Annotated in this window: 97 protein-coding genes and 1 tRNA gene (1 of these 98 running past the window's edge); 49 read left to right on the top strand and 49 right to left on the bottom strand. The window is 50.4% G+C overall.

Features of this window, described 5'->3' with window-relative positions:
- From AC4QZR_RS11040 to AC4QZR_RS10980, 13 genes are all read left to right on the top strand, one after another.
- Nucleotides 1–327, top strand: partial view of a GH92 family glycosyl hydrolase gene (locus AC4QZR_RS11040; protein WP_494480976.1) — the final stretch only. Its footprint begins 1,965 nt before the window's first position; only the last 327 of its 2,292 coding nucleotides appear in the window; its start codon lies off the left edge, out of view; it ends in the stop codon at nucleotides 325–327.
- Between the two features lie 400 nt (nucleotides 328–727).
- The gene (locus AC4QZR_RS11035; RefSeq protein WP_494480975.1) at nucleotides 728–5,353 is read left to right on the top strand and encodes a hypothetical protein; all 4,626 of its coding nucleotides are present in this window, start codon (nucleotides 728–730) and stop codon (nucleotides 5,351–5,353) included.
- On the top strand, nucleotides 5,350–7,434 hold the full coding sequence (locus tag AC4QZR_RS11030) for a hypothetical protein (RefSeq protein WP_494480974.1): 2,085 nt from the start codon (nucleotides 5,350–5,352) through the stop codon (nucleotides 7,432–7,434). The genes AC4QZR_RS11035 and AC4QZR_RS11030 overlap by 4 nt, the downstream gene beginning before the upstream one ends.
- 13 nt (nucleotides 7,435–7,447) lie before the next feature.
- Entirely contained in the window at nucleotides 7,448–12,370 is a 4,923-nt protein-coding gene (locus AC4QZR_RS11025) for an Ig-like domain-containing protein (protein WP_494480973.1), read from the top strand.
- A gap of 105 nt (nucleotides 12,371–12,475) precedes the next feature.
- Nucleotides 12,476–16,375 carry an HNH endonuclease gene (locus tag AC4QZR_RS11020; RefSeq protein ID WP_494480972.1) on the top strand — a complete coding sequence of 1,300 codons (3,900 nt, stop codon included), beginning with the start codon at nucleotides 12,476–12,478 and terminating at the stop codon, nucleotides 16,373–16,375.
- Nucleotides 16,376–16,392: 17 nt separating this feature from the next.
- A complete protein-coding gene (locus tag AC4QZR_RS11015) occupies nucleotides 16,393–16,884 on the top strand; it encodes a DUF6985 domain-containing protein (RefSeq protein ID WP_494480971.1) in 492 nt (163 codons plus the stop codon).
- A gap of 89 nt (nucleotides 16,885–16,973) precedes the next feature.
- Nucleotides 16,974–18,065, top strand: coding sequence for a hypothetical protein (locus AC4QZR_RS11010; RefSeq protein ID WP_494480970.1), 1,092 nt, complete (start codon nucleotides 16,974–16,976; stop codon nucleotides 18,063–18,065).
- Between the two features lie 41 nt (nucleotides 18,066–18,106).
- Nucleotides 18,107–18,844, top strand: coding sequence for a hypothetical protein (locus AC4QZR_RS11005; RefSeq protein ID WP_494480969.1), 738 nt, complete (start codon nucleotides 18,107–18,109; stop codon nucleotides 18,842–18,844).
- Nucleotides 18,845–19,213: 369 nt separating this feature from the next.
- Entirely contained in the window at nucleotides 19,214–19,666 is a 453-nt protein-coding gene (locus tag AC4QZR_RS11000; RefSeq protein ID WP_494480968.1) for a hypothetical protein, read from the top strand.
- Between the two features lie 78 nt (nucleotides 19,667–19,744).
- On the top strand, nucleotides 19,745–20,176 hold the full coding sequence (locus AC4QZR_RS10995; RefSeq protein ID WP_494480967.1) for a hypothetical protein: 432 nt from the start codon (nucleotides 19,745–19,747) through the stop codon (nucleotides 20,174–20,176).
- A 278-nt stretch (nucleotides 20,177–20,454) separates the two neighbouring features.
- A complete protein-coding gene (locus AC4QZR_RS10990) occupies nucleotides 20,455–20,916 on the top strand; it encodes a hypothetical protein (RefSeq protein WP_494480966.1) in 462 nt (153 codons plus the stop codon).
- 236 nt (nucleotides 20,917–21,152) lie between these two features.
- Complete coding sequence (locus AC4QZR_RS10985) at nucleotides 21,153–22,475, top strand: PKD domain-containing protein (protein ID WP_494480965.1); 1,323 nt, start codon at nucleotides 21,153–21,155, stop codon at nucleotides 22,473–22,475.
- Nucleotides 22,472–24,223, top strand: coding sequence for a hypothetical protein (locus tag AC4QZR_RS10980; protein ID WP_494480964.1), 1,752 nt, complete (start codon nucleotides 22,472–22,474; stop codon nucleotides 24,221–24,223). Before AC4QZR_RS10985 ends, AC4QZR_RS10980 begins: the two co-directional genes overlap by 4 nt.
- Before the next feature lie 172 nt (nucleotides 24,224–24,395).
- Here the strand turns inward: AC4QZR_RS10980 and xrtN are convergent, their stop codons facing one another.
- The 9 genes from xrtN to AC4QZR_RS10935 all read right to left on the bottom strand — a co-directional run bounded on the left by xrtN (nucleotide 24,396) and on the right by AC4QZR_RS10935 (nucleotide 32,292).
- Nucleotides 24,396–25,733: an exosortase N gene (gene xrtN / locus AC4QZR_RS10975; RefSeq protein WP_494480963.1), complete on the bottom strand. Its 1,338-nt coding sequence runs from the start codon at nucleotides 25,731–25,733 to the stop codon at nucleotides 24,396–24,398.
- Nucleotides 25,730–28,243 carry an XrtN system VIT domain-containing protein gene (locus AC4QZR_RS10970; RefSeq protein WP_494480962.1) on the bottom strand — a complete coding sequence of 838 codons (2,514 nt, stop codon included), beginning with the start codon at nucleotides 28,241–28,243 and terminating at the stop codon, nucleotides 25,730–25,732. Before AC4QZR_RS10970 ends, xrtN begins: the two co-directional genes overlap by 4 nt.
- Before the next feature lie 38 nt (nucleotides 28,244–28,281).
- Complete coding sequence (locus AC4QZR_RS10965) at nucleotides 28,282–28,530, bottom strand: winged helix-turn-helix domain-containing protein (RefSeq protein WP_494481255.1); 249 nt, start codon at nucleotides 28,528–28,530, stop codon at nucleotides 28,282–28,284.
- A gap of 65 nt (nucleotides 28,531–28,595) precedes the next feature.
- The gene (locus AC4QZR_RS10960) at nucleotides 28,596–29,219 is read right to left on the bottom strand and encodes a hypothetical protein (RefSeq protein WP_494480961.1); all 624 of its coding nucleotides are present in this window, start codon (nucleotides 29,217–29,219) and stop codon (nucleotides 28,596–28,598) included.
- 157 nt (nucleotides 29,220–29,376) lie between these two features.
- Nucleotides 29,377–30,282, bottom strand: a complete 906-nt coding sequence (locus AC4QZR_RS10955; RefSeq protein ID WP_494480960.1) for a hypothetical protein — start codon at nucleotides 30,280–30,282, stop codon at nucleotides 29,377–29,379.
- Between the two features lie 143 nt (nucleotides 30,283–30,425).
- A complete protein-coding gene (locus tag AC4QZR_RS10950) occupies nucleotides 30,426–31,034 on the bottom strand; it encodes a TetR/AcrR family transcriptional regulator (protein WP_494480959.1) in 609 nt (202 codons plus the stop codon).
- 195 nt (nucleotides 31,035–31,229) lie between these two features.
- Complete coding sequence (locus AC4QZR_RS10945) at nucleotides 31,230–31,685, bottom strand: cold-shock protein (protein WP_494480958.1); 456 nt, start codon at nucleotides 31,683–31,685, stop codon at nucleotides 31,230–31,232.
- A 50-nt stretch (nucleotides 31,686–31,735) separates the two neighbouring features.
- Nucleotides 31,736–31,963, bottom strand: coding sequence for a hypothetical protein (locus tag AC4QZR_RS10940; protein WP_188502380.1), 228 nt, complete (start codon nucleotides 31,961–31,963; stop codon nucleotides 31,736–31,738).
- A 137-nt stretch (nucleotides 31,964–32,100) separates the two neighbouring features.
- Nucleotides 32,101–32,292, bottom strand: coding sequence for a cold-shock protein (locus AC4QZR_RS10935; RefSeq protein WP_188502381.1), 192 nt, complete (start codon nucleotides 32,290–32,292; stop codon nucleotides 32,101–32,103).
- A gap of 587 nt (nucleotides 32,293–32,879) precedes the next feature.
- On the opposite strand from AC4QZR_RS10935, the gene AC4QZR_RS10930 reads away from it, so the two are divergent.
- The 3 genes from AC4QZR_RS10930 to AC4QZR_RS10920 are packed head-to-tail and all read left to right on the top strand — an operon-like array spanning nucleotide 32,880 to nucleotide 36,012.
- Entirely contained in the window at nucleotides 32,880–33,698 is an 819-nt protein-coding gene (locus AC4QZR_RS10930; RefSeq protein ID WP_494480957.1) for a prephenate dehydratase, read from the top strand.
- Nucleotides 33,699–33,708: 10 nt separating this feature from the next.
- Nucleotides 33,709–34,884, top strand: a complete 1,176-nt coding sequence (locus AC4QZR_RS10925; RefSeq protein ID WP_494480956.1) for a pyridoxal phosphate-dependent aminotransferase — start codon at nucleotides 33,709–33,711, stop codon at nucleotides 34,882–34,884.
- A gap of 45 nt (nucleotides 34,885–34,929) precedes the next feature.
- Nucleotides 34,930–36,012: a bifunctional 3-deoxy-7-phosphoheptulonate synthase/chorismate mutase type II gene (locus AC4QZR_RS10920; protein WP_494480955.1), complete on the top strand. Its 1,083-nt coding sequence runs from the start codon at nucleotides 34,930–34,932 to the stop codon at nucleotides 36,010–36,012.
- Between the two features lie 39 nt (nucleotides 36,013–36,051).
- On the opposite strand, the gene AC4QZR_RS10915 is transcribed toward AC4QZR_RS10920, so the two are convergent.
- From AC4QZR_RS10915 to AC4QZR_RS10900, 4 genes are all read right to left on the bottom strand, one after another.
- Nucleotides 36,052–37,311 (bottom strand): MgtC/SapB family protein, encoded by a 1,260-nt coding sequence (locus AC4QZR_RS10915; RefSeq protein WP_494480954.1) that lies wholly within the window; start codon nucleotides 37,309–37,311, stop codon nucleotides 36,052–36,054.
- A 112-nt stretch (nucleotides 37,312–37,423) separates the two neighbouring features.
- Nucleotides 37,424–38,761, bottom strand: coding sequence for a TolC family protein (locus tag AC4QZR_RS10910; RefSeq protein ID WP_494480953.1), 1,338 nt, complete (start codon nucleotides 38,759–38,761; stop codon nucleotides 37,424–37,426).
- 53 nt (nucleotides 38,762–38,814) lie between these two features.
- Nucleotides 38,815–41,931: an efflux RND transporter permease subunit gene (locus AC4QZR_RS10905; protein ID WP_494480952.1), complete on the bottom strand. Its 3,117-nt coding sequence runs from the start codon at nucleotides 41,929–41,931 to the stop codon at nucleotides 38,815–38,817.
- 78 nt (nucleotides 41,932–42,009) lie between these two features.
- Entirely contained in the window at nucleotides 42,010–43,098 is a 1,089-nt protein-coding gene (locus AC4QZR_RS10900; RefSeq protein ID WP_253402639.1) for an efflux RND transporter periplasmic adaptor subunit, read from the bottom strand.
- 214 nt (nucleotides 43,099–43,312) lie between these two features.
- Between AC4QZR_RS10900 and AC4QZR_RS10895 the strand changes: the two genes are divergently transcribed.
- Entirely contained in the window at nucleotides 43,313–43,648 is a 336-nt protein-coding gene (locus tag AC4QZR_RS10895) for an MGMT family protein (RefSeq protein WP_494480951.1), read from the top strand.
- 67 nt (nucleotides 43,649–43,715) lie between these two features.
- Here the strand turns inward: AC4QZR_RS10895 and AC4QZR_RS10890 are convergent, their stop codons facing one another.
- Nucleotides 43,716–44,285, bottom strand: coding sequence for a glycosyl-4,4'-diaponeurosporenoate acyltransferase CrtO family protein (locus tag AC4QZR_RS10890; protein WP_494480950.1), 570 nt, complete (start codon nucleotides 44,283–44,285; stop codon nucleotides 43,716–43,718).
- A 429-nt stretch (nucleotides 44,286–44,714) separates the two neighbouring features.
- Here AC4QZR_RS10890 and AC4QZR_RS10885 point away from each other — a divergent pair, with 429 nt between their 5' ends.
- The 3 genes from AC4QZR_RS10885 (at nucleotide 44,715) to AC4QZR_RS10875 (ending at nucleotide 48,116) form a co-directional block, all read left to right on the top strand.
- On the top strand, nucleotides 44,715–45,824 hold the full coding sequence (locus AC4QZR_RS10885) for a sensor histidine kinase (protein ID WP_494480949.1): 1,110 nt from the start codon (nucleotides 44,715–44,717) through the stop codon (nucleotides 45,822–45,824).
- A 301-nt stretch (nucleotides 45,825–46,125) separates the two neighbouring features.
- Nucleotides 46,126–46,863: a LytR/AlgR family response regulator transcription factor gene (locus AC4QZR_RS10880; RefSeq protein WP_494480948.1), complete on the top strand. Its 738-nt coding sequence runs from the start codon at nucleotides 46,126–46,128 to the stop codon at nucleotides 46,861–46,863.
- Between the two features lie 218 nt (nucleotides 46,864–47,081).
- Nucleotides 47,082–48,116 (top strand): hypothetical protein, encoded by a 1,035-nt coding sequence (locus AC4QZR_RS10875; protein ID WP_253402649.1) that lies wholly within the window; start codon nucleotides 47,082–47,084, stop codon nucleotides 48,114–48,116.
- A gap of 14 nt (nucleotides 48,117–48,130) precedes the next feature.
- Here the strand turns inward: AC4QZR_RS10875 and AC4QZR_RS10870 are convergent, their stop codons facing one another.
- The gene (locus tag AC4QZR_RS10870; protein ID WP_494480947.1) at nucleotides 48,131–48,505 is read right to left on the bottom strand and encodes a cupin domain-containing protein; all 375 of its coding nucleotides are present in this window, start codon (nucleotides 48,503–48,505) and stop codon (nucleotides 48,131–48,133) included.
- A gap of 110 nt (nucleotides 48,506–48,615) precedes the next feature.
- Between AC4QZR_RS10870 and AC4QZR_RS10865 the strand changes: the two genes are divergently transcribed.
- Both AC4QZR_RS10865 and AC4QZR_RS10860 read left to right on the top strand, forming a co-directional pair.
- Nucleotides 48,616–48,999, top strand: a complete 384-nt coding sequence (locus AC4QZR_RS10865) for a hypothetical protein (RefSeq protein ID WP_220627589.1) — start codon at nucleotides 48,616–48,618, stop codon at nucleotides 48,997–48,999.
- 187 nt (nucleotides 49,000–49,186) lie between these two features.
- Complete coding sequence (locus AC4QZR_RS10860; RefSeq protein ID WP_220627590.1) at nucleotides 49,187–49,723, top strand: ferritin; 537 nt, start codon at nucleotides 49,187–49,189, stop codon at nucleotides 49,721–49,723.
- Nucleotides 49,724–49,793: 70 nt separating this feature from the next.
- Here the strand turns inward: AC4QZR_RS10860 and AC4QZR_RS10855 are convergent, their stop codons facing one another.
- Together AC4QZR_RS10855 and AC4QZR_RS10850 are read right to left on the bottom strand one after the other, a co-directional pair.
- Nucleotides 49,794–50,078: a (2Fe-2S) ferredoxin domain-containing protein gene (locus tag AC4QZR_RS10855; RefSeq protein ID WP_220627591.1), complete on the bottom strand. Its 285-nt coding sequence runs from the start codon at nucleotides 50,076–50,078 to the stop codon at nucleotides 49,794–49,796.
- A gap of 79 nt (nucleotides 50,079–50,157) precedes the next feature.
- On the bottom strand, nucleotides 50,158–50,616 hold the full coding sequence (locus tag AC4QZR_RS10850) for an STAS/SEC14 domain-containing protein (RefSeq protein WP_494480946.1): 459 nt from the start codon (nucleotides 50,614–50,616) through the stop codon (nucleotides 50,158–50,160).
- Between the two features lie 632 nt (nucleotides 50,617–51,248).
- Here AC4QZR_RS10850 and AC4QZR_RS10845 point away from each other — a divergent pair.
- A complete protein-coding gene (locus tag AC4QZR_RS10845) occupies nucleotides 51,249–53,720 on the top strand; it encodes a S9 family peptidase (protein WP_494480945.1) in 2,472 nt (823 codons plus the stop codon).
- A gap of 88 nt (nucleotides 53,721–53,808) precedes the next feature.
- Here AC4QZR_RS10845 and AC4QZR_RS10840 read toward each other — a convergent pair whose 3' ends face one another.
- Nucleotides 53,809–54,576, bottom strand: coding sequence for a peptidylprolyl isomerase (locus AC4QZR_RS10840; RefSeq protein ID WP_494480944.1), 768 nt, complete (start codon nucleotides 54,574–54,576; stop codon nucleotides 53,809–53,811).
- Between the two features lie 417 nt (nucleotides 54,577–54,993).
- On the opposite strand from AC4QZR_RS10840, the gene AC4QZR_RS10835 reads away from it, so the two are divergent.
- Entirely contained in the window at nucleotides 54,994–56,214 is a 1,221-nt protein-coding gene (locus AC4QZR_RS10835; RefSeq protein ID WP_494480943.1) for a S8 family serine peptidase, read from the top strand.
- Between the two features lie 57 nt (nucleotides 56,215–56,271).
- Here the strand turns inward: AC4QZR_RS10835 and AC4QZR_RS10830 are convergent, their stop codons facing one another.
- Entirely contained in the window at nucleotides 56,272–56,775 is a 504-nt protein-coding gene (locus AC4QZR_RS10830) for a GNAT family N-acetyltransferase (RefSeq protein WP_494480942.1), read from the bottom strand.
- Nucleotides 56,776–56,911: 136 nt separating this feature from the next.
- Between AC4QZR_RS10830 and AC4QZR_RS10825 the strand changes: the two genes are divergently transcribed.
- On the top strand, nucleotides 56,912–57,910 hold the full coding sequence (locus AC4QZR_RS10825) for a zinc-binding dehydrogenase (protein ID WP_494480941.1): 999 nt from the start codon (nucleotides 56,912–56,914) through the stop codon (nucleotides 57,908–57,910).
- 182 nt (nucleotides 57,911–58,092) lie between these two features.
- Here AC4QZR_RS10825 and AC4QZR_RS10820 read toward each other — a convergent pair whose 3' ends face one another.
- Nucleotides 58,093–60,297 (bottom strand): S9 family peptidase, encoded by a 2,205-nt coding sequence (locus tag AC4QZR_RS10820; protein WP_494480940.1) that lies wholly within the window; start codon nucleotides 60,295–60,297, stop codon nucleotides 58,093–58,095.
- 130 nt (nucleotides 60,298–60,427) lie between these two features.
- On the opposite strand from AC4QZR_RS10820, the gene AC4QZR_RS10815 reads away from it, so the two are divergent.
- Nucleotides 60,428–60,679, top strand: a complete 252-nt coding sequence (locus AC4QZR_RS10815; protein ID WP_494480939.1) for an acyl-CoA-binding protein — start codon at nucleotides 60,428–60,430, stop codon at nucleotides 60,677–60,679.
- Between the two features lie 53 nt (nucleotides 60,680–60,732).
- On the opposite strand, the gene AC4QZR_RS10810 is transcribed toward AC4QZR_RS10815, so the two are convergent.
- The 4 genes from AC4QZR_RS10810 to AC4QZR_RS10795 form a co-directional block, all read right to left on the bottom strand.
- Entirely contained in the window at nucleotides 60,733–61,155 is a 423-nt protein-coding gene (locus AC4QZR_RS10810) for a putative signal transducing protein (protein ID WP_494480938.1), read from the bottom strand.
- Between the two features lie 21 nt (nucleotides 61,156–61,176).
- Complete coding sequence (locus tag AC4QZR_RS10805) at nucleotides 61,177–61,401, bottom strand: CDGSH iron-sulfur domain-containing protein (protein ID WP_494480937.1); 225 nt, start codon at nucleotides 61,399–61,401, stop codon at nucleotides 61,177–61,179.
- A gap of 142 nt (nucleotides 61,402–61,543) precedes the next feature.
- The gene (locus AC4QZR_RS10800) at nucleotides 61,544–62,347 is read right to left on the bottom strand and encodes a hypothetical protein (RefSeq protein WP_494480936.1); all 804 of its coding nucleotides are present in this window, start codon (nucleotides 62,345–62,347) and stop codon (nucleotides 61,544–61,546) included.
- 234 nt (nucleotides 62,348–62,581) lie between these two features.
- A complete protein-coding gene (locus AC4QZR_RS10795) occupies nucleotides 62,582–65,020 on the bottom strand; it encodes a GAF domain-containing protein (RefSeq protein ID WP_494480935.1) in 2,439 nt (812 codons plus the stop codon).
- Between the two features lie 241 nt (nucleotides 65,021–65,261).
- Here AC4QZR_RS10795 and AC4QZR_RS10790 point away from each other — a divergent pair, with 241 nt between their 5' ends.
- Nucleotides 65,262–65,894 carry a DUF6565 domain-containing protein gene (locus AC4QZR_RS10790; RefSeq protein ID WP_494480934.1) on the top strand — a complete coding sequence of 211 codons (633 nt, stop codon included), beginning with the start codon at nucleotides 65,262–65,264 and terminating at the stop codon, nucleotides 65,892–65,894.
- 101 nt (nucleotides 65,895–65,995) lie between these two features.
- Here the strand turns inward: AC4QZR_RS10790 and AC4QZR_RS10785 are convergent, their stop codons facing one another.
- The gene (locus tag AC4QZR_RS10785) at nucleotides 65,996–66,172 is read right to left on the bottom strand and encodes a hypothetical protein (protein WP_253402680.1); all 177 of its coding nucleotides are present in this window, start codon (nucleotides 66,170–66,172) and stop codon (nucleotides 65,996–65,998) included.
- 251 nt (nucleotides 66,173–66,423) lie between these two features.
- Between AC4QZR_RS10785 and AC4QZR_RS10780 the strand changes: the two genes are divergently transcribed.
- The 4 genes from AC4QZR_RS10780 (at nucleotide 66,424) to AC4QZR_RS10765 (ending at nucleotide 69,747) form a co-directional block, all read left to right on the top strand.
- Nucleotides 66,424–67,038, top strand: coding sequence for a deoxynucleoside kinase (locus AC4QZR_RS10780; RefSeq protein ID WP_253402682.1), 615 nt, complete (start codon nucleotides 66,424–66,426; stop codon nucleotides 67,036–67,038).
- Nucleotides 67,039–67,155: 117 nt separating this feature from the next.
- Nucleotides 67,156–68,823: a DUF8614 domain-containing protein gene (locus AC4QZR_RS10775; protein ID WP_494480933.1), complete on the top strand. Its 1,668-nt coding sequence runs from the start codon at nucleotides 67,156–67,158 to the stop codon at nucleotides 68,821–68,823.
- A gap of 5 nt (nucleotides 68,824–68,828) precedes the next feature.
- Complete coding sequence (locus tag AC4QZR_RS10770; RefSeq protein ID WP_494480932.1) at nucleotides 68,829–69,284, top strand: hypothetical protein; 456 nt, start codon at nucleotides 68,829–68,831, stop codon at nucleotides 69,282–69,284.
- Between the two features lie 241 nt (nucleotides 69,285–69,525).
- Nucleotides 69,526–69,747 carry a hypothetical protein gene (locus AC4QZR_RS10765; RefSeq protein ID WP_494480931.1) on the top strand — a complete coding sequence of 74 codons (222 nt, stop codon included), beginning with the start codon at nucleotides 69,526–69,528 and terminating at the stop codon, nucleotides 69,745–69,747.
- Nucleotides 69,748–69,899: 152 nt separating this feature from the next.
- Here the strand turns inward: AC4QZR_RS10765 and AC4QZR_RS10760 are convergent, their stop codons facing one another.
- The 5 genes from AC4QZR_RS10760 to AC4QZR_RS10740 form a co-directional block, all read right to left on the bottom strand.
- Nucleotides 69,900–71,039, bottom strand: coding sequence for an NAD(P)/FAD-dependent oxidoreductase (locus tag AC4QZR_RS10760; RefSeq protein WP_494480930.1), 1,140 nt, complete (start codon nucleotides 71,037–71,039; stop codon nucleotides 69,900–69,902).
- A gap of 2 nt (nucleotides 71,040–71,041) precedes the next feature.
- Nucleotides 71,042–71,296 carry a hypothetical protein gene (locus tag AC4QZR_RS10755; protein ID WP_494480929.1) on the bottom strand — a complete coding sequence of 85 codons (255 nt, stop codon included), beginning with the start codon at nucleotides 71,294–71,296 and terminating at the stop codon, nucleotides 71,042–71,044.
- The gene (locus AC4QZR_RS10750; protein WP_494480928.1) at nucleotides 71,293–71,946 is read right to left on the bottom strand and encodes an alpha/beta hydrolase; all 654 of its coding nucleotides are present in this window, start codon (nucleotides 71,944–71,946) and stop codon (nucleotides 71,293–71,295) included. The genes AC4QZR_RS10755 and AC4QZR_RS10750 overlap by 4 nt, the downstream gene beginning before the upstream one ends.
- A gap of 57 nt (nucleotides 71,947–72,003) precedes the next feature.
- Complete coding sequence (locus AC4QZR_RS10745) at nucleotides 72,004–72,951, bottom strand: alpha/beta fold hydrolase (protein ID WP_494480927.1); 948 nt, start codon at nucleotides 72,949–72,951, stop codon at nucleotides 72,004–72,006.
- Between the two features lie 159 nt (nucleotides 72,952–73,110).
- Nucleotides 73,111–74,598: an APC family permease gene (locus tag AC4QZR_RS10740; RefSeq protein ID WP_494480926.1), complete on the bottom strand. Its 1,488-nt coding sequence runs from the start codon at nucleotides 74,596–74,598 to the stop codon at nucleotides 73,111–73,113.
- Nucleotides 74,599–74,936: 338 nt separating this feature from the next.
- On the opposite strand from AC4QZR_RS10740, the gene AC4QZR_RS10735 reads away from it, so the two are divergent.
- Nucleotides 74,937–75,140, top strand: coding sequence for a hypothetical protein (locus AC4QZR_RS10735; protein WP_494480925.1), 204 nt, complete (start codon nucleotides 74,937–74,939; stop codon nucleotides 75,138–75,140).
- On the opposite strand, the gene AC4QZR_RS10730 is transcribed toward AC4QZR_RS10735, so the two are convergent.
- The 4 genes from AC4QZR_RS10730 to AC4QZR_RS10715 form a co-directional block, all read right to left on the bottom strand.
- Nucleotides 75,137–75,610, bottom strand: coding sequence for a hypothetical protein (locus AC4QZR_RS10730; RefSeq protein ID WP_494480924.1), 474 nt, complete (start codon nucleotides 75,608–75,610; stop codon nucleotides 75,137–75,139). The genes AC4QZR_RS10735 and AC4QZR_RS10730 overlap by 4 nt on opposite strands.
- A gap of 111 nt (nucleotides 75,611–75,721) precedes the next feature.
- On the bottom strand, nucleotides 75,722–76,084 hold the full coding sequence (locus AC4QZR_RS10725; protein WP_494480923.1) for a Rieske (2Fe-2S) protein: 363 nt from the start codon (nucleotides 76,082–76,084) through the stop codon (nucleotides 75,722–75,724).
- Nucleotides 76,085–76,092: 8 nt separating this feature from the next.
- Nucleotides 76,093–76,464: a DUF3221 domain-containing protein gene (locus AC4QZR_RS10720; protein WP_494480922.1), complete on the bottom strand. Its 372-nt coding sequence runs from the start codon at nucleotides 76,462–76,464 to the stop codon at nucleotides 76,093–76,095.
- Between the two features lie 106 nt (nucleotides 76,465–76,570).
- Nucleotides 76,571–77,254, bottom strand: a complete 684-nt coding sequence (locus tag AC4QZR_RS10715; protein WP_494480921.1) for a hypothetical protein — start codon at nucleotides 77,252–77,254, stop codon at nucleotides 76,571–76,573.
- Between the two features lie 410 nt (nucleotides 77,255–77,664).
- On the opposite strand from AC4QZR_RS10715, the gene AC4QZR_RS10710 reads away from it, so the two are divergent.
- Genes AC4QZR_RS10710 through AC4QZR_RS10700 form a run of 3 tightly spaced genes read left to right on the top strand, consistent with a single transcriptional unit; the run spans nucleotide 77,665 to nucleotide 82,094 of the window.
- A complete protein-coding gene (locus tag AC4QZR_RS10710) occupies nucleotides 77,665–80,196 on the top strand; it encodes a PIG-L family deacetylase (RefSeq protein ID WP_494480920.1) in 2,532 nt (843 codons plus the stop codon).
- A gap of 54 nt (nucleotides 80,197–80,250) precedes the next feature.
- Complete coding sequence (locus AC4QZR_RS10705) at nucleotides 80,251–80,394, top strand: hypothetical protein (RefSeq protein ID WP_220627672.1); 144 nt, start codon at nucleotides 80,251–80,253, stop codon at nucleotides 80,392–80,394.
- Nucleotides 80,391–82,094, top strand: coding sequence for a sodium:solute symporter family protein (locus tag AC4QZR_RS10700; RefSeq protein WP_494480919.1), 1,704 nt, complete (start codon nucleotides 80,391–80,393; stop codon nucleotides 82,092–82,094). Before AC4QZR_RS10705 ends, AC4QZR_RS10700 begins: the two co-directional genes overlap by 4 nt.
- A 45-nt stretch (nucleotides 82,095–82,139) precedes the next feature.
- Here AC4QZR_RS10700 and AC4QZR_RS10695 read toward each other — a convergent pair whose 3' ends face one another.
- From AC4QZR_RS10695 to thpR, 11 genes are all read right to left on the bottom strand, one after another.
- Nucleotides 82,140–83,099: a class I SAM-dependent methyltransferase gene (locus AC4QZR_RS10695; protein WP_494480918.1), complete on the bottom strand. Its 960-nt coding sequence runs from the start codon at nucleotides 83,097–83,099 to the stop codon at nucleotides 82,140–82,142.
- A 77-nt stretch (nucleotides 83,100–83,176) separates the two neighbouring features.
- Complete coding sequence (locus AC4QZR_RS10690; RefSeq protein WP_494480917.1) at nucleotides 83,177–84,055, bottom strand: DUF2911 domain-containing protein; 879 nt, start codon at nucleotides 84,053–84,055, stop codon at nucleotides 83,177–83,179.
- Nucleotides 84,056–84,159: 104 nt separating this feature from the next.
- The gene (locus AC4QZR_RS10685; RefSeq protein WP_253402720.1) at nucleotides 84,160–84,684 is read right to left on the bottom strand and encodes a hypothetical protein; all 525 of its coding nucleotides are present in this window, start codon (nucleotides 84,682–84,684) and stop codon (nucleotides 84,160–84,162) included.
- A 678-nt stretch (nucleotides 84,685–85,362) separates the two neighbouring features.
- Nucleotides 85,363–87,183: an ABC transporter ATP-binding protein gene (locus AC4QZR_RS10680; RefSeq protein WP_253402722.1), complete on the bottom strand. Its 1,821-nt coding sequence runs from the start codon at nucleotides 87,181–87,183 to the stop codon at nucleotides 85,363–85,365.
- Nucleotides 87,184–87,777: 594 nt separating this feature from the next.
- Nucleotides 87,778–89,250, bottom strand: coding sequence for a sodium:solute symporter (locus tag AC4QZR_RS10675; RefSeq protein ID WP_494480916.1), 1,473 nt, complete (start codon nucleotides 89,248–89,250; stop codon nucleotides 87,778–87,780).
- Between the two features lie 50 nt (nucleotides 89,251–89,300).
- The gene (locus AC4QZR_RS10670; protein ID WP_494480915.1) at nucleotides 89,301–90,317 is read right to left on the bottom strand and encodes an MBL fold metallo-hydrolase; all 1,017 of its coding nucleotides are present in this window, start codon (nucleotides 90,315–90,317) and stop codon (nucleotides 89,301–89,303) included.
- 158 nt (nucleotides 90,318–90,475) lie between these two features.
- Entirely contained in the window at nucleotides 90,476–91,129 is a 654-nt protein-coding gene (locus tag AC4QZR_RS10665) for a hypothetical protein (protein WP_494480914.1), read from the bottom strand.
- 254 nt (nucleotides 91,130–91,383) lie between these two features.
- On the bottom strand, nucleotides 91,384–93,213 hold the full coding sequence (locus AC4QZR_RS10660) for a M61 family metallopeptidase (RefSeq protein WP_494480913.1): 1,830 nt from the start codon (nucleotides 93,211–93,213) through the stop codon (nucleotides 91,384–91,386).
- Nucleotides 93,214–93,271: 58 nt separating this feature from the next.
- Nucleotides 93,272–93,925, bottom strand: coding sequence for a class I SAM-dependent methyltransferase (locus AC4QZR_RS10655; RefSeq protein WP_494480912.1), 654 nt, complete (start codon nucleotides 93,923–93,925; stop codon nucleotides 93,272–93,274).
- A gap of 181 nt (nucleotides 93,926–94,106) precedes the next feature.
- A complete protein-coding gene (locus AC4QZR_RS10650) occupies nucleotides 94,107–94,598 on the bottom strand; it encodes a CinA family protein (protein WP_494480911.1) in 492 nt (163 codons plus the stop codon).
- A 33-nt stretch (nucleotides 94,599–94,631) separates the two neighbouring features.
- Complete coding sequence (gene thpR, locus AC4QZR_RS10645; protein ID WP_494480910.1) at nucleotides 94,632–95,204, bottom strand: RNA 2',3'-cyclic phosphodiesterase; 573 nt, start codon at nucleotides 95,202–95,204, stop codon at nucleotides 94,632–94,634.
- A gap of 93 nt (nucleotides 95,205–95,297) precedes the next feature.
- Between thpR and AC4QZR_RS10640 the strand changes: the two genes are divergently transcribed.
- From AC4QZR_RS10640 to AC4QZR_RS10620, 5 genes are all read left to right on the top strand, one after another.
- Nucleotides 95,298–96,005, top strand: a complete 708-nt coding sequence (locus AC4QZR_RS10640) for a phosphatase PAP2 family protein (protein WP_494480909.1) — start codon at nucleotides 95,298–95,300, stop codon at nucleotides 96,003–96,005.
- A 122-nt stretch (nucleotides 96,006–96,127) separates the two neighbouring features.
- Nucleotides 96,128–96,209, top strand: a tRNA-Leu gene (locus AC4QZR_RS10635).
- A gap of 936 nt (nucleotides 96,210–97,145) precedes the next feature.
- Entirely contained in the window at nucleotides 97,146–97,856 is a 711-nt protein-coding gene (locus AC4QZR_RS10630; protein ID WP_494480908.1) for a phosphatase PAP2 family protein, read from the top strand.
- Between the two features lie 213 nt (nucleotides 97,857–98,069).
- Nucleotides 98,070–100,946: a tetratricopeptide repeat protein gene (locus AC4QZR_RS10625; RefSeq protein ID WP_494480907.1), complete on the top strand. Its 2,877-nt coding sequence runs from the start codon at nucleotides 98,070–98,072 to the stop codon at nucleotides 100,944–100,946.
- 57 nt (nucleotides 100,947–101,003) lie between these two features.
- Nucleotides 101,004–101,564, top strand: a complete 561-nt coding sequence (locus AC4QZR_RS10620) for a SixA phosphatase family protein (RefSeq protein WP_494480906.1) — start codon at nucleotides 101,004–101,006, stop codon at nucleotides 101,562–101,564.
- A 3-nt stretch (nucleotides 101,565–101,567) separates the two neighbouring features.
- Here AC4QZR_RS10620 and AC4QZR_RS10615 read toward each other — a convergent pair whose 3' ends face one another.
- The 3 genes from AC4QZR_RS10615 to AC4QZR_RS10605 all read right to left on the bottom strand — a co-directional run bounded on the left by AC4QZR_RS10615 (nucleotide 101,568) and on the right by AC4QZR_RS10605 (nucleotide 103,711).
- Nucleotides 101,568–101,999, bottom strand: coding sequence for an RDD family protein (locus tag AC4QZR_RS10615; RefSeq protein WP_494480905.1), 432 nt, complete (start codon nucleotides 101,997–101,999; stop codon nucleotides 101,568–101,570).
- Between the two features lie 97 nt (nucleotides 102,000–102,096).
- Nucleotides 102,097–102,573, bottom strand: a complete 477-nt coding sequence (locus AC4QZR_RS10610; RefSeq protein WP_494480904.1) for a methylated-DNA--[protein]-cysteine S-methyltransferase — start codon at nucleotides 102,571–102,573, stop codon at nucleotides 102,097–102,099.
- A gap of 130 nt (nucleotides 102,574–102,703) precedes the next feature.
- Complete coding sequence (locus AC4QZR_RS10605) at nucleotides 102,704–103,711, bottom strand: c-type cytochrome (RefSeq protein WP_494480903.1); 1,008 nt, start codon at nucleotides 103,709–103,711, stop codon at nucleotides 102,704–102,706.
- A gap of 635 nt (nucleotides 103,712–104,346) precedes the next feature.
- Between AC4QZR_RS10605 and AC4QZR_RS10600 the strand changes: the two genes are divergently transcribed.
- The 4 genes from AC4QZR_RS10600 (at nucleotide 104,347) to AC4QZR_RS10585 (ending at nucleotide 107,622) form a co-directional block, all read left to right on the top strand.
- Entirely contained in the window at nucleotides 104,347–104,802 is a 456-nt protein-coding gene (locus AC4QZR_RS10600) for a MarR family winged helix-turn-helix transcriptional regulator (RefSeq protein ID WP_188502458.1), read from the top strand.
- Nucleotides 104,803–104,850: 48 nt separating this feature from the next.
- Nucleotides 104,851–105,510 (top strand): YceI family protein, encoded by a 660-nt coding sequence (locus AC4QZR_RS10595; RefSeq protein ID WP_494480902.1) that lies wholly within the window; start codon nucleotides 104,851–104,853, stop codon nucleotides 105,508–105,510.
- A gap of 370 nt (nucleotides 105,511–105,880) precedes the next feature.
- Nucleotides 105,881–106,543 carry a YceI family protein gene (locus AC4QZR_RS10590; protein WP_494480901.1) on the top strand — a complete coding sequence of 221 codons (663 nt, stop codon included), beginning with the start codon at nucleotides 105,881–105,883 and terminating at the stop codon, nucleotides 106,541–106,543.
- 317 nt (nucleotides 106,544–106,860) lie between these two features.
- Nucleotides 106,861–107,622 carry a DUF6503 family protein gene (locus AC4QZR_RS10585; protein WP_494480900.1) on the top strand — a complete coding sequence of 254 codons (762 nt, stop codon included), beginning with the start codon at nucleotides 106,861–106,863 and terminating at the stop codon, nucleotides 107,620–107,622.
- A gap of 368 nt (nucleotides 107,623–107,990) precedes the next feature.
- On the opposite strand, the gene AC4QZR_RS10580 is transcribed toward AC4QZR_RS10585, so the two are convergent.
- Nucleotides 107,991–108,881 carry a flavin reductase family protein gene (locus AC4QZR_RS10580; protein ID WP_494480899.1) on the bottom strand — a complete coding sequence of 297 codons (891 nt, stop codon included), beginning with the start codon at nucleotides 108,879–108,881 and terminating at the stop codon, nucleotides 107,991–107,993.
- A 353-nt stretch (nucleotides 108,882–109,234) separates the two neighbouring features.
- Here AC4QZR_RS10580 and AC4QZR_RS10575 point away from each other — a divergent pair, with 353 nt between their 5' ends.
- From AC4QZR_RS10575 to AC4QZR_RS10555, 5 genes are all read left to right on the top strand, one after another.
- A complete protein-coding gene (locus tag AC4QZR_RS10575) occupies nucleotides 109,235–110,017 on the top strand; it encodes a polysaccharide biosynthesis/export family protein (RefSeq protein ID WP_494480898.1) in 783 nt (260 codons plus the stop codon).
- 19 nt (nucleotides 110,018–110,036) lie between these two features.
- A complete protein-coding gene (locus tag AC4QZR_RS10570) occupies nucleotides 110,037–112,394 on the top strand; it encodes a GumC family protein (protein WP_494480897.1) in 2,358 nt (785 codons plus the stop codon).
- A gap of 132 nt (nucleotides 112,395–112,526) precedes the next feature.
- Nucleotides 112,527–113,837 carry a nucleotide sugar dehydrogenase gene (locus AC4QZR_RS10565; protein ID WP_494480896.1) on the top strand — a complete coding sequence of 437 codons (1,311 nt, stop codon included), beginning with the start codon at nucleotides 112,527–112,529 and terminating at the stop codon, nucleotides 113,835–113,837.
- A gap of 88 nt (nucleotides 113,838–113,925) precedes the next feature.
- Complete coding sequence (locus AC4QZR_RS10560; protein ID WP_494480895.1) at nucleotides 113,926–114,921, top strand: SDR family oxidoreductase; 996 nt, start codon at nucleotides 113,926–113,928, stop codon at nucleotides 114,919–114,921.
- A 56-nt stretch (nucleotides 114,922–114,977) separates the two neighbouring features.
- Nucleotides 114,978–115,343 (top strand): GDP-mannose 4,6-dehydratase (locus AC4QZR_RS10555; RefSeq protein ID WP_494480894.1); only part of this gene is annotated, 366 nt, incomplete at its 3' end.

The raw sequence follows: 115,343 nt of genomic DNA, 5'->3' as shown, positions 1-115,343 counted from the left end.
ACTTCTGCCTGGTATGTGTTCTCCGCGATGGGATTCTATCCCGTAACGCCTGCCACTGACCAGTATGTGCTGGGCGCGCCCCTTTTCCAGAATATCACGGTAGAGCTCTCCAACGGTAAGAAGATCGTTATCAATGCGCCTAAGAATAGTTCTGAAAACAGGTATGTAGAGAGCTTGCGCGTAAATGGCAAGACGCATACCCGCAACTGGCTGAGTCATTCGGATTTGATGAAAGGTGCTAAACTGAACTTTAAGATGACTGATAAGCCTAATAAGAGCCGGGGTACTTCTATAGAAGATGCACCTTACTCCCTGTCTAACGAATAGTTTATCGGGGACTTATACTCTGTTGCAGATCCCTCTCAGCTTCTATTTAGTCTCGGGGAGTCTGAGGCGAAGGAGGTAAGCTTTACTCTTTGCTGCTATCGACTAAAGAGCAAAGCCCATCAATTGTATATTGATGGGCTTTTTGTTTTCAGGCTTCGCTGGGTTTGACCCTCGCATTCGGTATGGCAAGCATAGGTACAGCGATGTATTCACATGATTTAATTCCTTACTCTGCCAGCAATTTTCTTTCATCATATGATTATAATCTTGGAGAGGATGTATATAAATAAGTTTTTCTAAATATATTTGGATTACTATATTGAACCACTAGTTTAGGCTATAGTCATTGTATTAAAGCAATTTTTTAGTGTGTTGGTTTGGCAATATAGATGCTCCATCTATGAAAACAATTTTATGCTACCGATACCCAACATCTTGGGTGTTTCTCTTTTTTATCTGCATTGCGCTCAGGCAAGAAAAAATACAGGCCCGTAATCTGGACTCCCTGTCCGATTCATTTGGTATTCCCTTATATACTTCCCTTCCTGGTGGAGACGCAACCGACCTCCCTGCTTTAGCCTTCCCCTATGAGTTTACGAAGGCTTACTTTCAAGCCAGCTACCCCGTTCCCTCCATAACCAACCAACACAGGGAAGAGGCAAAAGCATTTATTGAGAAATTAGAGCATGATAATCGGTATGTAGAATACCTCACGCCGGAAGATCTGAACATCCTGCCAGTAGGACTGAAGAAAACTGTCAACAACACCACTGTAAAAATTGCGATAAGCCATGTCGCGTTTCACCCTACTCATGCCGACCTTACAGTATATGCGCAGGTAGAAATCCCACAGGCACCCTATCAACTCTACTTTGGGGCAACAGGAATTAAATTGTCTTATGATGGCGGTATCATCGGCGACGCTAACCTTGTCCTTTTAGGAGATTTGCCTATCCGAATAAACAATGGAAATGCAGCCCTGGTGTTGAAAGGAGGTATGGATGTAAGTTCCGGCAAGGTGCAGGAACTTACCTTTCTCTCCATCGACTGTGATGGGTTCAGGGAGCTTGGAATTGCTGCCGTAGTAGAGTTTCCCAACAGTTTGCTGGTCCCCGTGGATCGGGCTGGCGAGCTTATACTTGGCGAAAAGGTAAGAGGGGCCTTTAAAACAATTGTCAGAGACTGGAACGATATACTTGCCTCTGTCAGCCTCCCTGCTTTTGAAGTGAATGGGTTAAAAGGCTTTACCTTTCGCATCTCCCGCGCTGTTTTCGACTTTAGTGACCTCCGCAACAGTACTGATATAGTGTTCCCTCCAGGTTATGAGGAGAAGTATATGGGCTTTGAATCTCCTGCCCTCTGGCGGGGCGTATACCTGCACCACCTGGATGTGCAGCTCCCGCCACAGTTTAAGTCCAGCGCTAAAAGTGGCGGAAGAGTTTCTTTTCAAGCCTCCCACATGCTTCTCGATGATAATGGGCTGACGGGCTTCCTCTCCGCCCAAAATCTACTCCCGCTTTCTGAAGGGACAGCTTCTGGCTGGGCATTTTCAGTTAACTATTTTGAGCTGGGACTGGAGGCTAACCAACTGGTGAGTGCTGGTTTCGAGGGGGCTGTTGCCCTGCCTATTGCTTCGAAAGTTCCGCTGGGCTATACCGCTCTGATCGCCGCCAATAACGAGTACTTGTTGCAGGTAAATCCTCTAGACGAACTGCAACTGGACCTGTGGCAGGCCAATGCAACCCTCTTCAGCGACTCTTACCTGGAGATGAATGTAAAAGACGGGGTATTTATACCCAAGGCAACACTTCATGGCCAGATGAGTATTGCCGCCAGGAGGGATGCTGGCAGTGCCGAAGCAATAGCGGATTTCAAAGGAATTGAATTTAAAGGACTGACCCTACAGACTAATGCTCCCATGCTGGCTGCCGATTATTTCGGTTACAGAGGAGAGGTGCGTGTGGCCAATTTCCCTGTCTCAATCAATAACATAGCACTACGCAACCGCAACGAAGAAGTATCCCTTGATTTTGACCTGAAGGTAAACCTGATGGAGAAACAGTTTGCAGGTAGCACCAGTTTAAATCTGGTGAGCGAACTGGATAAAAGCAAGGGTGAGATCCAGGTATGGAAGTATAAAAAAGTAGAGCTGGAATCTATCAACCTACGGGCTGACCTGGGCACCCTTGCCATGGAGGGTAAGCTTACCCTCATGCAGGATGACCCGATCTATGGTAATGGTTTTGCAGGGGAGGTTCGTGCCAACTTCAAGGCGCTGGAACTGGATGTGCAGGCCAGGGCCATGTTCGGCAGAAAAGAGTTTAACTATTGGTTTGTGGATGCGCGTGCCTCCTTTCCAGGTGGGGCGCCCATTGTGCCTCCTGTCAATTTAACCGGGTTTGGAGGTGGAGCTTCTTACCGAATGAAGCGCGAGGGTACGAATCTGCTAGCCTCACCCACCGGGGCTGTTTACCGTCCTGATGCTTCAATGGGGCTTGGTATGAAAGCTGCCGTACTCTTCAGCGTAGGCGAAAAGTCCGTTATGAACGGAGAGGCTTCCTTTGAGGCTGCTTTCAACCAAAACGGCGGCATCAATTACCTGGGCTTCTTTGGCTTCGCCAAATTTATGGCCAACGTCCCTGGTCTGGAAAATGCCGATAAACTCCTGTCAGATAAATTCCAGGCCATACAGGAGAAAACGGATGCTTATGTGAAGGGTAATCCTGCGCTGGCAGACAGGCTGGAAAGTCTCAAGCTTTATAATCCGCAGCAGGCGGCTGCCATCATCACGCCTGTCAGTGAAGCACCGGGGCAGGCGGGCGTATCGGCTTACCTGGGTATGCAGATGGACTTTACCCGAAGGAGTTTTTATGCCAACATGGACCTGTACATTAATGCTGCAGGAGGACTGATAAGGGGAACTTCTTCAGGCAACAGGGCGGGTTGGGCTGTGATGCAGATCGCGCCGCAGGAGTGGTACCTGCACATGGGCACGCCGGAAGACCGGCTGGGGCTGCAGTTCGGTGTAGGCAAAGTAGGCGTAAAAACAGGAAGCTACTTCATGGCAGGCGACAGGATACCCGCTTCACCCGCACCGCCCAGAGAGGTGTCTGACATACTGGGTGTAGAACTGGCTTCGCTCGACTACATGCGAGATGAGAACGCCCTGGGAGATGGCAAAGGAATGGCCTTCGGCTCCAGCCTGCAGGTAGAAACAGGCGACCTCACCTTCCTGATGCTATACTCGAATTTTAATGCGGGTGTGGGCTTCGACATGATGCTGAAGAACTATGAAGGAGCCTATTGCGCAGGAAGCATGAGTCCGATCGGTATGGACGGCTGGTATGCAAACGGTCAGGCCTATGTATACCTGCAGGGGGAGCTGGGCGTGAAGGTAAACCTGCGATTCGTGAAAGCCAGAGTTCCTGTTATCAAAGGCGGGACGGCTGCCCTTCTGCAGGCCAAGCTGCCAAACCCTTCCTGGTTCACGGGTTATCTGGGCGTACGTTTCAATGTGATGGGGGGCCTGGTGAAAGGAAATGTCCGTTACAAACTAACCATAGGAGAGGAGTGCACCATAGTAGGCGGTGGCATGGATAGCCCGCTGGGAGTTCAGATCATCGCTGACATAGCGCCGAAAGACCGTGCTGAAACCGACGTGTTTGCGGCTCCTCAGTTAGCCTTCAACATGCGTGTGGATGTGCCGGTAGAAATAGAAGACGAGAAGGGAAGGAGCACATATCGCATCAAACTGGATGAGTTCAGGCTAACACATAAAAGCCAGCAAATAGTCGGTACTCTGGAATGGAACAGCAACAAAGACGCGGTTACCTTCATCTCCAGTGAAATTCTTCCGCCATCTTCAGAGATTAAGGCAGTTGCCAGAGTAAGCTTTGAGGAGCTGAAGAACGGCAGTTGGCAGGCGGTGTATGTAGACGGGAAGAAGAGCGGTGAGGAGCGGGAAATAACCTTTACAACAGGTACAGCTCCAGACAACATTCCCCTTCATAACATAGCCTATGCCTACCCGGTAGTCGATCAGAGAAACTTCTACAGGAATGAGTATTCGCAAGGGTATGTCAAACTGAAACGGGGGCAGGCATACCTGTTCAAAGAAGGGCAGGAGCTGGAGTTACAGGTGCTGCAGCAGGACAAACCTGTGGCGAGGCAGCAATACCGTTACGACCCGCAAAACAACCAGATCAATTTTACGCTCCCAGCCTTAGGGGCAGCGGCAAACTACAGCTTTGACTGGATCGTCAAATCACAGGCAGGTGCAGCTAGTACAGAGCAGGAAGGCTATCGGGAGGTCGTAAGTCAGGAAGGGGCTAACGTTTCAGTACGGGACAACAAAGCGGCAGAGACCGTTCGTGAAGGCGGTGCCCGTTCGCTGCTCGCCTATTCCTTCCATACCAGCAGCTATGGTACATTCTCCGATAAAATAACCAGCGTCAGCAGGGGGAGTAAGTCTATCTGGGGCCGTGTAGCCTCTGATGTGATCAGGCTGGAACAGGAGATTCAGCCATCGGAGCCATTCGATATCAGTGAGTTGACCGGGGTAGCTACGACAGGCTCCAAGCCCCTGGTGCAGCCGGTCGCTTTGCTGAACGACGCTTATTTCCGCTACGACATCTATCCGAATCTCTACCAACAGTACCCACTTGCTGAAGATCTATACCTGACGCATCGCGACACGGCTGAGTTCGGGCTAAAGCCTGCGAGAGCCCTGCCTGTTCTGCACAATTACAAAGTAGCTGTGGAAGAAGGTATAGGAGGGCTTCAGAATCGTCTGCCTTACATTTACAACCTGCCGCATACTTACAAAAACGATTATCTGGACCTGCAGAACCAGATCATCAACAAGTACCTCGGCATGCCTGGACTTTCGAAGTACAGTTATTTTATTACCGGCAGGTTCCAGTTTATGCGCGATGGAGCTTACCAGGTAAAGTACCAGTATGTGTTGCCAGGAGGCCGGAAAGGAAGCAGCACCATAGTAGAATACGCGAATCCGATTAAGTTATGAAAACCAAACTAGTAACCCTTTTAGTAGCATTTTTTACTATTCTTTTTGGCGGGCAACCTGTATTCGCACAGAAGAAACAGGAAGCAAAATCGCAGCTCATCGCCCGGCCGCAAAAAAACAAAATCCTACTGCGCTGGGCTGTGGATGATCCGCTGGCCTGGAAGCAGCTGAACACCTATGGCTATACCCTGGTGCGCTATACCGTCATGCAGGGCAACCTGGTGCTGAGTAAACCCATCAAGAAGACTATAGGGGATGGGGTGATCAAGCCACGTTCTTTGGAAGAATGGGAGGCGCTTGCCCAGCAGGACAATTATGCAGCGGTACTTGCACAGGCTATTTATGGCGATGACTTTGAGCTGAGTTCAGGAGGAGAAGCAGGTATAGCCCAGGTGATAGCCCAGTCTGAAGATGCGCAGCAACGATTTGCCTTCGCGCTTTATGCGGCAGACCAAAGCTTCGAGGCGGCTCAATTAGCTGGTCTGGGTATAGTAGACCATGAGGCCAAACCGCATGAAAAATACTTGTATAGGCTGACTCCGAAAATGCCCCGTGAGAAGGGCTTTGTTGACTCTGCCTCCGTGTATATCGGCCTGGAGGACTATGAGGAACTGCCTAAACCAGATGCAGTTTCGGCAAGATTCGGCGACAAGAGTGTGATGCTGAGTTGGGACGATAACCTGCTACGGAGCTACTATAATTCTTACTTTGTAGAGAGGTCGGACGATGGGGGGCAGAGTTTTCATCCGCTATCCAGCCTGCCTGTTACCAACCTGAGAGAGAAAGGTGAAGGTGGCGCCGACCGGATGTACCTGGTCGATACCCTGCAGGACAATACCACCGTCTATCACTACCGGATTCGGGGGGTGTCGCCCTTCGGAGAAAAAGGACCTCCATCAGAAGCAGTAAGCGGCAAAGGAAAGAACCTGCTGAGCTATGTGCCACACATCACCAGCAGTATGCTCAACGAGAAAGGCGTGCTGGAACTGGAGTGGGAATTCCCCGAAGAGGCCTCAGGTCTGATCAGGGGCTTTCAGCTGAACCAGGCGGCGGACGCAGCCGGTCCCTACCGCGTCGTGACTAGTGGCTTGGCTCCCACCACACGTAAGACCCATTCCAGTACATTAAGCTCGACAAGCTACTTCACCATAACGGCCCTGGCACTGGAAGGAGAATCGCGTACCTCCTTTCCTGTGATGGTACAGCCGCTCGACTCCATTCCTCCTGCCTTTCCGGTTGGTTTAACTGCCTCCGTAGACCGTACTGGTGTGGTGACACTAAGCTGGCAGCCCAACACAGAGGCTGATCTGCGTGGCTACAAAGTATTCAGGACAGCTTCTATGGAGCATGAGCCTATACCTGTCATTGATTCAGTACAACAAGCTTCATTCTATACAGAGAAGGTATCTCTCAAGAGCCTGAACAACAAACTCTATTACACCGTGACAGCACTTGACAGGCGCTTTAACCAGTCGGCTTTCTCAGCTGTACTGGAGGTAACGCTGCCGGATATTATTCCGCCGAATAAGCCTGTGCTCACCTCCTATAAGGTAGAGAACAGTACTGTACGGCTAGACTGGGCTCCCGGATCTGACAGAGACCTGGCGGCTTACATCCTGCACCGCAGGCAGAACGACAAGGAGGACTGGCAGCCGCTCCTGACATTGGCTAAGGATAAAACGAGTTATGTGGACGGGCAGGTGGAAGAGGGAAAGACTTACCAGTACTACCTGGCAGCCAAAGATGAGAGTGGCTTACTGTCGGAGCCATCCGCTTCGCTTCATGTCAAAATTCCTCCGGGAGTTAATGTGGCGGAGATAAAAGACCTTACTTCTTTCGTCGACAGAGAAAAGCGCTACATCCAGCTCTTCTGGGCCGACAACCTGCAGAACGTGGCCGAATACCAGCTTTACAAAGCCGCCAATGACGCACCGCCTACTCTTTGGAAGTACGTGCAGGGAGACCAGAAGCAGGTGGTGGATGAGGCGCTGCAGCCAAACACGCAGTACCGCTACCTGGTACGCGCCAGGCTCAAAAGCGGCGGTATGTCCAAAATGAAAGAAATCACAGTGACCTATTAATTACACGCCCTCTATGAACAGACTTTTACTCACATTGATATTTTGCCTGATCAACTGCAGCTGGTTATATGGCCAGGTCCAGTACGAGATGAAGATCAAAATGCAGATCAGGGACTCGCAGGACAATCATAGTGGCAGGTGTAGTAATGAGTTTAAGGTAACCCTCAACTATGGCAACGCAGCTTCCGAAACAGTTGTCAACTTTAACCTGAATAATTCTCTGAGCAAAACTTTTGTGACTTTACCTGAGCAGACGATCCGGTTTTCCGGTGCCAAGAATCTGACCGGTATGACAATCTATGGCAAGAGGGAATGGAGAAATGCCGTTGGTTGTAACGGTAATGACGGGAATAAGCAAATTCTTATACCAAACACATACAAATCCTGCTACTACCGAAAATTTGTAGCAAATGATGGTTTTGTACCGCAGTGGGAAAGTATCGTAGAGGTATTGATTTACCCGGTAGCATCTATTTCAGGGGTGTACAACCCGGAGAATCCTGAGAATTTTCTGCCATCAGACCACAAAGTAACGCTGAATGCTACAGCCGGTTTCCCCAACTATGCCTATCACTGGCAATACGGAACCATGGAAACCTGGGGCTGGCCAATCCCTATAGAAGGTATAATCTGGAGAGACTTTCCTTCAGGTATCAATTATACCCCTGGCACCTCATTTACCGGAAGAGACCTGTTTGGTACTGACTTCCAGAATATGGTTGGGCGTAATATTTATTTCAGAGTCAAGTATGCCTGTGCCGATATTGGGACGAATACCGTCACCATGAATGCACGCCTGAGTGCTCCGAACATTACGAAAGTAGAGCCGTTCCCCAACCGGTGCTTTGGAGAAAAGAATGGAAGTCTTAAGATTTACTTTGACCGGGCGCTCCTAAACGGCGAGAAACTGAACCTGTCCTTGAGTGGTGCCCAGAGCGAATCAGCTGAGAACATAACGGCACTGGCACCGGACAATTCCTATACCTGGCCTGAGATACTCGGACCTGGAGAATATGCTATTAGTATGATCGCTGGTTACGCAGGTATACCTTCTTACACAGGGGGAACTGGCAACTTTGCAACCGCCAGCTTCAGTTCCCCAACCCAGGTAACATTCAGCCCTGCCGTCGCCAGGCAAGTGTCCTGCTTTGGTGGCAGCGACGGGCAGATCAGCATCACAGCCGGAGGTGGTGTAGGGAATTATCGGGCCATGGTCCGGAATGCAAATGAAACTGTGTGGGACTGGACTTCATTTGGCAACGCAACCAGCCATACCTTTTCCGGCCTGTCAGCTGGCAGTTATTACGTCAAGGTGCAAGACGGGAACGGCTGCGAAATAGAGGAGAAAGAAGTGATTATAACACAGCCTGCAGCGCCGCTGAAGGTGGACAATACCACCATCACCGAGCCCTTGGCCTTTGGGTATAGCGATGGCAGCATTCGGGCAGTCATTGTAGGTGGAACTCCACTTGCAGGAGGTACTTACACTGTGGAGTGGACCGATGCTAGTGGAAGGATACTCACAAATGTAAACAACAGCACAGCCTCTGGAGCCTTTACCACCACCTTAGATCAGGTGGCTGCAGGTAGCTATACCTTGAAGGTACGCGACAGGAACTATGCTGCTGAAGCAGGCAGCGGCTGTGAGCTGGTGCAGACGTTTGAAGTGAAACAGCCTCCAAAGCTGGAGGTAACACTGGCCCAAACCAGTCTGATTCTTTGTCACGGAGCTGCGACTGGCAGTTTAAAGGGAACGGCCACAGGAGGGGTGCTTCTCACAGCAACCGGTGACGGAGCCTATACCTACGAATGGTTTCAGCAGCAAAACGGCAACTGGAGACTACTTGCAGACGAAAGCGCACCGGAGATCGGCAACTTAACGGCGGGAACCTACAAGGTACGGGTGACCGACAAAAACAATATCACAGTGGAGTCAGCACCGTTTGTGCTCTCGGAACCGGCTGCACTTTCCTTCACAGCGAGTGCACGTGATGTGCTCTGCTACGGAGGAGCCGACGGTCAGATAACGATTACAGCTGCAGGAGGGCAGGGCGGTTACCAGCTGGGCTTTATGGCAGCAGACGATGCCGATTTTACTTGGATAGCTTTCAGCGGAGCAAACACCCATACACTGATAGGCCTTGTTGCCGGCTCCTATTTTATAAAAGTAAGGGATAAGAACGGCTGTCTCGTAACAGACGCCAGCGGCCAGGAAGCCGAGGGACTGGTAACAATTTCTCAGCCAGAGTCCCCGCTCAGTTTAGCATGGTTCCGTGTCAATCCACCGCGTGCTTTCGGGGCTGCAGATGGCAGCATACAGGTGCGCGTAACAGGAGGTACTCCAAAAGCAGATGGTAGCTACACCGTGGTGTGGCGTAACAGGGCGAACGGACAACTGAGCACCTATACCACTGCCGTGACGGACGGCGTGTTCGAAACCACACTGCAGCAGGTGGGCAAAGGAACCTACACCCTGCAGGTATACGACAACAACTACCAGGCTGCTGTAGCAGCAAATAGTGTAGGCTGCTTTGTGATGCACGAGTTCGAGGTAACGGAGCCACCTAAACTGGAAGTGACGATGAAACAAAATGATCTGATTCTTTGCTACGGCGAATCAACAGCCTCCCTGGAAGCCGAAGCAAGCGGTGGGGTGCCGTTTGAAGGCGATACTTACCAGTATCAGTGGTATAAGATTGAAAATAATGTACGACGGACGCTAGCACATACAGGGAAACATGCCACTGAGCTGGCAGCCGGAAACTATGTGGTGCTGGTAACGGATCAGTACGGCATTACCCAGGAATCGAGTCCCTTTGTGGTGGCGCAGCCGGCTGCTGTTACGCTCCAGGCTTCGTCCAGGGAGGTAGCATGTTTTGGCGGAAGCGATGGACAGATCAGCATAACTGCTGCCGGTGGCAGTGGGAACTATGAACTCGGCTTCCGGTCTGCTACCGCTACGGAATATACCTGGGTTCCCTTTCAGGCAGCTACCACACACACGGTTCAGCAGCTTCCGGCGGGCACTTATTACCTCAAAGTGCGTGACAAGAACAGTTGCTATGCAAAAGAAGGCGCAGCCGAAAAAGAACTGCAGGTGGAGGTAAGCCAACCGCTCGCGCCCCTACAGATCAGCAACAGTGAAGTAGTAGCTCCGCTCATCTTTGGCGGCAGCGACGGAAGCATTGTAGCCACTATCACAGGTGGCACACCGGACGCGGCAGGAGAGTACCAGGTGGTATGGCTGGATGAGCAGCAAAACCCATTGGATAACTACAACACATCTGTCGAAGGCGGAGCCTTCCGAACCACGCTCGTTAACGTGCCGGAGGGGATCTATACCCTGCAGGTATACGACCGGAACTTTAAGCAAGCCACCGGTGAAAATTTCCTTGGCTGCTATGTTACACAGACCTTTGAAATTACCCAGCCGCCACTCCTGACGGTGGCAGTGGAACAGGTCGCCTTTATCCTGTGCCATGGAGAGCAGACGGGTGAGTTGGTGGCTACTGCCGAAGGAGGCGTGCCCTATGACGCACCGCCTTACCGCTACAACTGGTTTAGGCTGGAAGGCGGCAAAAGAGTCTCAACTGGTAAGTCAGGCTACATGGCCAGCGGACTGGGGGCAGGCACCTACCAGGTGCAGGTAACAGACAGGAACGGAGCCACGCAGTATTCAGAAGCGGTCATCATTTCAGAGCCGGAACTGCTTACGCTTAGCCTCAGCGCTACACCTGTTACCTGTGACTCCGGCACCAACGGCACTGCCACAGCACTGGTAGCAGGCGGCACGGCCCCTTATACCTATACCTGGTCCAATGAAGCAACTACGGCAAATCAGGAGAATCTCCCGGCAGGAAAATACTTTGTGTTTGTGCAGGACGCTAACGGTTGTGAGGTGGCGGGCCAGGTGGAGATACTGCATCCATCGAACATCCAGGTAGAGGCGGCAGTTACGGCGCCTGTCTGCTACCAGGACTGCAACGGAAGCATCAGCCTGCAGGTAACCGGTGGGGTAGCACCTTATACCTATACCTGGAACACCGGCGCTACCACCAGTGCTATTTCCGGTCTCTGCAGCGGCACCTATACCGTCACCATTACCGACGCCGAGGGCTGTATCTCGGTGCAGCAGTATACCCTGCAGGAGCCGGCTCCACTTACCGTAAACCTTGGTCCGGACAAAGTATTGTGCCAGGGGCAGTCCGTGGAGCTCAACGCAACCATTGCCGATGCAGGCGCTACCTACCAGTGGAGCAGCGACAATGGCATTACAGCCGCTACGGCCGCCGTAATGCTGACCCAGGCAGGAACTTACTGGGTAACGGTGACCGACAGCAAAGGCTGCGTCGGAAGAGATGAAGTGAAGGTTACGGTAAGCGCTGCGGTGGTGGCTGCCGATTTTGTAGTCTCCACACAGGCATTTGTGGGCGATGAAGTAGTGGCCGTAAACATCAGCGATCCGGCTCCTGAGTCGGTGGAGTGGGTGCTGCCTGCACAATCTCAGGCGCAAGTGGTGGCACAGGACCAGCAGGAACTGAAGTTGAAGTTTACGCAGGCAGGCGAGTATACCATCGGTATGAAGGCCTTAATGGGCGGCTGTGAGCAGGTGCTGACGAAGAAGATCATGATCCTGGAGCGTCAGGGCTTCGATAACCTGGGTGCCACCCAGGAGCCATTCATTAAAGAGTTTACTGTTTTGCCGAACCCAAGCACGGGCAACTTCACCGCCCGGATAAAGCTGCTGGAGAAAACGGCTGTGCGACTACGCTTCTTCAATATGCAGCACAACAGCCTGGTAGACGACCGGCACGAGGGCGGCTCCGACTCTTACGAGATCAGGTACGAACTGGCAGGCAAGCTGGCGGCGGGCCAGTACTTCCTGGTGCTGGAAACAGCCAAAGGCAGCAGAATTTTAAAGATCATTATCATTTAAACAGTGACCCCGGAAACCATGCCTGCGGCACTACAACTCTGCTCCCGGTACTGCGCTATAGCACAGGCTAGGAGCAAACTCAGTACAGTGAATTACAATATGCGAATGCTACGAAAACTACTTATACTCTTCTTGCTCCTGGCTGGCTGCTGGCGAACAGGCAGCGCGCAACAGGTAAAGCCGGTGCAGGTGATCCCGCAGCTGCTGCAGCCCTACAGCATCTACCTGAGCGACTACTACAGCCAGGACCGGGAGAAAATGGTGGTCACGCTCATCAGCCGCGACCTGCAAAAGCCGGTGCTGTCGGTCAGGCTGCGCATGAGCATAGAAGGGCAGAGTGCGCAGCTCCGTAACAAAGCTTACGCAGACCTGCCGCTATTGCAGCTGGAGGCGGGCGTGCCGCTGCGGCTCTCGCTGCAGGACCTGGCACCCTACTTTCACCCCAATAACCTGGACTTCTCGGGCATGACCCGCAGCCAGTACCAGCAGCAGGGCAGGCTGCCGGAAGGGCTTTACAGTTTCTGCTTTGAAGCCGTGGAAGTGAACACAGGGCAGGTGGTGTCGCAGAAAAGCTGTGCCACAGCCTGGCTGAGCCTTTCTGACCCGCCGCTGGTGAACCTGCCGCGCAAGGGGGAGCTCATCCCATACCGCGACCCGCAGAACATTATTTTCCAATGGACGCCGCGCCACCTCGCCAGTAGCGCTTTTGCCGCTGAGTATGAGTTTACGCTGGTGGAGCTCTGGGACACAGGTATATCACCGGAGGTCGCTTTCCGCACGTCGCAGCCGCTGTTCCAGACAACCACCCGCACGACCACACTGCTGTATGGCCCTGCTGAACCGGCCCTGTTGCCGGGCAGGCGCTATGGCTGGCGTGTGCGGGCAAAAGGAGGTATAGGGGCAGAGACCACCGAGCTCTTCCGCAACAGTGGGTATACGGAGGTACATTGGTTTACCTACCAGGCCGACTGTCCGGCACCAAGGCAGGCACTGGCCAGGGCTGAATCCGGAAGGGCTGAGATTGCCTGGATGCCGGACCCGACCGCTTTCCGCTACCTGGTGGAATACCGGGAGCTCGGCAACAGCAAAGCAGATCAGTGGCACAAGGTACGCAGCAGCGAGCCACGAGCCATGCTCTACGAGCTGAAGGCAGGGCGCAGCTATGAGTACCGCGTTGGTAGCCAGTGCGGCACAGTAACCAGTGAGGATGCCTGGGCTTTTAGTCCGCTGCACCGCTTCGACATGCCGGAACGGGGAGCTGCTCAGGGCCTGGCGCAGTGTAACCTGGAGCCGCGCCTGAACCTGGCAAACAAGACACAACTGGAGGCCCTGCAGCCGGGCGAGGTGATCATGGCCGGAGACTTCCCGGTGCGCCTGCTGCGTGTAAGCGGCCAGAAAAGCTTCACGGGCACCGGCTACGTGGTCATCCCTTTCCTGGGCGAAACCCGCGTGCGGGTACAGTTTGCCAATATACAGGTAAACACTGATTACCAGCTGATAGCCGGTGTGATCGAGACAGTATATGACGCGAGTGAGGGGCAGGTGGCGGATGTGGGTGAAGTGTGGCAGCATGCTACAGCAGCAGTAAAGATTGTTACCGCCAAACTGGATGAGTTAATTTCCAAAATCAAGTCTGGAACAGCAACACAGGAGGATATGGATTCACTTGAGGAATCCCAGAACAAAGCGCTGGCTAAAATTCCGGGAATGTCTCCTGAACAGAAAGCAGTGTTCCAGGAACTGATGGAGGAGCTGAGAGAGAAAACTATGTTGGCTGCGGCTGGCGACGGAGATGCACAGGCACAGGCCATTGCTCAGGCTACTGAAGCTAGCTACCAGCTCCAATTTGTGGAGGAGGTATACAAGATGGAGCATCAGAATCCTACAGTGGATGCACCAGACCAGAAGAGTTTGGCCAAAGGGGAGGCGGTGAAGTCAGATGGGAGAATAACATACCTGACACCTATAGGCACGCCAATAACATTGCCTGAAGGAGCTGAGCCTGAGTTCAGGAAGTTTCATGAAAGCATACTACCAGACGGTACTCTTGGAGCATTCAAGTGGAATGGTAAAAGCTACGTTGCAAAAATACCTAAGGACAAACTGAGCTCAGACGGCCACGCATTCCTTGGATATTTTGTAGCAAAAGATAAGAAATATACAGACGAGTTATATAAAGATAAGACTCCTTACCAAGCGGGCCAGCAAAATATTAGGCTACTACTCAAATATAATTTTGGTGGAGACTGTGGGGTAGAGATACAGGAAGTTGATTATAGATTTCCAGCCATTGTAGCTGAAAGGGTAATGGATAAGACTATATTATTTCTCGAACCTTACCGGAAACTGCAGACTGTAAAAAGATTGCCATTTAAAGACTGTGAAGAGGAAGCAAGCAATCCATTATTAGCATACCTGAAAGATGGTATGCTTCAGAAATGGTTGCAGAAGAAAGGCTTAAACGGTACTAAGGTATACTTAGCAGATTGCAAAGCAGGTAAAGTAACAGAGTTAACAGCTAGAAGCCAAAGTATAAGTCAGCTAAGTCCTGAAAAGGCTAAGCAAAAAGTGGTATCGAAAGACTTCACAGACGACGTTGCCATCTTTGCCTGCTGGGACGGGCAGAAGTGGGGAGTGGAAATGAACTTCGGCAAGAATAAGTTAACGTCCGACCATGCAAAGCTTCAAAGTGAACTGCCAGCGATAGAAAAAGAGATTAAAAAACAGGCACTTGAGGAAGTTGCCTCTCTGACATCTAGTGCAGATGCTCAAAGTAATGGTACATCTGCAACTTATGGACAATTCTATAAAGAGAAAATGGGTGTTGTAGAATCCATTGCAGCAATTTATGAGTTCGGTAAAGAAGTTGTAAAGGATGCACGCTTGCCTGAGCGGGTATGGAACAAACAGCAGAAACCAGACGAATATGAACAAAGTAGCTTCAAAATGCCGGCGCTTATGGCTGGTGCCACTGATCAGGTGCTGGACGAAGCCTTGGAAGGTGTACAGTTTGTGCAGTTTGCCTATCAGGTAGTGCGCCACCCAAGGGAGACATACGAAGGGGTATGGGGCAGCATCAAAGACCTGAAGTGGGAGGACATTCAGAACCTGGCTCTGGAGCGGTATGAGAATTATAGATTGGGTGGCGATGTAGCCAGTCATCAAGGCGGTAAGGATGCTGTGCGGGTATCGATGATTGCCATTGGGGGCGTAAAGAGCCTTCTTAAGATCAAAGATATTAAGGATAACCCAGCCGAAGGCATCGTGAAAAATGCAGCAGAGGCTAAAGAGTTGGCTGTAGTTGCTGCCAAAAAAGCAGATGATGTTTTGGCGAGTTTAAGCCCGGCTGTGAGGAAGCGCGTGGACGACATCGCAGACGAGACAGTCAGAAGGAGACTGCTTGATGATCTTGCCAATGATCCAGAAGGTCTGTACAAGGCTATATATAAGAAGCCGGAGTTGGTGGGTAGTTGGGAGGTGTTCAATAATGCAGGACATGATGTAAGGTTTAACATTGATTTGTTAGAAAAAGTATCCAAATTAAGTCCAGACTTACAACAAAAAGTGGGAGATTTATACAAAAATCTTCAAGCTCCTGCAGGTTTCAAAGGCAAAATTGATTTTACAGTAACAAAGATAATTGAAGGTAAAAGTGTAAGTATTAGATATGATAAAGATGGGTTTCCAGACTTCACTGCATATTCAGCAGGTAAAAAGTATGTTTTTGAGTCTAATGCCTTAACAGGTAAAGGGACTGATATGACAGCAGCAAATAATTGGGCGAGAAATAAGTTTGGAGCAAAAAATGTTCAACCACTGCCCAATGGTAAGATTAAAATAGATGGCGTGGAGCATACGTGGCACCATCATCAAGATGGTAGATCTATGATTCCTGTACCGTCAAGCGTTCATAATGTAACAAGTGGCGGTTTTGGTCACTCAGGAGGGGCTGCAACAATAGATCGTGGACTACAAGGACTTTTTAAGGGCCCTAATTTTAATTAATAAATTGTTTATTAGAAATGACAAAAGAAGAGATAATAAATAAAGGAAATCTTTCACAGGGGGAATTATGCTCACAGTTTGAGATTAAATTACTTATTCCTTTTTTTAATAAAAAAGTTAAGGTCTTAGCTCTTAATGCTTCTGGTACTAAATCGGAAGCAGAAATGGATTTGATTACTGATATCGTCAATGAGCTATTATCTTTTGATAAAAAAAATAATGCTTGGTTAAAACGAGGAATATGGGATCATTATCAAACTTGCATTTCAAATATTAGCTATAATAATGTCCCTAAAGAGGGGTTTAGCAGTGAAGTTGAAGCAAACAAAGCTTATTTTAATATATTCACAGAGGAAGAAGCTTTAAGTAGTGCTCAGTTAGATTATATATGGTTTGATGTTAGTTTTCTAGATTTTAGGTATTACAATTTAGTATTTAGATGTCCTTGGGAAACAGAACATGGAATCAAGATTGGTGTAATGAATGGTGAGTTTGACAGTATAGAATAGACAAGACACTAAAAAAAGCCTTATGTAAGAACGATAACATAACTTCTTGGCCGCAGTTAGGAGGAATAGCGAAGAGAAATTGTAAGGACATGTTTAAATTCATACAAAGTGAAACAGTTAAGGATTTTGATGCCTTTGAGTATACGCTGGTTGTTTTAAGCAATGATAATTCTCTATCCCTTTTTAATGGTGACACTTTAAAGTATAGCAAAGTCATCGACGAAGGTTTTACGAAGGTACAAATAGTGAGTAACGATCTCATTTTGATTAAGAAAGATGATAATTCTGCTATGATCCTTCAAGATTTAGATGGGGACTATAAGCTATCTACTCTTCCGGAGAGTATCACGGTAGATGATATAAATAGAGAGAGCGGGATTGCGTTAAGCACAAGGTGGGTGGGTTATTACCCTGTAGAAATAGAATCAAAGTTAATAGATATCAGAAGTAATGATGTTTTATGGACAACCAAGGAAATAACAAGTAGTACTTTCCTAGAAGATATATTGGTATCCATTGAGCATAACTATCTGGTGGTTTATAGCTCGCTAGATGGAAGAATTCGAGCCCGTCTTGACCTTACTAAATATTTCGGTTCTTACACAGGAACAGATCAAATTAAGTCAGAAGAAAACATCTACTCCTATCTCGGAATAAATGATAGTGTACTTTGGATTAGTCTAAACTCAGGAAAGCTTTTAGCTTTTGATATCAATAAGGGAGAACTGATCCAGAAGGTGGGCTATCAGGAAACTGATCTCCGAGCCTTACCATACGAAGTAAAAGAAGGAGATTACATTCCTTACGGAGAGTTGATGCAGTTAGACGCTGATGGGGGCGAGATTATTGGCTTACGAGATACTTTTTTTAACAGAATCAACCTGAACGAAGAAACTCCTAGAAGAGAGTACATTGATGTAAGCCAAAGCATGGAGGCTCACAATATTAGCGCTAGCTTCCGTAACACCATTTTCCCCTCTAAACATCAGAACTTATACTTTTGTGATGACCGAAGCGGTAAGATTGGAGTGTTTGATAGAACTAAGAAAGAAGTAGTTTGGAGCTATGAATTAGATATGAGGAGAGAAGGTGTTGCACAGATTCTTGAAATGAAGTACTACAATGATCGCTGGTATATTTTAGATAGGAATAATAATCTTCATGTATTTGAGCGCCTATAAATTTTATAACGAGTCATAATTATCAAACTGGTTAACTTTTAATGGCTGCAATTTCTTTAAACCAATCCTATAAGAGATCAATAGGTGATGAGAGATTTATTCTAGGGAAAATAGATATTCCAGAGGAAAAACCTTTCTTCATCCTCTCCCTCAAGGGAATCAACACGATATTCTTCTTGCATAAGGCATTTATCGATAAGGATCTACAATCGAGCAAGGTCTTTCTGTACAAGGTTGCAATGACAAATTCTTACTATCACGAAAAACTTAATGGAGAGATATTCAATGTACTAGATACATTTACTTTTCCACTACTAAGTGATAGCAGCAACTTGATGAAGCGATATTTAAGTTATGTCACGACCGAACACCCTGATTCTTTTTCAACTTATTTTGGTAAGGCAGTTCAAGCTGTTTTGAAGGATGATCAACAGGCGCTCCAAGCAAACATCGAAGGTTTAAAGAAATGGAGTAAGAAGGGATGGGCAAAGCAATACATTGGTATCGTAACAGTATTTGAAGGTTTTCTAGACAATGCGATAACAACAATAGAGAAAGGCTTGCAGGAAATCGTTGCATTGCACTATAAGCAAGAGCAACCTGCGGTAGTTAAAGAGTATATCAATCTAGAAGCTACGGCCCTTGCAAAACTAGCATACATAAAAGGCATAGAAATCACCTTTGAGCACCCCTTGATAACTAAAGAATTATTGCCGACTAGAGAGTTACCCAACTACGATGGGTATGCTTTCTTCGAGGAGCTAAAAAGTCAGGCATAACGGGTGTTTAATCCAAATCATGTTCTTTCAATATTTGATCTACCGATCTGCTTGCTGTTGCGGCCCTAGTTCTAATAGCGAGCAGGTCAAACTTTTTGGTTGCACTTCAGATCAAGTGGCGTGTGCTCGCCGCACATCTTTGCTGCTATTCAATAACTGCAATAACTTTTTTTGCTAATAGAGAATGAGGCAGACGTAGTATTGGCCAGCCTAAGCCCGGCTGTCAGAAACGGTCGGAAGATATAGCCTAACAGGCTAACTGGAAGCAGCTCTTTGATGATCTGGTCCAGGACACGGAGAAAGGTTAAATTAGTTCGAAGTCGATGCTATGAAATGATTTTAATGCGACCTGAAGGTGCAAATACAGATATGATGGAGTTAAAACCAATCTTTGAGAAGATAGCTTTTGCTAGGCGCTATAGAGAATTATGCGATTCCCATCAGGATTATGAGAATAGAATGAGGGGGACAAACAGGTCAATCTATGAAAGTGTTTTAGAGAAGTTTGATTATGAGTTTAGATATTACGCTAAAGGTAGCTTTTATCAGATAATTGATAAATATGGCAATTACTCATTTACTCTAAATATGGTCTTAAAAGACGGGCAGGTTGAGAGTCTTCTTTACGTAAAGAATAAAGATTCTTCTCTTAACCCACAGGGACGATTTGATTTTCTTCCGGAGGATATGAACATTCCATTTGAGAGGAAACGGTATAATTTACCGATTTATACTTCAGAAACTGAATTGGAAGAAATCTTGAAAGGGATATTTTCAATTTATGAAGACATTAAGCAAGAAGTAATCAAAGAAGTTGTTTAAAGCTTTGAAAACCATCAGTAAATATCTAAAAGGTAAACAATTGTCGTTCAATCGTTAAAGGTTTAAGTTAGGATATTAGTGAGAGGAGAAGATAGAACTGAAAAGGTAGAACAATTTGAATGGTGGATCACATGTTTGCCAGACAAAATAGAAGAACTATTACATCACTTCCCAAACTCTGTTTCACAAAGGTTAGACCTGTCTATTAATTCCTTAGATGTTCTGGAAGATTATATTCTTAAAACTTACGACTCCGAATTTCTAAAATCAGAAGAAGGAACAAGTATCTTGGATGGTTTAGCCAGTTATATCGGGCAAGTAATCAAGACTAATGTGTCAGCGGCTAAGTGGTACCTAGAACTAGATAATGCTAAAGACATCTATTTTGGCTTACCAGTGCTTAAGTTTGATGACGCAGTATCACTTAGTCCTTATCACTTACCTTTGACCGCTTTAGCAAAGCAAAAAGGGAACTTGCTATCTCAGAAGGTGAGGCAAAGGCTGAGCTGAAATGACTTTTCTATTTGCTGAAGGTTAATCAGGAACACTCTTTCTCTATCCATATTTCATGTATTTAAGAGAAAATAGAGAAATAGTATTGTCACAGTCGCTCTACAGATTCTAAGCAATTAGCTTATTGGTAAGAAGGGAGCAGCTCCTTATTCTTTTAGAATTAGCATTAGCAAAGAACTAAGAAGCCAATTTGCTTTTAATAGGAATGAAATTATTGAGAGCGGTTTATCAAATAATTAAAAGTACTCTAGATATCTTAGTAATGCATTAAAAGGATGGAAGATCAAAAAGTAGTTAATGTAGATAACGAGGATCTGATTTTTAGGCAGGCAGGCTCGGGTAACCTTTGGGTGGGCGAATTACCTTCTAATGCTCAGCGGGTGAACATCGAGTTTTTTGCAGATAAAGAAACATTTGAATGGGGTATATTCAGAGAGTTTTTAACTTTTCTAAAGGAATATAAAATTCCCACTGTCTCCATGATTGAGAGCGCAAATATTCTACTGGAATGTCTTGCTAGGATCTTCTGGGAGAAAGAGGAAGCTGTTTTCAAATTTGAGTTTTCAGGCATCAACTATTTGGGTAAGGGCACAGATTATTTTCGGACGGACTTTTCATATGAGCTTGCTTTTGATTTGACTGAGAAAGATGATGCAGGCATCAACGACTACTATGCTAACTGGATTATACAAATGTCAGGAAACCGCATTATAGGTGCAAGAAGGGAACAGATTTGATAAATATATCATCATGCCTATTAGCATACGTACTAGCTCTCCCCGCCTCAAACCATCCTATTTGTCCTGCTAATGCCACAGAAGAAGATTTTCAAGGACTATAAGCTTTATTTATATATAACAATCAGTATATTTATACTTTGTAATATATAGTACTGTTTCTACACTGGAAACAGCTATTAATTGGCCGCTTATTACCTATGAAAACAAGTTTACACAGCTGCTGTAAAGCTCTTGTGTTACTGCTATGCCTGTGGGGACTTTTCGCATGCGAAAAGGAGCAGGTGATTGCCGTAACGGCAGACTTTAGCTTTACAGTAGAGGAAAATGATTACAGCATTCCGGTTAAAGTCAACCTGACCAACAAGACGACGGGCGCAACCAACTACAAATGGACATTTGAAAATGGACAGCCTGCCTCCTCTACCCAAAAAAATCCCGGCACCATCGTCTTTCCCACGGCCGGACAACACAAGATAACCCTGGAAGCCTGGAACCAGGATGAGCGTCAGGTAAAGGAAATCGTATTGGAACTGGATGAAGCCGTTCAGATTGACTTCGACCTGGAGGTACTGGACAATGCCTTTGCTCCGGTTGCGGTAAAGGTGCTAAACAAGACGCAGGGAGCCAACACGTATAGCTGGACCTTCGAGGGAGGTTCGCCCGCTACTTCCACGGCTGCCGACCCAGGCTTTGTTACCTTCACAACGGCAGGCGAGCACACCATCACACTTCAGGTGGCGAACAGCAGATCGCAGTATACCCTATCCAAAAATATTACCGTTGCCCCGGCACTCGCCCCGGACTTTGACATTATACCTGAGAATGAAGACCTGGAGGCTCCCTTAAAGGTCAGTCTGCAGAACAAAACCATCAGCGGCACATCCTATACCTGGTCAGCGCCCGGGGGGCAGCTCACAGCGCCTGAAGCAGCTGAAACAGACGTGCTCTTCTCACAGCCCGGCAGCTATACTGTGTCCCTGCAAGCCAGCAATGGCAAGGAGACGAAGACGGTTACCAAAACTATTACAGTCAAGGCAAACTCTAACCTCACCACCCATACAGATGTAAAGCTGGGTATAAGTGCTGCGCATGCTACTGTAGGTTCCTTCTATTCCACGAAGCTCCGACAGACACTCAGAAAAGGAGAGGTTACAGAAGCGAATGGTGGCTTGGTGGACTTGGTATACTTTGGCATTAACTCCTCCTTCAGCTACAACAAGTTCGTTTCTCCGGCAGAGGTTCAAAACTGGACTTTCGATGCCATACCAGCAGCTAATACCACCGTTTATATCAACTCACAGGAGCTATGCAACTGCGGGCCGAATGTAACAGCGGAAGCTTTCGACAGCATGAAGGATGACGCGCTGCTCAGGGGAGTAAAAATAGTCGAGTCGGCAGAAGGTGGTAAGCAGTTTACAGATGCGCAGGTACCGCGGGTGGTGCTCTTTCAGACGCAGGACGGAAGAAAAGGCGCCATCAAAATTAAACGGTTTGTGCAGGAGGGGAGCGGCTCCTATGTACTGTTGGATGTGAAAGTGCAGAAGGAGGCTTTATGAGAATAAACTTTTACACCTTATCAGAGCAGCGTATCCAGCTCTTCCTACTGCTGGCTTTCTTAACGATTAGTGCGCATGTGCAAGCGCAGCAGTTCGACCTGAGTGATCCGAAGGGATTGTTTGGCAAAGGCAACCCGTTGAAGGTCAGTGGCGGCTTGTCTGCCAACACTGTTTTCTATAACGGGAACGGCAGCTATGGGCGGGAGCCATTTTCATACATGTTGAATGGAAATATGAGTGTGAATGTGCTCGGGAAAATCAACCTTCCTTTTTCTTTCAACATGACGAATGTAGGAAGGAGCTTTAACTACCCGGTACTTCCAAATCGCCTGAGTATCCATCCGTCTTACAAATGGGCCACGGCGCATATCGGGGATGTGGGCATGTCTTTTTCACCTTATACCTTAAACGGACACCTTTTCACCGGAGCAGGTATAGAGCTGACCCCCAATAGCCCCCTGAAGCTGAGCGCCATGTACGGCCGCCTGCAGCGTGCCGTAGAGTATGATTCACTTAACCTGAATGTGCTGCCTGCTTACGAACGGGTGGGCTATGGTGCTAAGGTCACTTATGAGCAGGAGAAGTATACCGTAGGCCTGCATGTTTTCGGAGCCAAAGACAACCAAAACTCGCTGAGCTACAAACCGGACAGCCTGCTGATTTACCCGCAGAGTAACCTCGCCACCGGCATTGAGATCGGGTACAGGCCCTCCAAAGAACTGGCCGTGAAACTGGAGTACGCCACCAGCGTGCTGACTCGCGACCTTCGGGCACAGGAGGTGGATCCAACAGGTGAGCTGTCGTTGTCCAGGCTGGTAAGGGAGCGGGCTTCCACCAGTGTTTACTCGGCCCTGAAGACCCAGGTCGCCTACAGTCTCCGGAAAGGCTCTATTGGGGTAGAGTATGAGCGGGTAGACCCGGGCTATGAAACTCTGGGAGCCTACTACTTCAACAACGACATGGAGAACATGACGGCTACCCTGGCCCATGCCCTGTTTAATGACAAGGTGAACTTTAATGTAAACGTGGGGATGCAGCAGGATGACCTGGATCGCAATAAAACGAGCAGGACACGCCGGATGATCGGGGCGGCGAATGTGAATTATATGCCCAGTGAAAAAATGAATGTCACGCTGGCCTATTCCAATTTTCAGACCTACATGAACCTGAAACCCCAGTTCCGGCTGATCAACCAGGTAAGTGAATACGAGTACATCGACACGCTGGATTTTACACAGATATCACAGAATGCCTCCTTGAATGCGCTATACCTGCTTGGGAATGATGATCAGAAGAGTCAGAACCTGAATGTGAACCTGAGTTTTCAGGATGCTGCAGACAAGCAGGGAGATGTGGTTAGGATGGGGAGCGGCTCCCAGTTCTACAACCTGTCCTCGGCTTATACCATCTCGTTTCTGCCCTATGCGTTGAGCGTAACCGGCGCCTTCAACCTGAGCTACAACACCATCGGCCGTAACGACTTTGTCACCCTTGGGCCTACCCTTGCTATTAACAAGCGGCTTCTGGACAAGAAACTTTCCACCGGTGTTTCTACTTCCTACAACAGAAACCTGGCAGATGCAACGGTCCAAAATACCATCCTGAACCTCCGCTGCAATGTAGCTTACCAGTTCCTGAACCGACATAGCTTTGCGCTGAATACCGTAAATCAGTTCAGAGACAGGACCGGGCATGGCAGAACCAGTGACTTCACAGCAACTATTGGGTATAATTTTAGTCTGTATTAGAAACACTTTGTGTGGAATCTTTAAAGCTTTGCTAATGGAGGCACTCATACCAAAGTATTATTATAAGAATTACGATAATGCGTTGTTAAAAAGGTACTGAATGACAGATACCCTGCTGCTATCGACTAAAGAGCAGAGCCCATCAATCAGCGATTGATGGGCTTTTTGTTTTCTATTGCTTGGCATAAGCTTTGATTTCCGACTGCTCCATCACAGCCAGCGCCGCCTGGGTTAAGTCCTCATGCCGGGCTACTGTTACATTGACCAGCCTGAACTTTTCTTCGCCTTTCAGCATGCGCCAGCGCCAGTCCCACTGTTCGATGGTTTGGTGCTGACCATTGTCCATCCACCAGGCGGTGTAGAGCCTCTCGCTTCCCTTCTCCAGTTCACCCACATAAATGGTGCGGCTGCCCACCTGCCGCTGCTGCACCCGCTTGAATTTGTAGCCGCTGCCCTCCCAGCATATAAGGGGATGGTGCTCGGTAGAGTAAAATGCATGCACAGGCTTCAGGTATACCAATGTCTCCTGATTGCTGTATTTGGTAACACCATTCGGCATCACCTGGCTTTCGAATCCGGACAATTGCGGAGTCGCCGCTACAGCTATTGATTTGTTCTCACCTTTTATACCTACCCCGGTCCCTATCAGCATAAGAAGCATGAGGTAGTTCAGCAGTAAAGAACCTCGCAGGCTGACTGTAGGCTGTACCTCTTTTGTTTGAATGGCTTTCCCGAAAGGGCGGTGCAGGTGCTGCGCAACGAGGTAAAAGGGAACCAGTGCGTATAGGACGAGGCAGAGCAGGCCGAGTACGTCATGCATCGGGTTGTCGGGGAGCACTTTAAACCAAACAAGCAGCAGAATGCGCAGCAGGTTCGAGACCAGATTCAGTAGTAGCATAAATCCCAGCAGCGACCCTAGCAGCCAGAGGGGCCAAACCAGTTGCCTGGTGTGCTGTAACCGTGCCAGCAGAAACACAGCCAGAATAAACGTGAGCGAGAGCATAGAAAGACCTGCACAAGCCGGATCAACAGCGAACTCCTCCCCATTAACCAGTATCAGATTGCCGGCCGCTTCTGCTTCTGCTCCCATGGCCCGCAGCGCAGCAACAGCCCAGGTAGTCAGTTGCATACGCAGCGGGAAACTGATAATGTTGGCGATGTACTGGAAGATAGGGGAGGCCACCAGCACCAATAGCAAAGGATAGAGTGAAATTCGGCCGTATAGGAGCTTCGCCCCGCACCAAATGGTCAGCAAAAAGCCAAAAAAGTAAAAAGTGCTGTTTTGCAGGCTGGCGGCTAGTATAACCAACGCCGCACCAATAAGCAGCAGCCACGGCGATAGCGATCTGCCGGGCCGGCCCTGGGCTACCAGTGGCACCAGCACAAGCGCAAGTAACCACTGGCTATCCCAAAGCAGGTAATCCTTCAGGTAAAACCCTCCGATGGCAAGGTATAGCCCGAGCACTCCCAGTATCAGGAGCAGGTCAGCGCGTAAAGCAGTTTCTTTCATCGCAGGAAATAGGGTTTTAGTGTCACAAATGCAACCGCTATGAGGGCGATAATAATCAGGGCCCATTCTTCCGGTTCTGGCACGGCGCCCGAGGCATTCATGCTGGCATTCCCAAGACTATCCTTGCTTTTCTGTATGTCGAAGCGCTCGTAATCCGCCTGTGTTTCGAGTACGATCAGGCTGGAGACCGGACTTACAATGTTGGCCTGTGCTGCTTCCTGAATCAGTTCGTCTTCGATATCGCCCTGGCAGAAGTAGCGGGGGCCGATCTGCTGCAGGATGTGGTTGTAGGCAAAGAGCCTGAGCAGGTGGTCGGGGGCGCTGCCGCTGGTGCTGTTTGCTGTTTTGGCTATACCTATACCTGAGGTGCCCAACCGCACAACGTCTTTGGCAGGTATGGCTTGGATAAATTGACCCTGCTGGAGCAGGTCAGCCATGGATTGCACGTCCCCTTGCATCGTGGCGATCACCTGAAGCTCCTTCAAACCTCTAAGGTATGGGGAGAGCTCCTCACCTAAGGTATAGACTCTGACAGGGCCTTGCAATGGCAGCTTTTCAGTCATCTCTTCTGCAAAGCCCGTGTTCTTCAGATCACTCAGGTTAGGGGAGCTGCCCTTGCTCTTGCTGATGACGAGTGCCTGCTCTGTGTGCTTTATCTTGTGTAGCGGAAACAGTGAGTACTGTTGCTGTGTCAGATGACTGAATACTTGCGTTTTATTTTCTGCCGTTAGCTTTAGCATCCGGTCCTGCCACACGTATACCTGCCTGTCTTTTATCAAGTCCCATACCTGATCCAACTCCCGGGCTGACCAACTGGCGTTGATGTCAAGGTATACCTGCGTGGGAGTGAAGGTTTCCAGCTGCTGTGACAGCTCCTGCAACTGGTAACTGCTTCCGCCAAAAGCAAAGCTGTCACTTGCAAGTTTAGTAGCGGACAGGCGTAGGCTCCAGTCCTGTTGGTAGCTGCTCTGTCGCTTGTATACTCCGAGTTTCGTCTCTTCATACCCCGCCGGGAGGTGGAGCGGCAGCGCTTCGCCTTTCACATAGATCATGGAGGTTTCAGTGGCACCTGCAGCAGATGGGCCTGTGAAGTACACATTGTCGTACACCAATTCCTGACCATCCTGCCGGAGAGGGGAAGTTACGCCGATCTTGAACTGCCGGTTCTCGTCAGGCGTGCAGGGGAACACACGAACAGATACCCTGCTTCCTTCCTGCCAGTGTATGACCGATGGGTCCCGACGCTCCCTGCCGACAATGGTGTTGTAGGCCGTATGCGCTTTGCCCTTGGTGGTGAGGTAGCCTTTCTCTTCACGGCCCTCTATCCACAGCGAGAGTGAGGACACCACGCTTCCCTCCGGCAAAAAGAAGGTATAGATCGCCTCCTGTTGGTTCCAGCTGTTGGGCATGCTGTTGTGGATGCTGAGCACCTTTTCGGTGTAGGCAAGGCGGTGAGCAGGGTATAGCCTGACCTGCGACACTACACTAACTGTGCTCAGGTTATTGCCAGACCAGAGCCGCTGCTCTGCCTGATGCCGGGCATCGTATAGGCTTTCCAGAATTTTTATCTTCTCCTGCCGTTCTACATTCGGCCTGCCCAGCAGAAAGAGTGAAAGGATCACTAGCGGATCGTGCCGCTTGATTTCGCTGAAGCTGCCTTCCGGTAATTCCCACATGCTGAACTCCTCGGATGGGGCCTGGTAGACCAGATCCGTTTTCATGATCCGCTCCGTGATGTAGTCGGCAGGCAACTGTTGACTGAGGCTCACCCAGCGCGGCAGCGTGTCATTTTCTTTTATGACTTCTTCGTTTGCCAGAAAGTTGATTTGCTGGTTGCGCTGGTACCACTGCACCAGAAAGAAGGCCGCGAAAAGCACCGGAAAAGCCGCCCCCGCCAGGAAACTCCGCCCATACTGCTGGTCAGCGGCTACTGCTTTTTTCACTGCGAAAACCAGGCTCAGCACCACCCACAATGGCACGAAGGTATGCAGCGAAAGACCCAGCACGAACGAGAGCATGAAACTAGGCGCGTAGAGCGGGAACAGGTATAAGGCATAGTAAACCCAAAGCACAGCACCTATACCTAGCACGAAGAGTAGCATTTGGTTTGCCAGGCGGGGCAGAAGGGGATTGTAGCTATAGGTCACCAGCGCGACACAGAACAAACAGACAAGTGCTTCTAACCACGGAACCGAATCCTGAAAAATGCTCATCTGCCGGTTAAGCGAATAGCAGCTGATGATGGCCAGTACTAGCAGGGGATAAAGGTGCTCCAGATCCTGAAAAGGTTTTTTGATCGTATACCTGCCATCCAACAGCAATAGGACAAAGTAGAGGATTGCCAGGCCGTAGTTAACCCAAAAGATAGCGAATGCCGCCCCGTCCTTCGCCGCAATTCCCCACTCCGGCAGCAGGAAGATCAGAAAAGAGAAGAGCGTTAGTCCGGTGCCCACATGTAGGAGGGATAGCTCGTTCTGAGTAAGTTTTTTAGTTATAGTTTTCGTGTTCATAAAGTACTTTGTTTTTCAAAGTGTAGCTATAAAAAAATTTAATCGTCTTTTCTGTTGTCCAAAATCAACTGCTCAAGCGCATCTAAGTGATTGGTGAAAGCTTTGCGGCCCAAGTCAGTGGCATGATACGTTGTATTGGGTTTTCGCCCGACAAATTGCTTTTCTACCCGCAGGTACTGCGCCTCCTCCAGCGCGCGCAAATGGCTGGCCAGGTTTCCGTCTGTCAGTTGCAGGGTTTCTTTCAGCGTATTGAAATCCACGCTGTCCTCTACCATCAGCACAGACATAATTCCAAGCCGGGCTCTGCTTTCAAAAGCCTTGTTGATATTTTCCAGATACGCTCTCACGCTGGCTACCTTTCGTACTTGTAATACATGAGGGTGCCATACACAATGTGCAGTACACCAAAACCGATTGTCCAGGAGAGCAGACCGTAACCAATAAACACAGCAGCGAACAAGCCCAGTATGACCTCACTTATACCCAAGTAGCGAATATCGCTGAGCGTATACTTGCTCCCGTTCACCAGGGCGAGACCATAGAAAATAAGCATGGCAGGAGCCACCAGGTAGATGATGCCATGATAAATCAACACCGCGCAAAAGAAGCCGCCTACCGCCAAAGGTATAGCCAGGTTGATGAGCAGCCGGCGCGACTTGCTGTCCCACATGCGCTGTCTGCTTTTGCTGGCTTTGCGGTGAGTAAAATACAGTGCCGAACTTATGGCGAGTATAAAAACAAAAGCTGCCACCGTGATCAGGAAAACAATCGTGTTCCAGTTCAGGCTGATTGTGTAAGTATCCCTGTATACAATATTATGCTCACTCAGGTGCCATCTAACCAGTCCAGCGCCCGCAAGCGCGAATAGTCCGGCAAATACTCCTGATAATCCGCTCAGCGAAATGAAGCGGGATGAGCGGTCCATGATACTGCGGATCTCATGCAGAGTGGCGAGTTGGTCTTGCTGTTGGTTCATGATAAAGTACTTTGTGTTTCAAAGTTACTATTGCAATACGTAAATCCAAGAGATAAAGTATATATTTTTTTAAATGTTAAGGTTGGCTGAGAGAAACAGCAATAGAAAAGAATCTTGAAATACCGGATACGCTCCTCACCGTTTGCTTGGGCAGTATTTAATTCGCGTCTACCAAACCAGCCTCTGCTACCGCTGATTTTCCGATGGAAGCCTTATATACAATATACCCTTCCTGTTCCAGTCCATCCAGCATGGTTTTTTTAATCTTGGTGGGGTACCCATCGCGGTTGTAGGTATAGCGGCAGGTATATGAGAGGTCCTTTCTGATATTGCCGTCCCGGTCGCGCACGGTATAGCGGGTGATGTTGTGATCCCGGTAAGGAAGTTCCAGCGGCATGAACTTGGCTTCGAGGGGAAGGCTCCGCAGGTAGCCTAGCTTGTCGTCGTACTCCAGTTCGATGGTGAGGTACGGCTTTTGGGCGCTGGGGGCGCTGTAGGCTACTTTGGTTAGTTTGCCCTGCTCGTAGGAATAGGAGATCACCTTGGAAATATATTTTGGATCATCTAGCACGGTGCTTGTATTCCAGTCAGCTGGGTTGTAAAAATAGTATTTGGATGCTGTCAACTGATTTGTGGTATCATATACATGGTATACATAGTCCCTTGCAGTTACGTGATGTAGTAAGGTACTTTGAGTCTCACGTGCTAAAAGCCCTGTTTCATCAGATCTGATAAGCCATTCCTTCTTCATAATAACAGAGTCGCTCCTATCCCAGCCAATCGTACCAGCATCGGGCCTCCAAACTACTTCAAATATTTTATCCTTATGTAAATTATCTGGCTCTTTGAAATGTTCATCATGGTAACTATAAGTCACCTCCTCATAGAAATTAGGCCTGATGGTCGTTACGCTGTATACCCTTCCCTGGTCGTATTGGAACTCATGGGATGTTCCGCCGATTACCACCTTTTGAGGGTATAGCTGCTTGATTTCTTCTTTGCCTTTGGGGCAGCCAGCCAGCATGGCCAGAAGGGGGAGGAGGAGTAAAGTTCTTGCTTTCATACCTTGTCTGATGAGTGAGAAACGAGAAAACTTTACTAAATATAGTTATATTTTAATTTACAGCAACATCAACAAGCTGTTTTTTAGGTATTTAGTTTGGTAGTTAAGGTATAGCAGCAAGCTTTGCTTAGTCTGCTGATTGCTTACTTCTTCTCCAGCAAACCATGAAAGATCAGGTTAGCCAGGCCCTCATACACGGCAGATGGGCTATAATCGATATCCCTCATTAGTTCTGGTGGTACCTGGCCGATAAACTCCGGGTCCAGGATCTTCTCCAGCGCACTGGCGTAAAGCAGCACTGCCAGCGAGATATTGGCGTCTTTCCGGATAAAGCCCTTCCGGCTGCCTTCTTCTAGCAATGTTTTGAATCGCTTAAAAGCGGCCTCGGTGCGGTACTGTTGTAGTAGTTGCCAGGTCTTGGGGGTGTGCTTTCGAATGTCAGTGAGCAGCTGCCCGTTGATAAGTGCAAAGCGCTGTCCGACGGTCCGGAAGACTTGTTCCGCTTTGCGGGTGAAATCGGCTTCTTCCTGCTGGAGCAGGTGTTCTACTTCCCGCTGCAGTGCTTCCAGGTAGTGCTTAATCACGGCGTGGAGCAATTCCTCTTTTCCTCTGAAATACTGGTACAGCGTTTTTTTGCTCATACCCAGCTGCTTGGCCAGGTCAGCCATCAATACCTTGCTGTAGCCTTGCTTAAAAAACTGTTGTTGAGCCTCCTGCAATATCAGGGCCTTCGGGGTGTTTGTCGTGTCCATACTAGTAGGGTGCGGTTCATCATCACGGTCCTGCCACAAAGGTACGAGCAGCTGTGACCAGGAAGCTTATACGACAAAAAAATCTCCTGCAGTCAGTATTATTACTGACAATAGCAGGAGATTTCAAATTTATAATCACCTAAGTTAAACTAGATGGCTTAAAGCTATATTCGTAGGCTTTTGAACCAGAGGGGATTACGCCAGTTTAACGTTAACAGCATTCAATCCTTTGGGGCCTTTTTCAACCTCAAAAGTTACACGATCATTTTCCTTGATCGCGTTCACCAAACCATTCTGGTGCACAAAGACACGCTCCTGGGTCACATGATCCTGGATGAAGCCGTAGCCTTTCGAATCGTTGAAAAAAGAAACGGTTCCTTTTCGGATCAGGTCAGCCGGGTCGATATCGGCCTGCTTGGCCACACCGATCTGAATATCTTCCTGCTTGAATTCTTTTTTCTTCTTCGTAGGGTCTGGCGGCGTGTCGGTGATATTGCCGAACTCGTCCACATAGGCCAACATTTCATCCAGGCCTTTGCCTTTGTCAGAGTTGGCCATACGCTCCTCGCGCTTCTGCTCTTTGTCTTGTCTTTTCTTAAGTTTCTTCTTCTCTTTTTCTTTTTTACTGAAGGTTTCTTGTGATCTACCCATATTGCTGTTAAATGATCTATATAATTACGGTAAGCGGATGTTCAGGTTTGTTAGTACCTGAACAGGAAATTTGTGCCATTGCGAATCCACTTTTCAAAAAATGAATTGTCGTTATACTCGCCGGTTACAAGTTCGAAGTCGGGTTGGTCTTTGTTTTTACGAGAGTTCATGAACTTTGGGAGGGAATCCTGATTGTTTGGGGTCCAATCCTGTCCTTTTTGGAGGGCTACGCAGATGTACTCGCGTGTGGTAGTGTCTACCAGGTATCTTCTATTCATCGTAAGGAGGGGTTAGGTGAAACATTGCCAGGGCGGCATTATACAAACGGGGAGTGGTGCAAATACGTGCACATCAAACTTAAAAAAAAGCCTCACCCGCAGGCAAGGCTTTTCTCGAAATGACTTATATCTAGAAACTAAGCACGCTTAACGTTAATCGCGTTTAGTCCTTTTCTGCCTTCCTGCAATTCAAAAGTCACTTTGTCGTTTTCCTGGATTTCATGTACCAGGCCAGTCACGTGTACAAAGTACTCCTGATCTGTGTTGTCTTCTTTAATAAAACCAAAACCTTTCAGGTCATTAAAGAATTTTACTGTTCCGTTATTCATTCTGTGTTGTTTAATTATATACTAACTACATTATAGTTGGTATATAGGTTCATTTATTTTTTTACAATATACGATAAAAATTTTACAATTGCGAGGTGCAGTCTGTTTTATTAAAGGTATTCTATAATTCCTTCAGTGCAAAGTCACCAACCAAAGTGCGTACGGGTGCTTTAAAGCCAGATAATTGAGTTAGGAGAGGGATAGTATACAGAAATATAATTTCTTAGAAGGGTCTGTTTTTGTGATATAAAAACGAAAATAAATTGTTGTTTTATAAAAAGTCTCTATATTGGCGACTGAGATGAACAAGCAGCAGACATCTTATACCTTCTTTTTTTACTTTTTTCCTTCACGGGACTAAAGCGGGAAAAGGTATATGCAATCATATAGAGGCTCCGCACCAAGCGGAGCCTTTTTTGTTTTAAATCAGCAATACAAATGCATCTGACACAACAGAATTTTTATTACAGCTTTGGTTTTAGCTTTTACTTTTTTGGTAAACGCCCGGGGCTGTATTGATTATACTTTAACCTAAAGTTATCACCAGCGCCCCGGAGTCATAATCCGGGGCGTTTTTTTTGATCTAAATGAAAATAGCAATTCAAGGTATAGCAGGAGCCTTCCACGAAGAAGCCGCCCGGCTCCGGTTCGGCGACCAGCCGATAGAGATAGTGCCCTGCCTCACTTTCCGGGAACTGGCTGAGACTGTTGCCAGTGGGCTGGCCGACAAGGGCATCATGGCTATAGAGAATACCATAGCGGGAACGATACAACCTAATCTGGAACTGATACGGGAGCACCAGCTGTGGATAAGCGGAGAGGTGATCATGCGCATTCGCCAGCACCTGGGCGGTGTGCCGGGGTCTTCGCTGCAGAGCATCCGCAAGGTATACTCCCACTACATGGCCCTCAATCAGTGCCGCACCTTTTTCGGTGCCTATCCTGCTGTAGAACTGATCGAGTCGGAGGACACGGCGCTAAGCATCCGGAACGTAGCTGAAGCCGGCTCTACAGAGTTGGCAGCCATCGGCAGCTCGCTGGCCATCTCCCGGCACGGGTTGGTCGTGCTTGGAGAATCCATCGAAGCGAGCAAACAGAACTACACCCGCTTTCTGGTGCTGGACCGTCAGCCGCAACAGGAAGCTCCCTGCAATAAGGCTACCCTTAGCCTCGTGCTGCCACCTCAGCCAGAGGCTTTCACACAGGCTATGGCACTGCTGCAGGAGCGGCACCTGCAAGTCTCTAAAATCGAATCAATGGCTATACCTGGCCGGCCCTGGCACTACCGCTATTACCTGGATCTGCGGTTTGAGGCAGAAGAACAAATGCAGGAGACACTCACAGAACTAAATGCGATGGCTGAAACTGTCGACCTGCTGGGGAAATACACGGCCCATACCCATTAATTTACTTGTTATGATCAAACCTTCTATACGCGTCAACAGCACAGGCGCTTACTACTTCTCCCAAAAGCTGGCCGAGATCAGTCAGCTTGAAGCGCAGGGGCGCACCATCCTCAACCTAGGTATAGGAAACCCGGATCTGGCACCTGACCCGAAGGTGACTGCAGCCCTGATAGAGGCGGCCGGACGGGCAGAGGCGCACCAGTACCAGTCATACCGCTGCACCCCTGAATTGCGCCAGGCGCTGAGTGCCTGGTATAAACGAAGCTTTGGGGTAGCGCTTGATTACCGGGACGAGGTCCTGCCACTTATCGGCTCTAAAGAAGGCATCATGCACCTTTCACTGGCTTTCCTGGACCCGGGCGATGAAGTGCTTATACCTGACCCCGGCTACCCCATCTATGCGAACGCAGCAGTAGCTGCCGGAGCCAAGGCAATCTATTACAACCTGACGGCGGCGAAGGGCTGGTTGCCTGATATGACTGAACTGGAAAGTCTGGTCAGTCCCACCACCAAAATGCTGTGGCTTAATTTTCCGGGCAACCCGACGGGGGCTGTGGCAAGTGAAGCGGACCTGCAGGCGCTTGTCTCTTTTGCCCACAAGCACCAGATCCTGCTTTGTCATGATAACCCCTATTCGTTGACCCTGAACGAAGAGCCCCTCAGCATTTTGAGTATGCCAGGTGCTATGGAGGTGGCCGTGGAGCTTAACTCGCTGAGCAAATCGCACAATATGCCCGGTTGGCGGCTAGGTATGCTGGCCGGAAAAGCAACCTACCTCGATGCTGTCGCTAAGATGAAAAGCTACTCAGACACTGGCATTTTCAAACCCATACAGGAAGCCGCTATCGTTGCCTTAGAGGCAGACGAAGCCTGGTATTCGGCATTGCAGTCAACCTACCTGCAAAGACGGACCCTGATATGCCAACTGCTGGATGAGCTGCAGTGCAATTACGCCACCACGGGGGCAGGGCTATACCTGTGGGCAGCTATACCTCCCGGCTGGCAGGACAGCTTCGCTTACAGCGACTACCTGCTCAACACGTTCGACCTTTTTGTGGCCCCCGGCCGGGTATACGGGCGCAACGGCGAGGGCTATATCCGGGTAGCGCTCACGCAACCTGCCGAAGCGCTGGCACAACTGCTACGGAGGGTACAGCAACACGAACTCAGCAGCCTCCAGGTTTAACACATCAGATAAATAGAATTCAGAAACACGTTAGCTTCAATCAATATGAATACGAAATCAGCATGGACACTAAAAGCGCAGGAGCAGCCGCTCATCGTAGCGGGGCCTTGCAGCGCTGAAACAGAAGAGCAGGTGCTGGCGACAGCCCATCAGTTAAAGTATGCGGGAGTGGATATCTTCAGAGCAGGCATCTGGAAACCCAGAACCCGCCCGGGCTCATTTGAGGGGGTAGGCCAACAGGGACTCACCTGGCTGCAGCGGGTGCAACAGGAAACAGGCCTGCGTGTAGCAACCGAGGTGGCAAACTCTATGCATGTTGAGCAGTGCCTGCAGCACGGTATCGATGTGCTTTGGGTCGGCGCGCGTACCACAGCCAATCCGTTTGCCGTGCAGGAAATTGCAGACGCCCTGAAAGGTACAGGTATACCCGTGCTGGTCAAAAACCCTGTTAACCCGGATGTAAACCTATGGCTGGGAGCCATTGAGCGGCTGGAGAAGGCAGGTATCAAACAGGTTGGCGCCATCCACCGGGGCATCTCGCCGTTGGGCAAGTCGGTGTACCGGAATAACCCGGAGTGGAGCATGCCCATGACCCTGAAGGAGCTGCGCCCCGATCTGTTGCTGATCAACGACCCCAGCCACATTGCTGGTAACCGTCAGCTGCTGGCAGGTATAGCCGAAACAGCCCTGGCACTCCGCATGGACGGTCTGATGATCGAAACGCACATAACCCCTGAAACTGCCTGGAGTGACGCCGACCAGCAGATTACCCCACAGACCCTCAAAGAGCTGCTGGCAAAACTGAGTGGCCGTCCGTTGACCACTGACACAAAAGCGGCAGCCGATCTGAGTGACATGCGCCATTCTATTGACTACATTGATGAGCAACTGATTGATCTGTTGAGCTACCGCATGCAGGTGGCTGCTGAAATAGGCCAGTACAAAGCGCAGCATAACCTTACCGTGTTCCAGGAAAACAGGTGGGCGCAGCTGCTTGAAAAACACACCAGTCTCGCTCTTAGCAAAAATCTTAATGAGGAGTTTGTCACGCAGTTGTTCGACCGCATCCATCAGGAGTCGGTGAGGAGACAGCAGAGGGTGCTGCCGCTTATACCTGCGCGGGCCTAGTCGGTTTGGCAGTGATTTCGGGTGAGGTAATAACGCGGGCTATACCTGCCAGGTATAGCCTTCCGGCCACCACCAGAGCACCAGAAGTCCGCCCAGCAGCACAATGCCAAACAGGAGCGAAATCTTAGCGAATAGCTTGCTGTTTCCCAGAAAGCCGGCCAAAGCACCTTTAAAAGCGACATTGGAGAGGGCAGCCACCAAAATGATTCGCCAGCCGTTGTCGGGCGACAAATTGCCCATGTTCATCAATCGGGAAGTAGAGAGCGTAATGGCATCCACGTCGGTCAGGCCCGAAATGATGGCGACAATGTACAGGCCACTGTCCCCGAGGTAGTCATTCGCGGCAGCTGTTGCCAGAATCACAATACCGTAAATAGCACCGAACACGAGGGCCGCCTTCAGTTGGGCGGGGTTTTCCTGCTCGGGCATGTGGTCACCTTCTTCTTTATTGGTAAAGTAAGCGATCAGGCCGGTCACGACCATCAGCCCCACCACAACCAGCAGGGGAGGGGCCACTTGTGGCATCACACCCGGCGCCACGATCAGGATCTCAGTCAGGATTCGGAAAAAGGCCACCGTAGAGGCAATGAAGATCACAATAGCCGCCAGCTGGCTGCTTCCTTTGGAATCCTTAGCACGGCGGGCATAGCTCACCGTAGTAGCAGTGCTCGAGATCAGTCCGCCCAGCACGCCACCCAGAAATGTGCCCGCCTTGTTGCCGAAGAACTTATACACAAAATAGCCCAGCAGCCCGATGCCTACAATCAGCACGACCATCAGCCAGATGTTATTTGGGTTTAGTACTTCGTAAGGGCCATAGGCCTGGTCTGGCAGTATAGGCAGTATGACAAAGGAAATGACCACAAACTGCATGATGGCTGTCAGGTCCTGCTGCCCGATGCGCGATACGATGCGGTGCAGGGTATCTTTGAGGTGGAGTAGAACTGCTACCGTGGCGCCCAAAGCCACAGCCACTGTCTTGCTGCCGTACACCAGGTAGGCGCCTACCGCAAACATGAGCAGAAGGGCCGCTTCAGTGGTTTGACCCACATCAGGTAAAGGCTCCTTCTTTTTCATCAGGTTGGCCGTCACGACAAGGGCGGCAGTGGCCAGCAAGCCGGCTCCTACTACCCATCCGCCCATTTCACGGGCCATCAGGGCAGTGAGTGTGCCAAAGAGTGTTATGAGCGGGAACGTGCGGATGCCGGCAATCTGGGCGTTGTCGTGCTGTCGCTGCAGACCAACCAACAGTCCGAGTCCCAATGAAATGGCAAGTATCTGGAAGAGTTCCTGTTCCATGCAGGCAGTGTAAGGGCTTTAGGTATGATGCTAAGATACAGCCCTAAATGATAAAAGTATAGCCGGGGCTATACTTTTATCAGGCAATCACAATATATACCGGGAGGTATGGTTATTCGGCTCCTTCCTGCAGCAGCGTGCTGCTGATGCGCTTCAGCTCCGTTTCAGCGGCCTTGGCCTGGAACTGGATGTCGATCAATCGGTTTTCGGCAACGAGCTGGTTACGCTGCGCCTCCCGCAGCTCAATGGCCGTTAAAAGACCCAGACGGTAGCGTTCCAGGGCTATGGCGGCGTTTTCCTGGGCCAGCGTCAGGTTGGTTTCTTCCAGTTGCAGTAGTTGCAGGCGGTTGGTGTACTGGCTGTAGGCCCGGGCCAGTGCGGCATCCAGCAGGTTCTGCTGGCGCTTATACTCAAGGTTGGCAGACTCCAGGTTGATGCGGGCATTTTGAGCCAGGCGATTTGTATTGAACCCCCTAAAAAGAGGCAAGCTTACACTCAGGCCATAGTTATACCCCCGGTTCTGGTTAAAGAGTGGTGAGAATTCGTTCAGCGGTTCGTTCTCTGAGCGGTTAAAGTTATAGGCACCCACCACTCCGATCACAGGGAGACGGCTGGCACGAACGGACCTGATGTCCAGGCTGGCGATCTCCTGGTTAAGTTTGAGGCGACCCAGAAGCGGGTTGTTGGCCAGCATGCCTGCATCCGCGTTTCCGTAGTTCAGGTTAGGGTCAACTACAATGGAGTCTACGGCGACAAAGTCGATGTTCGGGTCGCGGCTGAGGAGTTGGTTCAGGTTGATCTTGGCGTTCTGAAGCGCCTCCTGTTGCACCAGCAGCTCCGAGCGGTCGGTGTTAAAGTCCACCTGCGCACGCAGAATCTCCACCTTGGCGCTCACACCCACTTCGTACTGTGCCTGGGCGATGTCTACCCTCGCCTGCGAGATGGCAATGGCGTCTTCAATGGCCTGCATCTTCTTGGACTGGCGCACCACCTCAAAGTAATTGTCGAAAATGTTGGCAAGCGTGTTCTGCACGGTTTCGCGGGTGAACAAAGCCCCTGATTTTTCCAGCGCCTTCAACCGATCGTAGTTAATGAACATGCCCATGCCGTCGAATATGGTCCAGTTCAGGTTAATGCTCCCGTTGAGGTTGTTGGAGCTGGCGCCGTTACGGGTGCGGTCCGGGCCTGTCTGAAACTGCTGGCGGGAGTTGTTCTCACTAAAGGTACGGCCCCCGCGTGCGTCCACATTCGGCAGAAAACCGGCATTGCCACGGGTGACGTTGTTCTCGGCAATAGCCTCCTGCCGGCCTGCGATCTGGATGTCGTAATTGTTTTGAAGCCCTATGCGGATGGCATCCTGCAGCGAAAGCTGTTCCTGTGCGGCAAGTTTATTGGGGAAGAGCAGCACTACTCCCAGGAGGAACAGTGCTGCAACTTTAAGTGGGGACATTATATTAGAATGCAAAGGTTTAAATCTTAGCGTCAGAGATTCGATTTCAGATATTATTTACTCAGAGCGTGCTCTCTTTCTTGCTTGCGCTCGTTCCGACGTTCCTGCTCCGCCTCCCTGTCTTTATCTTCCATCAGGTCCAGGTTCGCCTCGGCCGTTGAGAAGTAAGAATAAATAGCCGGGATGATGTAGAGCGTGAGGCCGGTCGAGAATATAAGCCCGCCTACTACTGCTATACCCATGGACACGCGGCTTTCGGAGCCCGCACCAAGTGCAAGGGCAATCGGCAGGGTTCCCAGAATGGTGGCCAAACTTGTCATCAGGATGGGACGGAAACGCGAAACAGCGGAGTCGATGGCGGCGCTGTACTTGCTCAGGCCCTCCTGCTTGCGCTGGTTTGCAAATTCCACCAGCAGGATACCGTTCTTGGTCACCAGACCTACCAGCATAATCATACCGATCTGGCTGAAGATGTTCAGTGTCTGGCCGAAGTACCACAAGCTGAACAAGGCGCCTGCCAACGCCAGTGGAACGGTGAACATAATGATGATCGGATCACGGAAGCTTTCGAACTGTGCTGCCAGTGCCAGGTAGATCAGACCAAGTGCGAGTAAGAAGGCGAACATCAAACTGCCGGAGCTTTCCTGGAAGTCCCTCGACTGGCCTGTCAGGGCTGTCTGGTACGTTTCGTCCAGCGTTTTGGCGGCTATCGCGTCCATGGCCGCTATACCGTCGCCAATGGTTTTGCCTTTGGCCAGCGAGGCGCTGAAAGTAGCGGCCGCGAAACGGTTGAAGCGGTAGATCTGTGGCATAGCGCTCTCTTCCTTCAACTCAATCAGGTTGTCCAATTGAATCAGCTCGCCGGCGTTGTTCTTTACGTATAGGCTGCGCAAGTCCAGGGGCTCGCTGCGGTTGGCCCGCTCCACCTGTCCGATGATCTGGTACTGTTTGCCGCCTCGCACAAAGTAGCCGAAGCGGGAACCGCTCAGGCCAAGCTGCAGCGTCTGCGCCACGTCCCGGATGTCCACGCCCAGTGAAAGCGCTTTCTCACGGTCAATCTCCACACGCAGCTCCGGCTTGTTGAATTTCACGTTCACGTCCACGAAACTGAAAGTAGGATCCTGACGGGCTGCCTCCAGAAACTGGGGAACCACCTCGCGCAGCTTCGCCACACTCTGCGACTGTACTACATACTGCACCGGCTGTCCGGAGCCACGGCCACCGCCCAGGCCTTTGTCACCTGAGGCAAAAGCACGCGCGCCCGGAATCTGGTTGATCAGGCCAGGCAGCTTGTCCACGATCTGCTGTTGGGTCAGTTCCCGTTCAGATGGGTCGACCAGGCGCAGGCGTATAAAGCCGCTGTTGGCGTTTCGGGTCATACTCGTCATGCTGCCTATACCTGGCACCGAGTCGTTGACCAGCGCCGTCAGCTCGCGCATGTAGTTGTCCATGAACTCGAAGGAAGCACCCTCAGGGCCGGTGGCGTTGATGCGCAGGCCGCTGCGGTCCTCATCAGGCGTTAGCTCCGATGGCATGGTTTTCATGAGTCCCCAGATGATGCCGGCCGAAGCGAGTATCAGGATGAAAGCGACCCAGCGGAACTTCATGAAGCTCTCCAGGCTGCTGCGGTACCCATTGGTTAGGGAGTTAAAGAATGGCTCTGTTTTGCGGTAGAACCAGTTTGGCTTTTCCTGGTGGCGGAGCATGCGCGAGGACATCATCGGCGTCATGGTAAGCGACACGAAGGCCGAGATAATCACCGAACTGGCCACCACAATGCCGAACTCCTTAAAGAGACGGCCGGTGGTGTCTTCCAGAAAGGCTACGGGCATGAACACCGCGGCCAGCGCCACCGTGGTGGAGATAATGGCAAAGTATATTTCCTCGGAGCCCTTTTTGGCGGCCTTCTTAGGTTCCTGCCCGTCTTCTATGCGGGCATAGATGTTCTCAAGCACCACAATGGCATCGTCCACCACTAGGCCGATCGCGAGCACGATACCGAGCAAGGTGAGCACGTTGATGGAGAAATCCATCAGGTACATGATGAAGAAGGTGCCGACGAGCGAGACAGGTATAGCCACGACTGGAATGAGCGTGGAGCGCCAGTCGCGCAGGAAAAGGAAGATAATAACGACTACCAGGCCGAAGGCGATGAAGAACGTCTCCTGCACCTCAAAAAGGGAAGCCTTGATGTACTGTGAGTTGTCGAAGCCGATAACCAGCTCGATGTCTTTGGGGATGTCTTTCTTGATGTGCTCGAGGCGTCTGTAGAACTCATCAGAGATCTCTACCTGGTTGGAGCCCGGTTGTGGGATGATTACCACGCCCAGCATCGGGATGCCGTTGAAGCGAAGTACCGTCTTCTCGTTCTCAGGTGCCAGTTCGGCGAATCCGATGTCACGGAAGCGAATCAGGCGGTCGGCGTCCTGACGCACTACCAGGTTGTTGAACTCCTCCGGGGTGGAAATGCGGCCCATCGTGCGCACCGAAAGCTCGGTGCTGGCACCCTCTATACTTCCGGAGGGCAGTTCCACGTTTTGCCTGGTCAGCGCCTGCTGTACTTCAACTGGCGTTACGCTGAGAGCGGAGAGTTTGTCCGGGTCCATGCGCAGGCGCATGGAGTAGCGCTTGTCGCCCCAGATGTTGATGGCACTCACACCCGGAATGGTCTGCAACTGCTCCTTGAATATGTTAGTGGCAAGGTCAGAAAGGTCGAGCAGGGAGCGCGTTTCGCTCTTGATGCCGAGCATCAGGATCGGGTTTGCATCCGCGTCGGCCTTGGCGATGGTGGGTGGGTCGGCATCGTCCGGCAGCAAGCGCTGTGCCCGCGACACCCGGTCACGCACGTCGTTGGCCGCAGCCTCCAGGTCGATGCCCAGGTTGAACTCCACTGTGATATTGCTGCTGCCCTCGCTGCTGGAGGAGGTAAGCGTGCGTATACCTGCTATACCGTTGATGGACTCCTCGAGCGGCTCGGTAATCTCCGACTCGATGGTCTCGGCGTTGGCCCCGGTATAGGAGGTGGACACGTTCACGATCGGTGGGTCCACGCTCGGGTACTCGCGCACGCCCAGGAAGTTAACCCCGATGATGCCGAATACGATGATGGTGATACTCATCACGATGGCGAGTACCGGGCGCTTTATACTTATGTTTGATAAACTTGCCATACTTCTTAATTACTTATTCCTTCTCTTCAGGAGATTCATTTATACCTCCTTAGGCTCCATGCAGCACGTTGCGGCGTGCTACTCCTTCACTTCAGATGATGTCACTCTTCTGATTTTCAAATCAGAGCCGGGGCGTGCCTGCAGTATACCTGAGCTGATGATGGTATCGCCAGGTTGTACTCCTTCAATGATCTGAATCATGGTTTCAGAGCGTTGGCCGATCTTCACCATCTGTGGCTGGGCTTTTCCGCCTTTTGCCAGGAACACTTTATGTCCTGTTGCCTCCGGGATGATCGACTCAGTAGGTATAAGGATGGCTTCCTCCACATCCTTCAGGCCAAGCTCCACTTTCACAAAGGCACCCGGTTTTATTTCCTGGTTCTTGTTCTCGTAGAGGGCGCGCAGTTGCAGGGTGCGGGTGGCGGGGTCGATGTTGGGCTGTATGGCGTAAATAGTGGCTTCATACCGTTCAGCACTGCCTTCGGAAGAGAAGGTGATCTTATCGCCTACTTTTACGGATTGGCTATAGCGGCCGGGTATGGAAAAGTCGATTTTAACAGGGCTGATGTCGACGATGCGGGCTACAGGCGTGGTTGGCGTTACGTAACTGCCTTCACTCACCTGGCGCAGGCCGATCACGCCATCAAACGGCGCACGCACGTAGGCTTTGGACAAGGTGGCTTTCAGCGCCTGGATGTCTGCTGTGGCGGTGGCGAGCTGGTTGCTTACCTGGTCATACTCCTGGCGGCTGATGTATTCTTTCTCGAGGAGGGTGCGCTGGCGCTCCTCCATGTCCTGGTACAACTTCTGGTTCGACTGCAGTTTGGCCAGCTGGGCGCGCAGGTCTGCGTCGTTCACTGTCATCAGGAGCTGTCCTTTTTTCACCTGGCTACCTTCCTTGAAGTTGATAGCCGTTACGCGGCCGGATATTTCGCTGCGCAGTTCCACGTCCTCGTTCGGCATAACGGAGCCGGTAGAAGTGATCCTGTTCTGGAAAGCGGTGGGAGAGACTACAAACACGTCTACGGCCACTTTCTGAGCCATAGGTCCGCCCGTAGGTCCGGCAGCTTTTGTTTCTTCGTTACCAGAAAATACTTTGCTGTAAAGTAGGTAACCCACAACGGCGGCAACTACCAGGAGAAGGATGGTTTTGACAGTTTTGTTCATTTAGATTTAAACTTCGATTCGAGGTGCGTGACCTCAAAGGTATAAAATTCTGGTTTGTATTAAATGTATAGACAACAGCAAAAAACGACTAAATTTACACGCTTATCATGGTAGTAAAAAGCATGGGCTAGCTGAACTCTACGAACAGGCGCTATTATAAGACAAACGGCAACTCCAGAGGTTTAAAAACGAATAAAAGAATTTGCGCAAAGGTATGAGCGACAACAAGAAAAACTTTTTTGAAGATGTTTATGAGGTAGTTAGGCTGATCCCCGAGGGGCGTGTGACTTCGTACGGCGCCATCGCCAGCTACCTGGGCTCAAAGGGTTCGGCCCGGATGGTGGGTTGGGCCTTGATCGCTTCGCAGCCATTTGCCGCTATACCTGCGCACCGGGTGGTTAACAGAATCGGTATGCTCACAGGCAAGCAGCACTTCGAAGCTTCCAACGCCATGCAGGAGCGGCTGGAGCAGGAGGGCGTTAAAATCGAGAACGACCAGGTGGTGGAGTTTGAGAAGCTGTTCTGGGACCCGGCGAAGGAGCTGCTGTAAGGTATAGGAGTTTGGGGGTTTGAGAGTTTAGGAAGTGAGGCCAGAGGCTAACTTTCGTTTGGGTAAACTATCGTGTGATTTTCGCATTTGAAGATGCGGCTGATAGCCTTTTCCATACCTGAATGGCCTTTTGCAGTCGGGGGCGGTTGTAGCGCTGCACCAGGATGGGGTATACGTTCAGGATCATATTCAGAAAAATCAACCACAGCGATTGCTCTAGTCCGTATTGGTATAACACGAAAAAGGTAAACCCAAGTACGATAAAGAAGATAACCAAATGCCCGAACTCAGATTGTCGGGTGTTGTATTCCAACCGCTGTAGTGCCTCCAGATCTTTTTTGACAGGGCTTACCGCTTTATGAAGCCTTTCCCATCCAACCCAAACCAGCAGCTTCCGGAAGATGTTGACACCAAACCATCGGTATACCTGCCCGCCATTTTCCCATACCTTCACATCAAAGTATTCAGTTGTGAGGGCTGGTTTAAAGGTTTGCATGATAGACGACACCGCCATCATCAGCATGAAATTAAAAACCCAGGCAAAAGAGAAGGAAGTGACGCCCAGCAGATAAGCTACGGCTAGAATCATGCCGACCGAAAATAGGGAGATGAGAAAAGTGCTCAGATATTTAGACATGGGTACAGCGTGCGGCTATGTTTTCAGGTATAGTGATTTACTAATTTACAGCTATTGCCCTTTCCGGTCAAACCCCAAAAAGAAAAAGGCACCACCTTGCGGGCAGCGCCTTTAACCACTCTAACAAATCACTGATGGTGGAGCTCCGATACTCGCTGCCAGCAGAGGTTCTTAAGAAATCACAGAAAAAATGTCTATGCAGCACCAAAGGGGCTCTGTCTTCCCCGATAGTGATACAAGTATAGGGAGTCTGAAACTGGCAATTTTAACTTTTAGACAGGCGACCGTTTTGCGTACCCTTACAGCAGGTATAGCACCCCGCAGGCTGTAAGCGGCACGATGGCTGCACTTCGTGTGGCAGGTATAGCCGCTCGTCTAAAAGCACCTGTCGGCTAGGGACTTGATGCGCAGAAAACGTAACTTTGCAGGATGGAAGTAAAACTGAACGCGGCACGTGAGCTGGAGGTAAAGAGCTGGAGTCTGCCGGATGTGCGTAACATCACTCAGAACAGGCTGCTGCTGCACCTGCTCTTCTGGGCGGTATACGTGTGCTTTTTCGGTCTGCTCTACGGCAGCTACATCGACGATTACTACAACGCCTTCATGATCGAGCTCATCGAGCTGCCGTTCAAGATGCTGCTGGTATACTTTAACATGTACTTCCTGATGCCGCAATACCTGTTGCAGCAGCGCTACCTGGAGTTCGCCGTATACCTCCTGCTCATGATGGGGGCCATCGGCATCCTGATGCAGTTTGTGCTCATGCCACTGCTCATTCATCCGCTCATCTGCCCGACTACCTGTACCAACGACAACCTGACGCTCCACCGCTTTGTGCGCAACATTGTGAATCTGGGTTACCTGGTGTCCATGTCAGCTGCCATCTACCTGCTCAAAAACTGGTACCGCAACCAGCAGTCCACGCAGCAGCTGGCGCAGGATAAACTGGAGGCCGAGCTTAAGTTTCTGAAAGGCCAGATTCACCCGCACTTCCTCTTCAACACGCTCAATAGCCTGTACTCGCTCACGCTCCGCAAATCCGATAACGCGCCGGAGGTGGTGCTCAAGCTATCAGGTTTGATGGACTATATGCTCTATGATGCCGCTGCTGCCAAAGTCCCGCTAGAAAAGGAGTTGAGCTACATACAGAACTACATTGCCCTGGAGCGCATCCGCTACGGCGACCGCGTAGACATCGCCTATACCGAGTCGGGAGGTATAGCCGGTAAGCAGATTGCACCCATGATGCTGCTGCCTTTTGTGGAGAATGCCTTTAAGCATGGCGTGAGCACCGAAACCAAAAACGCCTGGATACGGGTAGATGTTAAAGTGCAGGGCCATACCTTGGTAGTGCTCGTCGAGAATTGCAAATGCCTCGAAAAAGCCAGCGACAGCAACCGCGACTTTGCCTCGGGCATCGGCCTGAAAAACGTGCGCCGCCGCCTGGAACTGCTCTACGAAAACAAGTATAGCCTGGAGATTGAGGACGAGCCTGAGAGCTATGCCGTGCGTCTGGAGTTGCACCTGGGTCAGGGATAAAAATTTTTAGAGATTTATTCCCTGAGCCCTCCGAGGAACAGGGCTGTTTCTTAAGGGGGTTCTCCCCTTGAGGGGAGCGTAGAGGGGTGTTTACATCAGCGAGTAAATTGCAAAGAGGTCATTAATTGGGTTTTCTGTACTGCCTTTACACTCCTATAATCCCCTCAAGAGGATAGTTGCTAGCAGAAATTATAAGCCTTGCCTCTTGTAAGCAACAGGAGTGGGTTAACGTATACATTGAACATCAGCTAAGATTAACGCACGCCCATTACGTATACCTTGTGCCATACCTGAATAAAACATGAAACTACGCTGCCTGATAGTAGACGATGAGCCCCTGGCGCTGGACGTGCTGGAGACTTTTGTGGAACGCCTCGACAACCTGGAACTGGTCTGCCGCTGCAACAATGCTGTGGAGGCTTACAACTGCCTGCAGACTGAGCACATCGACCTGATGTTTCTCGATATCCAGATGCCCAAACTCACAGGTATAGATTTCCTCAAGTCTATACCTAATCCGCCCAGGGTCATCTTCACCACCGCCTACCGCGATTATGCCCTCGATAGCTATGAGCTCAACGCCGTGGATTACCTGCTCAAACCGATCGCCTTCGACCGCTTCCTGAAAGCTGTGGCCAAGGTGACGCCCGCCGAACCCAGAGGTATTGCCACTTCGCCTCCAGTGACAAATCAAACCGAACCGGATTACAAGGATGCCTTCATTTACCTGAAAGCCGACAAGAAGATGGTGAAGGTGATGCTGGCCGATATTCTTTACATCGAGAGCCTGAAGGACTACATCCGCGTAAAGACCGATACGAAGGAGATCATCTCATACCAGAAAATCTCCTTCCTGGAAGAAAAGCTGCCCACCGACAAGTTCCTGCGCATCCACCGCAGCTTCATCATCTCCCTCGACAAAGTACAGGCCTTCTCCGCCACCGCCGTCGACGTAGGCAAAACCGAAATTCCGATCGGACGCCTATACAAAAACGACGTGCTGCAAGTGCTCGGGCAGAACAACCTGCTGGAAAGTTAAAGCATTTAGGATTTTGAGAGTTTAAGAGGGAAGAAGTAAGGTGAAGCGAATTGCGTTTGCTCCATTTTGCTAATTATGCCAAAAGAGTCAGGTATAGCGAATGAAGTAAAACTTCTATACCTTAACTCGTAGCATAATATCTTTCTTTCCCGTAAAGGCTCGTCAGGAGACGCATTGTTGACTCCCAGACTCTTAAACTCTCTAACACCTAAATTCCCTTGAACTCCATCTCCAAAAAGAAGCTGTTTTACCCGATAGCGGCTTGCCTGCGCAGCTACCTGCACGAATACGACCGGGAGACGAAACTGCCGGTGCACTACGAAGACCTGGTCCACTATACCGACGCTTTCCCTTACTACGACAAAAAAGGGCACGACACACTCTGGGAGACCATCATGTTCGACCAGCAGGCGCAGGCGGAGCTCAACTCCGGACTGACCCAAATCTACGCCCTGCTTAAAACCGACGGCGACATGTCGGTAATGGAGCACCTGTACGTGTCCAGGGTCGATTACTGCACCTTCGGCAACTCCAATCCCTTCCGGGTGCAGATCATGAACCAGCTTAACGACAACTACGACTACTTCTATGTGAAGCGGGCCGATGCTTCCCGCATCTATGGGCTGGAGCTGGAGTACATTTTGTCGCCCAACCGCATCAACTACCTCGTGGATGGCGACACGCTCATTGAAGAGCATATTGCAGGTATACCGGGCGACCTTTTTATCAAAGAATACCTCAACCGGCCGGCCTCCAACAAGGTGCGCATTGCCAAAGAGTTTGTGAAATTTAACGAACGCTGCTTCGTGCGACTGCTCGGCGACATGCGCTCCTATAACTATGTGGTGGACATCACGCCTGACTTTGAGGATGAGCAGTACCGCGTGCGGCCCATCGACTTCGACCAACAATCCTACGAGGGGCGCAAGAGCATGTACCTGCCGCAGTTCTTCAAAGACAATAACGTGATTGTGGAACTGGTGCTCAAGCTGCTGAAACCTGATGTGGTGCGGCAGTACCAGAACGAGGAGCGCACGCTCATTTTCAGGCGCCTGCGCACTGCCCGCTACCGCCTTCGCGACCTGATCGACTGTATGCGCAAAGACACCATCTCGACACCCGAAAAAATAGCGCAGCTGAAACAGGAACTGGCCCAGCACCACAATTCAGACGAGTTTCTTAAATGTCGGGGCATGGGGGACCTGGTGCGCCTCAACCTCAAAACCGTGATGAAAAAGGCCAAAATCAAGTAGGGCTATACCTGCTGCTAAAGTCGCTCCAGGTTGTGGCGGGTGCGCTCGCTGTCGGTCAAATTGCCGGTGTTCACAGTAGTAGCGGGCTCAAACAGCAGCACTTCGGCCTCTTCGTGCGCCACTGGCCGGTGCTCCATGCCACGGGGAACGATCAGGAACTCGCCCGGTTGTAAGGTGATCGTTTTGTCCCGGAATTCCATATCAAAGCTTCCCTTTACGACCAGAAAGAGCTCGTCTTCGTGCTCGTGGTGGTGCCAGTCGAATGCGCCTTTGAACTTGGCGAGCTTCACCTGCTGCCCGTTCAGCTCGCCTGCAATGCGCGGATTCCAGAAGTCAGGTATAAGAGAAAACTTCTCTGCCAGGCTTACTTTTTCTATTTTCTGGTTCATGCTATACCTATTTTATAGAGTGGTGATGAATATCATCTAAATTTATTTGGACTGATTCTAAATAGGGCTTACCTTTGTGTTACTCGATTTAAGAAACAAGCGCCACCACTATGATAGCAGCAATAGCGAAGCCCGGAGAGACGATAACAGCAGCCCCTGAATTGGTCGAAATTTATGCAAACGAAGTAGGAGCCGTATTTCAGTGCGATCGTAAGAACCGCCTGATGCTATACTTTGCCGGAACGCTGAACGTGCTCAAGGTAGATACTTTTCTGCGTTTGAAGCAAGCCGTTGCCAGCATCGACCTGGAACAAATGGCCGCTAACCCTAGCCGCTCTTCTGATTACGAAATCGTGTCGGTGTGTGGCTGCGACCGCTGTTTTATCTTGTCCCTGACGGAGCTTTATGCCTTGCGCGACCTGCTGGCCGGTGCCAATTTCAGCCTTGAACTCAATCGCCTGCTGCACGAGTGCCTGACGCCACTCGAAGCGTAGTCTCGCAACATCAGCTATACCCACCAGCACAGCCCACAAGCTGTGCTTTTTTTATTTAGACTTTTTCCATATTTCAATCCAGGTATCCTTTTTCAGAACATTATACCTACCTTGATGGTAAGAATAAAGGACGCATCCTCTACCCGGAGGAGGCCCTTGATTTAGAACGAAAAACACCCCTATACCTATGAAGGATCTACTAAGGTTAAGAACTTCGCTGACCGAAGAAATAGAAAGAGTTCTCAACGACCAGATTAAAATGGAAGCGGACGCCTCGGCTATGTACCTGGCCATGTCGGCCTGGTGCGACCGCAACGGCTTCGACTTTAGTGCAGGCTATTTTAAGAAGCAGTCAGACGAGGAGCGTGAGCACATGTTGCGCTTGTTTAAGTATGTGTCTGATATGGGCGGCCGTGCCGTTTCTCCGGATGTCTCGGGTATTCAGATCGAGTTCGATTCTTTCAGAAGTGTGTTTGAGCAGGCGCTGCAGCAGGAAATCGCTGTGACGCAATCATTCAACCGCATGGCAGACAAGTGTATGAAGACCAAAGACTTTGTGACCTTCACGTTCCTGCAGTGGTTCCTCAAAGAGCAGATCGAGGAAGAATATGTGGCCCGTCGTGCGCTCGAGTTGTTCGATGTGATAGGCGAGGAGGGAACAGGCCAGTACGAGATTGACAAGCGTGTGCCGAAAATCACGTACGAGGATACTTACGAGGGATAATTACCCCTGCTATAAAAGCAAAAGCCTTTGGATTCGCTCCAAAGGCTTTTTTTATTGGCAGTCCCTATACCTATTCCTGATCGTCTGATTTAAGGATATGGTCGTTGAAAGCCTGTTTGGCCTTTTCTTCGGTGGTATATTGCAGCCATACATTGTCAGGCTGAAAACTCATGACGGGGGCAAAATCGCAGCGGTCGGTACACTCGGTCTTCACTACTTCTACCTTTCCTTTCAGGCCCATGTCTTTGATCATGTTGCGGAGCATTTTGCCGATCTCCTTTCCGCCCTTTTTCTTGCACTTGCTGCCTGTGCACACATATATCACCTTATCAGGTACCTCAAATCCTTTGCTCATGTATTAGTTTGAATTGCTTCTCTTTTAAAGAGGAAAACTTGTGAATTAGTTCATGTACGTGCAGTCCTATACCTTCGGCTTAAATTTGCTGACAGGCCGTAAGCCAACTGCGGGCCTCGTCTATATCTTTAAAGATACGCATCTCGAAGCGGCCCTGTACCCGATCCAGCATATCGGCTGAAGAAGCGGCTGCAAATGCATCTTCATTTGCAATGTGCGCATAATATTGCAATCCTGCTTCTGCGGCGGCAGGTATCCATACCTGCTCAATCCATTCCACTGATTCATCCCAACGCCCCACCAGGTTGCGGTTATCATTCAGTCCGCAAGAGGCTTTATGCTGCTTAATGGCTTGCAGTACGGCAAGGCTACCCTGCTTTACGTTTTCAGGAGACACATAGCCGATCCAGTCGTTATACACCCACTTGTTATGCTCATCATAATAAATGGTGAGGTAAGTTTTGCCTGTAGAAGATGTAAGCTCCTGTACTTTCATCCGGATAATTTTGTGCGCTGGTTTATTGAGGAACGGCAGCATTCGGTACTCCTTCCCGCTGACTTGTAGAAGTAAATGTAGTGAATTTGGTTTGTTAATGCCCTGTGCGATTATCATACGGCAATAGCCGCAGCCTTGATTTGCAAAAAGGACTGTTAAGAGAAAGCTTACTGGATATTGGTGTTCACCAGTTTGAGCTGACCGGCTCGCTTTTGCTCATGTGCCTTAGAGACTGGCCTTCCTGTAATAACTGTTGTCCCGAGTTCATTCCTGCCTATAAATGAATTTCTGTCTTTCCCTTCCAGACCAGCTTTTCCTGCCTGATGAAAGACCGAATGCTTGACTTGTCATAAAGTATAGGTGTCTACTTTCAGAATATTGCCTGAGTCTACCACATATTAGTGCCTTTGGCAATTTACAGTTTAGGTATGGAAGAATGCTGCGCCAAGGAGGTATAGGAACCAAGGAAACCCAGTAAGAATGTGAGTGAGGGCAGTGATTTTTTCAGAACAGTATTAAGTTAAGGATATAATTAGATATATTAAGCCTGCTATAAAAATTGCCAGCTCGGAGAAGACTGGTCTGATTTCTTTGAATGCTGATTTCTGGCTTAAACCTTCAACCTCACTTACTGTCTAACCTCACATCTAACCTATCTTAACCTTAAAAGAAACATGCACATCAAGACTCTGAGAACCCCGAAGCGATTGGCTGCTTCGTTACTGAGCCTATTGCTACTGGCGGGCTCCCCGGCTCCTGTCGTTTTTGCGCAGGGCGGCAACCAAGCCACCACCGGCTACCAGCGACCACCCGAGGTCATTGCCTCTATTATCGACGCGCCTTCTACACCAAATGTCAGCATTAATTCCAAAGGCGACTGGATGCTGCTGCTCGAGCGGGCGGGTTACCCCAGCATAGAAGAGCTGGCGCAACCTGAAAGCCGTCTGGCTGGACTCCGCATCAACCCCGCTACCAACGGGCAGAGCCGCGCCACGTTTATAAATAATATTAAAATAAAGCAGGTGAATGGCGGGCAGGAGTTTGAGCTGGCAGGTATACCGCAGAATGCCCAGATCTCTTACGTAACCTGGTCACCGGACGAAAAACAGATCGCTTTCACCATCACCAAAGCCAATGGCATCGAACTGTGGGTGGCAGGTATAGCCGACCGCCAGGCGCGCAAGCTAGCTGACGCCGCCTTGAACGATGCGTATAGCGGCAGTCCATTCTCGTGGTTGCCGGATAGCAAGTCGCTGCTCGTGAAGTTTGTGGACGAGAAGCGTGGCGAAATGCCAAAGGCTAACCTGGTACCAACGGGCCCGAACATTCAGCAAAACATTGGCAAGGCAAACCCATCGCGCACCTACCAGGATCTGCTCAAGAACAAGTACGACGAGCAGCTGTTCGACTACTACATGCAGACCCAGCTTAAAGTGGTGAGCCTGGATGGGAAACAGCAAAATGTAGGTCAGGCCGGCATTATCAAGAGTGCCGACGTATCGCCGGACGGGCAGTACCTGCTCGTGGAAACGATCCAGAAGCCTTACTCATACCTGGTGCCGCACTATTACTTCCCTTACAATGTGGAGGTGTGGGGCCGTGATGGTAAAGTAGTGAAGCAATTGGCCCAACTGCCACTCGCCGAAGATATTCCGATTGGTTTTGATAACGTGGCCAAAGGTCCGCGTGGCTACAACTGGAGACCTGACAAAGCGGCTACGCTCTATTGGGCAGAAGCGCAAGACGGTGGTGATGCCAGCAAAGAAGTTGCCGAGCGCGACGTGGTGTTTATGCTGGATGCGCCTTTCTCCGGAAAGCCTGCTAAACTGGCCGGAACCAAGTACCGCTATCGTGGTGTGCAGTGGGGCAATAATGATTTGGCACTTGTAAACGAGCGCCTCTGGAAAACCCGCACTGAGCGCGTCGTGCGCGTGAATCCGTCGAAGCCTGCACAGGCCGGTACGGTGCTGATCGAGCGCTCTTACGAAGATGGTTACAGTGATCCGGGAAGTCCGGTATACACCAAAAACCAATATGGCCGCAGCGTGCTGCTGACTGATAAAAAAGGCGACAACATTTACATGATCAGTGAAGGCGGCTCACCAGAGGGCAATCGTCCTTTTCTGAGCGAGTTCAACCTGAAATCGAAAAAAGCAAAGATCCTGTTCCGTTCTGAGGCTCCTTATTATGAGCGTCCGGTAGATATCATCGACCTGAACAGCAAGCGCATCATCACCCGTCGCGAGTCGGAGCAGGAAGTGCCCAACTACTTCGTGCGTGACCTGAACAAGAAGCGCATGACACAGGTTACAAAATTCCCCCATCCATACCCGCAGCTGCAGGGCGTGCAGAAAGAGATGCTGCAGTACGAGCGCAACGATGGTGTGAAATTGACCGCTGTGCTATACCTGCCGAAAGACTATAAGAAAGGTAGCGGACCGCTTCCGATGCTGATGTGGGCCTATCCACGTGAGTTCAAGAACGCAGCTGCTGCCGGACAGGTGAAGAGTTCGCCTTACGAGTTTACCCGCATCAGTTCTGGTTCGCCGCTGTTCTGGGTGACGCAAGGGTATGCCGTACTCGACCGCACGGACTTCCCGATAGTAGGGGAAGGAGATGCTCAGCCAAACGATACGTATGTAGAGCAACTGGTAGCCAGTGCCAAAGCCGCTATCGACAAGACAGTAGGTATGGGCGTGGCCGATCCGAAGCGCATTGCCGTGGGCGGACATTCTTACGGTGCTTTCATGACCGGCAACTTGCTGGCACACTCTGATCTGTTTGCCGCAGGTATAGCCCGAAGCGGAGCTTACAACCGCACGCTCACACCGTTTGGGTTCCAGCAGGAGGAGCGCACGTACTGGCAGGCGCCGGAGGTATACAACCGCATGTCGCCCTTCTCTGCCGCTCATAAAGTTAAAACGCCTATCCTACTTATTCATGGCGAGGCTGACAACAACTCCGGTACTTTCCCGGTGCAGAGCGAGCGCTTCTACAACGCCCTGAAAGGCCACGGTGCCACTACGCGACTGGTTTTCCTGCCGCACGAAAGCCATGGCTACGCAGCCCGTGAGTCAATCCTGCACATGCTCTGGGAAATGGATACCTGGCTGAACACCTATGTGAAGGACCGTCAGGTGCAGTAAGGTATAGCGACACATTCAATAAAAAAGCAAAATGCCCCGACCTATCTGGCCGGGGCATTTTGCTTATATACCTTGTGTCGTGTGCTGTCTATTGATTAATCGTCTTAATCGTGTGTGGCACAATATCACGCGGCCAGTTTTGCCCGTCTACCGGCTCTTCGGCGATCTTATCCACCACGCCCATCCCTTCTATTACTTCCCCGAACACCGTGTACTCCTGGTCTAGCGAGGGCTCCCCGCCGATACTGGTGTAAAGCGCAATCTGCTGTGGGGTATACTTTATGTTGTGTTTGGCCTCGAATGCTCTTAGTTCCTGAACTGTTCTGGGCTCACCCTGCACAATGTAAAAGTTATGTGAAGAAGATTCCTTCTCCGGGTTGCGCTCGTCGCCGTAGCGGGCCATGGCCAGGGCACCGCGCTTGTGGATGTACTTGGGGTTGAACTCCTGCGGAATTTTGTACGCCCCGTTTTTCATCGTACGGGTATCAGAGTCGCCGCCCTGCACGGCAAATCCTTTTATGACCCGGTAAAACTCTCCCTGGTCATAAAAACCTGCCTTGGTAAGGCGTACAAAGTTGGCACGGTGCAGCGGCGTTTCAGGGAATAGTCGCAGCTTGATATCGCCGTGGCGCGTGCTGATGATGATCAGGCTATCGGCATGCTCTTTTTCATAGGCAGTCAGTATAGCGACGGCACTCTCCGAGGTGAGCGGCTCCAGCTTGGCTGCTGTATCGGTTTCAAGATTCTCCGATTTGGCCTGTTCTTCTGTGTTGGGTTGGCAGCCTGTTATGCCCATAAAGATGACAATAGCAAAGAGGAGGGGCTGGAGGAAGCGTGTTTTTTTCAAGTAGTTCATAAAGGTGAGTTTAGTGCATCAGTTAATATAGTAAACTGTAGGTATAGTATGCAAATAAAATTGTACTGGCGCATTATTAAAATAGGATTAAAATTTGACTTTTCAAGGATAGTGCTTCCTGAATGCAAACTCTTTGATGCGAACAGCGTATAAAGGCGGCTCCAAATATTCTGATCTTTGCATACACCCAAAAAAGTGCCCTGATTGCCGTGGGAGGGAGGATTTGCGCGCTAAATTCAGTGCAATTTAAATGTTGCAACAACGTGTGGCCTGCAGCTAGCGCCAGGTGCATTTCATAAAAAAGCTTCCAAAAAAATTATACTTTTATTTGGATATATAAATCTCATTCAATAGTTTGCCTTTCACTATCCTTATAATAAACCTTAAAACTTTAACTAACCTAACATTTTTACAAGTATGAAAAACACCTTACGCGTTAAGAACGTTCTGCGTTCTGTCCTATTTGGCGCAGCTCTCTCTACTGCTGCCGTTTCGTTTACCTCTTGCGACTCTGAGGCCCCTGAAGCAACTGAAGTAGCAGAGAATTTACAGACCTCCACCCAAAATGGAGCTGTTATTAAAGGCCAATACATTGTAGTATTTAAGAAAGATGCCAATCAGCGTCTGGATGGTACTGTTACTTATGCCGAGCGTGTAGGCGCAGTGCGTGAAATGGGCCAGGAATTACTCTCCTCTAAAGGTATTTCCAATGCAACAATTGAGCAGGCCTATGGTCAGGCATTAGTAGGTGTGGCAGTAAAATTGTCGGATGACCAGGTGGACGCGCTCCGTAGCGATAGCCGTGTAGATTATATTGAGCCAGACAGAATTGTGATGCTGGCGAAGCCAGGAACAGGTGGCGGCGGTTCTGCAGGCCAGACGGTGCCTTACGGCATTGCCCGTGTGGGTTATGGTGATGGTACCGGTAAAACGGCCTGGGTGATCGACTCGGGTATAGACCTTGACCACCCAGACCTGAAAGTGGATGTTAACCGCAGCAGAACGTTCTTTACCTCTGGTAGAGATGCTGGCTCAGCTGACGATGGCAACGGACACGGCACACACGTAGCAGGTACAATTGCTGCGAAGAACAACACGATAGGTGTGATCGGTGTAGCCCACGACGCAACGGTTGTTGCTGTTAAAGTGCTTGACTCACGCGGTAGTGGTTCTTACTCTGGCGTAATCGCTGGTGTTGACTATGTGGCTTCGGCTGCTCAGTCTGGCGACGTGGCCAACATGAGCTTGGGTGGCCCAACTTCTCAGGCATTGGATGATGCAATTATTGCTGCTGCCAACAAGGGGGTTAAGTTCGCCCTGGCTGCCGGTAACGAGTCTACGCATGCTAACAACTCATCTCCAGCACGTGTAAACCATGCTAATGTGTACACAGTTTCTGCCATGAACTCTTCTGACTCATGGGCTAGCTTCTCTAACTACGGCAACCCGCCGGTAGATGTGTGCGCACCTGGTGTGAGCATCAACTCTACCTGGAAAGGTGGTGGTTATAACACGATCAGCGGCACATCTATGGCGTCTCCGCACGTAGCAGGTCTCCTGCTGCACGGACCACTTAGAACAAGCGGCACTGTGAAGAACGATCCGGACGGAAACCCAGATCCAATTGCAGTGAAGTAATCCGAACCGATAGGGATAGTGATACAAAACGGGCAGCTGAAAGGCTGCCCGTTTTTTTTATGCCAAAGCTTTGCGCATCACGTAGTCGTTCATCCAATAAGGGCCAATCGGGATGTCCTCTTCCAGCAGCACCCGGTAGCCTGAGCGCTCATAAAAAGCTTTTGCCTGGTTATACTTGTTTACATTCAGGTCCAGGTAACGGGCTCCTGCCTTCTTTACCCTTTCTTCCACCGCTGTCAGCAGCAAATTGCCCAGTCCCTCGCCCTGGCGCGAAGGGAGCAGGTATATCTTGTTGAGTTTGTATACAGCGTCTGAGGAATCTTTCATGGAATAGGCAGCAAAACCGATCGGCTCCGCAGCGTCCAGCAATAAAACAAAGCGTTGACCTTCCTGCATTTGCTGATCCAGGGCTTCGTAGGTATAGATCACCCCAAACATGTAGTCAATCTGTTCCCGCGAGAGAATGGCACGATATGTTGGTTCCCAAATAGCCTCGGCCAGTCGGTGAATGATATGTATGTCAGTTAGTGTTGCTTCCCGGATGCTAAACGTGGTGTTCATATGCTCTTATATTGCTGTGCTGGCAACGAAGATAGTTGCTCCCGTATAAAAAGCCAATGCCTGGCCGGATAGGTTTTCAGCTTAGGGCAGAAGTTATACCTTTGTATACCTATACCTATACCTTAACCTAACTACTATGAGAGCCATTTACCTGGAAGCCATCAACAGCCCTTTTGTACTGATCGAGAAAGAGAAACCGACTGCCGGTCCCGGTGAAGCCATTGTGCAGGTGAAGGCAGCCGCCCTAAACCACCGCGACGTCTGGATACAGTACGGACGCTACTTCACCAAAGACTATCCGGCCATACTGGGATCTGATGGAGCAGGTATCGTGACCGAAGTGGGCGAGGGTGTGGATAAAAGCTGGATAGGGCAGGATGTAGTGATAGATCCTTCTACTGATTGGGGCGATAATCCGAAGGCGCATAGCAAAGAGTATAAGGTGCTGGGTATGCCCGAGGATGGCACTTTTGCAGACTACGTGAAAGTAAAAGCCTCCAACCTGCACCTCAAGCCAGCGCACCTGAGTTTTGAAGAGGCCGCTGCACTACCGCTGGCGGGCGTTACAGCCTACCGGGCCATGTTCACGAAGTGTGGCTTGAAAGCTGGCGAGCGGGCGCTGATTACAGGTGCCGGTGGTGGTGTGGCTCTTTTTGCCGTGCAGTTTGCGGTAGCTGCTGGAGCAGAGGTATGGGTGACATCCGGATCAGATGAGAAGATCGAAAAGGCTAAACAGCTGGGTGCAACAGGCGGCATAAATTATAAGAAAGAATACTGGGGCAAGGAGCTGAAGGCCGAGGTAGGCGGATTTGACGTGAGCATCGACGGGGCTGCCGGCGAAGGGTTTGTGCAACTGGTGAAATTGGCTAAGCCAGGCGGTCGCATCGGGATCTATGGCGGCACCACCGGTATGATCGGCCAGATCAACCCGGCTGAGATTTTCTGGAAGCAACTCGCTATACATGGTAGCACTATGGGCACCAACCAGGACTTTGCCGAGATGATCGCTTTTGTAGCCGAAAAGAAAGTAAAGCCGGTAATAGACATCGTTTTCCCATTAGAGGAAACCGAGCAAGCCATGCGCTACATGGAAGCCGGTAAGCAGTTCGGAAAGATTGTGGTGAAGGTGAGTTAAACTGATTCCATAAGAAGAGATTTTCCTGTCATCTCGACGATAGGAGAGATCTGAAGTCACTCTCGAAAACCGAGCAAAATTTCAGATTTCTCCCAAAGGTCGAAATGACAAGGTATAAAAGAGGAAGCCCGCTGCAAATCCATCTGCAGCGGGCTTCCTCTTTTTAACTCCTAATGCTATACTTACTCCTTGATTCCAGCCAGCTTTAAGAAGAAAGCGTACTGCAGGGCTGTTTCGCGGTAGGGTTGGAAACGGCCGGAAGCACCGCCGTGTCCTGCTTCCATGTTGGTCTGGAAGAGCACCAGGTTGTCGTCGGTCTTTAACTCGCGGAGCTTGGCTACCCACTTGGCGGGCTCAAAATACTGTACCTGCGAGTCGTGCAGGCCGGTGGTTACGAGCATGTTCGGGTAGTCCTTGGCTTCCACGTTGTCGTAAGGGGAGTAGGAAAGCATGTAATCGTAGGCGTCTTTCTTGGCCGGATTGCCCCACTCGTCAAACTCACCGGTGGTCAGTGGAATGCTGGTGTCGAGCATGGTGGTGACCACATCCACAAACGGTACGGCGGCGTGCATGCCTTCATAAAGGTCTGGACGCATGTTGGCAACAGCGCCTATTAACAGGCCGCCAGCGCTACCGCCCTGTGCAAACAGCTTGTCCGGATTGGTATAGCCCTGCTCGATCAGGTATTCCGACACATCAATGAAATCGGTGAAGGTGTTCTTTTTCTTCATCAGCTTACCGTCCTCGTACCATTGGCGGCCCATTTCCTGACCACCACGAATGTGCGCAATAGCATATACAAAGCCACGGTCAAGGAGGCTCAGACGAACGGAGCTAAACCCCGGGTTCATGCTAATGCCATAAGAGCCGTAAGCGTACTGCAGGGTCGGGTTGTTGCCATCGAGCTTCAGTCCCTTGCGGTACACCAATGAGACCGGAATCTTGGTGCCGTCTTTGGCGGTGGCGTAAATGCGCTTGGATTCGTAGTTGTTCTTGTCGAAGTCACCCACTACTTCCTGTTCTTTCAGCAGGGTTTTCTGCTTGGTTTCCATATTGTAGTCGAACGTGGAGCTTGGCGTGGTGAGGGAGCTGTACACGTAGCGCAGCACCTTGCTGTCGAAGTCAGGGTTGATGCTGATGCCGGCGGTATAGGCTTCTTCCCCGAAATCCACGTAATAGTCTGTTTTCGGGTCATTCCATTTCTTCACGCGCAGCTCCGTGAGGCCGTTCTTGCGCTCCTGCAGCACCAGGTAGTCTTTGAAGATCTCAGCCTCTTCCAGGTATGTGTCCGCACGATGCGGGATTACATCCTTCCAGTTTTCCTTTGTGGTTTTGCCCACCGGCGTTTTCATCAGCTTAAAGTTAGTCGCGCCGTCTTTGTTGGTACGGATGTAGAAGCTGTCGCCGAAATGGTCGACGCTGTACTCAAGACCGCGCTCGCGTGGCTGAATAACTTTAGGTGTGGCTGTTGGCTTGGCGGCATCAACAAAACGGTATTCCTGAGAGAGTGTGCTGCTGGAGCCGATGATGATATATTTATCTGACTTAGTCTTATACACAAACGTGCTGAACGTCTCGTCAGATTCGTGGTATACCTCTTTGTCCTGCGATGTAGGAGTGCCCAAGGTATGGCGGAAAATCTTGAAAGAACGCAAAGACGGGTCCTTCATGGTATAGAAAATGGTCTTGTTGTCGTTCGCCCACACCGCACCACCTGTGGTGTTGGGTATACGGTCAGGCAGCATTTCTCCGGTCTGCAGATTTTTGAAGCGGAGGGTATACTGGCGGCGGCTTACGGTGTCCTCCCCAAAAGCTACCAAATGGTTATCCGGGCTCACGTTCATGCCAGCGGCAGCATAGTAGCTCTTGCCCTCAGCGCGCTCGTTGGCGTTCACCATGATGTCTTCCTTGGCATCCAGGCTCCCCTTTTTGCGGGCATAGATCGGATACTCTTTTCCGGCCTCAAAGCGCGTATAATAGAAATAACCGTTCTTCTTATAGGGAACAGACTCGTCGGTTTGCTTGATACGGCCCACAATCTCGTTGAAGAGCTTTTCCTGAAGCGCTTCCGTATCGGCCATTACCTGCTTGGTGTATGCATTTTCGGCGTTCAGGTAGGCGATCACTTCCGGGTTCTCGCGCTCGTTCATCCAGTAGTAATTGTCCACACGAGTATGGCCGTGCGCCGTGAGCTCTTTTGGTTTCTTGGCAGCAACAGGCGGTTGCGGCTGCGCGACATCAGCCTTTGCCGTGGTGTCGGCCGCCTGCTCAGTTGTGGCCGTCTCGGCTGTAGTGGGTTGTTGTGTGGTGCTGCAGGCTGTGCCCGCCAGCAAGCAAGCCGATAGTAGTAGGGCTGGAGCCGTCGTGCTGTTGTGTCCTTTTTTCATAGTGTGTATTTTTTATACAGAATATAAAAATAAGGAAAATATTGGAAACTCAATTATAAAATAAAGTTATGCATGCAGCGTATTTTTTTATACCTTGTCACCACTAAAAAAACGATTAATCTAACACACTATGGCAACACAAGAAGAATTTGAGCAAGCAGTAGCTCAATCGAAGGAGTTGACGGAACGACCATCGAATACGATTCTGCTGCAACTCTACAGCTTATTCAAACAGGCTACGGAAGGGGATGTGAACACAGAGCGTCCAGGTGGTTTCGATTTTAAAAACATCGCCAAATGGGATTCCTGGAAAAGCCTGGAGGGAACGAGCCAGGAAGATGCCCGCGCGCAGTATGTGCAACTGGTAAACAGCCTGAAGTAAGCCCGAAAGCTGAAAACAGCAGGTATAAAAAAAGCGCCCTGAGGGGCGCTTTTTTAGTTTTCTTTCCAAGTATAGCCGCAGTCATGGCAGCCGTAGCGCTTGCTGACGAAGGGCAAAGTTAAACCGAGCACGCCTCCAAAGAACCCACGGGCAGAGATGTTTTTTGACTCGCAGATCGGGCAGGCTTCTGTATCCTCGTATACCTGCGTAGGAGGGGCTAACTCAATGCTATCATCGATGATGTACTCACTGGTGCCGCGCTCTATACGGCCCAGTAACTCGAGGGCCTCTTCCACATCGCCTTCCGTCACCTGCAGTTTCACCCCGCCTACTGCCAGCGAGTACAGTGGCTGTGCCGCTATAATTTGCTCGTCGCCTAAAAAGCAGAGAATTCCCTCCGCCTCCAGACGTCCTTTCAGGATGTGGGCTTCGGTGGGCTGGCTGAAGGTGGCAACGGTGATCAGGCGTTCTGCCATAGGGAACAGGTTGTGTTACGGTTATTGTTTTTTGGGAGGGAGATCGAAGGCCTCGGCCTCATGCTCAAAGTGTCCTTTGTGTGAGCCGTCGCAGAATGGTTTGTTCTTCGACATGCCGCAACGGCAGATCGAAACCAGTTCGCGGCCGCCAAGCCCGTATACATTACCGTCCTTGTCCACGATCTCAAATTCACCCTCTACGCGCAGCGAACCATTGCTGTTCACTGTTATTTTTGTCTTCGCCATTGTCTGTTGTTTAGTATAATAACAAATATAGGTTTTTTGCGGCACAATTACCAGATGACAGTTGGCAGCCGCAAAAGCCTAGAAAAACCACAGCCCCCGGACGTAAACGGCCGGGGGCTGTGAGGCTAACTACGCAGCAGTATTAGTTGCTGTACACGTAATTGAATGTTTGAGACTTACCATTCGGCAATGTCACTGTCTGGCTGATTGGCATGCCGCTGTCATCGTACTTGTAAGAGTAAGAGCGTGTGAATGCCTTCTGGCTGTTATGCACTTCCATAGAAGAGCGCACCAGGTTGTTGGGGCTGCTGGCCGAGCCTGGCTCTGCAAAAGCGTGCAGTGGGTTCGGGTTAGCATCGTAAGAGTTGGTTGTGGTCGCGTAAAGCTTGGCTTCTCCTGTGCCATCGATCACAAACTGCTTTTCCTGGGCGTAGTTACCGTTTGGCATCACCTCATAAGTCGAGAACGACTTCAGTTTGCCTTTCTCCTCTGTGCCTTCGAAAACGGACTTCTTGCTCAGCTTCTTGGCAGCGTCATAAGCATAAGTGGTGAAGGTCTGGTATTCCGGCTTGCCACCTGAAAAGTAAGTGGACACCGATTTGCTCAACTCGCCTTTGTCGCTGTAGGTATAGTGCTGCTCTGTCAGAAGCGTCTGGCTTTTGCCGGCGTAGGTTGTGCTCTTGATCAGGCGGCCCTTGTTGTCGCGCTCGTACTTGTCGAGACTCTCCACCTCGCCGGTTTCCGGGTTGTAGTGGTTTACCTGGCTGAGCTGCTTGCCCACCACATTGTAAGAAGTAACATCTGCGGAGTCCAGCGTAATGTGTGACAGGCTGCCACGGTCAAAGGTAGGCTCTGCAGAAGACTCACTGTCGTTTTTCTCGCAAGACGATAAAGCTACCACGCCAAATACGAGCATGGCGGGTAAGAAACGGTTTTTCAATTTCATTTGGCTAAAAGTTGAAAAGTGAAAATAAATAAACAGCACAGGGCGCTTCCCCGGCAGTCTCAGGTAAAACGCCCTTTCCTTTAAAATAATTGCACTGTTGCAGAGAAAATTATAGGAATAGCTAGGGTTGATAGAATCTTACAACTTTAAATGCGTTGTAAGATTCTGATTTATAACTTGTTGTTAAACAGACGTTCTTGTTAAAAAAAATGCTTTTTGTATAAAAGTGCAATTTTAGTTGAGAGCGGCTGCGCGTGCGATCTGCAGCAGTTCGTCGCCGGCATCAATGTCGTGGCGCAGCTGCTCCTGGAAATTGATCGAAATGCGGAGCGCTTTCAGCCCCTGCACGCCCTGTAGTTCTTCTATCTCCAGGTCTTCTATTTCTTCTTCAATGTAACCCTCGGCCTGCAGAAAATCAATGTAGCGGCGGTACTCCTGTGCTTCGCGCGGCTGCGTGTACACGATGGCGACCTTGCCGGGTTGGGTAAGGCGCTCCTCGGTGCCACGCAGCGTGGCCTTGTCAATTCGCTTTTTGAGAATCTCATAGCGGATATTGTCGGCACCCTCCACATCAAACTTTTTCTCATCGAGCCGGAAACGGATGCAGATCGGGTTACTGTGCACCAGGATCAGTTGCGTGATCTCGAGCGGTAGCTTCAGGTTAGCGCGCAGTTTGTGTATGCGACGGGCAATCTCGCAGGTGAGCATCAACTGCCAGAGGCGCATGTTCTTCAGGTATAGCTCCTGAAAATGACCGCTGTTCAGAAGCGATGCCCCGATGTAGATGTTATACTCCAGGCCATCCGTCTTATACTTCTCAAAATAGTGCGGAAAGATCTGCTGCGCCTTTTCCTCTTCCCGGTCCAGGAAGCTGGAAATGGTGTCGTTGATCAGGTAGAGGCTCTCCTCGTAGGCCCGCCGCTTGTTATACACCACGCCATTCGGGTTGTTGGTGGCCTTCCGGTAGGTTTCAATGGCCTTTTGGGTGGACGGGTACTTCTGGGTGAAGTGATTGAAAAGCGGTTCGATCTCACTGCGCAGAAACTCCAGCACCACCGCCTCATCGCCCGAGCCCAGTTCCTGCACGATGTTTTGAGAGTACTTGTCTATCTTGTAGATCAACTCGTCCAGGATGGAGAGCGGCAGCTTGTCTTTGGCGGCCAGAATCACCTCTTTGGCCAGCACCAACTGGTCAAGCAGGTCGCCCTGAATGGCTTTGTTGCGCTCCGAAGCCGAGCTGCGCACGTCCGATACCCCGTAGAGCGGGTAGATGTCGCGGAACACGATCGGCTCGATCTCGGCTGGCACATTGCGTTCCATCTTATCGAGCAGGTTGATGGCTGCCTGCGTAAAGCGCCACTCCACAATCGGGTGAATGGCCGTGTACTTCTCTTTGATGATGTTTTGGATGCTGCTGCGCAACTCGTCGAGCATGCGGTTGAGCGCCAGGGCAAAGAGCGGCAGTATCTCCTTGAGCTTGATCGTGGAAAGTGCATTCAGTTCGCCAGGTATAGGCGACGCTAATTCCAGCATGCCGATCGTTTTGCCTTCGTACTGCAGCGGCGCGATGATCAGGTTTCGTACACCGGACTTAATCAGTTCCTGCTCCAGTCTGTTGGTCTCGTCCAGCTGCTCCAGGTCGTCTACTATAATGGTGTTGCCCTTAATGAGCACGGGGGCGTAGATGGACTCCGTCAGATCTTCCAGTTTGACGTGGGAGTCTTTCTGAAGCACCAGCCCGTTCCAGGTTTTGCGGGTAAAGTTGGTGTCGAACTCATGGAGCGCGGGCAGGGAGGCCAGGCCCAGACGCAGCCCCGGCAGCCCGAAAAGTACGCGCAGCTTCTGTTGCAGGCTCTCAAACCCTTCAGGCGTGGTCACCGAGTCCTGGTCGAGGAGGTCGTAGCGCAGCGATGAAATGGTCGCCTCGTTGGTCACGTCCGTGAAATCGTAGATGGCAAAGCCGCTGAACTCAAAGTTCTCCGGCGGAATCTTCTGCATCCAGAGGTCCAGGTCGTTGTAGCGGTTGATCAGAAAGTTTATTTCCTGTGTGCTGAGCTGCTTGATCGGCCCTTTGGCCTTCACTTTCATGAACTTCAGATCAGTGATCAGCTTGTAGTGCCGGTCCAGTTTGGTGAACTTGTCTTTGATGCTGAAAATAAAGGGCTCGTCCACAAAGAAGTTGGCGTTGTAGAATTTCTCCAGAATCAAGGTATAGGCCGAGAGCGTCTGGCGGAAGAGCAGCGTTTTAAGGTCGAGGTTGAGTTTTTGGGTGTAGTTACCGCCTCCCAGCAGGTCAAGCTCCTCCAGGCGCGGCGTGGCGTAGAAGCTGTCGAAGTGAAATGGCAGCACCGTGGCGCGCAAATCGTTCTCCCAGAGGGCACTCGGGAAAATGTCCTCCATCAGAATGTCGACCGTATCAATGTATTTATTGATAATGGACACATCCTCGATAGGCTCCAGCAGCGCAGGATTTTGGCGCAACAAACCGGCCAGCTCGTTTACGCGAGACACATTGCAGTTAGGGTCGGTCTTGATCTTGTTTTCCCAGTAAGTCACCAGCGGTGACAGACTAAGGGTTGCCTTGAACGGAAACCGCTCGGCGCTCAGGATGATCTCGTCCCGGTTAGGTATGGAAACAACAGTTTCGTGGAAGTTGCCCCTCGATTTGCGCATATGATTTTATTTGGTTGATGGGGAAGAGCGCGTATGGCCAATCCCAAGTGCGGCGCAGGCAAAATGCCTGTCTTTGCTTTAAACGTAAGCAGCCGCAAAAAGATAGCAGGCGGCATGTTGTACCGGGTGCAGGTATAGTAGCAGCATTAAAAAAAATATAGCTCCATCAGAATATTCTGGCATAATATTTAATGGGAGTGCTGTGTTAGAAGAGTATCCTGTAACATTATAAAAACAACCTATGAAGAAGATATTTGTTCCCGTTCTATTGCTTTTGATGTTGATCAGTACGCTTGGAGTTCAGGCTCAGACCAAATCGAAGCTGGAGCAGGACCTCGAGGATTTTCGTGCCTGGATGAACAGAAGAGTAAACCAGGGCGATAGCATCACCAGGGCTGAATGGCCAACGGTCAAGCAGGAGTTCAGGGCCCGCACCCAAAGCCTGGACCGTAGCAGCAGTCAGATGAACGAAGCCTCGAAGCAGGAGTATGGCGAGCTGAAAAACCAGTACCAGGAGTGGGAAGCAGAAAAGGAAGAGCGTTACGGGCAGCCACTCAGCCGCGAGACGGCCGTCACCTGGGAGCGGCGCCTGGCCGGCACGAACAAAATAGGCCAGTTGAAAGCCAGTCAGTTGCGCGGCACTTTTGTCAGGTTCATGGAGAACGTGCGGGCGCAGCGCACCGACTGGAGCCTGCGCGACTGGGACTATGCCGAGCACGTATACCTGCAGCTCAACGACCGCAAACAGCAGGTGCTCAGTCAAATGACGAACAGTGACAAGATGAAAGTGGCGGCGCTGCAAGTAGAGTTCAACACCCTGCGCAAAAGCCGCGACGCCAAAGACAGGTATAACCAAATGCGGGAGCAGCGATAGGTATACTTCCCTTAACGACTGGAGATATCTATACCTAAGCAAAACAGCCGGGACATGCAGCATTTGTTGCATGTCCCGGCTGTTTACGGTTATACTGTTAACTAAATAGCGTTCTGGCCTTTAGTGCCGCCAGACTGGTCGCCTTTGTTGCGGCCCTGGTTTGGACTTTTATCCTTTTTCTGGTCAGGCATACTGCGGTTTCCCTCTTGGCCGCCTTTCTGTTTGGCCTCAGGCTGTTGCTGCGACTTATTTTTGTCCTGGTTGTGTCCCTTTGTCATAGCTTTATTTATTTTGGTTTCACTTACAATTTACGCAGTCTGGTCAGATGAGTTGATGGCGCATAGCGCAGTAACAGAAGCGCTATACCTGTGCCCTTAAATTATTGAGGTATAGGTAACTAGTGGATCGCGGTGTGTAGAGCAACAGGCAATGTGCATAACCGCGTGGGTAAGTTTCAGGACCGGAGAGAAACAGGCACGAAAAAAAGCTTTAATTTGCGGCCCGTTTCTTCATCCATTATACCATTACCATGCACATTGCGATCGTCGGCAACATTGGCGCCGGCAAAACTACCCTGGCCACCAAACTTTCCCAGCACTTTAATTGGGAGCTATACCTGGAGTCAGTTGAGAATAACCCTTACCTGAAGGATTTTTATGAGGACATGGAACGCTGGGCCTTTCACCTGCAAGTGTTCTTTTTGAACAGCCGCTTCGGGCAGGTACAGCAGATCCAGGCCAAAGACGGGCACGTGATCCAGGACCGTACCATCTACGAAGATGCTTATATCTTCGCGAAGAACCTGCACGATTCCGGGCTGATGAGCACGCGCGATTACGAGAACTACTACGCCCTGTTCCAGTCGATGATCAGCATGGTGAAAGCGCCTGACCTGATGATCTACCTGAAGGCTGACCTTCCGAAACTGATTGGGCAGATCGAGAAACGCAACCGCGAGTACGAGAACAACATCAGCATCAACTACCTGCGCAACCTCAACGAACACTACAACACCTGGATGAGTAGCTACGACCAGGGCAAGCTACTGGTGATCGATGTAAACAACATGGACTTTGTGGCCAACCCCGAGGATTTGGGGAGCATTATTGAACGTATCAACAGCGAGTTGTTCGGCTTGTTTTAAGCTAGTCAAGAGCATCACATAGGTATAAGCCACTGCCCTTTATCAGGGTGGTGGCTTTTTCTTTTACTTCAAATCCTGTATCTTTCTCTTGAAAAATAAAACTAACCTTATACCTACATGAAATCACGCCACCTTATACTTGCTGCTTCTGTAGTCGCCATGACGGCTGCCTGCACCGGCAGCAGCACCAACGAAGTCCAGACCACCGAGACTGTGCAGACCGACGCCGCTGCCATTGACCTGCAGCAAAAGCTGGGCATGTACACCACTGTGCGCCTCACCTCCGACCTGAGCGGACTGAGTGAGAAAGAGAGGCAAATGATTCCGCTCCTGATCGAGGCAAGCAACATCATGGACGAGTTGTTCTGGTATGAGGCCTATGGTAAAAAAGACTCCCTGCTGAACGCCTTGACTGACGATGCTGCCAAACAGTTTGTGAAAATCAACTACGGCCCCTGGGACCGATTGGATAACAACGAGCCCTTTATACCTGGCGTGGGCCCGAAACCAGACGCGGCCAACTTCTACCCACACGATATGACGAAAGAGGAGTTTGAGAAGGCAAACCTGAAAGACAAAGCCAGCCAGTATACCTTCCTGCGCCGCGACGCCAAGGGGAACCTGATCACGGTGCCTTACCACGTGCAGTTCAAAGAGCAGGTAACACGCGCCTCTGACCTGTTGCGCCAGGCGGCAAACCTGGCCGAAGAGCCGGGCCTGAAAAAATACCTGACACTGCGTGCCGATGCCTTACTGAATGACAACTACCAGCCAAGCGACCTGGCCTGGATGGACATGAAGAACAACCGCCTTGACATCATCATCGGCCCGATCGAAACCTACGAGGACAAAGTGTTCGGATACAAGGCTGCCCATGAGGCCTATGTTTTGATTAAGGACATGGACTGGAGCAAGCGCCTCGAGAAGTATGCGGCTTTTTTGCCGGAACTGCAGCGCGGTCTGCCGGTGCCAGCCAACTACAAGAAAGAAACGCCCGGCACCGACTCTGACCTGAATGCCTACGACGTGGTCTACTACGCTGGTGATTGCAACGCGGGCAGCAAAACCATCGCCATCAACCTACCGAACGACGAGGAGGTGCAGCTGAAGAAAGGTACACGTCGCTTGCAACTCAAAAACGCCATGCAGGCCAAGTTTGACAAAATTATGCTTCCCATTGCTGATGAGCTGATCGCCGATGACCAGAAGCAGCACATCACCTTCGATGCCTTCTTTGCCAACACCATGTTCCACGAAGTAGCGCACGGACTGGGCATCAAAAACACCATCAATGGCAAAGGCACAGTACGTGAGGCGCTTAAGGAGCATGCCTCTGCGCTGGAAGAAGGCAAAGCCGACATCCTGGGCCTCTACATGATCACACAACTGCACAAAAAAGGTGAAGTGAGCGGTAGCCTCGAAGATTACTATACTACTTTTATGGCAGGTATTTTCCGCTCGGTGCGCTTTGGCGCGGCCAGTGCGCATGGCAAGGCTAACATGGTGCGCTTCAACTTCTTTAAGGAAAACGGTGCCTTCGAGCGCGATGCTCAGACCGGCAAGTACCGTGTGAACTACGTGAAGATGGGAGAGGCGATGGACAAACTATCGGAGTTGATCCTGACACTGCAGGGCAACGGCGATTATGCGGGCGTGGGCAAACTGCTGAACGAGCAGGGACAGATCGGTGCGGAACTGCAGGCCGACCTCGACCGCCTCAGCGAGAAAAACATACCGGTTGACGTGGTGTTTGAGCAAGGCGTAGACGTGTTGGGCTTGAAGTAGGAAGCATGGAGTTGCTGTACTGGAAACAGGAAAACCTGACGTCCCGGAAGTATACAGTGCGTGATGAGAACGATCTGGTTGGCGAACTTGCCTTCCGGGGCTGGACGAGCAACGACGCGGATTTCAACTCAGCGCGAATCAACCTATACTTCCAAAGGCAGAGCTGGCTCGAGCATGATCTCACCATCCATTTCAAAGATGAAGTGATCGGCATGAGCAAATCGTCCGGCTTCGGCAAAACCACAACTACGCTGGTAACAGGAGAGCAGTTCACGTTCCAGGGCAAAACCCTGAATAGTAGCAGGGACATACTCGATGAAACTGGCCAAACCCTGGTGCGTTTTGAACAGGGAAACTTCAGTATCGCGAGCGGCCAGATTTCCATTGCCCGGGACATTCCGGAGCTTACCAAGCTGCTGTTGGTGGCAACCGGACTTTACTTGAAGCATCTCGGGCAGTAGTGAAGTTATATCCTCCTGAGGGCAATATTTTCATACTTAACTATCTAAGTATTTGATATTCTGAATAAAAGGTCCTGCTAATCGGCAGGGCCTTTTATGTTGTTGGGTCATGAAGCTGACTTTTGTGCGTTTTAGGCCGCTCAGGGCAAGTTGTGGAAAACTGCACTTGAATATAGACAACTTATAGAGGGGGTTGGGAGTAAAACTGTTCTCCAACTCACTTTAAATCAAATATTTAATTATGAAAAATTTTGTAAAATCCTTTTACGATTTTAACCGAGACAGCCCCCAGGAGCGCCAGGAACGCAACCAACTATACCCTGAACTGGCCAAATTTCACATTGCGCTTCGCGAAGAAATGAACGAAGAAGAGTACCAGGAGTTTTACAGAGCGGAGAAGGAAGCCGCCAAAAACCTGATGATCCCTAACCCTAATTCCAAGCCTCAATGGATACGAATGTAACTCGTACTGACGATAGAAACTGAAAAAGGTAAACCGAACGTGGTTTACCTTTTTTGTTTAACTTCAGTTGTGTCCGCAAAGCTTCTATACCTAGCATCAGTTGAAAAGAATCCTTTGTCAAGCAGTCTTTTGTCAAAAAGCAGCTATACCTGTTACAGCTTTTCCAATACCAACGCTGCCCCTTCTTCGCCTACCAACGAGCCGATGGCCACCCCCATGCCACCCATGCGCACGGCACAGCACACATGCTCCGATACGGGCTGCACAATGGTTGTTTTTCCCGAGCCGACCCCCATGATGCCACTCCAGCGTTGCTCTACTTCATAAGGTGTGCCCGGTAATATGACTTCGCATAAAAGTTCGTCCAGTTTGTGCTGCACCAGGTCTGTAAGTCCCATCTCAGTCGTTTCCTCAGTTTTGAAGTCGAGGTTGCGGCCGCCGCCAAGCAGCACCCGATTGCCGATGTTGCGGAAGTAGTAGAATCCTTTGTCGTAGTGAAAAGTGCCTTTGAAGCGCAAGCCGGGTATAGGCTTGGTGATGAGCACCTGTGCACGGGCCGGCGCTACCTGCAACTGCGGCAGCAACTGGCGGGCAAAGCCGTTGGTGGCCACAAGCGCGGCGCGGGCAGGTATAGCAATGCCTTGTTTAGTGAGGGCGGTTATACCTGTGCTCTCTTCCTGCAGACTTTCAATCTTCAGTCCGTTTAGCACAATCACGCCCAAGGCCTGTACTTTCTGCGTGAGTGCCAGTATCATCTTTCCCGTGTCGATCTGCCCTTCAGCCGTACTTTCGAGCAGGTGCGCGACTTGCTTAAATCCAAAATCACTGATCTTGTGGTCCGCCAGGCGGTAGATATCCTGTTCTCCCGTTACCTGCTGCAACTGCTTGTTGAGGTAGGACAGTTGCTCCAGGCAGTCTTCGTAAAGCGGCTTTTGGCTTTCTTCAAACAGTTCGTAGCCACCCCAGCGGTGGTAGTCAATGGCCTGGTCGCCGAGGTTCTGGCGCAGACGTTGCAAGCCACGCCAGCGACGTTCCACCAGCGCAAACACATCGCTTTCGCTATGGTGGCTCAGGTCGTCGAGCAGCTCGGAGGGACTGCCGAAGCAAGCAAAGCCGGCGTTGCGGGTACTGGCCCCGGTGGGTAACAGACCGCGTTCTACCACCATCACTTTCAGGGCAGGTTGCTGCGTTTTCAGGTATAGCGCCGCATTCAGGCCCACGATGCCGCTGCCCACAATGAGCACGTCCACATGGCTGAAGTACGATTCCTTTTCCCAGAAGCTCAACTCCATGGCTACTCGTCTTCGCGGATATAGGTATGGGTATAGTTGCGGGCCGTCGCCTCGTCTATTATCTCGAAGCCGGTCAGCATGATTTCCCGCTCGCCGCTGTTGTAGCCGCGCACGAATACGCCTTCCGGACTTTCATAAATGGAGTAGTTGTGACGGCCGAAAGGGTAGAGGTTATTGCTCCGGAGGGTGGTCGCGTTGGTGAGGTCGGCCGTTTTACCGTCCAGGGTTTTGATGATGAATTTCTTTTTATCTGTCATGTCTCGCAATCTTCTAAAATCTTATCCAAGATAGCACTTATCTCGGAAGGATGGCTCAAAACCATCAGGTGGCCAGCCCTTTTTACTTTGATGATGCCCGGGTAAGTTCCCATCGGCAGGATGCGGTCGGCGGTGCCGTGAATCATCACCGCGTTCTCGTAGTGGTCGGGTTGGTGCCAGTTGAGCAGCTGCCCGATGGCCCAGCGCAGGAAGTGCGGGTCGGTTTCGAGGATCACCTGCTTGAGCAACACTTTTTCGGCTCTGGTGTTGGCACCAAACAACAGCGGACCCACAAAATGAAAGCGCTTGAGCCAGGGCACAGGTATAATACGGTGCAGTCGCAGGAAGCCCATCAGGCGGTAGTACCAAGGGAGAATTTTGCTGCTGGCGATGCTCGAGATGAGGATGGTTTTGCGTGGGTTCAGAAACTTAGAAAGCTCAATCGCTACAATCCCCCCAAAGGACATACCCACCAGCACCGGGTTCGGTTCAGTGATCTGCTCAGCCAGCCGCACCGCATACTCGTGCAGCGGCTCGTCGTCTTTTGGCCGAATCCATTGCACGTATACCTTGTTCCTGCATTTGATGTGCAGAAACTGGAACATGCGCTCGTCCGCCCCAAGGCCGCTGATAAAATAAACGGTGCTCATACAGCTTAGCGTTTACGGCTGGTGACCGCTTACGACAGCAAAGCTACGGCTTTTCCGCTAATCGCGCTGCGCGACTTCCTGGCTCAGAAAGGACAGCACGTCCTGAACGGTTTCGTGTGGCTGCTCCTCCATCGGAATGTGTCCCGCACCCGCATACAGCTTCAGTTGTGCCCCTCTTATACCTTGCTGAAACCGGCTTGCATCCGTAACCGGCACCCAGGCATCGTCTTCGCCCCAAAGTATGAGGGTAGGTACCTGTACCTGTGCCAGTTTGTACAGGTTGTCAGTGTCTACCGTGTTGAGGCGATCTATCAAAGCGCTCCGGTTACCCTCGCGCAGCAGCAGGTCGTGGCTCAAGCTGATCGTTTCTGGTTTCAATTTACTGTCGTCGCCATATACCTCTTTAAGACTCTGTTCTACAATAAAGCGCGGCGTGATATATTTCAGCGAGTGCTTAAGCAGGGGTGTTTGCGCCATCCGGAAGGGGAGCGTGATACGCTTGTCGTTGGCGTTGGTGACGCCGGTAGGGGAGACAAGAATCAGTTTCTGCACACGCTCAGGATATGTAGCGGCAAAGTCGAAGGCGATCTGGCCGCCCAGGGAGCTGCCCCCGATATGCGCCTGCTCTATACCCAGGCTGTCCATAAACTGCAGGAGCAGGTCGCGGTAATAGTCGATGGAGTACGAGCCGGATGCATTGGGACCGGTCAGGCCAAAGCCCGGAAGGTCGGGCCGGAGCACCCGGTACTGCTTGCTGAGTTCGGTAGCCCAGCCATCCCAGGTTTGAAGTGAGGCTGCTGTGCCGTGCAGCAGGATGACCGGTATACCCTGTCCTTCGTCACGGTAGTGCAGTTTAGCATCAGCGATGTTTATAAAGTGGGAGGAAGACGTCGTATACCTGGCTTTCAGCTCTTCGGCAGGTATATCCGCCCTGATCATTAGCGCAAAAGCAATCAGTATAACTAGCCCGGCTACTACAGCTACATGTTTTCCCTTGAACTGCATGGTGTTCGGATTGTGACATTTCCTGAACTAAAATATGAAATTATTGGCGAAATGTTCGCCCATTCTCTCTTGTTTCTCAATTGACCAGATGGTTTCAAACAAAAAAAGCAGCCTGCCATACCTGACAGACTGCTTTTGAACTATTGTACAGAAAAATTCTTACGAACCAGACTCCTTCTTAAACTTGCTTCCGAAGAAATAATAAACTGGTATTCCCAGCGCCACGATGATCAGGCCCGGCCAGGTATAGACCGGCTTGTAGATAAGCAAGATCACGCAAATGCCCGAGGCAATGAGCACATACAAGGCTGGCAGGATAGGGTAGCCGAACGCTTTGTAAGGGCGATTCAGGTCCGGGCGACGAACACGCAGTACGAATACCCCGATGATGGTCAGGATGTAAAAGAGCATAACGGCGAAGATCACGTAATCGAGGAGGTCGTTGAAAGTGCCGGAGAGGCAAAGCAGGCAGGCCCACGCGCACTGCATCCACAGGGCGGCGGCCGGCACGCCGTTTTTGTTCAGGTGCCCCATCTTCTCGAAGAACAGCCCGTCCTTGGCAATGGCGTAATATACCCGCGCGCCGGAGAGAATGGCGCCATTGTTACAGCCAAACGTTGAGATCATGATCAGGATGGCGATGCCTACCGTGGCCGGGTAACCGCCGATCACCTCTGCCACTGCCGTTGCCACGCGGTCGTTGGAAGCATATTTTATACCTTGGCCAATTACATCCGTGGCGTTCGGGTCGCCGTTGAGGGGAAGCACCAGCAGGTATACGAGGTTGATAATCAGGTATAGGCCCATCACAATCGCACTTCCGATCACCATGCTCAGCACGATGGTGCGCTTTGGGTTCACAATCTCATCACCTGAAAAGCCGATGTTGTTCCAGGAGTCAGCTGAGAACAGGGCGCCTACCATGGCAATGCCGATGGCCGTGATCAGCGCCATACCTACCGGAGGCGCTTCGCTGGTTCCCGCGGCCGCTGCGGCTGATCCCCAGAAATCTGAGAAATTGGCCTGCACCGCCGTTTCGTTGATGCCGAAAAGCAGTCCGAAAAGTATCAGGCCAAACAGGGCGATAAGCTTGGTGCTGCCAAAGATGTTCTGGATCAGCTTGCCACTCTTCACACCCCTGGAGTTGATGTAGGTCAGGTATAGGATGCTGGCAATGGCCAGCAGCTGCACCGAGCTGAAGTTAAAGCTACCCAACGAAAACAGCACATTATCTTCGCTGAACCAAGGTATAAGCACCCCGGTAAAACGGGCGAAAGCAACGCCCACCGCTGCAATCACCCCCGTCTGAATCACCAAGAAGAGCGTCCAGCCATAGAGGAAGGCCACCATTTTGTTATAGGCTTCTTTCAGGTACACATACTGCCCGCCTACTTTCGGGAACATGGACGAGAGCTCACCATAACTGATAGCGCCCACCATGGTCAGGAAGCCCGAGAGCACCCACACCAGCAGCATATTGCCCGGACTGACAACCGCCCTGGATATATCGGCGGTCACGATGAAGATGCCTGAGCCGATCATACCACCGGTCACAATCATAATGGCGTCGAAAAGCGTAATCTCCCGCTTAAAACCACTTTCTTTCTCTTCTTGCTGCACCCTCTTTACTTCTTCTGTATCCTGCATAGGAGCCTTCTTATACCTGTTTAAGCAGCCGACAACCCGGAAAGGGTAGTGGCTGAGAGGCAAAATTAAAGTTAATTTTTTGGGAATGGACTACTACAGATCATTATCTGCCAGAAAGCCTGCAGTTGATAAATTATATATAACTATACCTGTTAAAATTTGACTTTTTGGCTTTTAAAAAGTGTGGTCGTTCGTCTGGTTTTTCAGGAGCTTCACGGATGATTTAAGGCCCTTGGTATAAAATAGTAGTGAATTAAGTAACAGTACCTTGCATAACAAAGTACTATAGAATAACTTTGTCACAGTAATAAATTGATAACCATTTAAATCTTAAAGCCATGAAAGTATTATTCGTAATCGCCGCCACAGTATCTTGCTTCGGTCTTGCTTTGCAACCAGCTACCAAAAACGTTCAAACAGTTGATGCTGCTGTTGCCAGCCATGTAGAGATGGAAGTAGAAGAACCAATGATGACTGTTCTGCTCGACACAGTCGTGATCACACCTGTTGCGCCTCATGCGGTAGCTACTAACGTGCGTTAAGCCGTAGCAGCCCGCTGGCCAGCGGCAGTGTTGTCCTGTTTCAGGAGCCACTCTTCGGCCAGACGCCGTTGATAAAAGTTTTTCATGGAGAGCTTAGGAGTGAGGCGCTCTTCAAGCTCTCGGGCAGCGAGTCTGCTGAACATACTAAAGGAGTATACGTGCGCCATGTAGTGCAAACCGGCTCCGATTACTTGCGGCAGCCACTCAAACTGAAGCCAGTCGTTGGCTTCCTGCCAGTCGCCGGTCACTTCGGACTTGTCGTTGAGCAATTTCGGGTAGGGGTCTTTTCTTAGTAATTCGAGAAAGGCCTTCGCTGCACAGACCACATTGTCAGCTGTTATATGGCCCTGCCACTTGGCTTCTATGTAGTCCTGCTTACGCTGAATGGTCACGTACAATTCGCCCATCATGTGGTGCAGTTCTATTGGTGGGGATGGCGTAATTTCCGGACGGATGATTCTGGTTGCCATAGACATAACATCAGTTGGTTGCGCCCTAATGTAAACAATTCGTACACCTCACCCACAGGAATCACCCTATTTTAAGTGGAGCGCTCCCTGACAGGGGTAAAGGACTCCTTCTCAGGTAGTAGTCGCTGCCTGTTCGATTCCCACAAACACACCCTCATCCCTTAATTCTACCCGGTGCAGAACCGCCTTGCGGGTACGAAAGTCACACTCACGCCCATCCTGCATGCTATACCTGTAGCTGTGCCAGGGGCATATCACTTCATTCAGGTAATTCGTAGTGCCTTTGCTAAGGGAGTAGCCCAGATGTGGACAGCTATCGTCGAGGGCAAAAAAGCCGGTGGTAGTATGCGCAAAGCAAATAGACCGGCCATCCAGCACTAACTGTTTCAGTTTTCGAAGGGGCACCTGCTCGCGGGCTTCTGTCGCGCTGTCAAACACCTTGTGCCAGGTATAGCGTGCCTGTTTCTGTTCCATCTGTCCAACTAGTTGCTCACCCGCACGGCGGATGCATGGGCCTGCACCGGAAAGGATTCCATCACCTGTTCATCAAACCAGGCCTCCACCAGCTGACCCTCGCGTAAATGGTCCAGCCGGAGCGTGGTACCCTGCAAGTTTTCGATATAGGTTTTGGCATCAATCCGGAGTGTCGCCTGGGTATAGTTTGTTTGCACGCCCTCTACCGATTCGACCAGAACCACGGCTACGCCTTCCTTTTTCTTGGAGTTGGTTTTTTTGATATTCTTGATACTGCCCCGCATGTCGGGTTGCGTGTTGGGGATCTGGAAGCCGTCCTGCGTCTGGCATCCAGCCAGGAGGAGAGCTGCCAGGGTTAGTATGTTCAGGTATCTTCTCATGGGTACAGGGTCGTGTCAGGCCCATTCCTTACAGGAAGGACCTGTTTTGACATTTGTACGCAGGAGGGGGGGATTAGTAAAGGCTCAGGCGCTTTTTATTTGCCGCTTAAGCCACCCGCATGAACTGGTCTGACAACTCTCTGCGCAGGCTTTCACCTTGGGTATAGTAAGAAAGGAAGTCAGTGCGGCGACAAGAGGCCAGCCGCGGCTCCTGGCGCAGGGTAAGCCGGGAACGTTTGCCTACTGTCAGCAGGCCAATCCCTTTTCGTTCGCATAATTTAGATAGGTAATTTGCCATGGCATTGCCGCGCCAGCACAGACTGCTTACCTGTATACCTAACCACTGATGGTCGCCGGGTTGCTGCCTGAGTTGGTCAACTGCATTTTTCATTTGCTGCTGTATGAAGCGCTTACGAAGCCTGGAGTGCAGGACAAAACCAGCGACAGCAAGTATAGCAGGTATAGAGGCCATGGCCAGCCAACTGCCAGTCTGGTAGCAAAGGTAAGCTGCCACGCCGAAAATAGAGCCAGCCGTGGCATAGCGAATCCTGCCCAATCCCTTCTTCTTGTAGGAAGAAAGAACACGTGCAAGTTTATCAGAAGCGGAAGTGCTGAGAGAGACAGCAAAAAAGCTATTGTCGTGTTTCTGGTAGGCAAATAGCGCATCAGCAAAGGTGCCTTGATGGGTGGACACCGTTCTGTTTACAAGTAAGCCAGACTTTTTTTCATGTTTGGCATAGTAGGACCCAAGGAATTCGATTGCCTGGTCTCCGATGCTGCTCTCCGCCATATGCGTCAGTTGTTTGTAGCCTTCAAATACATTGTTTCATAGTTGGGGCTACCCAGTAAAACTGATGAGCCTTAGGCAGGATGCGTAAAGTGTCTTACACTTTTTTACAAATATAGCGATGGTAAAATATAAAGCTAATAATTTGATTATTTTTTTGAAAAATTTACTTTAGCCGATAGTGTTCTTCGATAAGTCCTGACTGGTCATATTACTATTCTATACCATCTGCTTTCTGATCATAGGGTTGCGTACTGTTTTAAATGCAAATTTTTTGTGCTTATTGTTATATGTCGGGTTTGAGCAACTTTCTGTCTTATAAAAACTGCAAAACTGGGTAGGCTGACGCAAATTTTTTAGATTTACGGCATGGTGCTGGTAGCCTACTTTTACTGCCCCTTTTAACTAAAACCATGAAAAAAAGTTTTTCGCTCCTGTTTGCCCTATTCATTCTGCTAACCTGTGGGCCACTGCACGCTCAGACACCCTCCAAACCCAACGCCGCTGAGCTACTGCAGGATATTAAAAAACTGAACGTGCTGGGCACCGCGCTGTATGTGGCAGCGCACCCCGACGACGAGAATACCCGCTTTATTGCCTATCTTTCTAACGAGAAGCTATACAACACCGGCTACCTATCCGTAACCCGCGGCGACGGCGGTCAGAACCTGATCGGACCGGAGATTCGCGAAGGACTGGGCATTATCCGCACGCAGGAGTTATTGCAGGCCCGCCGCATGGATGGGGGGCAGCAGTTCTTTACCCGCGCCAACGACTTTGGCTATTCTAAAAATCCGGAGGAGACTTTTGCCATCTGGGACAAGGAGAAGGTGCTGCACGATGTGGTCTGGGCTATCCGCAAGTTCAAGCCCGATGTGATCATCACCCGTTTCACCCCGAAGCCTTCTGAAACACACGGCCATCACACGGCCTCTGCCATGCTGGCAAACGAGGCCTTCGAGGCGGCCGCCGACCCGAAGCGGTTTCCGGAACAGCTCAAGCACGTGCAGGTATGGCAGGCCAAACGGGTGCTTTGGAACACAGGCGTGTGGTCCTTCCGCAGCCAGAAAGAATTTGAGGACTATGGTTCTCAGTTGTTGAAAGTGGATGTTGGTGGTTACAATCCATTACTAGGCAAGTCCTACCCGGAGATTGCTGCTCTGAGCCGCAGCATGCACAAGAGCCAGGGTTTTGGTGCTACCGGCACACGCGGTGTTACCATCGAGTATTTAGAACATACCAAAGGCGAGCGGGCGACAGAGGAACTGTTTGAAGGTATAAACGCTACCTGGAGCCGCGTGAAGGGAAGTGAAAAAGTGGCAGCCTTGTTGCAGCAGGCAGTATCAGAATTTAAGCCCGAGCAACCGGCCGCCGTGGTGCCCACGCTGCTGGCCGCCCGAAAAGAACTGACCAAGCTGCCCGACAGCTACTGGAAGCGCCTTAAAACGGAGGAGTTGGAGGAGGTGGTGAAGCACAGCCTGGGCCTATACCTGGAAGCGGTGGCCACCGACTATTCCGTGACGCCAGGCGAACACCTGAACGTGCAGCTGGAAGCTATCAACCGCTCGGCTATACCTGTGCAGTTGGTAAGTATGCGCCCTGCCTATACTTCCAAGGATAGCCTTCTCAACAAAACACTTTCGCCCAACGAAGCGCATCTGATTCCCTTCAAACTTGAAGTACCCGCCTCGGCAAAACTATCGCAACCTTACTGGCTACGGCAGGAGGGGACGCTGGGACTGTTCCGGGTAGATGAACTGCAGGAAATCGGAGCGCCTGAGAATCAGCCGGCCGCCGAAGTCCGCTTCGACTTGAAGATTAGCGGGGAGCCGTTCAGCTATACCGTGCCGGTCGTGTTTAAGCGCAATGACCCGGTAGAGGGAGAGCAGTACAGGCCTTTGGCCATTACGCCGCCGGTGTTTGTGAACATCTCGGAGAAAGTGCTGATGTTTGCCTCGCAGGAACCCAAGCCGGTACATGTGCTGGTGAAGTCGGGCAAGGCTGGTATACGAGGCAATGTAGCCCTGCAACTGCCGAAGGGTTGGCGTGCAGAACCAGCCCATGTGGCCTTTGATCTGGAGCAGAATGGGGCTGAGCAGTTGGTGCGTTTTATGGTGCATCCGCCCAAGGGACAGCAGGAGGTAGAGTTGAAAGCGGTGGCTACTGTCGAAGGCAAGCCCTATACCCGCGGACTCAATATTATTCAGTATAGCCACATCCCGACCCAAACCACTTTCCCGGAATCTGTGACCAAAGCCGTGCGCCTCGACCTGAAGCGCAACGGGGAGCAGATAGCCTACCTGATGGGTGCCGGCGACGACATACCTGCCAGTCTCCAGCAGATCGGCTACAATGTGACCTTATTAAAAGACGAGGACATCACAGACCAGAATCTGAAACGCTTCGATGCGGTGATACTGGGTGTTCGGGCTTACAATACGGTGGAACGCATGAATTTTTACCAGCCGCGTTTGCTCAACTACGTGCAACAAGGTGGGACTGTGATCGTGCAGTATAACACCGGGCACAGCCTCAAAACGAATACTGTAGCTCCTTATCCTCTGAAGATTTCAAGCCAGCGGGTAACGGTGGAGGATGCCGAGGTGCGCTTCCTGAAGCCAGATCACCAGGCGCTGAATAGCCCGAATAAGATCACCAAAAAGGATTTTGAAGGCTGGGTGCAGGAGCGGGGTCTATACTTTCCGAGTGAGTGGGGCAGCGAGTTTGAAGCCATCCTCTCGAGTAACGACCCTGGCGAACCAGCCCGTAACGGTGGCCTCCTGATTGCGCGTTATGGCAAGGGACACTTTGTGTATACCGGCTACTCCTGGTTCAGACAACTGCCCGCCGGGGTACCGGGTGCCTATCGCATCTTCACCAACCTGATCTCGCTCGGAAACGGGCATGGCGGCACACAAGGCAGCGCGGGGAGTACAGCCAAATAATTATCCAAAAGCCAGTGTGCTACGCGCATCGCGCTTTTGATAAGAATAGAAACCATGAAAGAAACTGACAACAAGCCTACCCAGGAGCTTGACAAACCACCCTTTTTTAAGAGCTGGAAAAGTATGTACTGGCTGGTGCTGGGCAATCTCGCTTTTCTGATCACCCTGTTTTACATCATCACCCGCATCTATTCATGAGGTTACTCGACTGGATTGTACTGCTCGGCACGCTGGGCTTTATTGTGATCTACGGCGTCTGGAAAACACGCGGCAGCAAAGACATAGAAGGCTACCTGAAAGGCGACAACAGCATGAAGTGGTGGACGATCGGCCTCTCCATCATGGCCACGCAGGCCAGTGCCATCACCTTTCTCTCCACGCCGGGGCAGGCTTACGAAGACGGGATGCGCTTTGTGCAGTTCTATTTCGGACTACCCATCGCCATGGTCATCATCTCGATCACGGTTATACCTATTTTTTACCGGCTCAAGGTATACACGGCCTACGAATACCTGGAGAGCCGCTTCGACCTGAAAACCCGTTCCCTGGCTGCCCTGCTCTTTCTGATCCAGCGCGGACTGGCGGCAGGCATCACCATTTATGCGCCGGCCATTATCCTGTCCACCATTCTGGGCTGGAACCTGACGCTCACCAACCTGTTCATCGGTGTTCTGGTGATCGTCTATACCGTGTCGGGGGGCACGAAGGCCGTAAGTGTGACGCAGAAGCAGCAGATGGCCGTGATGATGGGCGGTATGCTCGTAGCCGGATTTATGGTGGTGCGCTACCTGCCTGAGAACGTGTCTTTTGGAGATGCCGTGGCCGTAGCCGGCAAAATGGGTAAGATGAACGTGGTGGATTTCTCCTTCGATTGGAATGATAGGTATAACTTCTGGTCAGGTATGACGGGCGGTTTGTTTCTGGCCCTTTCTTATTTTGGTACCGATCAGAGCCAGGTGGCCCGCTACCTGGGCGGTAAATCGGTAGCAGAAAGTAGACTGGGATTGCTCTTCAATGGTTTGCTCAAGATTCCGATGCAGTTCATTATTCTGTTCATTGGGGTGATGGTGTTTGTGTTCTACCAGTTCAACCAGCCCCCCCTCTTCTTCAACGAGGCTACGAAAGACAAGGTATACGCCACCGATTTTGCACCGGAAATGCAGGCGCTTGAAGAGCAGCACACTGCCTTATTCAACCAGAAGCAAGAGGCCGTGCACGGACTGGTTGCGGCCCTGCGAACCGACAATGAAACCGCCATTGCCGCCGCCCAGGCCGAGGTGCAAGGTATAACCGACGCCTCCAAAGTAGTTCGTGACGATGTAAAGGCGCTGATTACCAAGGCCACACCCGATGCTGAGACAAAAGACACGGATTACGTGTTCATTTCTTTTGTAATGAAGTATTTGCCGGCTGGATTAGTGGGTTTACTTTTAGCTGTGATTTTTTCGGCAGCCATGTCGTCTACTGCTTCCGAGCTCAACGCCCTAGCATCTACTACGGTAATAGATATCTATAAGCGATCCGTTAAAAAGGACAAAGACAATTTCCATTACCTGCGCGCTTCCAAGCTGTTTACTGCAGCCTGGGGTGCCCTGGCCATTATCTTTGCCACTTACGCCTCCCTGCTCGATAACCTGATCCAGGCCGTTAACATCATCGGTTCCATCTTCTACGGCACCATCCTGGGCATTTTTCTGGTGGCCTTTTACGTGAAGTACATTAAAGGTAACGCAGTATTTATCGCGGCGCTGCTAGCTGAGGCTGTGGTGCTGTACTGCCATTTCTACACTGACATCGCCTTCCTGTGGTTCAACGTAATCGGTTGCGTAGCCGTGGTCGTGTTTGGTGCGATCATCCAGTTCTTTATGGGGCAGAAGAAAGGGGAATTAGTGGCCTAGCGATTTTTATAGCGCGAGCACCTACACCCGCGTCATAGTTTATACCTAATGTCGCGGCTTCTGCCCCGCCACAATATAGACCAGACTGCCGCCAGCCGATACATACTCTTCGTTCAGGAGCCTTTGCTTGAGTGCGATCTTGTTGTAGAGCAGTTTCTGCCAGTAGGCGTCGAACTTGTCTTTGTCGCCGCCGCCAGCCATGAAATAGTTTAGGTTGTCCTGGTAATCGTAGCCCATCGAGTCGGAATCGATCCACTGCAACATCTGATCCACGCGCAGCATCTTCTCCTGTGTATCGTAAGGAGGAATTATTGAGAGTGCTTTGTCTGAGATCCATACCTTGATGTTCTCAAGACCGGCTTTCAGGTATAGGTCAGGTATCACGTCGCCGAGTGAGTTGAATCCTTCGCCGAGCCGCTTCTTCCCTTTTTCGATGCGCAGCTTTATCTCGAGCACTTCGAGGGTGCTCTCCACGTCAAAATCGGTCTCGCCGTAGCGGTCAAACATGAGGTTGGGCACGAGGTTATTTGGTTCCAGTGCCAGCACCCAGCCGCCGGGCTTCGTGATCCGGATCATCTCGTTTATGACCTGTTTCGGGTCCTTTACATGGATCAGCAAAGTCTGGCAAAGCGTAATATCGGCCAGGTTATCAGGCAGGGGAATGTTGGAGGCGTTGCCCACCCGGAAGTCGTAACTGATGTCGTTGTGCAGGTAGATGCTCTGGGCTTTTTGCCTGGCCTCTTCGATGTATTCGGGCTCAAAATCGACACCGTATACCTTAGCGCCAGAGGGGAGGTGCTTCGAGAACATAAAGCCCATCATGCCTTTGCCGCAGCCAATATCCACGAGCGTGCCGGTATAGTCCAGGTGCAGGCGACGGGCCAGTAACTCCAGGTAGTCATCGTTCCACCAGTATTCCCGGGCGGGCCCGAGGTGGTCTTCTGAGTGTTTTTTAGGTTCTTCCAACAGGTATAGCGAATTAGGTATAAGGAGTGTCAGGTCCACTCCATCAGGTATAGTATCTCAAAAAAGAAAGCCCCTGCCAGAGCAGAGGCTTTCGGTAAAAAGCGGGCAGGTATAGCCTACTTCATTTTCTTCCACTCGGCAATGGCCTTCTCATTCATACGCACGTAGTCGGCATTGTTTGCCTTTTTTGCCAGCTCGATTGATTGCTCAGCAGTCTTTACAGCGCCTTTGTAGTCTTTCATTTTCGCCTGAATTTTGGCTTGTGCGTGCAGGTTCCAGAACTTAGGGTCGTTCGCATTGGCTTTCTTCATCCACTCCAACGCCTGCTTCAGGTCTTTGTTGTTGTCAGCGTAGTAGTTGGCAGCAGCAGCGTAAAGCGCAGGAGACACCTCTTTGCCATTTACCACACGCTCCTGAATCTGCGCCATCACTTTGCTATCTACTTCCGTCTCAATGGTGAAACTGGCGATCGTTTTGTCCCACATAATCTCGAGGTCGGCTGAGTTTGCTTTCAGGTTAGCAAAATTGATGGTGAAGGTTTCCACCTTTCTTGGGTTAGTCTGCGGCTTCACGGTGAAACGGAGTAGATCGTCTTCCTGCTTGTAAGCGGCTACGTTTCCACCGATTTTGATGTCTTTGTACAGGATGATGGTCCACTCATTCTGGTTTGGAATAGTCAGTAGCGCATACTCACCGGCAGGCACTTTTTTGCCCTGGATGGTCACCTCGTCGCTGAACTTAAGGGTAGTGGAGTTGTTGGCACCCGTGCGCCATACCTTGCCAAAAGGCACAACATCACCACCGAAAACGGAGCGTCCTTTCATCGATGGACGGGAATAGCTCAAGGTTGCATTCGTCAGGCCGATTTCCTGTGTTACGGTAGACAGTGGGCTGGCGGCTGGCATTGCTATACCTTGTTGCTGGGCCTGAACTGTCAGGGTAGTGCCGCCTAGCATTGCTGCCGAAAGAAGCACGCTGAATAAAATCTTTTTCATTGTTCTATTTTTTAGATTGCTGATGTTTTGCGATACGAAAATACTCAAAAATGCTGATAATACCCTTTAACTGTTACGTTCTGATTAAGTTTTAAGGAGGCCTTCTAGAAACTTCGCCCTACACTTAATCCAAAGCGAGGTATAAAAGCGGGCCCCGGCGACTTTATATTACTTTCTGTTGAAAGAAAAGGCGTAAAGCCGACGCGCACCACCAGTCCGCCTGTCGGGTTCTGATACCGGAAACCGATGCGGCTGAAGTACATGTTCCGCAAGAGGTCAGGCTCGTTGGTAAACCGTCGGGTATAGCCCAGCCCGAACTCAAAATGTTTCTGAAAGCGCCCGATCATACCCAATGCCTCGACCGGCACCACCGGGTAAAAGCCCGGCTCTTCAGCGGAAAAGAACTGGTTGCTGGCTATACCAATCCTGAAAGCCGCCTTCACCATAGACTTCTGGTACACGATGCGGTCGTAGTTAGCGGACAGCAGATCACCATTCCCGCCCAATTCGGCATACACCGCATTGCGGGCCCTGAATGAGTCGCGGTAATTCTGAGCCGAAGCCGAAAAGCCAATGACAAGCAGCAGGCAAAAAAGAAGGGCTCGGGTGAAAGCGCTGGAAATGTGCATAAAGTGATTCAGGGGCGAAGATACAGATACGGTGTAATGCTCCGCAAATTAGTGATTTATTAGGATATATTGATGTAGAAGTATGTAGGGTTGGAGAGGATGGTAACTGTCTGGTTCTCCGTATTGGGGTAACGGAGGTATAGCTTGTCTGAATCAGGATTTTGAGGATTTAAGAGAGCCCCTACCCCCAGAGGGAAATTTCTGGCATTGCCATTTCACAGGTATAGCTTTGTTGTTACAGCAGTTACTTTACAGTACCGGGTCCAACCACCCCTAACCCCTCCTTGTCTAAGGCGGGGAGCCTGTAACTGCCAATTCACGGGTATAAGCGCTGTAGTTACAGCATCACATTACTGGCAGGTATAGCAAGACTAACTTGCCCCGGAAGCTATGAAACAGACAACTGTGCACGGTGCGCTTTTGACGATTTTTTGTTTGAGCGGTCAGCGAGTTCAAAAGCTTCTTGTTTTTTTGCTTACTGGGGGTAGGGGCCCTCTTTTTTTTCATCAAGGAAAAAAGTGAGTGCCCGCCGCACAGGCGAAGCTATGAAACAATACAGGTTGCTATACCTGCAACTGCCACTGATGCTATACTGCAACCCCGCCACTACTATACCTACAACAAAAAAGCCCTGTCAGCTTAACACTAACAGGGCTCCTATACCTTATAAAATCAAGTTTAACTCATCTCAAACTGCAGCCTGAGCAGGTTGGCATATATACCGTTGTCATTAAGCGACAACACTTCATGCGAGCCTTCTTCAACAATCTCTCCGCCATCTATCACCAGAATCTTATCTACTTTACGAATGGTAGCCAGACGGTGTGCAATCACGATGGTCGTTCTGTTCTTCATCAGTTCATCCATGGCTTGCTGCACCAAATGCTCCGATTCAGAATCGAGGGAACTGGTGGCTTCGTCTAGTACGAGGATAGCCGGGTTTTTCAGGATGGCTCGGGCAATAGCTACTCGCTGGCGCTGACCGCCGGAGAGTTTGATGCCGCGCTCGCCCACTAAAGTATCCAATCCCTCCGGGAAAGACGAGATAAAATCGTAAGCATTGGCTTTGCGGGCTGCTGCTATAATTTCTTCCTCGGACGCTTCCGGGCGCCCATAGGCAATGTTTTCGCGGATGGAACCACCAAACAGCAGGACTTCCTGTGGCACGATGCCCACATTGGCACGCAGTTCCGTCAGACTCATTTGGCGGATGTCCTGTCCGTCTACGGTAATGCTGCCGTGGCTTATGTCATACAAACGAAGCAAAAGCTGTACAATGGTTGACTTGCCTGCTCCACTTGGGCCTACCAGGGCTATCTTCTCACCGTAGTTGATGCTAAAGTTAATGTCGCGCAGCACCTGGATATCCGGACGGGTAGGGTATGAGAAGGCCACCTGGTTGTAGCTGATATCGCCGCGCACCCGCCTGATCTCGCTCAGTGGACGCTGACTCTTATCGGTTGGCTCTTCCTGTTCGGCTAGTATTTCCTGTATGCGTTCTGTTGCTCCCAGAGCAGACTGTATTTTGCTATAAAGCTCTCCCAGACCACCCACGGAGGCGCCAATAAACACGGTATAAATGATAAAGGAAATCAGTTCACCAATTGTAAGGTCGCCGTTTTGCACCAATGTAGCGCCATACCATATCACGAGGATAATACCGCCAAACAGACCTACAATGATAAAGGAAATGAAAGCGCCCCGGTAGTTGGCCGCCGAGAGGGCAGTCTTCACGGCTTTACTGAGGGAGTGACGATAGCGGCCGATCTCAAAATTTTCGTTGGTATAGGCCTTTACGGTATTGATGGCTTGTAGCGTTTCCTCCACGATCACGTTGGTGTTGGCCAGTTCGTCCTGTGTTTTCTTGGAAAGGCTCTTGATCTTGCGACCAAAAACAAGCGTAAGCGCCACCAGCACCGGGAAGGTAGCCAGCATGAACATGGACAGCTTAATGGAGGTCCAGAGGATAATGATGATGCCTACCAATAGGGTAGTGATCTGGCGGAAAAGCTCGGCCAGCGTGATCGACATGGCATCCTGTACCTGGGCCACGTCGGTGGTGATGCGGCTGGTGATCTCGCCTACGCGTCTTTTCTCGTAGAACGGAATCGGCAGCATCATGAACTTGCTGTAGAGGTCGCGGCGGATGTCGGCCACGGCGTTTTCGCTTACCTGGGCAAAGAAGTATACCCTGAAAAAAGAGAAAATACCCTGCGCCAGGATCACGGCAAACAGGCCAAGGGCGATCATGTCGATGTCTTCGAGGAACCAGTCGGCGTTGCCGGTGGAGGAGTCGACCAACTTGCCGGTGAGCAGCGGGAAGATCATGAAAGTCAGGCTGGAAAGTACCAGAAAGCCCAGACCGACCATGAACTTGAACTTGTAGGGTAGTACGTAGCTAAATATCCTGATGCCGCGACGAAAGCTGTCTTTACTGATTTTCTTTCTGCCTTCTTTCTCCTGTGTGCTGTCGTTTAGCCCGATTCCGCGTTTTGCCATTAATGAAATCTATACTTAATAATAGGGTGTGCTGGCTTATAACAGCCAGTCAGCACTAAAAATGCCACGTACCCGAAAAATCTTCCAAAGGTAAGCAAAGTATAGGAGATTAGTGTCAGAATCATAACAGAGGGCTTTTATTCCCCAGTTTACTCACTATTCCGCAAGTTTAGCGTCTGCGCAAGTATGGTTGAGCATGGGGCCAGATTGCTAATGGCGTAGCGGCGGCCTGCTTTTGTAGGTATAGCGGTTGGGCTATTGCATAGCTGGCTTTTGCCCTGGCCGGGCGGGCCTTACTTTTTTCCTTGATGAAAAAATCGAGGGCCCCTACCCCCAACAAAAAATTGTCGTTGGTGCACTTGGTTAGAGGGATCTGTTTCATCGCTTACGGGGCAAGTTAGTCTCGCTATACCTGCCAATGGTCATCTGCTATAGAACTTATACCTTTAAAATAGCACCTTCAGAAAAGTCCCCCTTCGAAGGGGGTAGGGGGATGTTGATCATTCCCGAAACTTCCTCCCCTTTGGAGGTAGGGGCCCTCTATAAAAGGGGAGGGCGGGTTAAACTACAGCACTTATACCTGAGAACTATGAGTTACAAATCTCCTGCCTCAGAGCTGGCTTCAGTAGACCCTGATTCAGACACTGCCCACAATCCCATAAACGTCAGCAATCCATTCAGAATTAGTACCTCAAAACCAAATTGATAACCATAGAACCAGGCGACTGAATTGGCGCTGATGATGTATGTGAGGACCGGGGCAGCCACGCAAATGGCGGGCACATAGCGGTCGCGTACCTGGCGGCGGGTGTAGAGGCCGAAGCTATAGAGCCCTAACAGAGGTCCGTAGGTATAGCCAGTCACTTGAAGCACCGTTGTGATAAGGCTTTGGCTGTTGATTGAGTTGACGGCGAAGATGACAAGGCCAAGCAAAATGGAAAACCCAATATGCACAAAGTAACGCAGACGTAGCCGCTCATGCTCGCTTCTATCTTTGAAATTGAGGAAATCCACGCAGAAGGAAGTAGTGAGTGAAGTAAGCGCCGAATCAGCGGAAGCATAGGCAATAGCGATGATGCCCAGAATGAACGCTATACCTACCACAGGCGGGAAGTGGTTCAGGGCCAAAAACGGGAACACATCATCGCCACGTTCCGGCAATGCTATACCTTTGGCGGAGGCGTACAGGTATAGCAGGGCGCCCAGCATCAGCAGCAGGACAAAAACGATCATCAGAATGAGGCTGAACCAGAACATGTTTTTCTGTGCTTCGCCGATGTTCTTGCAGCTCAGGTTTTTCTGCATCATGTCCTGGTCCAGACCCGTCATGGCGATGGTAATGAAAGCGCCAGAAAAAAACTGCTTGAGAAAATAGTCGTTGGCCTTGAAGTCCCAGCTGAAAATCTGCGAATAGTCGCTGGCGGCTATCGTATCGACCATGCCTTGGAACCCCAGATTCAGTTCATCGGACACCACCCAGATACTAACCCCAACGGCTGTCAGCATGGCCGCGGTCTGGAAGGTATCGGTCCAGATGATGGTTTTCATGCCGCTCCGGAAGGTATAGACCCAGATCAGCAGGATCGTGACAGCCACTGTCACGGCGAACGGAATACCGATCTCGTCGAACACGGCCAGCTGCAGCACGCTTGCCACCAGGAAAAGGCGTATGGCCGTGCTCAGTGTGCGTGACAAGAGAAAAAAAGCGGCCCCGGTTTTATAGGACCAGAAGCCGAGGCGCTGCTCCAGGTAGGTATAGATGGAAACCAAGTTGAGGCGGTAATACAGCGGCAGCAGCACCGTAGCAACCACAAAATAGCCTGCCAGGTAACCCAGCACCACCTGCAGGTACGAAAACTGCGCGTCGCGCACCATGCCCGGCACCGACACAAACGTAACCCCCGACAAAGTAGCGCCTATCATCCCAAAGGCCACCACATACCAGGGCGATTTCCGGTTGGCCAGGAAAAAGGTATAGGAATCCGTATTCTTACCAGTTAGGAAAGAAATCAGGACCAGGATGCCGAAATAGCCGATGATGAGGCTTAGGATGAGCGTTGCAGACATGTGAAATGCGGGAAAACGCTGCAAATATAGCACAGCCTGCCGGTTTTCGGTTATACCAATTCCCGCAGCAGCACCTGCTCCCCAATGGCAGGTATACGCAAGCCCTGCATCATACCTGATGCGGCGATCTGCTCGAGCAGGCGCACCGGCTCTCCCGCCGGCTCGTCCGACAGGTCGAAGGTGCCGTAATGCATCGGTATAAAAGTGCCGCCGCGCAGCACATTGTAGGCCCGCACCGCCTCGTGCGGATTCAGGTGGCTTTTCTGCATCAGAAAGCTCGGACGGTAAGCCCCCACCGGCATCACACACACATCCATCGGGCCAAACAAAGACTCGATCTCCTCAAAGTGCCCGTTATAACCTGTGTCGCCGGCAAAGTAAAGCTGCATGGTGGGCGTCTTTATCAGGAAACTTCCCCACAGCACTTTGTTCATGTCGAACATGCCGCGACGGTGCCAGTGCGAGGCTGGCAGGAAGTAGATCTCTATACCTTCTGGGGTGAGGTCGAATTTCTGGTACCAGCCTGCCTCCTGGTAAGGCAGGTGCGGCTCGGCGCTACGCAACAGGTCGCCGGCATGCAAAGGGGCAAGGGCCTTCAGGTCCGGGTTGTGGCGGTAGAGTGTTTTGATGGAGCGTTCGTCGAGGTGGTCGCGGTGGCCGTGCGAGAGCAGTACCAGGTCTATACCTGTGAGTTGCTCCGGCGCGCAGGGCAGCCCGATGCGGCGCTTGATCATGGGCAGGTCGTAGAACACAGGGTCGGTGATCATAGTCAGACCGTTCACCCGGATCAGAAACGTAGCATGCCCCAGCCACACCACCATATCTTCCTTCGATATGATGAAATCGGTGCCGTAGACAACGGGAGGCACAAAAGTGTCGGCTTTTTTCTCTTCGCGCTGCGGATTGCGGGAGGTTTTCCAGCGTAGCACCTTGCTCATTTTAGGGATAAAGAGCTCGTCGCCATTCACAAACTGCCCGTTAATGGTCTTGTTGCCGCGGAAATCTGGTTTCACCACGGGCAGTTTGTCATTTTTCAGATGTCTTACTGTTTCGTTCTTCTGCCTCAAAATCTGAATAAGCTTGTTTCAGGGAATATTAACACGATAACGCGCACGAAAGTTGAAACGTGTGCCGGTAATTAATTAAAATACGCCAACAGGCATTAAAAAAACGCCTTCTCCTTTCAGAAAAGACGCTTTGTGATTTTTTATCCTACGCCGGAAGCCTAGTACCAGAAACCTCCGCTTCGGCCCACAGACACCGGTTGGTGAAATGGACTGTAGAATGGGGAGGCGCCTTTAGAGTAGCGCATAGCACCGGTCACCGAAAAGTGCTCTGTGATTTTATAAGTCGCCCGCATGTCCATGCCCTGGCGGCCCGGGTTCATGAAGTTCATGTAAGCCGGGTTCTGAGCTGGTATGTTCGAGAAGTCCTTCCACACGCTGCCGCTCAGGATCAGACGATCGTTCACCAGGTATTCGGCACCCACATGGGCAATGTAATGATCACTTTGGCTGCTCCGCATCAGGGTAGTTCCGCCATCAGAAGTAGGTACGGCATACTGGCCCGGCATCACCGATAGATAGGTCAGGCTGCTGAACACGCGCAGGCGCGGATTGAGCTGGTAACGCACGGTTGGCTCCAAATAAGTGGCGCCAAAACCGCTGCCAAAGCTGGCTCCTGCCGAAAGACTGTAGCTGAAGCGCTTTGCGGGCATCTCAAATTTCGTCGGCCTTTCTTCTTCAGTAGCTGGGGCTGGTCGCTCCTGCAGGACCGGGGCGGGCGCCGTTTCCAGGCTGGCTTTCTGGCCTGTCTGTGCCATGGCGCTCCCTGCGAAAAGCAGGCTGCAGGTCAGGAAAGTGCTCAAAAATATTTTCACGTGAAAAAAATCAGTTGAATGTGGTACTAAGTTACATCGCAATTGCTTCAGAAACAAGCGGGTGTCCTTTCTCAAACGGGTACGCGGGTCATTTGTTGTAGGCGGCTATACCTTGCTTTTGCTCCCTAAGCCAGGTATACGCTTGCTCAAAAAAGCCAGCCAGAAGCTCAAGCCCGGCAAAAGCAGACAGTAAAAGGTATAGGCTATCATCCCCGATGCAGAAACAAGTCTTCCGGGAGCAAAAAGGAAGGTGACTACTTTGCCTTTGACCCCAACCAAGCTTCCCGGAAGGTTTTCATGGCGGGTGTGAGCTCCTTGCCTGCGCTTTCAAACTGTTCGATCATCAGCTCCGGCATTTCTTCCAGCACAATCTGCGTGCTGATGACCGGGGCCAGTTCGCTGCTTCGGTAAGTGATCGGCACACTGTGCGTCGGCTTTAGTTTTCGCATGATTTTCTCTAGTTCCTTTTCGCTGGTCACTTTCTTGCCATTGAGCGTCAGGATAATGTCGCCCCGGTTCAGGCCAGCTTTATAGAGCGGCGAGGTGACATAAGTGCCATTCAGAAGCTTCGCGCCGTTCTTGCTGAACTCGAAGTTGGCGGGTCCCAGGCTAGCTTTGCCGGGTTCGGCTTTGCGCAGCTGCAGGCCGGCTTCGGCCAACAGAGCGGCGTAGTCTGGCAGTTCACTGCCGTATACCTGCCGTCTGAAAAAGTCGGCTGCCCAGGCGGTGTCTTTGGTCACTTCGGCCAGCGTGCGCTCCAGGTCGGTCATGGTGTAGGGCTTTTCGGTTTTGCCGTACTTCTGCCAGAGCGCCTGCATGTAGGCGTCGAGGGTGGTATTGAAGTCGCGGCGCAATGTCAGGTCCAGCCCCAGACCGAGCATGCTGCCATAGGTATAGTACGAAATAAAGGTGTTGTGGCGGTTGTTCGGGTCCACGGACCGGGCGGCATCCACAAAAGGTGCCTGCATACTCATCTCCACCAGGCTATGGTAGTGCCTGCCCGGTGTGAGCAGCACATAGTTCAGGTCGCGGGCAACGTTTCGCACGTCGTTAAGGCCGAGGCGGTACATGGTCAGGGCGCCGTAGTAAGAGGTAAAACCTTCCGCCAGCCACAATGCCTCTGTCATGTTGGCGAGTTGAAAATCGAAAGGTTCGAGGCTCTGCGGACGCAGGCGCTCCACGTTCCAGGCATGGAAAAACTCATGCGACACGGTACCAAGCAAGGCTGTGGTAGCAGTGCCCAGCGGGCGGGAGCTCGACACGATGGTAGAGTTGCGATGCTCCATGCCATCGCCTATGGCCTGCGGACCGTAGCAGGCGATAAAGGTATAGCGGCCGAAATCGAAGTCGGGCAGTTCTCCGAATACCGCCTGTTGCTCGGCTACAATCTGCTTGGTTTTCGCTACGTACTCTTCAAACTGTGCTTTGGTACCATGGTGGTGCATGGCTACCTGAATGGTCTTGCTTTTGCCGCGGTCCTGCACGGTCCACTCTGCCAGTTCAAAATTGCTCAGCTCGGTGGGGCTGTCCATCAGGTACTGAAAGTGAGGCGCGGTGAAGGTGGAGTCGTTGAGCGGTTGCAGCTGTGTGGCAACCTTCCAGTTACTCCCCTTAGGTATGCGAAACGTGACACGGGCGGGCGCTTGCTCGAAGCCGCGGGCATACATGAGGGTGGCGGGCATGTTCAGGTGCGCGTGCGTCTCATCGATGCCGGTATAGGTGCCGTCGGCATGGGCACCGAACAAGGTATAGCTCAGCGTGATCTCTCCCTGATGCCCGCTTACATCCCACTGGTGCGGATTCGGACGGCTGATCTGCAACTGCTTTCCTTTGCTATCGGTCGCTTTCACGCTGTACACGTTTTTGGCAAACTCGTGCAGTGCATAGCGGCCCGGCGAACTGCGGGGCATGAGCACCTGCAGGGTGTCGCTTTTTATACCTGTAAACGTGACGCTGATCTGTGCCTCGTGGTGCACGGCGTTCAGGAAGGAGAGGTGGTAGCTAACTTGCTGTTCCTGTGCCAGTAGTGGGGTAAACGACAGCGACAGGGCAGCGCACAGGGCGCCAAAAAGTCTCGTGGACATAAGGGTGTGTTTGGTTCGAAACTAAAAGTAGGAATTTTATTATTGTCGCGCAAAGTAGCTATACCTTCCGGTAGGCCCTGGCCTGTACCAGACCGCCGTAAAATGTGGCGGAAGCCTCCAGCAGCAGCGGTTGTCTGGCGAAGTGATCGTTAAAGTCAGGTAGTCTGGAAGCTTTCACATGGCTCACGAAGCCGAAAAAGGTATACATACTTTTGAGCAGCAACCGCTGCCAGCCAGGTGTTGATGTTTGGGCTGGCCAGAAATCGCTGAAAAGCCAGAGCCCTTGTGGTCGTAGTGCGGCACTTAACCGATCCATCAGATGCTGCAGCCGCTCATCAGGAAAAAGATCGAGTAGAAAGGGAGTGAGAATCACGTCGAACGTTTCATTGGGCAGCAGGCTGTTTTCGTCGCCTAAGCGAAAGTCTACTTTGGGGAGAACAGAAGCTTGATTCGTTACGCGCCGCTGGGCCATTTGCAGCATTTTAGGCGAAACTTCCAGGTAGGTCACCTTCACCAGCGGCTGCCGATTCAGCAACTGCTCCAGCAGCCAACCAGAGCCGCCCCCGATCAGCAATACTTTTGCCTGTTCAGGTATAAGAGACAAGTGTTCTGTCTGCGCTCGGCGCAATGCATTGCCGAAGACGAGCCGTGAGAGTCCATCGTAAACCGGGGCAATGCTGTCGAAATTGGTGTTGTTCACAGATTTTGTCATTTCGACCTAAGGGAGAAATCTGAAGAGAAAGTGGGTAAGCTCATTAGTAACTTCAATCCTAATTGGATTCAATTGAATGACGAAATTAAAGGTTGGGAGGATTAACAGGCTATTTTCACTCCAGATTTCTCACTAGCGTTCGAAATGCCAAAAATCAACGATCCTTCACCCGTCATAAAGATCACCGAGAGTAGTGATCTTCCACAATACCTTTAAGTTTTTCGAGCACGTATTCGGTAAATTGTTTCAGCAGACTTTGGCTGTTGCCTTTGAACACTTCCCGGAACTCCTCCGCTTTGCCATCATAAAGAAAGGAAACGAAGATGGTACCCACCGGCTTTTCGGATGTTTCGGAGCCTCCGGCACCGGCAAGGCCCGTGGTGGCGACACTGATGTCGGCATTCAACGCTTTCTTCAGGCCCATCACCATCTCATTGGTTACCTGCTGCGACTCGGCGGTGTAGAGGTCGAGGGTATCCTGTTTCACACCCAGCAGTTTTTTCTTGGCTTCGACATTGTATACCACCAGGCTGCCAATCAGCACATCGCTGCTGCCTTTGGCTTTTACCAATTCAGATGACAACATGCCGGCCGTGCAACTCTCAGCAAAGGCAACGGTCAGACCATTGTCTTTCAGCATCATGGTCAGTTCGGTAAGCTCCGTTTGATTCATAGGGTTACATTTAGTTCAGATAAAGGGTGATTCTCATACTGTTTTGCCGTCCGAGGGGTTACCTGTCAGTGGGTAGCGTTGCAGGATGCTGTAGCGGGGGTGAGGCGATCCTAACTCCGAGTGCCAGACCGCCATTTCATTTACGTGAAGTGTAACCGGATTGGCAGGTTCGAACGATTCAAGATCGTGGGGCGCTGGGCGGTCCTTGCGAAAGCGGGCAAGCGTAACGTGCGGTTTGGGCTCGCGGTTGGGGGGCGGGGCTTCAGAAAGTGCCAGCGTGAGGCTGCGACTCAGCTGGGCGAAGGCATCATGGCTTCTAAATCGGGCCCAGATCAGGCGAGGGGAGCGGGGCTTGGGGCCCGGCTCGATAGCTTCCAAGTGTAAATCGAAGGGGGCGAACTGCTGCGCCATGTGGGCGGCAATGTCCTGAATAGTGGACAACTGACTGGCCGGTACGTTGCCGATGAAATAAAGCGTCAGGTGTAGGTTCTCCGTGGGGACTTGTCGAATGGCATCACTCTTATACCTGGCGGCCTGCTCGGTTAAATACTGCTTGAGCGCATCAGGAAGCGGTGCTGCAATAAATAGTCTGGTGGTTTGGCCCATGCTCTATCTTGTCTATACTTGTATGGCTTCGCATACGTAATAACAGGTCGGGCGTATACCTAGCCTGAATTTGAACCAAGACCACGAGTATGTATGATACGAAACTTCTATAAAAAGCTGGCTGCGGGCTTTGCCTTGTTCACCCTCGAACTGATCTTTGTGATGGTGATTTTCCTGGCCTGTGTGCTGGTTTTTCTCTACGTGAGCGCCCAGGTGGTGGAGGAATCCGGCCCGATAAAGTTCGATGAGGCAGCTTTTGCGGTTGCCGCCGATTTGCAGAGCACCGGCTTTACACAGTTTATCGAGTTTATCACCTTCTTCGCCTCCCGCCACTTTATGACGGCGGCCGGGCTGTTGCTGATCGCCTATTTTTTGTTCGTGCGGAGGCATAAGTGGTATTCGCTCAAAGTGCCGGTGGTGGCGCTAGGCAGTATCTCGCTCAACCTGGTGCTCAAGTTCTTTTTTGACAGAGAACGGCCCGCTATGCCCTTGGTCGACGCCTCCGGCTTGAGTTTCCCGAGCGGTCACTCGATGATCGCCGCCTCTTTCTACAGTCTGATCATTTACCTCACCTGGAAGCATGTGGAGTCGAAGCCGCTGCGAAATTTCTTAGTGGCACTGCTCGTTATTTTTATTTTACTCATCGGATTCAGCAGGATCTACTTGCGCGTGCATTACGCAACCGATGTAGTAGCAGGCTTCGCTGCTGGTATTCTGTGGGTTATCTTTGGTATTGGGCTCCTGCGCCGCATTGAGAAGTATACCCGCAAAGAAATCGCTCCTGTGGTTGAGGAGGAATGATATTCAGGTAGAGGAATTTTTTTCGGGTGAGCTATTGCAGATAATAAATTCTGTTATACCTTTGCAATCCCAATCAACAAGGGTTAAAGGGTTTTGGGAACACATTTTGAATAATACCAAATGCGCACGTGGCGAAATTGGTAGACGTGCAGGTCTCAGAAGCCTGTGCCTTCGGGTGTGGGAGTTCGAGTCTCCCCGTGCGCACCGATTCAAAATGTTAAAAAAGCCGGCTGCAAAGCCGGCTTTTTTGTTTTTATACCTTTCTGGAGTGATTTTCAAATAAGTATTCTTCACGTGTGTGAAGGGGATGATGGCGCGAGTGTCCTCGCTTGTGTCTGCAATAGTGGGACTTCTGGGCCAGGTATAGGTTTAGGTACAGATATACCGCAAGTTTAGCGTCAGCGCAACTGGTGGTTTTGCATGGGGCCAGTTTGCGACTTCTTCGGGTTCGGCGAAGCGGCGGCCTGCTGTAGGTATAGCGGTTGGGCTATTGCATAGCTGGCTTTTGCCCTGGCCGGGCGGGCCTTACTTTTTTCCTTGATGAAAAAATCGAGGGCCCCTACCCCCAGTAAGCAAAAAAATCAAGACAATTTTGAACTCGCTGACCGCTCAGACACAAAATCGTTGTTGGTGCACCTGGCACAGCTGGCTGTTTCATCGCTTATGGGGTAAGTTACTCTTGCTATACCTGCCAGTGGCGTTTGCTACAAAACTTATACCTGTAAAGTAATAATTACAGGCTCCCCGCCTTAGACAAGGAGGGGGTAGGGGTGGTTGGATCCGGTATCTGTAGCAAAATCTACAGCGCTTATACTTGCGAACTGGTAACGGCGGAAAGTCCCCCTTCGAAGAGGGCAGGGGGATGTATAATTGTGCAAGAGAATCCTGTCAATCCGTGGGGGTAGGGGCCCTCTTTTAATCCTGTAAATCCTGATTCAGACAAGCTGTACCTGCAGACCTCGTGGTGTGCAGAGTTCCCGCGTGTGTCTCAACTGACTGCTATAACTATACCTATGCCTCTTCAGCCGCTGCCAATCTGTTAGACACTTGCAGGTCTGGAAGACACTGCGAGGTCTTTTCAAAAAGCTATACCTCACCTAACCACCCCTTCTTTCGTAAAGTGGGCAAAATGCTTGTGACATGAAAAGCCTTACCAAGCGACTTCTGAAACTACTGGCGCTGCTTTCGGCTGAAGCAGCGCTGGTGGGCTTAGTTTTTCTTGCCAGTCTGCTTGTTTTCGGCTACATGACCCGCGAAGTTTTCATTCTGCAGGACACCGGTCTGGACAGTGCTCTGTTTCAGTTTGCGGCCTCGCACCGTTCCGAAAGTATGACCCGCCTGATGCGTTTTTTCTCTTTTTTCGCCTCCGCCGACTACCTGCTGGTTGCGCCCGCCCTCATTGTGCTGGTCATGGCCTGGTTTCATCACCTGCGCTGGTACGCCCTGAAGGTATTGGTGATCACCTTTACCAGTACCATGCTCAATCAGTTGCTGAAGCGTTTATTCGAACGGCCCCGGCCCCTCACTGCCATGTTGGAGCAGTCGGGTCTGAGCTTTCCCAGCGGACATGCCATGATCGGTGGCTCATTTTATGGACTGCTTATTTACATTGTGTGGCGGGAGGTAAAGAACCCTTTCTGGCGCTGGTTATGGGTTAGTTTGCTTTCTTTATTGCTGCTGCTCATCGGCTACAGCCGCATTTACCTCAACGTGCATTACGCTACCGATGTGCTGGCAGGCTACGCGATGGGTATTATCTGGCTACTAGTTGCTATCTGGCTAATGAATAAACTCGAGAGATGGTATTTTGGAAGGTTAGAAAATTTGGAAGGGAGAAAGGTAGAGAGTTGATGTTCTATTGTAGGGACAGGTCGCGACCTGTCCGAATCGTGCACCGGTATACCTGTCCGAATCATGCACCAGTTCCACATGACAATCAGCAATTAACAATTCAACAATTTAACCATTTAACCATCTAACAATTAACAATTCAAAATTTCCCTTTGTCTTCAGCATCAGGCAGCTTAATTTAGAGTGATCAACCGCCTCTCTAAAACAGAAACTATGCCTCGCCTTCTGATTGTATGCCTTTGCTATACCTTGTTATTTCTTGCTATACCTGCCTTTGCTCAGCAGCCTGACCAGATAGCCGAAGTAAAAGCCAGGCTGGAAAAAGAGCGACGCGCCTTGCACGAAACAGGTATAAGGCCATTGCCTGAGAGAGCTAACCGCATGTTGGACCTGGGGATGTGGCAGGAGGCTGAGGCGCTGCTCAAATCAACTCCCGTTTCTCCCGGGGTAAACTTAGCTAAGGCGCGTCTTGCCATCCTGCGGCACGAATACCAGGCAGCAGAAGTGTTGGTGGGAGGGGTGCTGAAACAGGAACCTGCCAACAGAGCCGCTTTACTGTTGCAAGGCAAACTGCAGATTCAGGCCTGGGAATTGAAGGAGGCGCTGGCCACTGCCCAAAAACTACTGCGTGTCAATCCAAAAGATGAAGAGTCCGCCCTGCTGGCAGGACGCATCCTAATGCTGCAGAAAAAGTACAACGAGGCCCTAGCTCAGGCACTGAAAGTACAACGCTGGAATCCGAGCAATGCCGCCGCCTACCTGCTGGAGTCGGATGTGCTGTTCTGGGACCAGAAGCCCGAAGAGGCCGAAAAGCCTCTTGTTAAAAGCCTAACGCTCGACCCATTCAATGCGGATGCTCGCTTCAATTACGGCTATGCCATCTGGCGCCGGGTGGACGCCACACAACTCAACGCCATGGCCGCGCAGTGGGAGCTTGCGCTGGAACTCAATCCGCTGCACTATGTCACGCATTGGCACTGGGGCAACGGTCACACTAACCTCACCTATGCTGATTACGCCCAGCCGGAAGATGAAGCCGTACGCAATGCCCTGCAACCTGCTGATCAGCTGATCTCTCAAAACAAACTGCAGGAAGCCCTGGCTGATATCCGCAAAGTGCAGCAAACGTATCCGGCTTCAGTATTGCCCGACATGCTGCGCGGCTCTGCTTACTACATGGCTTTCGACCTGCCCCGCCAGCCACGACTCGATTCGGCGGAAGTTATTTTCCAGCGCATCCTTCGTAAGAAGCAACACTACGGTCCGGCGCACAATGCCCTGGCCGCTGTCATCAAGCAAAAGCAACTCGTATACCTGGCCGCTTATGACTCACTCTCGCAGGTGATCCGGCAGACGGAAATCAAGGACCCTGTCAACTTTGCACGCGTGTTTCCGGATGTAACGTACTATCCTGGAGAGACGGTGAAAAAGATGGTCTGGTCGCAGCTATACGCCAGCACGGTGTATTTCCCTTTCCTGTCGCGGCAAGGCGAAAAGTTCGTGATCCCGCCCCTGCACATTGACCTGGCCATTGCCATGAATTCGCCTTTCTTCCGACAGGCTACTACTTTTGACAACCGTCAGTGGATGGATATTAGGGGAGTAGGCAGCGGGGCAGCCGCCATTGAATACGTGATCCGGGGAGCCTACCTGGAGCGCAATGTGGTGCTGCATGAGTATGTGCACTTGTTTCATGGGCGGGTATTTACGGACGCTGAAAACCGGACTGTGCGCCAGCTTTACCATAATGCTATGAAAGAAGGGCGCACGCTCGACTATTATTCAGCTAACAACGAGCACGAGTACCTGGCCCAGACCTATCCGGCCTACTTCGAGCCCGTGAAAGTGCATCCGCTCAACCACAAGTCCATTAATACCACCGCCGACCTGAAGGCAAAGGATCCGGCACTCTATACCTTCCTGGACGAGCTTGTGAAAAGGCAGCAAGCCTACCTGGCCGGCGACAAACAGGCCATGGCCAGCAACTGGGCGCAGGTATACCTGAACCTGGCCGAACGCGAAACCCGGGCACAAAACTACCCCAAAGCGACCGCACTCCTTGATTCAGCCCTGACCTGGGACGCCAACTACCAGCCCGCCTTAATTGCCTATGCCAGTCTGAAGCAACGACAACTGGTCTTCGACGAAGCGCAGCAGTGGTTGCAGCGAGCTCAAAAAGTGAACAAGGATTATGCACCGATCTATACCGCAGAGGCGGATTTGTTTGAAGCTCGGCGCAGAGCCGGACAATTGTCGGTCCGCCGGGCAGTACAGGAGCAGCAGTCACGCTATGACCAGGCCCTTTTGCTGGAGGATGACCTGCTGACCCGCGCCCGCATCAACCAGGCTTTCCGGGAAATGTATGCCTCCTACGGTCGTCTTTCTGAGGCCATTGCGGTAGGAGAACGCTACGCGCAGGAAGCCCCCACTATCTCTACCTACCTGCGTGACCGTCGCGACGAAGCACAGGCCTATACCAGTTGGCTGCGGGGTACTGCCGCACCATCGCAGGAGGCGGAGCGCACCCTGGCGGCACTGGTTGCACGCAAGCCGCAACAGTACGAACTCCGCCAGCAGTATGCCGAAGTACTAGCCACGCAGGGCAAGTATTCTGAGGCCATCGCCACGCTTGCAGAAGCGCAGCGCATCCTCACAGCAGCTGGAACGCCCCGCCCCGGCTACATGGTACGCATGGCCGCCTGGCAGTTGCAATTGGGAGATAAAGCTGCCGCTCAGCAATTACTGGAGCCCATTAGCAACGGTAAAATGCGTGCTCGCAGCGAGGCCACGCTGCTGGCCAGGGTATACGCCGGACTAGCTGATACGAATAAGGCACAAGAAGAACTCAAGAAGCAACCCGTACAACACACGCCTGCCGAATTAGCTGATTTTCTGTTCGCCTCCGGCAAGGTATGGGAAGCGGAAAAGGATCAAAAACGGGCCCGAAAAGCCTACGAAGCCGCCCTTCGCGAGAACCCATACCTGTACGAAGCCCGCCAAAGTCTGGTCCGACTCCTGCACCAGGAAGGCAAAAGCGGCCAGGCCGAACGCCTGCTTACGGAAGGTATAGAATTGGGGTATAAGTTGTAAATCCTGATTCAGACAATTTTCTTAACTTTCTACCTCCAAACATTCTAACCTTAACTCATGAAAAATCTCTTCCTCCTCGCTTTCTTTCTTTTATTTATAGGCATGTTCAGTGCCTGCAACACCGGTACGTCAACTTCTGATCAGCAAATCGAGGAGATCGAGACTGCTACGGAAGTGACCACCGTATACCTGGTTCGGCATGCCGAGAAGGATACTACCGATGCTTCCAATGAAGATCCGGAGTTGACAGAGGCAGGACATGCACGGGCGGAGGCCTTGCGTGCTTTGTTGGAAGGACAGGAGGTGGATGCTTTGTATGCGACGAAGTATATGCGCACCGGACAGACGCTTTATCCGCTGGCCAAGGAACGCAACTTAGAGGTGGTGCAGTATGAAGGGCACGACTTTGAAGGGCTGAAAGCACGTATCCTACAAGAGCATAGCGGACAGACGGTTGTGGTGGCCGGGCACTCCAATACCCTGCTGCCGATCATCGAAGCATTTGGCGCGACAAAGCCTTTCGAAGAGATTGCAGACAGCCAGTACCGCTATTTGTTTAAACTGACTGTTCGTCCCGACAGTACGGCGAGTGTGGAGGTGACTGAATTTGGCGCTTAAGGCTTAGGCCAGCACCCTGGTCTTGCAGATGCGGTCGTGGAATAGGCGGGAATGGGAGGAAACTCTTGTTCCTGTTAACGCCTGCATAATCAATACAAAAATGCTGATAGGCTTGAACAGGTAGCGGAGGCTGGCACACCGGAACGAAATGCGCTCACCAGAATGACCCACAACGCGAAGTCCCAGCAAATGTTTGCCAATAGAACCCTGCCAGGTAGCACTTTCGGTGCCGGCAAAGTAGAGCCAGCCCATCAGTAAGTGCAGCAAGCGCTCTGACTTAAATAGAAATGCTTCTTCGTTGCTGCTGAAGGTAAAGAACTCGATCAGTCCGATAATGGAAAGCAAAAAAAGTGCGTCCAGACAAAAAGCAAGTACCCTCGTGCCCAACTGAGCCTCAAGTAGGTGCGGTTTCGCTTTCTGATAAGACAACTGCATAAGTAATAAGGAGTAATAGCACCTTAACACAAGATGCTACTACTCTATACTACATACCTGCAAGTGGGTTGCAGTATTTTATTAAAAATTGTAATTTTTAAAATAGATTCATTTGTGTAGCCGCCCGAAGTGCCCCTTCATGGCGCAAAAGCCACTCTTTTCGCCATAGGCCACTAGCGTATCCGGTCAGGCTCCCATCGCTGCCGATTACTCGATGGCAGGGCACTACAATACAGATCGGATTCCGTCCGTTGGCGGCACCCACAGCCCTTATGGCCTTCTCTCCCGAAACAGCCCTAGACACAGCCAGGTAGCTGGTGGTTTTGCCATGCGGTATACCCTGAAGCTCCTGCCATACCTGCTTTTGGAAAGTCGTACCTGCTGGCGCTAAATTCAATTCAAAATCCTGCCGCTTTCCCGCAAAATATTCCTGCAACTGTTGCACGCAGGCGCTGAGGCAGGCCGGCAGTTCACCTGTACCGTCATCTAGTGCTACCTCGTCATCACAGAATTTGACTTCCGTTATACCTAAATCTGTACCGCTGATCCGGAGCTGCCCCAAGGGAGATGGCATATAAGTAGTGTAGGTTCTGCTTTCCATAGTATGCGCCTGGCTATACCTCAAATATAGGAATTCAAACCTACGTTCGCCATCAAAGTTTGAGCGTGTGCTGGCAAACGTGGGTGTCAGGTATAGGATAGGCCTACTTACTGGCTACTGCCGTTGGCGGAGTAAAGCGCTCTACCTTGTTGTTGTTCCCATCAACTGACATCAGGTATTTGTAGATCGCTTTCAGGTCGGCTTCTTCCATGCCTGCATACATGGCCCAAGGCATAATAGTGTTGAAATCGTCAGAGCCAAGCTTTTTGGCAGTTGCTTCAGGTGTTCCGTAGCTTTTAAAGCGTTGCACAAAGGTTTCTTCTGTCCAGTTGCCTATACCTGTTTGCCTGTCTGGTGTGATGTTGGCAGAGCGTAACACGGCGCCGTTCGGAAACTTAAACTCGAACCCACCGGCCAGGTATTTCCCTTCGACAGGCGCCCCTTTCTCTTGTGGCGTGTGGCATTCAGCGCAGGCCGCTATGGTGAGCAGGTACTTGCCGCGGATCAGTTCATCGTCCAGTGTGCGCTCGTCAGTAGGAGTTGGCTTACCTGATGGGATGGTGCGCAGAATCAGATTCATTGGGAAATCTGGTTTGGAGGCCGGCACCTGGTGCTTGATCGGGTCGAGCGAACGAATGTAGGAGACAATGGCGTAAGCATCATTGGTCGTCATACTGGCATACGACTTATAAGGCATAACCGGGAAAAGCGGATCGCCATTGCGGCTAACCCCCGTCGTAAAGGCGCGGTATACCTCCCCATCGGTCCAAGTGCCTATACCTGTCTCAGTGTCAGATGTGATATTGCGGGCATAAAAAACGCCAGGGAAGCCCATGGAATGGTCAAACACGTCGCCCCCTTTGCCCTCTGTGCCAGGTATAACCGGCCCCGAGAAACGTGAAAAGTCGCGGGTAGAATGGCAGTCGATGCAAACCGCCACATGGTTGGCCAGGTAAGCGCCCCGCTCAATTAGCTCCGGCGTTTTATTAATGGTGATAGCAGGCGCTGCATCCACCTTTGGGAAGGTATAGCGTAGGTATACGACCCCTGCCGCAGCAATTACCACCAGGGCCACAAGCAACATACCAATGATTCTAAGAGCTTTTTTCATAATAGTGAGAGGTATAAGGTATAGATTCGGGGAATTGTTTGACTTTAAAGTGTAATATTTTAAATAAATATCTTTATAATCAAGAATTAATGTGTTGATAGTAAGTTATTATTAGTATAGCTTTCCCCTCATAATGTAGAAGCGTCAAAAATTTGAGTATAAAACTGAACTATGTTGCTGTATTAAATGTAGGTACATATATTTGTGAGCATGAATATTTGGTTGAGGATTCTCAGGATTAGGTCTTTCAGGTATCAACAAAAATGGTCAACACACCTGCCTCTCTCAAGAGGGGAACTACACAGGAGATATTCTCCTCTTGAGAACAGAGCCGTATCATTCAAGTTGATTCTCCCCTTGAGGGAGCGAATAGGGGGTTATCAGGTGTAGAGTAAATGGAAATTGGCCCATCACTGGCGCTTCAATGCTGAATTTACGCCCTTATATATAATCCCCTCAAGGGGATAGTACTGGAGAATGAAACAACCCTGCTCTTGAGAGGGGCAGGTGTGTTAATTGTTCACCAAATTAACTCGCAAGTTTGAGAGAAGTGGTAGCTAGCGGCATGGCTATTCTCTAGTTGATGCCCTTAGCAAGAAAAGGAGTGGGTTAATATCAAAAAGAAACAACATAAAATGAATATAGAAGAAGAAATAAAGCAGGCGGTGTTCAGGAGTCCGCACCAGAAGGCGTACATTAACCTGGTTTACACGGCGGGATGGGTTGAGCAACAGCAGAGTATGCAGTTCAAACCTTTTGGGGTAAGTCTACCGCAGTATAATGTTTTGCGTATCTTGCGAGGACAATACCCTAAACCTGCTACCGTTAGTATGCTGATCGAACGCATGCTCGACAAGACCTCGAACGCTTCGCGGATCGTAGATAAGCTAGTGGCCAAGGAACTGGTCACCCGTCAGCAGTGCCCAAATGACCGACGCACTGTCGATGTACTCATCACCGACAAGGGCCTGAATCTGCTCAAGCAGATGGACGAACTGGAAGGAGGGAAGGGAACAGGTATAACGAATTTGTCGGACGAAGAAGCTCTGCAGCTAAGCAAACTGTTGGATAAAGTGAGGGAGAAGAATTAAACCATTTTACAATTTAACTATCCAACCATTCAACAATTTATAAATCACATGAAAAAAACCGCTATTCTGGCATCACTTGCCGCCGCGCTGATGCTTTCTGCCTTTACCGGCACCTCCCGCACTGATCTAAATGCAACAGAAGTGGCCTCTCCTGCCAAGGCACGCACTTTTGCTGTGGAGACTGCTGCAAGCGAAGTAAACTGGAACGCCAAAAAAGTGACTGGTGAGCACTATGGCAAAATAACTATGAAAAGCGGCCAGCTACAGGTGGATAAAAACCGCGTGACCGGCGGCACCTTCGAGTTTGATATGAGCTCGATAACAGTGGAGGACATCAAGGATGCCGGCATGAACGGCAAGTTGGTTGGTCACCTGAAGTCAGATGACTTCTTCGGTGTAGAAAAGCACCCAGGCGCTACTTTCGTGATTACGGAAGCTACTCCGATCGCAAAGGCCGCTGCTGGCCAGCCGAATTACAACGTAAAAGGCAATCTGACCATCAAAGGTATCACCAACCCGGTAAGCTTTCCGGCTACTATCTCCGTGAAAGACGGTGTAGCCACTGCCAAAGCCGATGTGACCGTAGACCGCACCAAATATGACATACGCTACCGTTCCAGCAACTTCTTCGAGAACCTGGGCGACAAAGCAATCTACGACGAGTTTACAGTAAGCTTTAACGTGAAGGCGAAGCAGACGAATAGCTAAGGTATAGCATGAATATTCCTAAAAAAGCCCTCCCCTGTTTTCAGGGGAGGGCTTTTTTGTTTCTAGCAGGGACAGATATTTATTTGTCATCTCGACGACAGGAGAGATCTGAATGATGATAAGGCCTGCGTTATGTCTCAGATTTCTCTTAAAGGTCGAAATGACATCTAGTGTACTTGCTGGCATTCCTGGGATATCGGGAACCACTCATGCACGATTTGGACAGGTTGCGACTTATCCTAACAGGGTTGCTAATTCTTTTATCTATGCGACAATTCAAAATTTTCTGAACTATGTTTGTACAATAAATGTATATACATTAGATTTGCAAACAGAATTAGAAAACTATAATTATCTAAATTAGAATTACATGAAAAAGACAGCAATCCTTGCTTCTATGGCCGCAGCGCTTTTCTTTACTGCCTGCACCGACAGTAACACTGCAACTGAAAACACAACTGCCGTTACAACTGAAGCCACTGTTGCAACAGAAGGTGAAGCGTATGCCGTAGATACGGCTGCCAGCGAATTGACCTGGAACGGTAAAAAAGTAGGTGGTGAGCACTCTGGTAACATCAGCCTGCAAGGTGGCGAACTGTTAGTAACTGACGGCCAGTTAGTAGGTGGCGAGTTTACCATCGATATGGCCTCTATCACCAACACCGACTTGACAGATGCCAAATACAATGCTGACTTAGTAGGTCACCTGAAGTCTGACGATTTCTTTGGCGTAGAGCAGCACCCAACGGCTAACTTCAAGATCAACAGCATCAGCCCGATTGCCGACGCTGCTGCCGGCCAGCCGAACTATAACGTAGAAGGCGACTTAACCATCAAGGGCAAAACCAATCCTGTTAGCTTCCCGGCGACAATCAATGTAGAGAATGGCACAGCCACTGCGAAAGCCGATGTAATCGTTGACCGTGCGAAGTATGATGTACGTTACGGTTCTAAGAGCTTCTTCGATGACCTGGGCGACAAAGTAATCGACGATAACTTCACCGTGAGCCTGGATATCACAGCTAAAAAATAATTACCTCCAGCAGGTAAATACCACAAAAGCCCTCCCCTATTTTTAGGGGAGGGCTTTTTTCTGTTTGTAGGAGCCTGCTCCTATTTGTCATCGCGATGACAAATAGGAGAGATCTGAATCATTTCAATGCCTGTGTTATGTGTCAGATTCTCACTAATAGAGGGCCCCTACACCCAGTTCGAAATGACAAAAAAGTACATTCTGCTGGTGTTGGAGTTCAGACAGATTATTCGTGCAAGATTCAGACAGGTCGCGACCTTTCCATACAGATAGTTGTAAAATGATTAACTTGCCTGTACAAACAACGCCACCACCTTATGCCGTACAAATCTATCTATACCTTCCTATGCTTACTACTAATCAGTATCACCTCCTGCCAGACTGAAAAGCAGCCGGATGCGCAGCAGATTGTGGATAAGGCGATTGAAGCGCATGGAGGGGAGCGTTTCCTGAAGAGTGCGGTCAGCTTTGAGTTCCGGGACAGGCAATACCGGGCTTTGCGTGATGGTGGGGTATTTGTGTATAGCCGCACGTTTACGGATTCTACGGGGCAGCAGGTGCGGGATGTTTGGCGAAACAGTGGCTTTACCCGCACCATCAATGACGTAGAGGTAGACCTGCCTGAAGAAAAGCAGAAAGCCTATACCGCTTCTGTTAACTCGGTGATCTACTTTGCCCTACTGCCTTATGCCCTTAACGACGAGGCTGTGCAGAAAGAATACCTGGGCGAAACTACTATCAAAGGAGAGCCTTACCACAAGGTGCGTGTGACATTTGTCCAGGAAGGAGGCGGCGAAGGCTACCAGGATGTCTACATCTACTGGTTCCATCAGCAGCGCCACACCATGGACTACCTGGCCTACTCTTTCCAGGAAAACGACGGTGGCACCCGTTTCCGCGAGGCCTTCAATCCCCGCACCATTGGCGGCATCTTATTTCAGGATTATAACAATTATACCTTAAAAGACGAAACAATTCCGTTAGAATCTTATGATCAGGCCTTTGAGGCAGGGCAGATGGAAAAGGTGTCGGAGATTGTGCTGGAGGAAATTGAAGTTAATTCGATAGAAGGCCTGTAGGGACTGTTCGCGACCAGTCCAAATCGTGCATGAGTAAATACCTGCTATAGTGCGTCATCCCCTGCCTCCTTCAAAGGCAGGGCTGTTTCGTTCTGGCTAATTTTCCCCTTGAGGGGAGCGAGAGGGGTGTTTATAGCAGTGGAAAAACTGCATACTGTCTAAACTAATAGCTTTGCAGCATCAAAAATACACCCCTATAATCCCCTCAAGGGGATAGTCTTTGAGAATGAAACGGCCTTGCCTTCAAAGTGGGATACTCAATATGTGAGAATCATTATTGAAGTACGCATTGAGAAAAGTCTCCCTTTGAAGGGGGTAGGGGGATGACAATCATGCACCAACATCAATTACCTATCAGCAATCAACAATTAAATCATCAACAACACTTTCCAGGCCTCTAGCACCTGATGGTCGTCGAGCAGCTTCTTGCCAAGCTTCTCCAATTGCTCCCGCAACTGCGCCTGATCTTCTCTATACTTATTCAAGGTATAAGCTATTACCGGATCAGTTTTAAAGGTCTCTACTTCCTCAGCAGTAGGTATAACCTCTGTATTGCCCAATCGGGCCAGGTGATTGCCAGTCAGGATGCTACAGTGGCGGATGTGCTCTGGTAGTTGGTCTACGCCAACGCCCTTGTTGCGTACGGGCTTTGGGAGCTCGAATATGCAGTCGCCATTGGCACGGAGGTAGTAGTCACCGCCCATACGTGCGACCGCGTCTAACTTGTAAGGATCAATTTTGCCTTCCTCGTTCAGAATGTTTTCATTCACGTGGATCATTAGCACCTCGCAGATCACTAGGTTACCCGCTCCGCCTTCCGGCCCCAGGCTGATTATTTCATTCACCCGACACTCCATAGCAAAGGGCGCTTCCTTTACCCGGGGCGCGCGGACCATCAGTGATGGCTCTGGCGTCAAACCAGACTTAATAAACTCATTAATGCCCTTATCATATTCCGTGCTCGCCAGCGACATCTGCTCAACAATATCGTAGTTGCCGATGTTAATAACCACTTCCCGGGTTGTTTCCACATTCTCCAATGTATGCTTTCCGGTATTGTCACGCACCCGTCGGGCAGGGGAGAAGACCACGATAGGCGGTTTGGCGCTGAACACATTGAAGAAACTAAACGGGCTTAGGTTCACATTCCCTTCCTCATCTATCGTACTAGCAAAGGCAATTGGCCGAGGCGCAATAGCCCCTAACAATAAAGCATGTACTTCAGCCGTTTTGGTTTCTTTCGGGTTTATGGTTTTCATGGTATGTCTGTATAAGAGGGTATCAAAAGAGAACGCAATTTACGAAATGTATGGATGTAGAAAGAAAAGGCAGAAGGTTGTATGTCACTTCGGCGATAGGAGAAATCTGGAGTAGTGTTCAAGCTCTGATTTGATTCAGATTTCTCATTAGCGTTCAGGATGATAGCGGAAGAGCACACATGTTTAGTCAAGGCAATATAGATAGGATGTTGAAAAGCTGGAAATTCCCAAGACTAAAAGCTGTTTTCAAAAACATTTTATGTAATTTTGCTTTCTAGCGACAATGTGTTTGTGTCGCTGAGACTTAATAATGCCTTTTAGCTTATTGCATTAGCAAATGCTATTGACCCTATATGAAAATTAAACTAGTACTCTTCCTGAGTCTTCTCTTCTTCGCCTCCTGTAGTTCACTACGCACTCGTAACATCGTTTATTTTAGTGACTTGGAGCAGAAAGCTTTACTTACTGAAACTGTCGAGATAAAGCGCCTGACCATAAAGCCGGGTGATTTGCTTACTATTGATGTGCTAACTCCTAATATGGAAACCAATATGCTGTTTAGTCGTGGTATAATCATAGAAGAAGGTGCTGGTGGTGGCATGATGCGTCAGATAGGAAATGAAAACCAAGGTTACTTAGTAGATACCCGTGGTACGATAGACTTTCCTGTAATCGGCAATTTGCTGGTAAGTGGGCTGACTACGGAACAAGTACGGGATTCAATCCTATTGCAGGTAGGCGAATATGTGCAGGATCCGATCGTGAAAGTAAGACTGCAGAATTTCCGTTTTACGATGATGGGGGAGACGGGACCTAGAGTAGTGGATGTGCCTGCTGATAACGAAGAAGTTAATATACTGGAAGGGCTTGCGATGGCAGGCGGCATTTCTATTTACGGTAAAATGGGAAACGTGCTCATTATTCGGGAGCAGGATGGTCAGCGCAGCATGGCTCGCCTTGACTTGAATAAAAAAGAAACTTTATATTCACCATTTTTTTATTTGCAGCAGAATGATATTATATATGTAGAGCCTGACAAAGCGAAGGTAAGTGGTACCAGCTTTATCCGTCGTAACTGGGGCTTCGCTGCAGGCATTGTCTCATCTGCCTTGGTGCTCTATCAATTATTAAAATAACTTAATACTTCCTTAAATAATGTCCGAACTCGATTTTCAGGAAGATAATTCTGAGTCTTTAGATATAAAAGCACTCGTAATGCGTTACCTGCGTTACTGGTACCTTTTTCTTATAGGGGTAGCTATTGCTCTCGCGGCCGCCCATTTATACTTACGTTACTCTACCCCAGTTTATAGCATCAAAGCAACTATCCTGATCAAAGATGAGAGCGGCGCTGATTTAGCTAGTAGTGGCGTGTTGGGAGATTTAGCTGGATTAAAGGCTAATAAATCCTTCTCTAACGAAGTCCTTATTATCAAATCCAAGGGCTTGATGGAGCGTGTTCTTCAAGAACTTGGTCTTGAAGTTTCTTACTACGGGGAAGGACGCATCAAGTCACCTGAATTGTATGGAGGCCGAAGTCCAATTAAAGCAGTAGTTGCACAGTTGGATTCTGCAGGCTTAGGTAAAAGCTTTGTGGTGGAGGTCGAAGATGGCAATACCTTCAGTATCTGGGAAGGAGAAAGCAAAGTATCAACCCATAAGTTCGGGGAGCAGATTAGCAAGCGATACGGTACTTTCACTATAGTGGCTGATTCTGATGTAACAAATGACAAAGGGCGTCGTGTCTTGGTTCGTTTTAACGACCTGCGTAAGTTGGCCAGTCGTTATAGCAAGCAACTGGGTGTGAAGAGCATAAATGAATTTGCCACGGTCATGGAACTTAGCTTGGTTGACCCTGTACCTGCTAAAGGCAAAGATATTCTGAACAAACTGATTGAAGTCTATAACCGAGAGTCAATCAATGAAAAAAATCTGGCAGTAACGAAAACAATCCAGTTTATCGATGAGCGCCTTGTATACCTGACAGGAGAGCTAAGCGAAGTAGAAAAAGATGTAGAAGAATATTTGCAGGAGAACCGGATTATAGATCAATCGGCTAGTGGAGGTCTCTATTTAAGTACTGCACATGGCTTAAACCAGCAGATCACTGAAAACGAGATCAAATTGGAAATCCTGATGTCGGTAGAATCTTACCTTCAGAATGAAGAAAATAGGTATGAACTAGTTCCTACCAGCCTCAATATTGCTGATCCCACTTTGGGAGGATTGATTAGTAATTTTAATGAACTGCAGAATCAGCGTCGTAGACTGGGCCGCTCTGTGACTGATAATAACCCTGTTTTGCTTAACGTAAACGAGCAACTTGAAATACTACGTCTTAATATTCTGGAGAACATACGCAACATCCGGGAAGGACTACTAGTAGTTCGACGAAATTTGCAGGCCAATGCCAAGCAGTTTGAGTCACAGGTACGTCAGGTACCCTCTATGCAGCGGGAATTGACCAAGATCAGTCGTCAGCAAGGTGTTAAGGAGGGATTATACCTGTACCTGCTTCAGAAACGTGAAGAAGCAGCCCTATCACAGGCTATTACACCTTCCAATTCTCGCATCATTGATCCGGCAGCGGCAGGCGGAAGTCCGATTGAGCCTCAGTCTAATACCATTTATTTGATGGCGCTGTTAGCCGGTCTGGCTATACCTTTTGCCGGAATTCTTCTGCGCGATATGCTGAATGATACCGTGCAAGAATTACGTGATGTGGAGAGAGGTACTTCTACTCCTATATTGGGCGAAATAGGGCACAACGAATCTGGCAATATGCTTGTAATATCACAAGAGAGCCGTAGTTCCAGTGCCGAACTGTTCAGGCTCTTGCGAGCCAACTTACAGTTTGCTGCGAGCGGAAAGGAGAATAAGGTGATTTTGGTTACGTCCAGTATGAGTGGCGAGGGGAAAACTTTCTTTAGCTTGAATTTGGCAGCCAGCCTTATGATGACGGGTAAAAGAGTCGTGGTACTTGGTTTTGACTTGCGCAAGCCAAAACTGACACAAGGGGTGAACCTGCCAAACAACATTGGTATCACGAATTTCTTGATATCCGATACAGTTCAGGTTGAAGATATGATCCAGTTTGCTCCTGAAATGCCAGAACTCGCCATCATTGGTTCAGGACCTATACCTCCAAACCCAGCAGAACTAATGCTATTACCGAAAATTGGTGTGCTTCTAGAAGAACTGAAGGTAAGCTTTGATTACATTATTCTTGATTCTTCTCCTGTAGGTCAAGTAGCGGATACCTTAGCGCTTGCACCTTATATTGACTCTAGCATATATATTGTGCGTTATAACTACACGCATAAGAAACAACTCCAAATCATCGACGACCTTTATAAGAGCCGTAAGCTCAAGCACCCAATGATCGTGCTGAACGACGCCAAAAAGAGCAACAGCTACGGTTACTCTTATGGCTATGGTTACGGTTATGGAAATTATTATGAAGATGAGAAGAAAGGGCTTGGCAGGAAGCTGAAAAAATTAGTGAAAGGGTGACACTCCACCCCAACCCTCCCTTATAAACAGGGGAGGGAGGTGAAATTCAATAGCCGATAATAAAAATATTTTTTAATGCACCCTCCATTTTTTTAGGAGGGTGTTGGGGTAAGAAGAAAAACAAACATAAAAATGTCAGGTATAGAAATGACAGTTATTGATAATGCTAGAGTCGCCGTAATCGGCTTAGGTTATGTAGGTTTGCCACTAGCCGTTGAATTTGCAAAGAAGTTTCCGACTATTGGTTTTGATATCAATGAAGGGCGTGTTCAGGAATTAAACTCAGGCTATGATCGTACACTTGAAGTAGCGGATGAATATTTGAAATCAGTTATAATTCCCGATGCTAGCGTGCAGACCGGCTTATTTTGCTCAAATCAACTGCAAGATATTGAAGCCTGCAACTATTATATTGTAACAGTACCTACCCCGGTAGACCGGCACAACCGGCCTGACTTAACCCCGCTCTACAAAGCTAGTGAAACAGTTGGTAAAGTATTGAAGCGTGGCGATATCGTCATCTACGAATCTACTGTTTACCCAGGGGTTACAGAAGAAGAATGTGTACCGGTGCTGGAGCGTGTATCCGGGCTGAAGTTCAACGAGGACTTCTTCGCAGGCTACTCGCCTGAGCGCATCAACCCAGGCGACAAGGAGCACACCGTGGCTAAAATCCTAAAGATAACTTCCGGTTCTACACCTGGAACTGCAGAAAAAGTAGATAAACTTTACAGAAGCGTGATCACGGCTGGTACTCACAAAGCAACCTCCATCAAAGTAGCTGAGGCGGCCAAAGTGATCGAGAACGCGCAGCGTGATATCAATATCGCCTTTGTCAACGAGTTGGCCAAGATCTTCAATCGCTTAAATATCGACACTGATGAAGTATTAGAGGCTGCTGGTACAAAATGGAACTTCCTGAAGTTTAAACCCGGCCTGGTAGGAGGCCATTGTATTGGGGTTGATCCGTACTATCTGGCTCAGAAGGCCCAGGAGGCGGGTTACCATCCAGAGATCATCTTGGCTGGCCGTAGGCTCAACGACAGTATGGGCGAGTATGTGGCCCATGAGGTGATCAAACTGATGGTGAAGAAGGACATTCCGGTAAAAGGGGCCAGAATCCTTGTGCTTGGAATTACTTTCAAAGAGAACTGCCCGGATGTACGTAACACGAAAGTAGTGGACATCCTGCACACGCTGAAAGACTACGACACCAATATTACGATCTACGACCCATGGGCTGAGCCAGATGAAGTGAAACACGAATATGGATGGGATTCTGTGAAGGAGCTTAACTGCACCACAGACTGCGATGCCATCATTCTGGCCGTCTCACACAATGAGTTCAAGTCACTCGACTTAAGCAAGCTATGCAAAGAAAAAGCCGTGATCTACGACGTAAAAGGCGTTCTTCCCAAAGAACTCTCCGACGCACGTTTGTAGGTAAACGACCTAAGTAGAAAATTCCCCTCCTCGGAGAGCAATGGGTGGCTTAGAGCACTCTTAACTCTTAATTTTTAACTAAGTAAAAGTGTACAATAATCCCTATCATACAAAGAACTTAAGCCAAAGCAACTTCCTTATCACAGGCGGGGCGGGCTTCATCGGCTCCAATATCGTCGAGTACCTTCTTAAGTACGGGGCTGGCAAGGTGCGCGTGTTGGATAATTACTCCACCGGCTCCCAAGCCAACATTGAGGAGTTTAAGAGCAATCCAGCCTTCGAGCTGATGGAGGGTGATATCCGGGACTTAGAAACCTGTCGAAGAGCATCGGAAGGCATTGACTATATATCGCACCAGGCAGCATTGGGCTCAGTACCTCGTTCTATAAACGACCCGATTACCAGCAATGAGGTAAATGTGAGCGGCTTTCTAAACATGCTGGTAGCTGCTAGGGATGAAAGTGTCAAAAGTTTTGTGTATGCCGCCAGTTCTAGCACTTACGGTGATCATCCGGGGCTACCTAAAGTAGAGGATCAGATTGGCAATCCACTGTCTCCCTATGCCGTGACTAAGTATGTGAACGAACTGTATGGGAGCGTTTTCTCCAAGACCTACGACTTCCACACCATAGGGCTGCGCTACTTCAACGTGTTCGGGCCAAAACAGAACCCGAAGGGACCGTACGCGGCGGTAATACCGCTCTTCATTGAGGCTGCTATCAAGGGCGAAGCACCTTATATCAATGGGGACGGGGAGACGAGCCGGGACTTCACCTTTGTGGAGAATGCAGTGCAGGCAAATATCAAGGCCATGCTAATTGAAGATTTAAGGCAGCATGAAGTAGTAAACATTGCTTATGGTGAGCGGACTACTCTGAACCAGTTATGGCAAAAAATAACTGAAACCGCAGGTGTAGAACTAGTCCCAGAATATCGGGAGGAGCGAAAAGGCGATGTACGACACAGCTTGGCAAACATTAGCAAAGCAAGCCAACTGATAGACTACAATCCTGAATTTTCTGTTGCAAAAGGTTTAGATTTAACATTCAACTGGTATAAGCAAGGTGGCATTGTAGAACAATAATCTTCTCCTTAGATAAGTAGGGGTTAGACAAACTATCATGAGATAAATTAAACATTATGAACCTACTGATCACCGGGGGAGCCGGCTTCATTGGCTCGCACGTAGTGCGGCTATTTGTGGAAGCTTACCCCGGCTACAACATCTTCAACCTCGACGCGCTCACCTACGCGGGCAACCTGCAGAACCTGGTGGACGTGGAGAGTAGGGAGAACTACACCTTCCTCAGGGGCGACATCACCGACGCTGCCTTCCTGGAGGAGATATTTTCTGAGCACAGATTTGAGGCGGTCATCCATTTGGCGGCCGAGTCGCACGTCGACCGCTCGATTGCCGGGCCGATGGCCTTCGTGCAGACTAACGTGATGGGCACAGTCAACCTGCTGGAAGCCTGCCGCCACACCTGGGCCGGAGACTACGAAGGC

Source organism: Pontibacter sp. YIM B11418 (assembly GCF_059278805.1).
The sequence above is the reverse complement of the archived record's forward strand: the minus strand, read 5'-3'. Positions and strand labels throughout refer to the sequence as shown.

What these genes read in the sequence shown, in the direction of transcription:
- AC4QZR_RS10810 (WP_494480938.1), bottom strand. Translation starts at nt 61,155, where the DNA reads ATGGCAGAACGCCTGATCACCGTTGCCACCTTCAGCCAGCCCACCGAA.
- AC4QZR_RS10800 (WP_494480936.1), bottom strand. Translation starts at nt 62,347, where the DNA reads ATGAAATTGAAAAACCGTTTCTTACCCGCCATGCTCGTATTTGGCGTG.
- xrtN (WP_494480963.1), bottom strand. Translation starts at nt 25,733, where the DNA reads ATGAAAGAAACTGCTTTACGCGCTGACCTGCTCCTGATACTGGGAGTG.
- AC4QZR_RS10940 (WP_188502380.1), bottom strand. Translation starts at nt 31,963, where the DNA reads ATGAATAGAAGATACCTGGTAGACACTACCACACGCGAGTACATCTGC.
- AC4QZR_RS10890 (WP_494480950.1), bottom strand. Translation starts at nt 44,285, where the DNA reads ATGTCTAAATATCTGAGCACTTTTCTCATCTCCCTATTTTCGGTCGGC.
- AC4QZR_RS10855 (WP_220627591.1), bottom strand. Translation starts at nt 50,078, where the DNA reads ATGAGCAAAGGATTTGAGGTACCTGATAAGGTGATATATGTGTGCACA.
- AC4QZR_RS10905 (WP_494480952.1), bottom strand. Translation starts at nt 41,931, where the DNA reads ATGGCAAGTTTATCAAACATAAGTATAAAGCGCCCGGTACTCGCCATC.
- AC4QZR_RS10915 (WP_494480954.1), bottom strand. Translation starts at nt 37,311, where the DNA reads ATGGAACAGGAACTCTTCCAGATACTTGCCATTTCATTGGGACTCGGA.
- AC4QZR_RS10590 (WP_494480901.1), top strand. Translation starts at nt 105,881, where the DNA reads ATGAAAAAGACAGCAATCCTTGCTTCTATGGCCGCAGCGCTTTTCTTT.
- AC4QZR_RS10770 (WP_494480932.1), top strand. Translation starts at nt 68,829, where the DNA reads ATGGAGTTGCTGTACTGGAAACAGGAAAACCTGACGTCCCGGAAGTAT.
- AC4QZR_RS10775 (WP_494480933.1), top strand. Translation starts at nt 67,156, where the DNA reads ATGAAATCACGCCACCTTATACTTGCTGCTTCTGTAGTCGCCATGACG.
- AC4QZR_RS10950 (WP_494480959.1), bottom strand. Translation starts at nt 31,034, where the DNA reads ATGGACACGACAAACACCCCGAAGGCCCTGATATTGCAGGAGGCTCAA.
- AC4QZR_RS10980 (WP_494480964.1), top strand. Translation starts at nt 22,472, where the DNA reads ATGAGAATAAACTTTTACACCTTATCAGAGCAGCGTATCCAGCTCTTC.
- AC4QZR_RS10735 (WP_494480925.1), top strand. Translation starts at nt 74,937, where the DNA reads ATGAAAGTATTATTCGTAATCGCCGCCACAGTATCTTGCTTCGGTCTT.
- AC4QZR_RS10575 (WP_494480898.1), top strand. Translation starts at nt 109,235, where the DNA reads ATGAAAATTAAACTAGTACTCTTCCTGAGTCTTCTCTTCTTCGCCTCC.
- AC4QZR_RS10610 (WP_494480904.1), bottom strand. Translation starts at nt 102,573, where the DNA reads ATGCCATCTCCCTTGGGGCAGCTCCGGATCAGCGGTACAGATTTAGGT.
- AC4QZR_RS10885 (WP_494480949.1), top strand. Translation starts at nt 44,715, where the DNA reads ATGGAAGTAAAACTGAACGCGGCACGTGAGCTGGAGGTAAAGAGCTGG.
- AC4QZR_RS10790 (WP_494480934.1), top strand. Translation starts at nt 65,262, where the DNA reads ATGAAGAAGATATTTGTTCCCGTTCTATTGCTTTTGATGTTGATCAGT.
- AC4QZR_RS10715 (WP_494480921.1), bottom strand. Translation starts at nt 77,254, where the DNA reads ATGGCGGAGAGCAGCATCGGAGACCAGGCAATCGAATTCCTTGGGTCC.
- AC4QZR_RS11025 (WP_494480973.1), top strand. Translation starts at nt 7,448, where the DNA reads ATGAACAGACTTTTACTCACATTGATATTTTGCCTGATCAACTGCAGC.
- AC4QZR_RS10760 (WP_494480930.1), bottom strand. Translation starts at nt 71,039, where the DNA reads ATGGAGTTGAGCTTCTGGGAAAAGGAATCGTACTTCAGCCATGTGGAC.
- AC4QZR_RS10835 (WP_494480943.1), top strand. Translation starts at nt 54,994, where the DNA reads ATGAAAAACACCTTACGCGTTAAGAACGTTCTGCGTTCTGTCCTATTT.
- AC4QZR_RS10650 (WP_494480911.1), bottom strand. Translation starts at nt 94,598, where the DNA reads ATGAATCAAACGGAGCTTACCGAACTGACCATGATGCTGAAAGACAAT.
- AC4QZR_RS10785 (WP_253402680.1), bottom strand. Translation starts at nt 66,172, where the DNA reads ATGACAAAGGGACACAACCAGGACAAAAATAAGTCGCAGCAACAGCCT.
- AC4QZR_RS10675 (WP_494480916.1), bottom strand. Translation starts at nt 89,250, where the DNA reads ATGTCTGCAACGCTCATCCTAAGCCTCATCATCGGCTATTTCGGCATC.
- AC4QZR_RS10730 (WP_494480924.1), bottom strand. Translation starts at nt 75,610, where the DNA reads ATGGCAACCAGAATCATCCGTCCGGAAATTACGCCATCCCCACCAATA.
- AC4QZR_RS10580 (WP_494480899.1), bottom strand. Translation starts at nt 108,881, where the DNA reads ATGAAAACCATAAACCCGAAAGAAACCAAAACGGCTGAAGTACATGCT.
- AC4QZR_RS10900 (WP_253402639.1), bottom strand. Translation starts at nt 43,098, where the DNA reads ATGAACAAAACTGTCAAAACCATCCTTCTCCTGGTAGTTGCCGCCGTT.
- AC4QZR_RS10700 (WP_494480919.1), top strand. Translation starts at nt 80,391, where the DNA reads ATGAGGTTACTCGACTGGATTGTACTGCTCGGCACGCTGGGCTTTATT.
- AC4QZR_RS10600 (WP_188502458.1), top strand. Translation starts at nt 104,347, where the DNA reads ATGAATATAGAAGAAGAAATAAAGCAGGCGGTGTTCAGGAGTCCGCAC.
- AC4QZR_RS11015 (WP_494480971.1), top strand. Translation starts at nt 16,393, where the DNA reads ATGACAAAAGAAGAGATAATAAATAAAGGAAATCTTTCACAGGGGGAA.
- AC4QZR_RS10920 (WP_494480955.1), top strand. Translation starts at nt 34,930, where the DNA reads ATGAATACGAAATCAGCATGGACACTAAAAGCGCAGGAGCAGCCGCTC.
- AC4QZR_RS10815 (WP_494480939.1), top strand. Translation starts at nt 60,428, where the DNA reads ATGGCAACACAAGAAGAATTTGAGCAAGCAGTAGCTCAATCGAAGGAG.
- AC4QZR_RS10795 (WP_494480935.1), bottom strand. Translation starts at nt 65,020, where the DNA reads ATGCGCAAATCGAGGGGCAACTTCCACGAAACTGTTGTTTCCATACCT.
- AC4QZR_RS10925 (WP_494480956.1), top strand. Translation starts at nt 33,709, where the DNA reads ATGATCAAACCTTCTATACGCGTCAACAGCACAGGCGCTTACTACTTC.
- AC4QZR_RS10725 (WP_494480923.1), bottom strand. Translation starts at nt 76,084, where the DNA reads ATGGAACAGAAACAGGCACGCTATACCTGGCACAAGGTGTTTGACAGC.
- AC4QZR_RS10685 (WP_253402720.1), bottom strand. Translation starts at nt 84,684, where the DNA reads ATGCACATTTCCAGCGCTTTCACCCGAGCCCTTCTTTTTTGCCTGCTG.
- AC4QZR_RS10845 (WP_494480945.1), top strand. Translation starts at nt 51,249, where the DNA reads ATGCACATCAAGACTCTGAGAACCCCGAAGCGATTGGCTGCTTCGTTA.
- AC4QZR_RS10615 (WP_494480905.1), bottom strand. Translation starts at nt 101,999, where the DNA reads ATGCAGTTGTCTTATCAGAAAGCGAAACCGCACCTACTTGAGGCTCAG.
- AC4QZR_RS11030 (WP_494480974.1), top strand. Translation starts at nt 5,350, where the DNA reads ATGAAAACCAAACTAGTAACCCTTTTAGTAGCATTTTTTACTATTCTT.
- AC4QZR_RS10620 (WP_494480906.1), top strand. Translation starts at nt 101,004, where the DNA reads ATGAAAAATCTCTTCCTCCTCGCTTTCTTTCTTTTATTTATAGGCATG.
- AC4QZR_RS10990 (WP_494480966.1), top strand. Translation starts at nt 20,455, where the DNA reads ATGGAAGATCAAAAAGTAGTTAATGTAGATAACGAGGATCTGATTTTT.
- AC4QZR_RS11035 (WP_494480975.1), top strand. Translation starts at nt 728, where the DNA reads ATGAAAACAATTTTATGCTACCGATACCCAACATCTTGGGTGTTTCTC.
- AC4QZR_RS10740 (WP_494480926.1), bottom strand. Translation starts at nt 74,598, where the DNA reads ATGCAGGATACAGAAGAAGTAAAGAGGGTGCAGCAAGAAGAGAAAGAA.
- AC4QZR_RS10655 (WP_494480912.1), bottom strand. Translation starts at nt 93,925, where the DNA reads ATGACAAAATCTGTGAACAACACCAATTTCGACAGCATTGCCCCGGTT.
- AC4QZR_RS10820 (WP_494480940.1), bottom strand. Translation starts at nt 60,297, where the DNA reads ATGAAAAAAGGACACAACAGCACGACGGCTCCAGCCCTACTACTATCG.
- AC4QZR_RS10630 (WP_494480908.1), top strand. Translation starts at nt 97,146, where the DNA reads ATGAAAAGCCTTACCAAGCGACTTCTGAAACTACTGGCGCTGCTTTCG.
- thpR (WP_494480910.1), bottom strand. Translation starts at nt 95,204, where the DNA reads ATGGGCCAAACCACCAGACTATTTATTGCAGCACCGCTTCCTGATGCG.
- AC4QZR_RS10870 (WP_494480947.1), bottom strand. Translation starts at nt 48,505, where the DNA reads ATGAACCAGAAAATAGAAAAAGTAAGCCTGGCAGAGAAGTTTTCTCTT.
- AC4QZR_RS10625 (WP_494480907.1), top strand. Translation starts at nt 98,070, where the DNA reads ATGCCTCGCCTTCTGATTGTATGCCTTTGCTATACCTTGTTATTTCTT.
- AC4QZR_RS10955 (WP_494480960.1), bottom strand. Translation starts at nt 30,282, where the DNA reads ATGAAAGCAAGAACTTTACTCCTCCTCCCCCTTCTGGCCATGCTGGCT.
- AC4QZR_RS10840 (WP_494480944.1), bottom strand. Translation starts at nt 54,576, where the DNA reads ATGAACTACTTGAAAAAAACACGCTTCCTCCAGCCCCTCCTCTTTGCT.
- AC4QZR_RS10960 (WP_494480961.1), bottom strand. Translation starts at nt 29,219, where the DNA reads ATGAACCAACAGCAAGACCAACTCGCCACTCTGCATGAGATCCGCAGT.
- AC4QZR_RS10945 (WP_494480958.1), bottom strand. Translation starts at nt 31,685, where the DNA reads ATGGGTAGATCACAAGAAACCTTCAGTAAAAAAGAAAAAGAGAAGAAG.
- AC4QZR_RS10595 (WP_494480902.1), top strand. Translation starts at nt 104,851, where the DNA reads ATGAAAAAAACCGCTATTCTGGCATCACTTGCCGCCGCGCTGATGCTT.
- AC4QZR_RS10640 (WP_494480909.1), top strand. Translation starts at nt 95,298, where the DNA reads ATGATACGAAACTTCTATAAAAAGCTGGCTGCGGGCTTTGCCTTGTTC.
- AC4QZR_RS10565 (WP_494480896.1), top strand. Translation starts at nt 112,527, where the DNA reads ATGTCAGGTATAGAAATGACAGTTATTGATAATGCTAGAGTCGCCGTA.
- AC4QZR_RS10570 (WP_494480897.1), top strand. Translation starts at nt 110,037, where the DNA reads ATGTCCGAACTCGATTTTCAGGAAGATAATTCTGAGTCTTTAGATATA.
- AC4QZR_RS10850 (WP_494480946.1), bottom strand. Translation starts at nt 50,616, where the DNA reads ATGCTGCCGTTCCTCAATAAACCAGCGCACAAAATTATCCGGATGAAA.
- AC4QZR_RS10690 (WP_494480917.1), bottom strand. Translation starts at nt 84,055, where the DNA reads ATGAAAAAGATTTTATTCAGCGTGCTTCTTTCGGCAGCAATGCTAGGC.
- AC4QZR_RS10585 (WP_494480900.1), top strand. Translation starts at nt 106,861, where the DNA reads ATGCCGTACAAATCTATCTATACCTTCCTATGCTTACTACTAATCAGT.
- AC4QZR_RS10710 (WP_494480920.1), top strand. Translation starts at nt 77,665, where the DNA reads ATGAAAAAAAGTTTTTCGCTCCTGTTTGCCCTATTCATTCTGCTAACC.
- AC4QZR_RS10825 (WP_494480941.1), top strand. Translation starts at nt 56,912, where the DNA reads ATGAGAGCCATTTACCTGGAAGCCATCAACAGCCCTTTTGTACTGATC.
- AC4QZR_RS10830 (WP_494480942.1), bottom strand. Translation starts at nt 56,775, where the DNA reads ATGAACACCACGTTTAGCATCCGGGAAGCAACACTAACTGACATACAT.
- AC4QZR_RS11020 (WP_494480972.1), top strand. Translation starts at nt 12,476, where the DNA reads ATGCTACGAAAACTACTTATACTCTTCTTGCTCCTGGCTGGCTGCTGG.
- AC4QZR_RS10805 (WP_494480937.1), bottom strand. Translation starts at nt 61,401, where the DNA reads ATGGCGAAGACAAAAATAACAGTGAACAGCAATGGTTCGCTGCGCGTA.
- AC4QZR_RS10745 (WP_494480927.1), bottom strand. Translation starts at nt 72,951, where the DNA reads ATGCAGTTCAAGGGAAAACATGTAGCTGTAGTAGCCGGGCTAGTTATA.
- AC4QZR_RS10930 (WP_494480957.1), top strand. Translation starts at nt 32,880, where the DNA reads ATGAAAATAGCAATTCAAGGTATAGCAGGAGCCTTCCACGAAGAAGCC.
- AC4QZR_RS10965 (WP_494481255.1), bottom strand. Translation starts at nt 28,530, where the DNA reads ATGTCTGTGCTGATGGTAGAGGACAGCGTGGATTTCAATACGCTGAAA.
- AC4QZR_RS10865 (WP_220627589.1), top strand. Translation starts at nt 48,616, where the DNA reads ATGATAGCAGCAATAGCGAAGCCCGGAGAGACGATAACAGCAGCCCCT.
- AC4QZR_RS11005 (WP_494480969.1), top strand. Translation starts at nt 18,107, where the DNA reads ATGGCTGCAATTTCTTTAAACCAATCCTATAAGAGATCAATAGGTGAT.
- AC4QZR_RS10765 (WP_494480931.1), top strand. Translation starts at nt 69,526, where the DNA reads ATGAAAAATTTTGTAAAATCCTTTTACGATTTTAACCGAGACAGCCCC.
- AC4QZR_RS10705 (WP_220627672.1), top strand. Translation starts at nt 80,251, where the DNA reads ATGAAAGAAACTGACAACAAGCCTACCCAGGAGCTTGACAAACCACCC.
- AC4QZR_RS11010 (WP_494480970.1), top strand. Translation starts at nt 16,974, where the DNA reads ATGTTTAAATTCATACAAAGTGAAACAGTTAAGGATTTTGATGCCTTT.
- AC4QZR_RS10720 (WP_494480922.1), bottom strand. Translation starts at nt 76,464, where the DNA reads ATGAGAAGATACCTGAACATACTAACCCTGGCAGCTCTCCTCCTGGCT.
- AC4QZR_RS10680 (WP_253402722.1), bottom strand. Translation starts at nt 87,183, where the DNA reads ATGGCAAAACGCGGAATCGGGCTAAACGACAGCACACAGGAGAAAGAA.
- AC4QZR_RS10935 (WP_188502381.1), bottom strand. Translation starts at nt 32,292, where the DNA reads ATGAATAACGGAACAGTAAAATTCTTTAATGACCTGAAAGGTTTTGGT.
- AC4QZR_RS10880 (WP_494480948.1), top strand. Translation starts at nt 46,126, where the DNA reads ATGAAACTACGCTGCCTGATAGTAGACGATGAGCCCCTGGCGCTGGAC.
- AC4QZR_RS10895 (WP_494480951.1), top strand. Translation starts at nt 43,313, where the DNA reads ATGAGCGACAACAAGAAAAACTTTTTTGAAGATGTTTATGAGGTAGTT.
- AC4QZR_RS10660 (WP_494480913.1), bottom strand. Translation starts at nt 93,213, where the DNA reads ATGTCCACGAGACTTTTTGGCGCCCTGTGCGCTGCCCTGTCGCTGTCG.
- AC4QZR_RS10755 (WP_494480929.1), bottom strand. Translation starts at nt 71,296, where the DNA reads ATGACAGATAAAAAGAAATTCATCATCAAAACCCTGGACGGTAAAACG.
- AC4QZR_RS10970 (WP_494480962.1), bottom strand. Translation starts at nt 28,243, where the DNA reads ATGAACACGAAAACTATAACTAAAAAACTTACTCAGAACGAGCTATCC.
- AC4QZR_RS10780 (WP_253402682.1), top strand. Translation starts at nt 66,424, where the DNA reads ATGCACATTGCGATCGTCGGCAACATTGGCGCCGGCAAAACTACCCTG.
- AC4QZR_RS10910 (WP_494480953.1), bottom strand. Translation starts at nt 38,761, where the DNA reads ATGTCCCCACTTAAAGTTGCAGCACTGTTCCTCCTGGGAGTAGTGCTG.
- AC4QZR_RS10750 (WP_494480928.1), bottom strand. Translation starts at nt 71,946, where the DNA reads ATGAGCACCGTTTATTTTATCAGCGGCCTTGGGGCGGACGAGCGCATG.
- AC4QZR_RS11000 (WP_494480968.1), top strand. Translation starts at nt 19,214, where the DNA reads ATGATGGAGTTAAAACCAATCTTTGAGAAGATAGCTTTTGCTAGGCGC.
- AC4QZR_RS10605 (WP_494480903.1), bottom strand. Translation starts at nt 103,711, where the DNA reads ATGAAAAAAGCTCTTAGAATCATTGGTATGTTGCTTGTGGCCCTGGTG.
- AC4QZR_RS10860 (WP_220627590.1), top strand. Translation starts at nt 49,187, where the DNA reads ATGAAGGATCTACTAAGGTTAAGAACTTCGCTGACCGAAGAAATAGAA.